General features: G+C 60.3%; 103 protein-coding genes, 1 tRNA gene and 1 other RNA gene (2 of these 105 cut by a window edge). 59 read left to right on the forward strand and 46 right to left on the reverse strand.

All coding sequences use genetic code 11. The annotated features are described in order from the left end of the window. On the reverse strand, window positions 1-1,421 hold the 5' portion of the coding sequence (locus tag HB633_RS14235; RefSeq protein ID WP_213778729.1) for an aldehyde dehydrogenase family protein. 19 nt of this gene lie to the left of the window's left edge; only the first 1,421 of its 1,440 coding nucleotides appear in the window; the start codon lies at window positions 1,419-1,421; its stop codon lies off the left edge, out of view. A 328-nt stretch (window positions 1,422-1,749) separates the two neighbouring features. Between HB633_RS14235 and ppa the strand changes: the two genes are divergently transcribed. Further along, complete coding sequence (gene ppa, locus HB633_RS14240) at window positions 1,750-2,277, forward strand: inorganic diphosphatase (RefSeq protein WP_060856118.1); 528 nt, start codon at window positions 1,750-1,752, stop codon at window positions 2,275-2,277. 70 nt (window positions 2,278-2,347) lie between these two features. Here the strand turns inward: ppa and HB633_RS14245 are convergent, their stop codons facing one another. Continuing rightward, complete coding sequence (locus tag HB633_RS14245) at window positions 2,348-2,659, reverse strand: GIY-YIG nuclease family protein (RefSeq protein ID WP_213779071.1); 312 nt, start codon at window positions 2,657-2,659, stop codon at window positions 2,348-2,350. 159 nt (window positions 2,660-2,818) lie between these two features. Here HB633_RS14245 and HB633_RS14250 point away from each other — a divergent pair, with 159 nt between their 5' ends. From HB633_RS14250 to HB633_RS14270, 5 genes are all read left to right on the forward strand, one after another. Next, on the forward strand, window positions 2,819-3,958 hold the full coding sequence (locus HB633_RS14250; protein WP_213778730.1) for a GNAT family N-acetyltransferase: 1,140 nt from the start codon (window positions 2,819-2,821) through the stop codon (window positions 3,956-3,958). A 174-nt stretch (window positions 3,959-4,132) separates the two neighbouring features. Further along, on the forward strand, window positions 4,133-6,184 hold the full coding sequence (locus HB633_RS14255; RefSeq protein WP_213778731.1) for an NAD(+) synthase: 2,052 nt from the start codon (window positions 4,133-4,135) through the stop codon (window positions 6,182-6,184). Between the two features lie 193 nt (window positions 6,185-6,377). Then, window positions 6,378-6,716, forward strand: coding sequence for a P-II family nitrogen regulator (locus HB633_RS14260; RefSeq protein ID WP_213778732.1), 339 nt, complete (start codon window positions 6,378-6,380; stop codon window positions 6,714-6,716). Between the two features lie 211 nt (window positions 6,717-6,927). Further along, window positions 6,928-8,685, forward strand: coding sequence for a cation:proton antiporter (locus HB633_RS14265; RefSeq protein ID WP_213778733.1), 1,758 nt, complete (start codon window positions 6,928-6,930; stop codon window positions 8,683-8,685). Window positions 8,686-8,807: 122 nt separating this feature from the next. Then, entirely contained in the window at window positions 8,808-10,265 is a 1,458-nt protein-coding gene (locus tag HB633_RS14270; protein ID WP_213778734.1) for a type 1 glutamine amidotransferase, read from the forward strand. An 88-nt stretch (window positions 10,266-10,353) separates the two neighbouring features. On the opposite strand, the gene HB633_RS14275 is transcribed toward HB633_RS14270, so the two are convergent. The 3 genes from HB633_RS14275 to HB633_RS14285 all read right to left on the reverse strand — a co-directional run bounded on the left by HB633_RS14275 (window position 10,354) and on the right by HB633_RS14285 (window position 13,332). Beyond that, the gene (locus HB633_RS14275; RefSeq protein ID WP_213778735.1) at window positions 10,354-11,058 is read right to left on the reverse strand and encodes a DUF2968 domain-containing protein; all 705 of its coding nucleotides are present in this window, start codon (window positions 11,056-11,058) and stop codon (window positions 10,354-10,356) included. A 100-nt stretch (window positions 11,059-11,158) separates the two neighbouring features. Further along, the gene (locus HB633_RS14280; protein WP_213778736.1) at window positions 11,159-12,433 is read right to left on the reverse strand and encodes a hypothetical protein; all 1,275 of its coding nucleotides are present in this window, start codon (window positions 12,431-12,433) and stop codon (window positions 11,159-11,161) included. Between the two features lie 356 nt (window positions 12,434-12,789). Then, window positions 12,790-13,332: a GNAT family N-acetyltransferase gene (locus HB633_RS14285; protein WP_213778737.1), complete on the reverse strand. Its 543-nt coding sequence runs from the start codon at window positions 13,330-13,332 to the stop codon at window positions 12,790-12,792. A 337-nt stretch (window positions 13,333-13,669) separates the two neighbouring features. Between HB633_RS14285 and HB633_RS14290 the strand changes: the two genes are divergently transcribed. Beyond that, the gene (locus HB633_RS14290) at window positions 13,670-14,968 is read left to right on the forward strand and encodes an MFS transporter (RefSeq protein ID WP_213778738.1); all 1,299 of its coding nucleotides are present in this window, start codon (window positions 13,670-13,672) and stop codon (window positions 14,966-14,968) included. Window positions 14,969-15,042: 74 nt separating this feature from the next. Here the strand turns inward: HB633_RS14290 and HB633_RS14295 are convergent, their stop codons facing one another. Beyond that, on the reverse strand, window positions 15,043-16,899 hold the full coding sequence (locus HB633_RS14295) for a tetratricopeptide repeat protein (protein WP_213778739.1): 1,857 nt from the start codon (window positions 16,897-16,899) through the stop codon (window positions 15,043-15,045). 128 nt (window positions 16,900-17,027) lie between these two features. Between HB633_RS14295 and HB633_RS14300 the strand changes: the two genes are divergently transcribed. The 3 genes from HB633_RS14300 to HB633_RS14310 all read left to right on the forward strand — a co-directional run bounded on the left by HB633_RS14300 (window position 17,028) and on the right by HB633_RS14310 (window position 20,137). Continuing rightward, entirely contained in the window at window positions 17,028-17,369 is a 342-nt protein-coding gene (locus HB633_RS14300) for a metalloregulator ArsR/SmtB family transcription factor (protein WP_213778740.1), read from the forward strand. Beyond that, entirely contained in the window at window positions 17,370-18,368 is a 999-nt protein-coding gene (locus HB633_RS14305) for a cation diffusion facilitator family transporter (protein WP_213778741.1), read from the forward strand. It abuts the gene before it with no gap. 62 nt (window positions 18,369-18,430) lie between these two features. Further along, complete coding sequence (locus HB633_RS14310) at window positions 18,431-20,137, forward strand: FAD-dependent monooxygenase (RefSeq protein ID WP_213778742.1); 1,707 nt, start codon at window positions 18,431-18,433, stop codon at window positions 20,135-20,137. A 69-nt stretch (window positions 20,138-20,206) separates the two neighbouring features. Here the strand turns inward: HB633_RS14310 and HB633_RS14315 are convergent, their stop codons facing one another. From HB633_RS14315 to HB633_RS14330, 4 genes are read right to left on the reverse strand one after another with little or no spacing between them, the layout of a single operon-like run. Further along, window positions 20,207-20,449: a formate dehydrogenase subunit delta gene (locus HB633_RS14315; RefSeq protein ID WP_213778743.1), complete on the reverse strand. Its 243-nt coding sequence runs from the start codon at window positions 20,447-20,449 to the stop codon at window positions 20,207-20,209. Window positions 20,450-20,451: 2 nt separating this feature from the next. Beyond that, window positions 20,452-23,361 (reverse strand): formate dehydrogenase subunit alpha, encoded by a 2,910-nt coding sequence (fdhF, locus tag HB633_RS14320; protein WP_213778744.1) that lies wholly within the window; start codon window positions 23,359-23,361, stop codon window positions 20,452-20,454. 16 nt (window positions 23,362-23,377) lie between these two features. Further along, complete coding sequence (locus HB633_RS14325) at window positions 23,378-24,934, reverse strand: formate dehydrogenase beta subunit (protein WP_213778745.1); 1,557 nt, start codon at window positions 24,932-24,934, stop codon at window positions 23,378-23,380. Further along, window positions 24,931-25,428: an NAD(P)H-dependent oxidoreductase subunit E gene (locus tag HB633_RS14330; RefSeq protein WP_213778746.1), complete on the reverse strand. Its 498-nt coding sequence runs from the start codon at window positions 25,426-25,428 to the stop codon at window positions 24,931-24,933. Before HB633_RS14330 ends, HB633_RS14325 begins: the two co-directional genes overlap by 4 nt. A gap of 128 nt (window positions 25,429-25,556) precedes the next feature. On the opposite strand from HB633_RS14330, the gene HB633_RS14335 reads away from it, so the two are divergent. The 3 genes from HB633_RS14335 to HB633_RS14345 all read left to right on the forward strand — a co-directional run bounded on the left by HB633_RS14335 (window position 25,557) and on the right by HB633_RS14345 (window position 28,641). Continuing rightward, a complete protein-coding gene (locus HB633_RS14335) occupies window positions 25,557-26,639 on the forward strand; it encodes a substrate-binding domain-containing protein (RefSeq protein WP_213778747.1) in 1,083 nt (360 codons plus the stop codon). A 196-nt stretch (window positions 26,640-26,835) separates the two neighbouring features. Continuing rightward, complete coding sequence (locus tag HB633_RS14340; RefSeq protein ID WP_213778748.1) at window positions 26,836-27,099, forward strand: hypothetical protein; 264 nt, start codon at window positions 26,836-26,838, stop codon at window positions 27,097-27,099. Between the two features lie 465 nt (window positions 27,100-27,564). Continuing rightward, window positions 27,565-28,641 (forward strand): glycosyltransferase family 4 protein, encoded by a 1,077-nt coding sequence (locus HB633_RS14345; RefSeq protein WP_213778749.1) that lies wholly within the window; start codon window positions 27,565-27,567, stop codon window positions 28,639-28,641. 51 nt (window positions 28,642-28,692) lie between these two features. Here the strand turns inward: HB633_RS14345 and HB633_RS14350 are convergent, their stop codons facing one another. From HB633_RS14350 to ompA, 5 genes are all read right to left on the reverse strand, one after another. Continuing rightward, window positions 28,693-31,104: a VCBS repeat-containing protein gene (locus HB633_RS14350; RefSeq protein ID WP_255580934.1), complete on the reverse strand. Its 2,412-nt coding sequence runs from the start codon at window positions 31,102-31,104 to the stop codon at window positions 28,693-28,695. 192 nt (window positions 31,105-31,296) lie between these two features. Beyond that, window positions 31,297-31,665, reverse strand: a transfer-messenger RNA (tmRNA) gene (ssrA, locus tag HB633_RS14355). An 83-nt stretch (window positions 31,666-31,748) separates the two neighbouring features. Further along, window positions 31,749-32,465 (reverse strand): phosphoglycolate phosphatase, encoded by a 717-nt coding sequence (gene gph, locus HB633_RS14360; protein ID WP_213779074.1) that lies wholly within the window; start codon window positions 32,463-32,465, stop codon window positions 31,749-31,751. A gap of 95 nt (window positions 32,466-32,560) precedes the next feature. Beyond that, window positions 32,561-33,259, reverse strand: a complete 699-nt coding sequence (ubiG, locus tag HB633_RS14365) for a bifunctional 2-polyprenyl-6-hydroxyphenol methylase/3-demethylubiquinol 3-O-methyltransferase UbiG (RefSeq protein WP_213778750.1) — start codon at window positions 33,257-33,259, stop codon at window positions 32,561-32,563. Window positions 33,260-33,430: 171 nt separating this feature from the next. After that, on the reverse strand, window positions 33,431-34,087 hold the full coding sequence (gene ompA, locus HB633_RS14370; protein ID WP_056355836.1) for an outer membrane protein OmpA: 657 nt from the start codon (window positions 34,085-34,087) through the stop codon (window positions 33,431-33,433). A gap of 671 nt (window positions 34,088-34,758) precedes the next feature. Between ompA and gyrA the strand changes: the two genes are divergently transcribed. The 17 genes from gyrA (at window position 34,759) to cysM (ending at window position 53,858) form a co-directional block, all read left to right on the forward strand. Beyond that, window positions 34,759-37,437 (forward strand): DNA gyrase subunit A, encoded by a 2,679-nt coding sequence (gene gyrA, locus HB633_RS14375; protein ID WP_213778751.1) that lies wholly within the window; start codon window positions 34,759-34,761, stop codon window positions 37,435-37,437. A gap of 133 nt (window positions 37,438-37,570) precedes the next feature. Beyond that, on the forward strand, window positions 37,571-38,176 hold the full coding sequence (locus HB633_RS14380; protein ID WP_213778752.1) for a DUF2059 domain-containing protein: 606 nt from the start codon (window positions 37,571-37,573) through the stop codon (window positions 38,174-38,176). Window positions 38,177-38,346: 170 nt separating this feature from the next. Then, window positions 38,347-39,429, forward strand: a complete 1,083-nt coding sequence (gene serC, locus HB633_RS14385) for a 3-phosphoserine/phosphohydroxythreonine transaminase (RefSeq protein WP_213778753.1) — start codon at window positions 38,347-38,349, stop codon at window positions 39,427-39,429. 50 nt (window positions 39,430-39,479) lie between these two features. Next, a complete protein-coding gene (gene pheA / locus HB633_RS14390) occupies window positions 39,480-40,562 on the forward strand; it encodes a prephenate dehydratase (RefSeq protein ID WP_213778754.1) in 1,083 nt (360 codons plus the stop codon). Between the two features lie 27 nt (window positions 40,563-40,589). Further along, window positions 40,590-41,705: a histidinol-phosphate transaminase gene (gene hisC, locus HB633_RS14395; RefSeq protein WP_213778755.1), complete on the forward strand. Its 1,116-nt coding sequence runs from the start codon at window positions 40,590-40,592 to the stop codon at window positions 41,703-41,705. 79 nt (window positions 41,706-41,784) lie between these two features. Further along, on the forward strand, window positions 41,785-42,723 hold the full coding sequence (locus HB633_RS14400) for a prephenate dehydrogenase/arogenate dehydrogenase family protein (RefSeq protein ID WP_213778756.1): 939 nt from the start codon (window positions 41,785-41,787) through the stop codon (window positions 42,721-42,723). 16 nt (window positions 42,724-42,739) lie between these two features. Beyond that, complete coding sequence (gene aroA, locus HB633_RS14405; RefSeq protein ID WP_213778757.1) at window positions 42,740-44,044, forward strand: 3-phosphoshikimate 1-carboxyvinyltransferase; 1,305 nt, start codon at window positions 42,740-42,742, stop codon at window positions 44,042-44,044. A gap of 55 nt (window positions 44,045-44,099) precedes the next feature. Then, window positions 44,100-44,780 (forward strand): (d)CMP kinase, encoded by a 681-nt coding sequence (gene cmk, locus HB633_RS14410; RefSeq protein ID WP_213778758.1) that lies wholly within the window; start codon window positions 44,100-44,102, stop codon window positions 44,778-44,780. A gap of 174 nt (window positions 44,781-44,954) precedes the next feature. After that, window positions 44,955-46,670: a 30S ribosomal protein S1 gene (rpsA, locus tag HB633_RS14415; RefSeq protein ID WP_047844853.1), complete on the forward strand. Its 1,716-nt coding sequence runs from the start codon at window positions 44,955-44,957 to the stop codon at window positions 46,668-46,670. A 20-nt stretch (window positions 46,671-46,690) separates the two neighbouring features. Next, the gene (locus tag HB633_RS14420) at window positions 46,691-47,029 is read left to right on the forward strand and encodes an integration host factor subunit beta (protein WP_056355824.1); all 339 of its coding nucleotides are present in this window, start codon (window positions 46,691-46,693) and stop codon (window positions 47,027-47,029) included. Between the two features lie 289 nt (window positions 47,030-47,318). Next, complete coding sequence (locus HB633_RS14425) at window positions 47,319-47,612, forward strand: lipopolysaccharide assembly protein LapA domain-containing protein (RefSeq protein WP_213778759.1); 294 nt, start codon at window positions 47,319-47,321, stop codon at window positions 47,610-47,612. A 70-nt stretch (window positions 47,613-47,682) separates the two neighbouring features. After that, a complete protein-coding gene (lapB, locus tag HB633_RS14430; protein ID WP_213778760.1) occupies window positions 47,683-48,858 on the forward strand; it encodes a lipopolysaccharide assembly protein LapB in 1,176 nt (391 codons plus the stop codon). 148 nt (window positions 48,859-49,006) lie between these two features. After that, on the forward strand, window positions 49,007-50,398 hold the full coding sequence (locus HB633_RS14435; protein ID WP_213778761.1) for a UDP-glucose/GDP-mannose dehydrogenase family protein: 1,392 nt from the start codon (window positions 49,007-49,009) through the stop codon (window positions 50,396-50,398). Beyond that, a complete protein-coding gene (gene rfaE1 / locus HB633_RS14440) occupies window positions 50,376-51,350 on the forward strand; it encodes a D-glycero-beta-D-manno-heptose-7-phosphate kinase (RefSeq protein WP_213778762.1) in 975 nt (324 codons plus the stop codon). The genes HB633_RS14435 and rfaE1 overlap by 23 nt, the downstream gene beginning before the upstream one ends. Before the next feature lie 19 nt (window positions 51,351-51,369). After that, window positions 51,370-52,362: an ADP-glyceromanno-heptose 6-epimerase gene (gene rfaD / locus HB633_RS14445; protein ID WP_213778763.1), complete on the forward strand. Its 993-nt coding sequence runs from the start codon at window positions 51,370-51,372 to the stop codon at window positions 52,360-52,362. Window positions 52,363-52,436: 74 nt separating this feature from the next. Further along, window positions 52,437-52,793, forward strand: coding sequence for a helix-hairpin-helix domain-containing protein (locus HB633_RS14450; protein WP_213778764.1), 357 nt, complete (start codon window positions 52,437-52,439; stop codon window positions 52,791-52,793). A gap of 162 nt (window positions 52,794-52,955) precedes the next feature. Continuing rightward, entirely contained in the window at window positions 52,956-53,858 is a 903-nt protein-coding gene (cysM, locus tag HB633_RS14455) for a cysteine synthase CysM (protein ID WP_213778765.1), read from the forward strand. Window positions 53,859-53,927: 69 nt separating this feature from the next. On the opposite strand, the gene mltB is transcribed toward cysM, so the two are convergent. Continuing rightward, window positions 53,928-55,109 carry a lytic murein transglycosylase B gene (gene mltB / locus HB633_RS14460; RefSeq protein WP_213778766.1) on the reverse strand — a complete coding sequence of 394 codons (1,182 nt, stop codon included), beginning with the start codon at window positions 55,107-55,109 and terminating at the stop codon, window positions 53,928-53,930. Window positions 55,110-55,406: 297 nt separating this feature from the next. On the opposite strand from mltB, the gene HB633_RS14465 reads away from it, so the two are divergent. Beyond that, window positions 55,407-56,330 (forward strand): histone deacetylase family protein, encoded by a 924-nt coding sequence (locus HB633_RS14465; protein WP_213778767.1) that lies wholly within the window; start codon window positions 55,407-55,409, stop codon window positions 56,328-56,330. A 6-nt stretch (window positions 56,331-56,336) separates the two neighbouring features. On the opposite strand, the gene HB633_RS14470 is transcribed toward HB633_RS14465, so the two are convergent. Beyond that, window positions 56,337-57,194: an alpha/beta fold hydrolase gene (locus tag HB633_RS14470; protein WP_213779076.1), complete on the reverse strand. Its 858-nt coding sequence runs from the start codon at window positions 57,192-57,194 to the stop codon at window positions 56,337-56,339. Between the two features lie 302 nt (window positions 57,195-57,496). Between HB633_RS14470 and HB633_RS14475 the strand changes: the two genes are divergently transcribed. From HB633_RS14475 to HB633_RS14485, 3 genes are all read left to right on the forward strand, one after another. Beyond that, window positions 57,497-58,246, forward strand: a complete 750-nt coding sequence (locus HB633_RS14475) for an electron transfer flavoprotein subunit beta/FixA family protein (RefSeq protein ID WP_213778768.1) — start codon at window positions 57,497-57,499, stop codon at window positions 58,244-58,246. A 13-nt stretch (window positions 58,247-58,259) separates the two neighbouring features. Beyond that, on the forward strand, window positions 58,260-59,195 hold the full coding sequence (locus HB633_RS14480; RefSeq protein ID WP_213778769.1) for an FAD-binding protein: 936 nt from the start codon (window positions 58,260-58,262) through the stop codon (window positions 59,193-59,195). 77 nt (window positions 59,196-59,272) lie between these two features. Then, window positions 59,273-61,063 (forward strand): acyl-CoA dehydrogenase, encoded by a 1,791-nt coding sequence (locus tag HB633_RS14485; RefSeq protein WP_213778770.1) that lies wholly within the window; start codon window positions 59,273-59,275, stop codon window positions 61,061-61,063. Window positions 61,064-61,138: 75 nt separating this feature from the next. Here the strand turns inward: HB633_RS14485 and HB633_RS14490 are convergent, their stop codons facing one another. Next, window positions 61,139-62,431: a D-amino acid dehydrogenase gene (locus tag HB633_RS14490; protein WP_213778771.1), complete on the reverse strand. Its 1,293-nt coding sequence runs from the start codon at window positions 62,429-62,431 to the stop codon at window positions 61,139-61,141. A gap of 132 nt (window positions 62,432-62,563) precedes the next feature. On the opposite strand from HB633_RS14490, the gene HB633_RS14495 reads away from it, so the two are divergent. Both HB633_RS14495 and HB633_RS14500 read left to right on the forward strand, forming a co-directional pair. After that, window positions 62,564-63,052, forward strand: coding sequence for an Lrp/AsnC ligand binding domain-containing protein (locus tag HB633_RS14495; RefSeq protein WP_213778772.1), 489 nt, complete (start codon window positions 62,564-62,566; stop codon window positions 63,050-63,052). A gap of 63 nt (window positions 63,053-63,115) precedes the next feature. Next, on the forward strand, window positions 63,116-64,252 hold the full coding sequence (locus tag HB633_RS14500) for a PA0069 family radical SAM protein (RefSeq protein WP_213778773.1): 1,137 nt from the start codon (window positions 63,116-63,118) through the stop codon (window positions 64,250-64,252). A 31-nt stretch (window positions 64,253-64,283) separates the two neighbouring features. Here HB633_RS14500 and HB633_RS14505 read toward each other — a convergent pair whose 3' ends face one another. Then, window positions 64,284-64,778 (reverse strand): NINE protein, encoded by a 495-nt coding sequence (locus HB633_RS14505; RefSeq protein ID WP_213778774.1) that lies wholly within the window; start codon window positions 64,776-64,778, stop codon window positions 64,284-64,286. A 382-nt stretch (window positions 64,779-65,160) separates the two neighbouring features. Between HB633_RS14505 and rpsP the strand changes: the two genes are divergently transcribed. The 6 genes from rpsP (at window position 65,161) to HB633_RS14535 (ending at window position 69,414) form a co-directional block, all read left to right on the forward strand. Beyond that, window positions 65,161-65,415, forward strand: coding sequence for a 30S ribosomal protein S16 (gene rpsP, locus HB633_RS14510; RefSeq protein ID WP_047844837.1), 255 nt, complete (start codon window positions 65,161-65,163; stop codon window positions 65,413-65,415). Between the two features lie 79 nt (window positions 65,416-65,494). Beyond that, window positions 65,495-66,202: a ribosome maturation factor RimM gene (gene rimM / locus HB633_RS14515; protein WP_213778775.1), complete on the forward strand. Its 708-nt coding sequence runs from the start codon at window positions 65,495-65,497 to the stop codon at window positions 66,200-66,202. Between the two features lie 33 nt (window positions 66,203-66,235). Further along, window positions 66,236-67,006, forward strand: coding sequence for a tRNA (guanosine(37)-N1)-methyltransferase TrmD (gene trmD / locus HB633_RS14520; RefSeq protein WP_213778776.1), 771 nt, complete (start codon window positions 66,236-66,238; stop codon window positions 67,004-67,006). Between the two features lie 138 nt (window positions 67,007-67,144). After that, window positions 67,145-67,531: a 50S ribosomal protein L19 gene (rplS, locus tag HB633_RS14525; RefSeq protein ID WP_056354506.1), complete on the forward strand. Its 387-nt coding sequence runs from the start codon at window positions 67,145-67,147 to the stop codon at window positions 67,529-67,531. 128 nt (window positions 67,532-67,659) lie between these two features. After that, a complete protein-coding gene (locus HB633_RS14530; protein ID WP_346730315.1) occupies window positions 67,660-68,361 on the forward strand; it encodes a CoA pyrophosphatase in 702 nt (233 codons plus the stop codon). 114 nt (window positions 68,362-68,475) lie between these two features. Continuing rightward, window positions 68,476-69,414: a CobD/CbiB family protein gene (locus HB633_RS14535; RefSeq protein WP_213778777.1), complete on the forward strand. Its 939-nt coding sequence runs from the start codon at window positions 68,476-68,478 to the stop codon at window positions 69,412-69,414. A 303-nt stretch (window positions 69,415-69,717) separates the two neighbouring features. On the opposite strand, the gene HB633_RS14540 is transcribed toward HB633_RS14535, so the two are convergent. From HB633_RS14540 to HB633_RS14550, 3 genes are read right to left on the reverse strand one after another with little or no spacing between them, the layout of a single operon-like run. Next, the gene (locus HB633_RS14540; protein ID WP_213778778.1) at window positions 69,718-70,044 is read right to left on the reverse strand and encodes a DUF2007 domain-containing protein; all 327 of its coding nucleotides are present in this window, start codon (window positions 70,042-70,044) and stop codon (window positions 69,718-69,720) included. Between the two features lie 9 nt (window positions 70,045-70,053). Continuing rightward, window positions 70,054-70,980: a ribosome small subunit-dependent GTPase A gene (gene rsgA, locus HB633_RS14545; RefSeq protein WP_213778779.1), complete on the reverse strand. Its 927-nt coding sequence runs from the start codon at window positions 70,978-70,980 to the stop codon at window positions 70,054-70,056. Next, window positions 70,977-72,245, reverse strand: a complete 1,269-nt coding sequence (locus HB633_RS14550; RefSeq protein ID WP_213778780.1) for a M48 family metallopeptidase — start codon at window positions 72,243-72,245, stop codon at window positions 70,977-70,979. The genes rsgA and HB633_RS14550 overlap by 4 nt, the downstream gene beginning before the upstream one ends. 185 nt (window positions 72,246-72,430) lie before the next feature. Between HB633_RS14550 and orn the strand changes: the two genes are divergently transcribed. Then, entirely contained in the window at window positions 72,431-73,051 is a 621-nt protein-coding gene (gene orn / locus HB633_RS14555; RefSeq protein WP_213778781.1) for an oligoribonuclease, read from the forward strand. 20 nt (window positions 73,052-73,071) lie between these two features. Here orn and mog read toward each other — a convergent pair whose 3' ends face one another. Both mog and yjgA read right to left on the reverse strand, forming a co-directional pair. Beyond that, complete coding sequence (mog, locus tag HB633_RS14560) at window positions 73,072-73,692, reverse strand: molybdopterin adenylyltransferase (protein ID WP_213778782.1); 621 nt, start codon at window positions 73,690-73,692, stop codon at window positions 73,072-73,074. Then, entirely contained in the window at window positions 73,676-74,320 is a 645-nt protein-coding gene (gene yjgA / locus HB633_RS14565; RefSeq protein ID WP_213778783.1) for a ribosome biogenesis factor YjgA, read from the reverse strand. Before yjgA ends, mog begins: the two co-directional genes overlap by 17 nt. 188 nt (window positions 74,321-74,508) lie before the next feature. Between yjgA and pmbA the strand changes: the two genes are divergently transcribed. Beyond that, window positions 74,509-75,879 (forward strand): metalloprotease PmbA, encoded by a 1,371-nt coding sequence (gene pmbA / locus HB633_RS14570; RefSeq protein WP_213779078.1) that lies wholly within the window; start codon window positions 74,509-74,511, stop codon window positions 75,877-75,879. Window positions 75,880-75,943: 64 nt separating this feature from the next. On the opposite strand, the gene HB633_RS14575 is transcribed toward pmbA, so the two are convergent. The 3 genes from HB633_RS14575 to HB633_RS14585 form a co-directional block, all read right to left on the reverse strand. Continuing rightward, window positions 75,944-76,444 carry a dihydrofolate reductase gene (locus tag HB633_RS14575; protein ID WP_213778784.1) on the reverse strand — a complete coding sequence of 167 codons (501 nt, stop codon included), beginning with the start codon at window positions 76,442-76,444 and terminating at the stop codon, window positions 75,944-75,946. A gap of 45 nt (window positions 76,445-76,489) precedes the next feature. Then, window positions 76,490-77,890: a sigma-54 dependent transcriptional regulator gene (locus tag HB633_RS14580; RefSeq protein ID WP_346730320.1), complete on the reverse strand. Its 1,401-nt coding sequence runs from the start codon at window positions 77,888-77,890 to the stop codon at window positions 76,490-76,492. 216 nt (window positions 77,891-78,106) lie between these two features. Further along, window positions 78,107-78,652, reverse strand: a complete 546-nt coding sequence (locus tag HB633_RS14585; protein ID WP_213778786.1) for a hypothetical protein — start codon at window positions 78,650-78,652, stop codon at window positions 78,107-78,109. A 516-nt stretch (window positions 78,653-79,168) separates the two neighbouring features. Between HB633_RS14585 and HB633_RS14590 the strand changes: the two genes are divergently transcribed. Then, complete coding sequence (locus HB633_RS14590; protein ID WP_213778787.1) at window positions 79,169-80,545, forward strand: sigma-54 dependent transcriptional regulator; 1,377 nt, start codon at window positions 79,169-79,171, stop codon at window positions 80,543-80,545. Window positions 80,546-80,790: 245 nt separating this feature from the next. Next, a complete protein-coding gene (locus HB633_RS14595) occupies window positions 80,791-81,624 on the forward strand; it encodes a thymidylate synthase (protein ID WP_213778788.1) in 834 nt (277 codons plus the stop codon). Window positions 81,625-81,662: 38 nt separating this feature from the next. Here HB633_RS14595 and HB633_RS14600 read toward each other — a convergent pair whose 3' ends face one another. Next, entirely contained in the window at window positions 81,663-83,627 is a 1,965-nt protein-coding gene (locus tag HB633_RS14600) for an alkyl sulfatase dimerization domain-containing protein (protein ID WP_213778789.1), read from the reverse strand. A gap of 232 nt (window positions 83,628-83,859) precedes the next feature. Beyond that, window positions 83,860-84,627, reverse strand: coding sequence for a helix-turn-helix transcriptional regulator (locus HB633_RS14605; RefSeq protein ID WP_213778790.1), 768 nt, complete (start codon window positions 84,625-84,627; stop codon window positions 83,860-83,862). 137 nt (window positions 84,628-84,764) lie between these two features. Here HB633_RS14605 and HB633_RS14610 point away from each other — a divergent pair, with 137 nt between their 5' ends. The 3 genes from HB633_RS14610 (at window position 84,765) to HB633_RS14620 (ending at window position 87,222) form a co-directional block, all read left to right on the forward strand. Continuing rightward, window positions 84,765-84,908 carry a hypothetical protein gene (locus HB633_RS14610; RefSeq protein ID WP_213778791.1) on the forward strand — a complete coding sequence of 48 codons (144 nt, stop codon included), beginning with the start codon at window positions 84,765-84,767 and terminating at the stop codon, window positions 84,906-84,908. Between the two features lie 103 nt (window positions 84,909-85,011). Then, window positions 85,012-85,539, forward strand: a complete 528-nt coding sequence (locus HB633_RS14615; protein ID WP_213778792.1) for an acyl-CoA thioesterase — start codon at window positions 85,012-85,014, stop codon at window positions 85,537-85,539. Between the two features lie 129 nt (window positions 85,540-85,668). Further along, on the forward strand, window positions 85,669-87,222 hold the full coding sequence (locus HB633_RS14620; protein WP_213778793.1) for a class I SAM-dependent methyltransferase: 1,554 nt from the start codon (window positions 85,669-85,671) through the stop codon (window positions 87,220-87,222). Window positions 87,223-87,274: 52 nt separating this feature from the next. Here HB633_RS14620 and fumC read toward each other — a convergent pair whose 3' ends face one another. From fumC to HB633_RS14645, 5 genes are all read right to left on the reverse strand, one after another. Continuing rightward, the gene (fumC, locus tag HB633_RS14625) at window positions 87,275-88,669 is read right to left on the reverse strand and encodes a class II fumarate hydratase (RefSeq protein ID WP_213778794.1); all 1,395 of its coding nucleotides are present in this window, start codon (window positions 88,667-88,669) and stop codon (window positions 87,275-87,277) included. Window positions 88,670-88,707: 38 nt separating this feature from the next. Further along, window positions 88,708-90,384 carry a phospholipase D family protein gene (locus tag HB633_RS14630; protein WP_213778795.1) on the reverse strand — a complete coding sequence of 559 codons (1,677 nt, stop codon included), beginning with the start codon at window positions 90,382-90,384 and terminating at the stop codon, window positions 88,708-88,710. Between the two features lie 328 nt (window positions 90,385-90,712). Then, entirely contained in the window at window positions 90,713-92,125 is a 1,413-nt protein-coding gene (locus HB633_RS14635) for an MATE family efflux transporter (protein WP_255580935.1), read from the reverse strand. A gap of 200 nt (window positions 92,126-92,325) precedes the next feature. Further along, window positions 92,326-93,381, reverse strand: coding sequence for an NAD(P)-dependent alcohol dehydrogenase (locus HB633_RS14640; protein ID WP_213778797.1), 1,056 nt, complete (start codon window positions 93,379-93,381; stop codon window positions 92,326-92,328). A gap of 469 nt (window positions 93,382-93,850) precedes the next feature. Beyond that, window positions 93,851-94,072 carry an RNA-binding S4 domain-containing protein gene (locus HB633_RS14645; RefSeq protein ID WP_213778798.1) on the reverse strand — a complete coding sequence of 74 codons (222 nt, stop codon included), beginning with the start codon at window positions 94,070-94,072 and terminating at the stop codon, window positions 93,851-93,853. 355 nt (window positions 94,073-94,427) lie between these two features. Between HB633_RS14645 and HB633_RS14650 the strand changes: the two genes are divergently transcribed. From HB633_RS14650 to HB633_RS14660, 3 genes are all read left to right on the forward strand, one after another. Continuing rightward, window positions 94,428-94,808: a hypothetical protein gene (locus tag HB633_RS14650; RefSeq protein ID WP_213778799.1), complete on the forward strand. Its 381-nt coding sequence runs from the start codon at window positions 94,428-94,430 to the stop codon at window positions 94,806-94,808. Window positions 94,809-94,876: 68 nt separating this feature from the next. Further along, on the forward strand, window positions 94,877-95,128 hold the full coding sequence (locus tag HB633_RS14655) for a hypothetical protein (RefSeq protein WP_213778800.1): 252 nt from the start codon (window positions 94,877-94,879) through the stop codon (window positions 95,126-95,128). Between the two features lie 159 nt (window positions 95,129-95,287). Further along, entirely contained in the window at window positions 95,288-97,411 is a 2,124-nt protein-coding gene (locus HB633_RS14660; RefSeq protein WP_346730316.1) for an ATP-dependent helicase, read from the forward strand. 6 nt (window positions 97,412-97,417) lie between these two features. On the opposite strand, the gene HB633_RS14665 is transcribed toward HB633_RS14660, so the two are convergent. From HB633_RS14665 to HB633_RS14680, 4 genes are all read right to left on the reverse strand, one after another. Beyond that, window positions 97,418-98,182 (reverse strand): DUF4088 family protein, encoded by a 765-nt coding sequence (locus HB633_RS14665; protein ID WP_213778801.1) that lies wholly within the window; start codon window positions 98,180-98,182, stop codon window positions 97,418-97,420. 144 nt (window positions 98,183-98,326) lie between these two features. Beyond that, complete coding sequence (locus HB633_RS14670) at window positions 98,327-98,800, reverse strand: CreA family protein (protein WP_213778802.1); 474 nt, start codon at window positions 98,798-98,800, stop codon at window positions 98,327-98,329. A gap of 273 nt (window positions 98,801-99,073) precedes the next feature. Next, window positions 99,074-100,132 carry an aldose epimerase family protein gene (locus HB633_RS14675; RefSeq protein WP_213778803.1) on the reverse strand — a complete coding sequence of 353 codons (1,059 nt, stop codon included), beginning with the start codon at window positions 100,130-100,132 and terminating at the stop codon, window positions 99,074-99,076. Beyond that, complete coding sequence (locus HB633_RS14680; protein ID WP_213778804.1) at window positions 100,129-100,917, reverse strand: FCD domain-containing protein; 789 nt, start codon at window positions 100,915-100,917, stop codon at window positions 100,129-100,131. Before HB633_RS14680 ends, HB633_RS14675 begins: the two co-directional genes overlap by 4 nt. 884 nt (window positions 100,918-101,801) lie before the next feature. Here HB633_RS14680 and HB633_RS14685 point away from each other — a divergent pair. The 3 genes from HB633_RS14685 to HB633_RS14695 are packed head-to-tail and all read left to right on the forward strand — an operon-like array spanning window position 101,802 to window position 104,535. Further along, window positions 101,802-102,545: a (Fe-S)-binding protein gene (locus HB633_RS14685; protein WP_213778805.1), complete on the forward strand. Its 744-nt coding sequence runs from the start codon at window positions 101,802-101,804 to the stop codon at window positions 102,543-102,545. Next, window positions 102,542-103,951, forward strand: a complete 1,410-nt coding sequence (locus HB633_RS14690) for an LUD domain-containing protein (protein WP_213778806.1) — start codon at window positions 102,542-102,544, stop codon at window positions 103,949-103,951. Before HB633_RS14685 ends, HB633_RS14690 begins: the two co-directional genes overlap by 4 nt. Next, window positions 103,948-104,535, forward strand: a complete 588-nt coding sequence (locus tag HB633_RS14695; RefSeq protein WP_213778807.1) for an LUD domain-containing protein — start codon at window positions 103,948-103,950, stop codon at window positions 104,533-104,535. Before HB633_RS14690 ends, HB633_RS14695 begins: the two co-directional genes overlap by 4 nt. A 78-nt stretch (window positions 104,536-104,613) precedes the next feature. On the opposite strand, the gene kdgD is transcribed toward HB633_RS14695, so the two are convergent. From kdgD to fdxA, 4 genes are all read right to left on the reverse strand, one after another. Beyond that, complete coding sequence (kdgD, locus tag HB633_RS14700) at window positions 104,614-105,531, reverse strand: 5-dehydro-4-deoxyglucarate dehydratase (protein WP_213778808.1); 918 nt, start codon at window positions 105,529-105,531, stop codon at window positions 104,614-104,616. A 260-nt stretch (window positions 105,532-105,791) separates the two neighbouring features. Continuing rightward, window positions 105,792-106,535: a FadR/GntR family transcriptional regulator gene (locus HB633_RS14705; RefSeq protein WP_213778809.1), complete on the reverse strand. Its 744-nt coding sequence runs from the start codon at window positions 106,533-106,535 to the stop codon at window positions 105,792-105,794. A gap of 236 nt (window positions 106,536-106,771) precedes the next feature. Next, window positions 106,772-106,847, reverse strand: a tRNA-Asn gene (locus HB633_RS14710). 133 nt (window positions 106,848-106,980) lie between these two features. After that, on the reverse strand, window positions 106,981-107,304 hold the full coding sequence (gene fdxA / locus HB633_RS14715) for a ferredoxin FdxA (protein WP_213778810.1): 324 nt from the start codon (window positions 107,302-107,304) through the stop codon (window positions 106,981-106,983). Window positions 107,305-107,737: 433 nt separating this feature from the next. On the opposite strand from fdxA, the gene pncB reads away from it, so the two are divergent. The 4 genes from pncB (at window position 107,738) to rmuC (ending at window position 112,956) form a co-directional block, all read left to right on the forward strand. Further along, the gene (gene pncB, locus HB633_RS14720) at window positions 107,738-108,928 is read left to right on the forward strand and encodes a nicotinate phosphoribosyltransferase (RefSeq protein ID WP_213779081.1); all 1,191 of its coding nucleotides are present in this window, start codon (window positions 107,738-107,740) and stop codon (window positions 108,926-108,928) included. 176 nt (window positions 108,929-109,104) lie between these two features. Continuing rightward, window positions 109,105-110,496 (forward strand): sodium:proton antiporter, encoded by a 1,392-nt coding sequence (locus HB633_RS14725; RefSeq protein WP_213779083.1) that lies wholly within the window; start codon window positions 109,105-109,107, stop codon window positions 110,494-110,496. A 10-nt stretch (window positions 110,497-110,506) separates the two neighbouring features. Further along, a complete protein-coding gene (locus HB633_RS14730) occupies window positions 110,507-111,487 on the forward strand; it encodes a D-glycerate dehydrogenase (protein WP_213778811.1) in 981 nt (326 codons plus the stop codon). Continuing rightward, entirely contained in the window at window positions 111,484-112,956 is a 1,473-nt protein-coding gene (gene rmuC, locus HB633_RS14735) for a DNA recombination protein RmuC (protein WP_213778812.1), read from the forward strand. Before HB633_RS14730 ends, rmuC begins: the two co-directional genes overlap by 4 nt. Here the strand turns inward: rmuC and HB633_RS14740 are convergent. The 4 genes from HB633_RS14740 to mobA form a co-directional block, all read right to left on the reverse strand. Beyond that, window positions 112,953-113,435, reverse strand: a complete 483-nt coding sequence (locus HB633_RS14740) for a GNAT family N-acetyltransferase (protein ID WP_213778813.1) — start codon at window positions 113,433-113,435, stop codon at window positions 112,953-112,955. The genes rmuC and HB633_RS14740 overlap by 4 nt on opposite strands. After that, the gene (locus HB633_RS14745) at window positions 113,435-113,710 is read right to left on the reverse strand and encodes a hypothetical protein (protein WP_031363462.1); all 276 of its coding nucleotides are present in this window, start codon (window positions 113,708-113,710) and stop codon (window positions 113,435-113,437) included. The genes HB633_RS14740 and HB633_RS14745 overlap by 1 nt, the downstream gene beginning before the upstream one ends. 118 nt (window positions 113,711-113,828) lie before the next feature. Beyond that, the gene (gene glp, locus HB633_RS14750; RefSeq protein ID WP_213778814.1) at window positions 113,829-115,136 is read right to left on the reverse strand and encodes a gephyrin-like molybdotransferase Glp; all 1,308 of its coding nucleotides are present in this window, start codon (window positions 115,134-115,136) and stop codon (window positions 113,829-113,831) included. Window positions 115,137-115,273: 137 nt separating this feature from the next. After that, a protein-coding gene (mobA, locus tag HB633_RS14755; protein ID WP_213778815.1) for a molybdenum cofactor guanylyltransferase MobA crosses the window boundary here: on the reverse strand, window positions 115,274-115,343 show its final stretch. Its footprint extends 563 nt past the window's final position; 70 of the gene's 633 nt are visible here — the last part of the coding sequence; the start codon falls outside the window, past its right edge — the gene reads right to left on this strand; it ends in the stop codon at window positions 115,274-115,276.

Genomic DNA, 115,343 nt, shown 5'->3' on the forward strand with positions numbered 1-115,343 from the left:
ATGGTTTTAAGCACCGTGAATCCATATAACGCTTCGAAGCCTTTCTCGCGGCCGTGTCCAGAGTGCTTGACTCCGCCAAACGGCAATTCGACACCGCCGCCTGCGCCGTAGTTATTGATGAACACTTGCCCCGATCGCACCTTCCGGGCGATGCGCATTTGCCGTCCGCCATCGCGTGTCCAGACGCCGGCGACCAGGCCGAAGTCCGTGCCGTTGGCAAGCTTCACGGCGTCGGCTTCGTCGTCGAAAGGCATCGCGCAGAGGACCGGGCCGAACACTTCTTCCCGCGCCAGACGGTGCGACGGCGGCACGTCGCGCAGAAGCGTCGGCGCCTGATAAAAGCCAGCTTCCGGCGCTTCTGAAACCACTTCGCCCTGCGCGGCCATCGCGATGCCGTCGTGCTGTGCATCGGATAGAAAATCCCACACGCGCTGCTGCTGCTTCGCGCTGATGAGCGGGCCGCAATCCAGATCGAGCTTGCTCGGACCGACCTTCAGGGCGCTGAACGCCTCGCTCAGACGGTCGAGCAGCGGCTCATACGCTGAGCGCTCGATCAACACGCGGCTTCCCGCCGAACACGTTTGCCCGGCGTTCTGCACGATCGCCGACACGAGGACGGGGATAGCGGCATCGAAGTCGGCATCGGCGAATACGATCTGCGGCGACTTGCCGCCGAGTTCGAGCGTGACGGGAACGTGGTTATCGGCGGCCATCTTGACTACGGCTGCGCCTGTCGTGGGCGACCCTGTGAACGAAATATGATCGATGCCCGGATGCCGCGCGAGCGCCGCTCCGGCCTCGTATCCGTAACCCGTGACGATGTTCAGCGCGCCTTCGGGCAATCCAGCCTCGGCGGCGAGCTCGGCGATACGCAATATCGACAGACACGCGTCCTCCGCCGGTTTCACCACGCACGCGTTGCCCGCCGCGAGCGCCGCGCCGACGCTGCGCCCGAAGATTTGCAGCGGGTAATTCCAAGGCACGATGTGCCCGGTCACGCCGTGCGGTTCGCGGATGGTCAGCACGGTGAAGCCGTTTTGATAGGGCAGGGTTTCGCCGTGCAGCTTGTCGGCGGCGCCGGCGTAGAACTCGAAATACCGCGCGATGCCCGCTGCGTCGGCGTGCGCCTGCTTGAGTGGTTTGCCGGTATCGCGTGCTTCGAGATGGGCGAGTTCGTCCTGATGGGCGGCCACGATCATCGACAACCGATACAACACGCGTCCGCGATCCGCTGCGCTTGCATGGCCCCACTCGCCCTCGTAGGCGCGCCGTGCCGCCTGAACCGCCCGGTCAATATCCGCCGCATTGCCGCGGCCGAGTTGCGCGAAAACCTGGCCATCGGAGGGATCGAGGACGGGAATCGTCTCGTTGCTCGCCGCCCCGACCCACTTGTTGCCGATGAAATGCTTTGCTTCTTCCATGCCTGACTCCTGTCTCCGTAGCTTGGTTGAATGGACGCGCGCGGTCCGTTTGTTGTCCGACGGCCATGCCGCACGCGATGCTTCGAGCCTGCTTTGCGCTGTCTTCCCGGCCGTTCGCCGACGCCGGATTGCGCGCTTCGATTGGCTATAATGACGTAAATACGCGGCTTGATGGGCGCGCACGCGGCATGAAAAGAGCATCGCGGCCCGAACCTCCAGGTTTTACGTGTATTGCCGCAACGCAGCAAAATCCGATTTCTGGCGCGTACGGATTCGTCCCGTTCGTCTAATCTCCCGACCCCGAATTTCTACATCGAAGAGAGTGCTCATGAGCTTCAACAACGTACCCGCAGGCAAGGATCTTCCGCAGGACTTCAACGTGATCATCGAGATCCCGGCGCAAAGCGATCCGGTGAAGTACGAGGCGGACAAGGACATGGGCTTGCTCGTGGTCGACCGTTTTATTGGCACGGGCATGCGTTACCCGGCGAACTACGGTTTCATCCCGCAAACGCTTTCCGGCGACGGCGATCCGGTCGATGTACTGGTGATCACGCCGTTTCCGCTGCTGGCAGGCTCGGTGGTTCGCGCGCGCGCGCTGGGGATGTTGCAGATGACGGATGAATCGGGCGTGGACGCTAAGTTGGTCGCGGTCGCCCACGACAAGATTTGCCCGATGACGGCGCACATGAAGACCGTCGATGACGTGCCGGAATACCTGAAGGACCAGATCAAGCATTTCTTCGAGCAGTACAAGGCGCTCGAGAAGGGCAAGTGGGTGAAGGTCGAAGGCTGGCAGGGCGTGGAAGCAGCCCACAAGGAAATTACCGAAGGCGTGGCTAACTTCAAAAAGTAAGGTTAGAAGCCAACTTTTGAAGTACAGAAGACCGCCCGGTCTTGCCTCATGGCAGGACTGGGCGGTTTTTTTACGTCTCGACCGGAGGGGCGTCTTCATCTTCAGCTTCTTCCGCTGGTATAACTTCCGCCAGCGTCAACTCACCCGCAACCAAGCGCCACTTCCGCGTCACCGTCAGCCGCTTCACCCAATACTCCGCCCGCGAAGCCTCCGCTCGCCCACTGAGCTCGAACGAAGCCCGCACGGCCACCGGCTTGCGCGATCGGGTATACCTCGCGCCATCGCCGCTCAGGTGTTTGGCGAAACGCGCTTCGACATCGGTGGCAATCCCGGTGTAGAGACTTCCGTCGACGCATTCGATCAGATACAGAAACCAGGGCATGAGGCGGAAGGTGAAAACCGGATGCCGCGCATTATCGCTTAAGCCCTGGCCATAAACCCCGCTCCGACAAAAACCCGCGACTTCGGCGAGAATAACTGTTCCGCGCTGCATCAAGCGCACGGCAGCAGCCACGAACAAGCCCGAAGCGAGGTAAGCCTGTTGAACCGCACGGTCGAAATACATGTAGTCGATTCGCTCGACACCGTGAGCCCGGACGAATGGAACCGTCTCGCCGGCGACAACCCGTTCGTCCGCCACGAATTCCTCTCGGCATTGCAGGACACGGGTTGCGCGGTCGCGCGAACCGGCTGGCGTCCGCATTTCCTGCTGCTCAAACGCGACGGCCAGCTTGCCGGCGTCATGCCGCTTTATCTCAAGAAACATTCGCGCGGCGAGTACGTGTTCGATCACGCCTGGGCCGACGCCTTCGAGCGCAACGGCATTCCGTACTATCCGAAGGGGTTATCGGCGGTGCCGTTTTCGCCTGTGACCGGCCCGCGCCTGATCGCGGCCACGCACGAAGAGCGCGTGATGCTGGCGCGCGGGGCGATCGAATTGTCGAAGCAGCTGGAGCTTTCGTCGCTGCATGTGCTGTTTCCGCAGGAACAGGACCTTGAAGCGCTGACGGAAGCCGGTTACATGTTACGCGAAGGCGTGCAGTTTCATTGGGAGAACGCCCCGGGCGGCTATGAAAGCTTCGACGCGTTTCTCGCCACCATGAGCCACGACAAGCGCAAGAAGGTAAAGCAGGACCGCCGCCGCGTCACCGACGCCGGCGTGAGTTACACCTGGCTGCGCGGCGCGCAAATCGATACGGATGCGCTCGATTTCTTCTACGCGTGCTACGAAAACACGTATCGCGAGCACTGGAATCCGCCGTATTTATCGCGTGAATTCTTCGGCCAGATTCACGCGGCTGCGCCCGAAAGCATGCTGCTCGTGATCGCCGAAGCCGATGGCAAACGGCTCGCGTGCGCGCTGAACATGATCGGCGGCGACGTGATGTTCGGCCGTTACTGGGGCACGAAAGAGTTTGTCTCGGGGCTCCATTTCGAGACGTGTTATATGCAGGGCATCGAATATTGCATCGTGAACGGGCTGGCGCGGTTCGAGGGCGGCGCGCAAGGCGTGCACAAGATGTCGCGCGGCATGCTGCCCACGCCGACGTGGTCCGCACATTGGGTCGCGGACCCCCGGTTCGCGCACGCGATCAGCGAGTTTCTGGACGAAGAAACGGCTGCAATGGATCAGCACATCCAGGAGCTCGAAGCGCACACGCCTTTCCGAAAAAAGGGTTAAAGATCCGCACGATACCCGGCCAAATAGCCAACGTCGGAGCTAATACACGCCGGGAAACTGCAACTCGACTTATTATCATGTCGAAATGCTTTCGCTCTTGCAGCGATAACCCTCAACCCGTCATGCGCCGGAACAGGACCCCTGAATGCGGGGCATCGTATGGACAAGCTCAAGATGAAAAACCGATTCTTCAACCTCTATAGCCACGATTTCGCGCGCGTGGCGGTGGGTGTGCCGCGCTGCAAAGTCGCCGATCCTGCATTCAACGCAGCCGAAACCATCGAACTGGCGAAGCAGGCGGCGGCGAACGGCGCCGTGCTCGTGGCGTTCCCGGAGCTCGGCATCTCGGCTTATACGTGCGACGACCTGTTCCACCAGCGCGCCTTGCTCGACGCCTGTGAGGAGGCGCTTGCAACGGTGGTGGCGGCGTCGAAGAACTCGTCCATTGCAATGATCGTAGGCATGCCGTTGCGCGTGGAGCATACGCTTTTCAACTGCGCCGTTGTGATCGCGGGTGGCCGGATTCAGGGCGTCGTGCCGAAGAGCTATCTGCCGAATTACGGCGAGTTCTACGAAGCGCGGCAGTTCAGCGCGGCCGAAAACGCGTCGGTCGACCGGGTGAACTTGCTGGGATCGGACGTGCCGTTCGGATCGTCGCTGCTGTTCGAAATCGCCGATATGCCGCTGTTCCGCTTCCACGTGGAGATTTGCGAGGACGTCTGGGTGCCGATTCCTCCGTCATCGTTTGCTGCGCTGGCGGGCGCGACCGTGCTGGTGAATTTGTCGGCGTCGAACGTGGTGGTGGGCAAGGCGGGCTACCGGCACCAACTGGTCTCGCAGCAATCCGCCCGATGCCTTTCCGCGTATCTGTACACATCGGCGGGACGGGGCGAATCAACGACGGACCTCGCGTGGGACGGTCAGGCGATCATCTACGAAAACGGCGAGCTGCTCGCGGAATCCGAGCGTTTCCTGGATATGTCGCATCTTGTTTTCGCCGACATCGACCTTGAGCGCCTTTCGCGCGAACGCATGCGGCAGACCACGTTTGGCCAGTCGGTGCGACGTCACGCCGACGAAGTCTCCGCATTCGAAACCATTCGCTTCGAGCTGGACCTTCCACTCACCCGTGCGTTGCCGCTCGACCGCGTGGTGGAGCGGTTCCCCTACGTGCCGTCGGACGCGAAGCGCCGTGACGAGCGCTGCAACGAGGTCTACAACATCCAGGTGCAGGCGCTCGTGCAGCGCTTGTCGGCGAGTGGCATTTCGAAGGTGGTGATCGGTATCTCGGGGGGGCTTGATTCAACGCACGCGTTGCTCGTCTGCGCGAAGGCCATGGACCGTCTCAAGCTGCCGCGCACGAACATCCTCGGCGTGACCATGCCGGGTTTTGCAACCAGTGACCGGACCTTGTCCCAAGCACGGCAACTGATGGAAGTGGTCGGCTGCTCAGCAAGCGAAATCGATATCCGCCCAAGTTGCGAGCAGATGCTGAAGGACCTCGGTCACCCGTATGCTTCCGGCAAGGAAGAGTACGACATCACGTTCGAGAACGTTCAGGCAGGGGAACGGACGAATCATCTGTTCCGGCTCGCCAACTTCAAGGGCGGCATCGTGATCGGGACGGGCGATCTGAGCGAGCTCGCGCTTGGATGGTGCACCTACGGCGTGGGCGATCACATGTCGCACTACAACGTGAACGCCAGCGTCCCGAAAACGCTGATCACGCATCTGGTCCGGTGGGTCGCCGAGACGGGACAGATCGGCAATTCCGGCTCGGACGTCCTGATCAACATCCTGAATACCGATATCAGTCCCGAACTCGTTCCGGGCAAAGCGAATGGTGCACCCGAGCAGAAAACAGAGAGCGTGATCGGGCCGTACGAGTTGCAGGACTTCAACCTTTACTACACGCTGCGCTTCGGCTTCTCGCCGTCCAAGGTGGCGTTCCTTGCATACACGGCCTGGAAGGATCGCGACGCGGGCGACTGGCCGGAAGGGGCTCACGTTGCGCGCAACCAGTACGAGTTGGGCGACATCAAACGCAACCTTGGCATCTTCCTCGACCGCTTCTTCAGAACCAGCCAGTTCAAGCGTTCCTGTATTCCGAATGCGCCGAAGGTCGGCACCGGTGGTTCACTTTCGCCGCGGGGCGACTGGCGCGCACCGAGCGATTCGGAATCCATCGTCTGGATGAACGATTTGAAGAACATTCCTGCGGATTGAGGCGTTTGCACCAGATTTGCGCGTGAAATCCGCGTATATCGGTGAGTTTCGGCGAGATCTTCAGGTGTTGGAGCGAGATGCTTGCGGTGAACTGTGAAAACGCAGCTAGAATCAAAGCATCGATTCGAAATTCGTTATCTACCCATCCGCACATCTCGCCACGCATGTGGCGTCATCATTTACGAGGCGCGCCATGAAAAGCATTACCGCAGTCATCAAGCCGTTCAAGCTGGACGAAGTTCGCGAGGCTCTCGCCACAGCTGGTCTAACTGGCCTGACGGTTACCGAGGTCAAGGGTTTTGGCCGGCAGAAGGGCCATACCGAGCTGTATCGCGGGGCGGAGTATGTTGTCGACTTCCTGCCGAAGGTGAAGATCGAAGTCGTCGTGGCAGACTCGCAAACGGATCAGGTGATCGACGCCATCATCGGGGCGGCCCGTACCGGGAAGATCGGCGACGGGAAGATCTTTGTGACTGACGTCGAGCGCGTGATCCGTATCCGCACTGGCGAGGAAGACGAAGCCGCCGTTTGAGCGGACTTCGTGCAAAAGCGGCCTGACGCAGCTTCAGGCCGTTATACGCTTTAAGCGCGACCAACTGACGGTCGGGCTTGTCTTTTGACGTTATCGGCCGAGTCCGATGGCGTGTCCCGTTTTGCCCCCGTTCTGCATCTCCCCGTCATCAATGTAAATATTCGTTGCGGTACTATCAGCGTCCCTGTGTGCTTTTTGTAAGGATTTGTGGATGCATCACGCGATCGGCTTCATACAAGATCTGGCGGTAATCATGGCGATCGCAGGCGTCGTCACCGTGTTATTTCATCGCCTGAAGCAGCCAGTCGTGTTGGGGTATATCGTGGCGGGCGTGATTATCGGGCCGTACACGCCGCCTTTTCAGCTTATTCACGACGAAGCCACCATCCAGACGCTCGGCGAACTCGGCGTGGTGTTCCTGATGTTTTCGCTCGGGCTCGAATTCAGCCTGAAAAAGCTTTTCAAGGTCGGGGCGACGGCTTTCGTGGCGGCCGCGTCCGAGATCGTGCTGATGATCTGGATTGGCTATGAAATCGGTCAATGGTTCGGCTGGAACGCGATGGATTCACTGTTCCTCGGCGCCATGCTGGCCATTTCTTCGACCACGATCATCGTCAAGGCGCTCTCCGAACTCGGCATGAAGGGCGAGCCGTTCGCGCAACTGATCTTTGGCATTTTGATTGTCGAGGACATTCTCGCGATCGCCATGCTTGTGCTGTTGTCGGGTATCGCGCAGACGGGATCGGTGTCGGCGGGCGTGGCGTTCATCACGCTTGGAAAGTTGCTGCTGTTCATGACGGTATCGATGGTCATCGGCATCCTGATCGTGCCGCGTGCACTGGATTACGTTGCCAAGGCCAAGAGTGACGAGATGCTGCTCGTCACGGTGCTTGGCTTCTGTTTCGGCTTCTGTTTGCTTGTCGTGAAGCTGGACTACAGCATCGCGTTGGGGGCGTTTTTGATTGGCGCAATCATGGCCGAATCGCGAAACCTGCAGCGGATCGAGCACCTGATCGCGCCGGTTCGCGACATGTTTTCTGCCATCTTTTTCGTGACCATCGGGCTGATGCTCAATCCGGCGGTGCTCGTCGATTACTGGTGGCCGATTACCGTCATCACCATCGCGGTGGTGTTCGGCAAGATTGTGTCGTGCGGGCTCGGGACTTTCCTTGCGGGCAGGGACGGGCGCACGTCGATGCGCGTCGGCATGAGCGTCGCGCAGATCGGGGAGTTCTCGTTCATCATCGCGTCGCTGGGGGTATCGCTGAAAGTGACGAGCAGTTTCCTGTATCCGATCGCAGTCGCGGTCTCCGCGTTGACCACGTTGTTCACGCCATACCTGATCAAGGCGGCCGATCCGATCACGCGGCGTATCGCCCGGTCCATGCCGGTTCCGGTCGCCAATACGTTCGGTTTGTATTCGCAATGGCTCGCGAGCCTTTCGCCCGATACATCCGGCCCGACGCTCTTCAGCATGACGCGGCGGATCGTGCTGCAGATAGCGGTCAATCTTGCGCTGGTCGCCGCCATCTTTCTCGCGGCCTCCTATTCGGCACCGGTAGCCACGAGCTATCTGGCCCGCTGGCTGCCTTCCAACGACGCGCAGCGCGTCGCCATCTGGAGCGCCGCATTGCTGGTATCGATGCCGTTTCTCGTCGCGGTTTACCGGAAGCTCGAGTCGCTTGCGTTGATGCTGGCCGAAGTCAGCGTGCAGCCGGCGAAGGCAGGGCGCTTCACCAGCGCGTTGCGCTCCGCGATCTCCGGCCTGATCCCGATTCTCGCGATGTTCGGGGTCTTCTTGCTGGTCACCGTATTGTCGGGCGGCATTCTTCCGCCATTCGGCCTGATGATTGCGGTGCTTGTCTGCGCGGCGCTGTTGCTGACCGTGTTATGGCGCTGGTGCGTGAAGATCCACGCGACGATGCAGATCGCGCTGCGAGAAACTTTTGAAGAGCCGCGGGATCATTGATTAGCATGAAATGTTTCTTTCCTCTGGTAATGTGAGCAATTGTTTGATGGTTTGCCGCCCCCGGACCAGAGGCGGATAATTGAACTCTGACCATTCTTAAAGCGCACTGCGCCTCTATCGGAATGAGCGAAAACAAGTCGTCAAACTCGGGCAAGCCCGAAAATACCGCGGGTTCAATGGGCTCCGGTTCGCACTCAGGTGCGCATATCCCCAATCCCGATCCGGCCGTCCCGTCCGCGTCATCCCAAAAAACCACCGATGTCCCCGCGGCCGCGCAGCCAGGCCCCGGTGCAAGCGCTGCGGAGCGGGCCTCGACGGATGCGCCATCGAGCGCATCGACCGTCGAACCCGTCGACGCAGCCAAAGCCCAGCGCGACGATGCAGCCGAAGCTCGCAAGTCGGCGGCGAGCGCTACGTCCGCGCAAGAAAGTGCGGCCCATGCGCCATCCGCGAGCAAGCCGCTTGGTCTAAAGCCGGGCTTGGCCGCGGAGATCGAGTCGGCGACCGAAGCGCAGGCGAGCCTCGCGGAAGAGGTCCAAACCGCGACCGAAGCGCAAGCCGCGGAAACCGTGGAAATAAACACGGAAACCGTGACATCGCGCGCCAGTGCACTGCCTCCGGAATTCACGGCGGCGCCTGATTTCGGCACGTTCCATCCGCCGCCCATACCGCCGGAAGCGCCTGGCGGCAAGCAAGCGCCGCCCGCTTATTTGCGACAGAGCGATTCCGCATGGTCGGTGTTCGGCCGCGTGATCAAGGCGCGTGCCCGGCAGATCTTCGATCGCGCCGGACAGCGCATCACGCAACGAACACTGAAGATTGGTGTATCGGCGCGGATCTTCCACCCTGAACCGGGTGCCAAAGGCCTGCGCGGCAAGACGCTTCAGTACCTGGAAGAATCGATTGCACACTGGGTGATGTCGCGCGACGTGCTCGTGTTCATGATCCCAACGGTCGGTCATCAGGGCATGCTGCATCCGAGCAACATCCGGCTGCGCGATTACGCCAAGCATCTCGATGGCCTGTTGCTTCAGGGCGGCGCGGATGTATCGCCGCAATCCTACGCGGAAGCGGCGACGCGCCACGAATGGCCCGGGGACCGTGTCCGCGACATGTATGAGCTTGAGCTGCTGCATGAGTTCATCGAGTCGGGCAAGCCGGTCCTCGGCGTATGCCGCGGTTGTCAGCTCATCAACGTGGCGTTCGGCGGCACGCTGTATCAGGACATTGCCACCGACGTCCCGACGGCCGGCATCCACGTCAATGAGCAATACGACCAGCATCGTCATCCGATTCGTTTCCCCGATGGCTCGACGCTCGTCAACATGTTCCCCGGCCGCCGCGACGCGCTCGTCAATTCGATCCACCATCAGGCAGTCAAGACGATTGGCCGCGATCTGAACATCGAGGCGGTATCTGCGGCGGATGGCATTATCGAAGCCGTGCGTTACAGGAAGGCGCCGTTCGTGATGGGCGTGCAATGGCATCCGGAGTTTCATCGTGCGGGCGGCGACGAGTTGCTCGACTGCACGCCGCTGCTCGATACATTCCTGCGCGTGGCGCGCGAAACGCGCTTCTGAAGCTGCGTTCGGAACGAGCTATGCAAAACGACAAAGGCCGCTTCAACGTCAGTTGAAGCGGCCTTTGATTTGTTTGCGGCAATGAAACTTACTGCACGATTCCCGCTTCGTTCTGATCCTGAAGCTGCTTGACCTGCTGTTGCAGCGCGCGCAAACGGCGCTCGGCGTTGGATTTGTCGTTCTGCAACGCCATGGATTCAGCCTGCATTTGCTGCTGCCGTTGCGACACTTCGCTTTCCTGTGCGCGGGCAATGGAAAGGTCCGCTGTCAGCCGCTGCGCCCGATCGTTCGACACCGCGATCACGCGTTCCAGCAACGCCTTTTGCGCCTGCAGTTGCGTGCGCTGGATCTCGCCCTCGGCGAGCGAATAACTCTTCCGCGCGAACTGCGCATAGACCGTTTCCGCGTGCATGTTGTCCTGCGACTTCACCACGCGCCAGAAATTCTTGTCCTGGAACAGCGCGACGTAATACACCATCTCTTGCGGATAGAAAAAAAGCGCCGCGCCATAGTTGCCGTTGTACGTGACGCGCAACTCGGTGAGCTGTTTCGCCTGAACCATCTGTCTGAGTTCCGATACGTTGCCCGCGGCCTGGCCGCTGGTCGTGCCGTCGCTGCCATCTTTGAAATCATCCATGGAGCCATAGGCGGGTACCGGACGGACGGGGTCGGCAAGACCCGTTGCTGAGAGCAGCGTGCCTACGGGCTGATAAGCATTGACGACGGTCGAGCCGAATCCGATGACAACAACAAACAATGCTTGCAGAAGGGTGGAGGTGGAACAGGACTTCATAGTGCGAGGCTTCTAGATTGATTGAGGGTCGATGCAAGGCGTGACGCATTCAAAACACGCCACGCCTTTGCCGCCACGAGACCGTCCGGTCGACGCGCGATTACTTCAGGAATTGCGATCCCGGATCGGTGACACGGCGTTGGCTGAGATCGGAACTCCAGTTCGATGAATCGCCCGAACCCGAGCGCGAAGTTGCGCGAACGGTCTGGCGGGAGGCGCCGCTGTTGTCGTCGAGGACGGCTGAGTGCGCGAGCATGTTGTACATCTCGGCAACGCTAAGCGATGAACCCGACGAGGCCGTGCGCATATCGTCGCGCGGCTGGGAGCGGCGGCCTGGCGACGCAAGCGGCGCGTCGAATCCGCTGCTGCGATAAACCGGCGTGCCCTGATATTCGTGACCATGGCGTCGTTGTACGACTTCGTAGCTGCGCGCCTCGCGGTTCGCGGCTGCAAAACGCTTGCCCTTGGCGTTGACCTTTACGCGGTCACGCTCCGGCGCTTGTGCAACAACTTGCGGTTTCGTTTGCGCGATAACCGGCGGCTTTGTTGTACGCGCCGTCGCCTTGCTGGCGCTGGCCGGCGTGGTGTTGCTGGCGACCACAGTGGCGCGCGATGACGGCTTGGCGCTTGCATTCGAAACCATGCTTGCCGGCGCCGCAACCGCCGGCGCGGAAGGTGTCTGCAATGCAGGCAAAGCCGCGACCGCAACAGTCGAAGGCTTTGACGAAGCCACGGCGGCAGGTTGGGTAGAAGCTATAGCCGAAGTAGAGGCGGAAGAAGCACTAGAAGTAGCAGCCGGCGCAACTGCAGCGACAGACGGAGCCGCCGCAACCACCGCAGGCTTGGCCACGGGCGTTTCCTTCAACGCAACCACGGCCGGCTGTGCTTCCGGATTCTGATGACCGATCCGTGTACCAAACAACGCCCACGCGATAAACGCAGCGCAAGCCAGTGCAATCGCGCCGCCGGCAACCTGTTTGCGACGATCGTTTGCAGGCGGAGTTCTGACCATGCGATCGTCCGGCGCGGTGAACGGCTCGAATGCGAACGGCGCGGGTTCCGGGGGCGGTGGTTCGGCTTGGAAGGACGCAGCGGCAAGGGTGTTCTGCTCGGTCTGCAGCATTTGGTCATTGCGTCTGAACTTGCCCCAGAGGCTTGCCGGCGTGTACGGAAAACGCTCGTTGGGAAGCGAGAGCGGACTGACATAAGCCGTAAGAAATCGCGCCGCGTAAAACGGAATTTCGTATTCGGTCAAAGCCGGGCGCGCGCTCGTCAGCGTCCACTCTTCGCCATACACGGCGCTAGGCATACCGGCAAGCGGGTACAAAGTTGGCAGAAGAAGATCGCCTTGTACAACGACCAGAGGAGCATTCATCTTTTTCTCATTTCCGAAAGCGGGCGTCAGGACTGCTCAACGAACTAACAAGCGGGGCAGCCGTGTGGACATCGCCCGGATGTTGCTGCCAAGGTGACAGATACTTCACCTTGCCGGACCCGCCACAGAACAGCCCTCGATCATACCCAGCAGCGGCTTGGGCGTCGCTCAGAACCTTCTTAGTTCCGCCTTTGGAAGGCACTCGGAGTGAAAAAAAATCGCTGATTGATACGGACGCAACGCACGTTTCAGCGGACCACGCCGAACCGATCCGGATGCTTAGTGCACCGTCCGGCGAGAGGCGTTGAGCGAGATTACGCCAGCGGTTCCGTGAAGGCAAAGCAAACCCCGAGGCATCAGCCGATCGGACGGGTATAGCGCAGCGCAATGATATTGATGCCGCCCATCGTGTCATCTTCACGTCCCGCCAAACGCCATCCACGCGACTCATAGAACCCGATAGCCGCAACATTCGGTTCGAGCACATAGAGATGCAGGTTCTTCGCACCGCGGTCCGCCGCCCATTTCGCGGCGGTTTCGAGCATCGCGGTGCCGAGACCCGTTCCCTTCGCTTCCGGCATGGCGTGCAAGTTATCGACCAGCACGCTGCCGGTTTCGTCGGGTGCGATCACGCATACGAACCCTGCCGCCTTCCCGTCGATGTACGCAATAAACACTTCGCCCGCGCCATCGGCGAGTTCGTCAAAACGCGTGCTCCAGTGCGCTGCGCGGTCGCCGGCCAGTTCGTCGTCGAGATACGTGTCCGGCAGGATTCCCCGATACGCTTTTGCCCAACTCCTTGCATGCATGTCGGCGATAAGCGCCGCTTCCTTTAATGTCGCCGGTTGCAAAACGAGCCCCGCCGGCGGTTGCGAATTTGTAGGCTTATAGATAGGCATATGTAAGGCAAAGTTAAGCTGTTTTAGCGGCAAATACGCGAAGTTTGCATGGGCGCGTTTCGCGTTCGCGTTGTAATATTGGCGGCGTGTACAGTGCGCGAAATTTACAGGTTGATGTTCTGGTTAACCCTTATTCGTCACTATCTTTGTTGTTTTGCGTCATTTTGAGAAGTTTTTGCCGGTTTGCAACCGGCGAAGCTTACACAGGCATTCGGCGTTTTGCCACCGCGCAACCCAAAGCCGGGTGCAATCAACTCCAGCGTTTCATGCCGCGTCGATCCATGCTCTTGGCGTGCGAATCGGCCGGCGTTTTCCGATACAAATCTTAGAGATAGTCATGTCCACCCCTTCACATGCAACGCCCGTGAACGAGTCGAAGGCGAAGTCCGTATTTCGCGTCGTCAGCGGCAACTTCCTCGAAATGTACGACTTCATGGTCTATGGCTACTACGCCTCGGCCATCGCGAAGACGTACTTTCCGAGCGGTAACGAATTTGCATCGCTGATGCTTGCGCTCTCGGTGTTCGGCGCCGGCTTCCTGATGCGGCCGATCGGCGCCATCGTGCTCGGCGCGTATATCGATCATCATGGCCGCCGGAAGGGCCTGATTCTCACGCTGACCATGATGGCGATCGGCACGCTGCTGGTCGCGGTGATCCCGGGGTACGCGACCATTGGGGTGCTTGCCCCGATCATCGTTCTGGCCGGGCGCTTGCTGCAAGGCTTTTCGGCCGGCGTAGAGCTGGGAGGCGTGTCGGTGTATTTGTCCGAGATCGCGACCAAGGGCAACAAGGGTTTTTATTGCTCGTGGCAATCGGGCAGCCAGCAAGTCGCGGTGGTGTTCGCGGCGCTGATCGGCGTGGTCATGAGCCGGATCTTGCCGCCCGACCAGATGACGGCCTGGGGATGGCGTGTGCCGTTCATCATCGGCTGCCTGATCGTGCCGTTCCTGTTCATCATCCGCCGTTCGTTGCAGGAAACCGATGAGTTCCTCGCGCGCAAACACCGGCCGTCGATGAGCGAGATCATGAAGTCGATGGCGTCCAACTGGGGCATCGTGCTCGCGGGCATGGGCATGGTGATCATGACGACCGTGTCGTTCTACATGATCACCGCGTACACCCCGACGTTCGGCAAGGAAGTGCTCAAGCTTTCTTCCATCGACACCTTGGTGGTGACGGTGTTCGTTGGCTTGTCGAACCTCGTGTGGCTGCCGCTTTCAGGCGCGGTGTCGGACCGCGTCGGCCGCCGGCCGGTGCTGCTGTTCTTCACGGTCCTGACCATTCTTACGTCGTATCCGGCCGTGCAATGGCTCGTCGCCGATCCGTCGTTCCTGCGGCTGCTGGGCGTGGAATTGTGGCTTTCGTTCCTGTACGGCAGCTATAACGGCGCAATGGTGGTCGCGCTGACCGAAGTCATGCCGGTCGAAGTGCGCACGACAGGCTTCTCGCTTGCATATAGCCTTGCCACGACTATCGGCGGCTTCACGCCGGCAATCTCGACTTACCTGATCCACGCGACCGGCAACAAGGCGGCGCCGGGCGTATGGATGGGGCTCGCCGCCATCTGCGGGTTGATCGCGACGTTGGTCTTGTACCGGTCAACGGAAGCGCGGAATCAGTACAAGACGGCCTGACGTTTCTTTGTTTGTGTCGTCAAAACGAAAAACCCCTCGCCGTGGCGAGGGGTTTTTTGCATCTGAAGCTGGCGTCAGGATGATGCAGCAACATCCTTGACCACCCGTTCGATAACCTCATCCCAAGCGCCGGGTTTTGCCTGCCGGAACAAATGCGCTTTGGGATACCACGCGCTCGAAGGGGTATCGATACCCCAGCGCCAGTCGGCGGCGAACGGCAGCATCAGCCACAGCGGTTTTCCGAGCGCGCCGGTCAGATGCGCTACGGCGGTATCGATGGAAACCACGCCGTCCAGACGGTCGATGATCGCGGCGGTATCGGCGAAATTTTCCAGCTTGTCTTCGAGCCGCTGGATGAAACGCGCGCGCGGATGGTTGTCGAGCAGGACGCGCTCTTCCGCGGTGAGCGTGGGCTGCAGCACGATCCAGTCGATGCCTTCCAGCCTGAACAAAGGTTCCAGCACCGCGAGCGGCGCGGAACGCGTTTCGCCGGGCTGAATGCGCCCCGACCACGTGATGCCGAGCTTGCGCTTCGATTGGCCGCCGAGCGACCCGCGCCACTTCTTCCGATATGCCGCCGGCACCACGAGATACGGCGTGCGCGCTGGCACCATCTCCGTATTCGATACCCCGAGCGCCAGCGGCAAGCTGAGCAGGGGAATGAAGGCGTGGGCGTCGGAAGGTGGGGGTGTCGCCGTGCTTTTCAGCATGACGCCGGCCGCGTGCGCCGCCGGTTCGAGCAGCGCGACCAGCGCCGGCTGCACTTCCAGCACGATCTGGCCGACGAGCTTCGCGGCGAACGGCACGAACCGCACGAACTGCAAGGTATCGCCGAAACCTTGTTCCGAGCGTATCCAAAGTGTCTGGCGAGGCATGGGCGCGCCTTTCCAGACGGGGAGGGCCGGCGCCGGGACGCTGGTCGGCGCGCGCAGCCGCCATTCGTAAGCGCTCAAGCCGCGGGCGTAATCACCGAGCGAAAGCAGCGTCAGCGCCCGGTTGAGGTTCGCCGCGACGAGGCCGGGATCGAGGCGCAACGCCTGATCGAAGGCGCGCAGCGCCGGTTTATGCGCGCCGAGCGCGAGATGCGCATTGCCGAGTCCGAGCCACGCCACGCCGTACTTCGGATCGAGCCCGACGGCGCGCTCGAATTGCGGCAAGGCGGCTTCATGCTCGCCGATGCCCGCAAGCGCGTGCCCGAGCCCGAAGTGCGCGGGCGCGAACTGCGGCTGCATCAGGAGCACTTTCCGCAGCACAGGGACGGCTTCGTACGGGCGGCCGGCGGCATCGAGGAGATTGCCCAGGTTGAAATGCGCCGCCACGTAGTTCGGCTCGGCGGCGATTGCTTCCCGGAATTGTTCGATGGCGCCATGGGTATCGCCAAGTGCATTGAGCGCCATGCCGAGGTTGTTGTGCGCGCCCGCGTGGCCCGGCCGGATCTGCAACGCGCGGCGAAACGCCTTCGCGCCTTCCTCGAAACGACGCATGCCGAGCAGCGCGTTGCCGAAATTGTTCCAGGTGGGGGCGTCGCCGGGTTGCAGGCGCAGGGCTTTTTCGAAGGCATCTGCGGCGTCTTCGTGGCGGCCCGCCGCCGCGTATGCGTTGCCCAGGTTGTATTGCGCGAGCGAAAAACCGGGCTCCAGATGCAGCGCGTTGCGAAACCGTTCGATGGCGTCATCGATCCGGCCAAGCGCCTTCAGCGCATTGCCAAGGTTCAGTTGCAGGGCCGGATCGGCCGGACGCAGATCCACCGCACGGCGCACCAGATCGGCCGCTTCCGCGTGCTGGCCTTGTTGGTGGCGCAGCACGCCGAGCAGATGAAGTGCGTCGACGTGAGAAGGCTCTGCGGCGAGCGCGGCCTGATAGTCGCGTTCCGCTTCGGTGAGGCGACCGTCGCGATGTGCCGCGAAGCCGCGCGCAAAAACTGTATCCATTGAGGGAAATCGAATGCGAACGCGCCATTTTCCCACACGTTCAACGCCGATCCCGATTTTTGCATTGACGTCATGGGTGCTGTCTCAATAACATATGAACACCTGTTCAAGTGTTGATTGGATCGATCTTGTCTTCCTCGTTGCTTCCAAACGATGTTTCAACCGACGAGCGTGTCGTTCCGCTCGCCGATCTGTTCCGCCTGCTTGGGGATCCAACGCGCCTGCGCATTGTGTTGACGTGCGTGGAACGGCGATCGTCGGTGGGCGCAATTGCCGAGTCGCTGGGTTTGTCGGCGTCGCTCGTCAGCCACCATTTGCGTTTGTTGCGGGCGGCGCGAATCGTGCGTGCCGAGCGCGAGGGTAAGCAGGTTTTCTATCTCGCCGCCGACAAACACATCAGCGGCATGCTGGCCGAACTGCTCGAGCATATCGCCGAGCCGCATGCCGACTTCAGACCGGACAATGAATAAATGGCACCTCAATCGACGCATCAGCACGAGCATCACGAGCACACGCATGAAGGCCACGACCACGATGGTCACGATCACAAAGGCCATCATCACCACCACGCGCCGCAAGCCGGGCAGGGCCGCACCTTCGCCATCGCGGTTGGGCTGAATGTGGTGATCGTGATCGTGCAGGCGGTGTATGGGTTTATCGCGCATTCGACCGCGCTGCTTGCCGACGCCGGCCACAATCTCTCCGATGTCCTCGGCCTTTTGCTCGCCTGGGGCGCGGTCTGGCTCGGCACCCGCAAGCCGTCGGAACGATACACATTCGGCCTCGGCAGTTCATCGATCCTGGCTTCGCTCGCCAACGCCGCGCTGCTGCTGTTCGCGTGCGGCGCGATCGTGCTCGAAGCCGTCCAGCGCCTGCTCAACCCCGCGCCGGTCGCGGGACTCGACGTGTTTATCGTTGCGACGATCGGGCTGGTGGTCAATGGTTTTTCCGCCTGGCTTTTCATGCGCGGCAGCAAGGAAGACCTGAACATCCGCGGCGCGTTCCTGCACATGGCGGGCGACGCCGGCATCTCGGCTGCGGTCGCCGTCAGCGGCCTCGTGATCCTCTATACCGGCGCGAGCTGGATCGATCCGGTGATGAGCATTCTCGTGGTCGCGGTGATCGTGGCCGGAACGTGGGGACTCGGCCGCGACGCCATGCGCCTCGCCATGGCCGCCGTGCCGCCGGGCGTGGACAAGCCGCGGATCGAAAAGTATCTGGCGGATTTGCCGGGCGTCACCGATGTCCACGATCTCCACGTCTGGGCGCTTTCCACAACGGAAAACGCAATGACCGCGCATATCGTGATGCCGGCCGGCCATCCGGGCGATGTTTTCGTCGACGGAATCGTAGGGACGCTGCGCCGCGACTACGCCATGCACCATGCAACGCTGCAAGTGGAAATGGGCACGACGGAACATCATTGCGCGCTGGATGAAAAGTCCCACACGGGGGCGCACGCGCACTGAGCGTCGTTGGCGCGATTCGACCGGCGTACACTTGGAGCCAGTGACGTTTGATGGAGAAGCGCATGCCCGCGCCGCAGCCGAACCGACACAAAACGCTCGACGTATCGCCGGTGCTCATCGCGGGCGCCGGTCCGACGGGCCTCGCCGCCGCCATGAGCCTTTCCCGCGCCGGCATTTCCGTGCGTCTTATCGATAAAGCTCCTGAACCTTTGCCGTGGTCGCGCGCCATCGGCATCCAGGCGCGTACGCTCGAATTATTCGAGCAGCACAGGCTGGTTGAGCCGTTTCTTGAACTGGGGCACCGGGCACGGATTGGCAACCTTTATTCGAACGGGCAGCGTCTTACGCAGCTCGATTTCGATCCCTTGCAAACGCGTTATCCGTATCTCCTTTTCCTCGATCAATCCGTCACTGAACGCTTGATGACGGAACATCTTGAAACGTTCGATGTGCGTGTGGAGCGCGGCGTCGAGCTGACGCATTTCAATCAGGGATCGGCGGGTCTGGAAGCGACGCTGCGGCATGCCAACGGTGCCGAAGAACATCTGCGGCCGTCGTATCTGATTGGAGCGGACGGCGCGCACAGCACGGTGCGGCATGGTTTGAATATCGAGTTCACCGGAAAGACCTTCGAGCAGATTTTCCTGCTCGCCGATCTCCAAGCCGATACCGAATGGCCCGACGACGAATTCCATATTTTCGCGTCGGGCGAGGGCATCGCCACGTTGTTCCCGATGGGCGGCGGCCGCACGCGTTTGATCGCCGATCAGCGTGTCGCAGCGCAATCTCCGGACGCGCCTGAGAGCCTGCAAAAAAGCGCGACCCCTACGCTCGATGAATGCCGCGAGATCGTCGCGCGGCGCATTCATCATCGGGTGACGGTGTCGAGTCTCGGGTGGTCATCGTATTTCCGTTTGAACAATCGCATGGCGGACCGGATGCGTTCCGGGCGCGTATTCCTCGCCGGCGACGCCGCGCATGTCCACAGTCCGGCCGGCGCGCAAGGCATGAATACGGGCGTCCAGGAAGCGCTTAACCTTGGGTGGAAGATCGCGCGGATGCTGGCGGGCGTGGCGCCGGATCGACTACTCGATACGTACCACGCCGAGCGTCATCCCATAGAACGTGAAGTGCTGCGGACGTCGAGTTTCATGACGCAGATGGCGGCCGCCGAGCATGGTCCGATGAAGCTGATTCGCGACCACGTGATGCCGGCGTTATCGGCGATCGGGCCTTTGCGCGATGCCGCACGGCGCACGGTCAGCGAGTTGTCGGTGCAGTATCGGAAAAGTCCGTTGACGCTCGAGCATGGGCTCGATGGCGGCCCGCGTGCCGGTGACCGTGCGCCCGATGCGTGGGTGCATGTCGTCGATGGTCCGCTCGGGCGCGCACCCGGTGTCGGTTGTCTTTTCGATCTCCACGATCCCGCGTATTTCTCGCTGTTCCTGATGGTGAAGCCGTCGGAGGAAGATGACATTGCTATTGCGCCCGCGACTTTGACGGTCGCGCACGCGCTGCGCGACAAGGATCTCGACGATCTCGCGAAATCCGTGGAAGAGGCGTTGCCGAATACGGTGCGCGTATGGCGCATCACCGATAAAGGCGATGACGGCGCGCGTTCGTTGACGCAAGCGTATGGAAGGACGCGGCCGTGTTTTTATCTGGTGCGCCCGGATGGATATATTGCCGCGCGCGGACGCGCGCCTTCGGATACGCAGGGCTTGTTGAGGCACTGCGAGACGTGGTTCGGGGCGGGGCGGGAGGAGTGAGGTTGTCGTGAGGATGGCGAAAAAAAGGACCGCACTCAGCGGTCCTTCCTGCAGCAACGTCCCAACCCCCTAAGCCGCAACCGCCGGCGTCAGCACCTCTCGATGCTTGGTCAACGCCTTCACCACGATCGGATGAAGCTTCGCGCTCATCTCGGGATCATCCAGCGCTTCGAGAATCGGCGTTCGCATCCGCGGCGCCCAGTACTTGTGAATATGATTGGCGATGCCATCGAGCGCTTCCTCGTGATCCGGCATCGAATCGAAGAATTCGCCAATCTGATTTGCCATGTCCACCAGGCTGTTCACATCCATGATTATTTCCCCGATGTAACCGGCAATTCACGCAAGTTCAGGAACTCCAGCTGCTGAACATTGAACGCCGAATATTCCTTCTGCCATTGCGACGGCTGTTCCACCGGCATCACCTGCACGGCCGTCACCTTGTACTCGGGACAGTTCGTGGCCCAATCGGAGGAATCGGTGGTGATCACGTTCGCGCCGGATTCCGGGAAGTGGAAGGTCGTGTACACCACGCCCGGCTGCATGCGCTCGGTGATCTTCGCGCGCAATACGGTCTGCCCCGCGCGCGATTCGATACCGACCCAATCGTCCGCCTTGATCCCGCGTTCCTCGGCGTCGTGTGGATGAATCTCCAGCCGGTCTTCGTCGTGCCAGCGCGAATTCTCCGTGCGCCGAGTCTGCGCGCCAACGTTGTACTGCGACAGAATCCGTCCCGTCGTCAGCAACAACGGGTATTTGCGCGTGACCTTCTCCGGCGTGGCGATGAACTTCGTGATGACGAAGTGACCCTTGCCGCGCACGAATTCATCGATATGCATGGTCGGCGTGCCTTCCGGCGCTTGCGCATTGCAAGGCCACTGGATGCTGCCGAGTTCATCGAGACGCTTGTACGACACACCCGTGAACGTCGGCGTGAGACTGGCGATCTCGTCCATGATCTGCGACGGATGCGTGTAGCCCATTTCATAACCGAGCGCGCGCGCCAGCTTGATCGTCACTTCCCAGTCGGCGAGACCCGGCAGCGGCGGCATGACCTTGCGTACGCGCGAGATGCGGCGTTCTGCGTTCGTGAACGTGCCGTCCTTTTCGAGGAACGATGAACCCGGCAGGAACACGTGCGCATACTTGGCGGTTTCGTTCAGGAAAATATCCTGCACGACGATACATTCCATCGACGACAACGCCTTCGACACGTGCTGCGTATTCGGATCCGACTGAACGATGTCCTCGCCCTGGCAATACAGGCCGAGGAAGCTGCCGTGAACGGCGGCATCGAACATGTTCGGAATGCGCAGGCCCGGTTCCGATTGCAGCTTCACGCTCCACGCTTCTTCGAACAATGCGCGCACAGCCGCGTCGCTGATATGGCGATAACCCGGCAACTCGTGCGGGAACGAACCCATGTCGCACGAACCCTGCACGTTGTTCTGGCCACGCAGCGGATTCACGCCGACACCTTCACGGCCGATGTTGCCCGTTGCCATCGCCAGGTTCGCGATGCCCATGACGGTCGTCGAGCCTTGCGCGTGTTCCGTCACGCCGAGGCCGTAATAGATCGCGCCGTTACGTGCGTTCGCATAGATGCGCGCTGCTTCGCGCACGGCTTGCGCCGGGACGCCGGTGACCGCTTCCATGGCTTCAGGCGAATTTTCTTCCAGCGATACAAAGTCGCGCCATTGCTGGAACGCGCGCGGCTCGCAGCGCTCCGCGACAAACTCCTCGTCCACCAGCCCTTCGGTGACGATCACATGTGCGAGCGAGTTGACGATTGCCACGTTCGTGCCCGGACGCAAAGCCAGATGATGCGAAGCCTTCACGTGCGGCGTGTTGACGATATCGATCCGGCGCGGATCCACCACGAGCAATTGCGCGCCTTCACGAACACGACGCTTGAGACGCGATGCGAACACCGGATGGCCATCGGTCGGATTTGCGCCGATCACCATGATCACGTCGGCTTTCTCAACCGATGCAAAGGTCTGCGTTCCCGCCGATTCACCCAGCGTCGTCTTCAGGCCATAACCCGTCGGCGAATGGCAAACGCGGGCGCATGTATCGACGTTGTTATTGCCGAACGCCGCGCGCACGAGTTTCTGCACGAGGTAGGTTTCCTCGTTCGTGCATCGTGACGATGTAATCCCGCCAATCGAATCCACGCCGTACTTGTCCTGAATACGACGGAATTCGCTGGCCGCATACGAAAGCGCTTCTTCCCAGCTCACCTCGCGCCACGGATCGGTGATCTTCGCGCGGATCATCGGCTTGGTGATGCGGTCCTTGTGCGTCGCGTAACCCCATGCAAAGCGGCCTTTGACGCAGGCGTGGCCGTCGTTGGCATCGCCGTTCTTGTTCGGCACCATGCGCACGACCTGGCTGCCTTTCATCTCCGCTTTCAGCGAGCAGCCGACGCCGCAATACGCGCACGTCGTCACGACCGAATGCTCGGGCTGGCCCAGCATGATCACGGTCTTTTCCTGCAGCGTCGCCGTCGGGCAAGCCGCCACGCACGCGCCGCACGACACGCATTCCGATTCCATGAACGGCTGGTTTTCGCTGGCCGCCACGCGCGATTCAAAACCGCGTCCCGCGATGGTCAGTGCGAACGTGCCTTGCGTTTCTTCGCACGCGCGCACGCATCGATTACATACGATGCACTTCGACGCGTCGTACGTGAAATACGGATTCGATTCGTCCTTCTTGTCCTTCAGGTGGTTCGCGCCTTCGTAGCCGTAGCGGACTTCGCGCAAGCCGACCACGCCCGCCATGTCCTGCAGTTCGCAGTCGCCATTGGCGGGGCAGGTCAGGCAATCGAGCGGGTGATCGGAGATGTACAACTCCATCACGTTCTTGCGCAGCGATTGCAGCTTGTCCGTTTGCGTGCGCACTTTCATGCCCGCTTCGACAGGCGTCGTGCACGATGCCGGGTAACCCCGCTTGCCTTCAATCTCCACCAGGCACAAACGGCACGAGCCAAACGGTTCGAGCGAATCGGTCGCGCAGAGTTTCGGCACGTTCACGCCGGCTTCGATAGCCGCGCGCATCACCGACGTTCCGGCAGGCACCGTGACCGGCGTGCCATCGATATCGAGCGTCACGTCGATATCCGCATGACGCAGCGGCGTGCCGTAGTCGGTATCGTCGAAGGGATCGCGCATCTTGGTCTTGCAGGCGCAATTGCCGGAACCGCAGGAAGAACTGGACATATGTGTGCTCCTTCTTTTAAGCCGCTTTCTGCGACGGCTTGCGCGAAAGACCGAAGTCTTCGGGGAAATGATCGAGGGCGGACATCACCGGATAGGGCGTCATGCCGCCCATCGCGCAAAGCGATCCGGCAAGCATGGTGTCGCAGAGTTCGCGCAGCAGCGTGACCTGTTTCGGCGATGTATCGCCGGCACGGATCTTCGCGATGACTTCCACGCCGCGCGTCGAACCAATGCGGCACGGCGTGCACTTGCCGCAGGATTCGACGGCGCAAAAGTGCATTGCGTACTGGGCGAGATCGGCGAGGTTGGAGGTGTCGTCGTGAATCACGATGCCGCCGTGGCCGACCACCGCGCCGACTGCCGCGTACGCCTCGTAATCCATGGGAATGTCCCACTGGCTTTCGGGCAGATATGTGCCGAGCGGACCGCCGACCTGAACCGCGCGCGCCGGACGACCGGTCGACGTGCCGCCGCCGTATTCATAGATCAGTTCGCGCAACGTTACGCCGAACGCCAGTTCCACGAGGCCGCCTTGCTTGACGTTCCCGGCGATCTGGAACGGCAGCGTGCCGCGTGAACGGCCCATGCCGAAGTCACGATAGAACGCCGCGCCCTTGGCGAAGATGATGGGTACGGTCGCCAGGGTGATCACGTTGTTGATCACCGTCGGCTGACCGAACAAGCCGACCAACGCAGGAACCGGCGGCTTCGCGCGCACCACGCCGCGTTTGCCTTCCAGCGATTCGAGCAGCGCCGTTTCCTCACCGCACACATACGAACCGGCACCTTTGGCGACTTCGAGCTCGAAGACCTTGCCGCTGCCCAGCACGTTCGCGCCAAGCCAGCCGGCTTCGCGCGCTTTATCGATCGCGCGATTCAGCGTGGTGATCGCGTGCGGATATTCGCTGCGTACGTAGATATAACCCTTCGTCGCGTTCGTCACGATCCCCGCAATGATCATCCCTTCGATCAACATGTACGGATCGCTTTCCATCACGAGCCGGTCGGAGAACGTGCCGGAATCGCCTTCGTCGGCGTTGCAGACCACGTACTTTTGCGGCGCTACAGCAGCGCGAACCGTGCGCCACTTGATGCCGGCCGGGAACGCCGCACCGCCGCGTCCGCGCAAGCCCGATTCGAGCAGCGCTTCGCAGGCGGCGTCGCCATCGGTTTCCAGCGCGCGGCGCAAACCTTCGAGGCCGCCGTGGGCGACGTAGTCATCGGTGGAAAGCGGGTCCGTGATGCCGATGCGCGCAAACGTCAGGCGTTGCTGCTTGGCGAGCCACGGCAGGGTATCGACCACGCCGATGCTTTTTTCATGCGCACCGCCATTGATGAAGTCCGCATCAAAAAGAGCGGGGACATCGTCTTCATCGACGTTCGTATAGCCGATCCGGCCTTCCGCCGTCTCTACCTCTACCAGCGGTTCGAGCCACAACATGCCGCGCGAACCGTTACGCACGATCTCGACTTCAATGCCGCGTTTCAGAGCTTCCGAAGCAACAGCCAACGCGACGCGATTCGCGCCAAGCGCCAACGCCGATGAGTCGCAGGGGACGTAGATGCGTGTCATACCAGGTCCTCCACGCTCGTGTGAACGCGCGCCTCTTCATACAGCCGATCGAACTTTTGCGGGGTGACGCGGGCGTACAACTCGCCGTTGATCGTCATGGCCGGTGATAACGCGCATTGCCCGAGGCAATACACGGTTTCCAGTTCGGTATCGGGTTGATGACCGGAGTCGAACTTGCAGCCGGTATGCCCTTCGATATGCTCGGCCAACGCCTCCGTTCCCATGCTTTTGCACGCCTCGGCGCGGCAAAGCTGCACGGTCACGCGCGCCGGCGGTTCGGAGCGGAAGTGGTGGTAATAGGTGATCACGCCATGCACTTCGGCGCGCGACAGCGACATCGCCTGGGCAAGCGGGCCGATGACATCGGCGGGAATGTAGCCGGCCTCGTCCTGGATCGCGTGCAGCACGGCGATCAGCGACGCACCCGGTTTCAAATGGCGTGCAATCCGCGCTTCGGCGGGTTCTTGCGGGGTATTACTGGCAGTCTGGCTCATGGGGGAGTCTCCATCGCTCGGCATATGTTTTATAAATGCATATATCGGTCTTATAATCGCTGTACCGAGCCTCTGATATGCAAGATACGAGGCTATCCAGTCGATGGCAATAGGAACAACAACTGCATATGATCGACGTCGAATGCCGGACCGAACTTGTCTTGCGCGATGCAGCAGGCCGCGAAGCCAGTCTCAGCGCGGCAGTGCCGCTTTTGCTGCTCGTTTCTCAGACCGGAAGTATTGCGCAGGCGGCATCGGCTAAGGGTTTGTCCTATCGGCACGCATGGGGCTTGTTGCGCGAAATTGAGACACGGTTGGGTGGCGCGCTGATCACCAAGTCGCGCGGACGCGGGTCGGTGTTGTCGGAATTGGGCGAGGCGGTTTTGCGGGCGCAGCGTTTGTCGAACGAACGGCTCGATGGTCCGCTTCAGGCCCTGGCGAGCGAAGTGGCCGGCGAGTTGAACCGGCGATTGTCGCGCACGATCAGCGAGATTCGCATTCACGCGTCGCATGGTTATGCGGTTGCTGCGCTGGTCGGTGCGCTGGCCGCAAAACGGATTCCCGCCGATATCAAATACCGCGAAAGCGCCGAAGCCGTGAGCGCCCTGGCGCGCGGCGAATGCGAACTTGCGGGCTTCCACTTGCCGATTGGCGAGTTTCGCGCGAGCTGCGCGGAGATCTACCGGCCATGGCTGGACGCGGGACGACACGGGCTGATCCATTTGACGCGCCGCACGCAGGGACTGTTTTTGCCGAAGGGCAATCCGAAAGGCATACGTGGCCTGCGCGACCTTGCCCGCGACGACATCCGCTTCGTCAACCGGCAGCCCGGTTCGGGCACGCGCATGCTGCTCGATCTGGCGCTGCGCCAGATCGGCGTCAACCCCGCGACCATCAACGGCTACGCGACCGCCGAACTGACGCATTCGGCGATCGCCGCGTTTGTGGCGAGCGGCATGGCCGATCTCGGTTTCGGCGTACAGCCGGCCGCGCAGCAGTTCGCGCTCGATTTCATCCCGATCATCGACGAAGACTATCTGTTTGCATGTGACCGCGACAAGCTCGACGATGCCAGCCTTGCCGGCGTGCTCGACGTTCTTCGCAGCGATGCATTTAAAGGGAGCGTGGCGCAACTCGAAGGCTACGACCCGCTGCATTGCGGCGAGCTGGTCGATCTCGACGCGGCGCTCGGCGGTTCCACGGAGACGTGATCCACGACAGCGCGCTGTAAGCTAATGTAATACGCCGATACAAGCGCGAAGGCCGCGCAACCGGCCGATTGCGGAGCTTGAGTTTAGAATCAGGTTTCGCGGTCCGGAGTTCCGGCGGAAGCTTTCCCGAAACAATGCCTGACCGAACGTTTAACCGAAGTCGGCTCATCGACTTGCTACTGACTGTACTGCTGCCATGAAACTGCTTTTAAGTGTTGCCGCGTCGATTGCGTTTGTTGTTGGCGCCGTCTCCTTTGTGCCCGTTGCGTTCGCGCAGAATTCACCCGGTATCCCCGGCGGCATCCTGCAAGATCAGTTTCGGCTGAAAGAGCATCCGCAACTGCAATTCGCGGCTTCCGCGCCTTCTGACAAGTACCAGAATAAAGAGACGGCGAAGCGCCGGCGCGGCGATCTGGGCGATCCGAACGGTTGCAACCTGCAGTGCCCGAAGGACGAATAGTCAGCATCGGGCGTCAAAGCGCCACTTCTTGTCGCACGCGGCTTCGCTTGATCACTGATTGCGAAGCGCGTGCGATTCACCCGCCGCATGTTTTCTCCGGTTTCATCCTTTGCTAGGCCATGCCTAAACGGCAGCGTTAACCCTGCTTCCTAGTTTCGTTTTCCTTTCATATTTCCCTTCGCCGAGCGCTTCATTTTCCTCAGCGTCTGTTACCACTCATTACCGACCGATTAATGCTACTTGATGGCGGCGTGCACGGCATGCGCTCGGGTATCTTATCGTTGCGTGCGTTGAACGGTCTTCAGTGACAGACGTACTAAACTTTCATAAAAAACAATTAAGCGAGCCAGCTTAGTGGCCGCACGCAAACGAGGCGTGCCGAGAGGGCCACGTGGACACGTAGTGTCCATTTGACGGCATGGGCAAGCAGGATACGCTTTAGAAAGGCGAGGGGAAGACAACCAAATGAGAATTCTTCAAGTCGTTCTTGCACCCCGGTTATCAGGGGCCGAGGTGCTCGCGAAAGGCGTGGCGATCGGGCACCAGCAAGGCGGTCACGATGTGTGCATTACTTCGCTGATGCCGGAGCACGACGATTTCGAACATATAAGCGCCGAGTTGCGAGCGAACAATGTCCTGTGCCTGTTCCCGCAGCGTTCGCTCGGCAAGGTCGGCCGGCTGCTGTTCCTGCATCGCGCCATCCGCCGCTTCAAACCTGACATCATCTTCGCGCACGCCACCATTCCCGCGCTGTACGTCCGAGCGTTGCCAACACGCGTACCTATCGTCTGGGTCATGCATTCCGGCGCGAACGACTTCGCGAACAACGCGCTGCTCTTTGCCGAACGTCTATTGTCGGGACGGGCGAAAGCGGTGATCGGGGTGTCGCAGAAAAATATCGATGATTACGTGAAGGAAGTCGGTTCGCATCCTTCCATGATCGTGGTGCCGAATGGCGTCGATATCTCGCGGTTCACGCAAACGAGCGAACCGTTGCCATCGACGGGCATCAGGCAGATCGTCCAGATCGGCCGGTACATTCCCGAGAAGAACCAGTTGCAGACCGTCCAGGCGTTCGCACGCGTGGCCGCGGTCGATCCCGATGTGCGTCTGCTGCTATGCGGCGTGATCGAGAACCTTGCGTATCACGCGTCGATCGTGAAACTCGTGGATGAGCTGGGCTTGAACGATCGCGTAAAGATTGTCGGTCCGCAGTCCAACGTGGCCGAAATCCTGCGCGAGTCGCGCGCCTTTGCAATGCCTTCCAGTTTCGAGGCGCATAGCATCGGCTTTCTCGAGGCATTGGCGTCAGGTATTCCGGTGGTCGGAAACGCGATTCCGTCGTTTGCGTTCGCAGACAGTTTCCCCGGCGTCGCGCTGCTCGACACCAGCGATGCCGACGCCTACGGCCGCGCATTGCTCGCTGCGCTTTCCCAGCCGCGCGCGACGCGTCCGCTGAACGGGCTCACGTTGCAAAGTACGGCTGACCGGTATCTCGCGATTGCGTCGGACGTGCTCAACTTGCAGGTCCGGATGGGGTGATTTGCAGCGCATTGAAAAACGCGCCGCCGAGAGTATCGGCGGCGCGTTTTTTTATTGCAGGTTCCTAAGCCACAGCGACTCGGAAAAGAGCCCCGGCATCTCGCTCCAGATTTGCGCCGAGCCTAGCTTGCGCGCGCTGTCGAAGTCATAGCCGATCAACATCGGCGCGCCGCCCGTGTAATAGAACGGTCCAAGCTTCGCGTTGGCGCGCTTGAACAGCACGAGCGTCGGCCGTTGCTCACGCTGCACGATGTGCGGCAGTGCATCGGCATAAGACGCTTCCTTCAGCGTTCCGGCGAGCTCGGGCGTACCGAGCGTGGCTGCGCGTTTGATCGTCCACACATCGATGTCCGGGCCGTCGCCACGGGGTTGCAGCAAAACGAGGTCGTCGGTTCCATCGCCGTCCATGTCGCCGGCTGCCACTTTTGTCATCGCCGATGAAAACTGCGGATAGCCATTGCCGCGCAAGGTCCCGGCAAACGGGCTGCCGGAGCTCGAAAGCTGCGTGATGGTCATCGCGTTGTTCACTGTTTCGATCGCGACAAGTCCGGCTTTTTGGGAACCCGCTGTGTGCACCGGCAGGAAACGCGCGCTCGTGCCGATGTCTTTTGCCTGCATCCACAATGCAGGCGCGCGGCCCGTTTTCCCGGCGCTTGCCAGCACCCACAGGTTCAGACCGCCATCGCCGCGTTTGTGCGCGATCATCACATCGGCGCGGCCGCTGCCCGTGAAATTGCCCGCCACATATTGCTGCGCGTTCGCAGGCGTCCAAGCAGCGCTCGTCTGATACCAGAGCTTCGGCGCTTCGAAGCGCGTGCCCGTGCTGCGCATCAGCCAGAATGCCGTGCCGCCGTTGCGTGGCGAGATCACCATCAGGTCTTCGCGTCCGTCACCATCGAAATCGCCGAGCAGAAAACGCACGCTGTCGAAGCACAGTGTGTTGGCCGAACAAGTGGGCGCCGTGGCGTGTGCGTCGAACGGTACGGCGTTGAGATACCAAGATTCGGCGGTTTCCAGCCGCGACATATCCGCAACCCAGACGTTGAAGCCCGGTCCGTCCTTGCGGCGCTGCACGTAGACCGCGCTCGATCGATGGTCTTCGGCGTCGCCCCCGCGCACGTTCCCGAATAGCGCGCCTTCCTCGCGGTTATCGGTCCATTGCGTTTTTGCCGATGGCGCCCAGCGCGACTCGGTCGTGAGCGACGAACAACCGCCTGCCACGAGCGCACCATTTCGCCCCGCCAGACAATGGCCAAGCGGCGTGTACACGTAGCCGAAATCCCAGGGCGTCCACTTCTGGGCGGCATCGGCGGAAACGGGTGGAGAGCATGCCTCTTCGGTCAACTTGCCATCGCGTTCGGCGACGCACTGTTGCGTGGTTTCATCGACGAGTTGCGCCGTGTTTTTTGTCCCCGGCGCCGCCGATACCTCCTGCCAATGCCAGTTCTGCGTCGTAGCACCCGTGCACGCGGCGAGCGTGGGCGCCGCGCCTGCCCCCGCCGATGTCACGCATTGGCTCGAATATTCGTTCACGATCTGCATCGAACGCGGCTGGAAATCCGGCCCTGGATCGCTCGCGTGCGCGCGCGTCCAGTAGCGGCGCGCAACCCAGTTGCCGTCCCACTGATATTCGCCGAAGACATGGCCGCCGTTGTCGTCGCCATCGATGGCGAAATACGACGCCACGTCGTCGCGTTTCTTTTGGGTATCGGCGGCGGCGAGGTTCTTGGGCAGGCCGCCAGTCGGATACGTGACGTGATAGCCAATCGGGATGTCGCGTCCGAGCCCTTGCGCCGCGATCCGCGTGATGCGCGCGGCGTAAATATGATCCGGATGTTCGATAAACGGGACCGTATCCGGATTGAGCGTATAGATTTCAGTCGCGGGCGCGAGCATGGCGCGCACGGTCGCGACCAACGCGGCGCGGTCGTACTTGATTGTGTTCGAGCCGTCGGCATTCAAAGGATACGTGTCGATGCTTTCGCCCTTGTCCCACAACAAGCCGAGCGGCACGCGCCCGCCGCGCACGCCGCCGCCGGGCAGCCGGACTTCGAGCAGCTTCACGCGCGGTTGCTGCCTGAGCAGCATTTGGTGCACGGGTTTGCCGGCGAAATCGACCGTCGATTCAATCCAGTCGTCCGCCACGCCCGCCATGCGCGCGTAGGCGAGGCGTGTGCCTTTTTCGCGGAGTTTCACGTAGTCGAAATTTGCGCCGTTCGCGCCGCCGATCAGATGAACGGTGGTCACGCACCAGCCGGCCGCGAGCTTGTCGCTGATCCCGGGATTGACGAAGAGCAGGTCGTCGTCGAGATGGGCGACGACGGTGATGAGCGAGCCGGCGCGGCAGTCGGCGGTTGGCGTAGATGTTTGCGCGATGGCCGGTGAGAGCAGGGCGCTGACGGCCCACAGCAGTATCGATAAGCACGCAACAGCCAATCTCCGCATGGAACGGCTTTCTTGCATGATTCCCCCGTATGGCATTTTTGTCTGTTGAATCCGTGAATCTGGCAGCTTGAAGTGTAGCGGCGCGACGTTCCGTTGCCGAGCGAACACGGAGGGAGGGAATGGCGGATTGTGGGGAGCCCAAAAGCAAAACCCCGCATGCCTTGCGGCACGCGGGGTTTTGTTCATCCGGCACAAGACCGGAAGCGATATTGGTGGAGGCGGCGGGAATCGAACCCGCGTCCAGTAGCGCTCTACGACCAGTTCTACATACTTAGTTCTATCATTTAATTTAACCTGGCGACGCGGACGAACACGCTTCGCTTCGGCGATTCACTAAATTTTCGACCTTGGCGTCGCGACGCCGACAAGGCTTATCTGACGTATATGACCTCTCTCGGTATTGCTACCGGTCTTGCGACTCTAGTCCGTCAGTAAACTAGGGAGAGGCAGGCGGCCCTTAGGCTGCCAGTGCGAACGTTTCGTCGTTTGCAGTTACGTTTTTCCCATTGATTTACGAGGTGACGGGTCCTCGGTATGCCCTAGCCGCTTCGCAACCCCTGTCGAAACCAGGTCGCCCCCGAAGCATTGCGTATTATCTCACAGATCCAATCGCCAATCGAACCGGCGAAAGCAATCCGAAGGGCGTCGCAACGCATTGCAACTTACTGCACATCCCTGAGCAATTGCTGCAATTCGATAGTCGTTTCTACTACGTGATCAGCGTGCCAACGATCGGGCGGCAAGTCCGTCCCGCAGTATCCGTAAGCTGCCGCTACGGTGACCATGCCGGCCGCGAAACCCGCCTGGACATCCCGCAGATCGTCGCCCACATAGACAACCTGTTCCGGTTTTTCTTCCATCAACTCGGCGGCGTGCAGCAACGGCGCCGGGTGAGGCTTCGAATGCGACGTGGTGTCGCCGCACACCAGACATGCGGCCCGTTCGGCCAAGCCCAGCAACGCCACGAGCGGTTCAGCCAGCCGCGTGACCTTGTTCGTCACGATGCCCCAACGCACGCCGCGCGCATCGAGCTGATCGAGCAGTTCATCGATACCCGGAAACAGCGTCGTTTCAATGCACAGATCCGCTTCGTAGTTCGCCAGAAATTCCTCGCGCATGGCGGCGTAATCCGGATGCTCGGGACTGATCTCGAACGCGCCGCCAAGCAAACCCCGCGCTCCCGCCGATGCCAGCGGCCGCAACGTCTCCAGCGGCCGCATTTCCAGCCCACGGTCGTGGCGCATCTTGTTGACGGCGGCGACCAGGTCGGGCGCGGTATCGGCAATCGTGCCGTCGAGGTCGAACAACACCGCCTGGCATAGCTTCAGCCGGTCTTTGTCCGATTCGTGCTGCGGCGAGGGCGTTGGATCGTCGCTCATGAAAGTCCGTACGGGTTCAATGACGCTCGGCGGCGTCGGGTCCGCGTCTGTGGAGTTCGAATTGTCCTTTGGGCGATCGTTCATGTTCGTTCCCGTCATGCCGCGCGACGGCAAGCCATCAGGTAGTTGATGCTGGTGTCGTCGGAGAGGCCGAAACGCTTGGCGAGCGGCCGGTAAGTAATCCCCTTGATCTCGACGATATCTAATTGCGCCGAACGCACATGTTGCGCAAGTTCTGACGGCTTGATGAAACGCGCATAGTCATGCGTGCCGCGCGGCAGCATCCGGGCGATGTACTCCGCCCCGATCACCGCAAACAGGTAGGCTTTCGCGTTCCGGTTCAACGTGGAGAAGAACACCCAGCCGCCCGGCTTCACCAGCGTGGCGCAAGCCTGGACGATTCCTGCGGGGTCCGGGACGTGTTCGAGCATTTCCATGCAGGTGACGACATCGTAGGTACCCGGTTCGCGTGCAGCGAGCGCTTCGGCCGCGATTTCCTCGTATTCCACTTCAACGCCGCTTTCCAGGCTGTGCAGGTCGGCCACGCCCAACGCACTCGACGACAAATCCACGCCTTTAACCTTCGCGCCTCGCACAGCCATGGACTCTGACAGGATCCCGCCGCCACAGCCGATATCCAGCGCGCGTTTGCCCGGCAGGTGAGCAAGGCCGTCGATCCAGTCGAGCCGCACTGGGTTCAACTCATGCAGCGGTTTGAACTCGGCGTTCGGGTCCCACCAGCGATGAGCCAGCTCGCTGAATTTCTGAAGCTCGTGGGGATCGGCGTTGATCATGTGCGGATAGCCTTGGAACAAAAGTCGTGAACGGTCAGGCACCAAGTATATAGGCGGTGACGGGACAGGGTAAAACGGGGCGGGGAGGGAATGTCTGGTTCGGGCCGGCGCGCGCCCATAAAAAAAGCCCCGCCGAAGCGGGGCTTTGATCCTGCGGCAATCAGTCGCGAATTATTGCGGCTGACGCGAGGTTCCAACAACTTCCACTTCCACGCGACGATCCGGTGCGAGGCAAGCGATAAGCTGCTTGTGGTTCTTCTGGTTGCAACCAGTGGTAACCGGGTTGCGCTTGCCCTTGCCTTCCGTATAGATACGGTTGGCTTCGATGCCCTTGCTGACCAAGTATGCCTTGACAGCTTGTGCACGACGCAGGGACAGACGATCGTTGTACTTGTCCGAACCAATGCGGTCGGTGTAACCCGTAGCAACCACGACTTCCAGGTTCAGGTCGCCAATCTTCGATGCGAGATCGTCAAGCTTAGCCTTACCAGCCGGCTTCAGGATTGCCTTGTCGAAGTCGAACAGAGCGTCAGCTTGGTACGTAACCTTCTGGCTTTGGATGACCGGAGCAACCGGAGCGACCGGAGCCGGCGGCGTCGGTGCTTGCGCAACCAGCGCGCCATCGCACTTTGCGTTTGCCGTAGCCGGGGTCCAGAACGCATCGCGCCAGCAAAGCTCGTTCGTACCGTTCATCCACACATATTCGCCCGTGCCGTTCACCCAGTTGTCATTGACTGCCTGACGTGAAGCCGGGACCGATTGCGCCATAGCCGATGCAGCCATAACTGCGGTAGCTGCAATGAACGCGAGCTTTGAAAGTTTATTCATATTTCTCCTCTCGAAATTGAGATTACCGCAGGTTTACTGCGAGCCTTGTTGACAAAGACAAGTCATACATTGCTCGAAGTATAACATTACCGCGGAACAAAACGCTGTGTGTAGACTTCGAGCAGTGTCTAACTTTGTGCGTTGGCATTTTGCCATATCGTTCCCTTGCAACGATAAAAATATCCCCGGGGCCCCAATGCCCGCAACCTTATGTGGTGCATGCGCAACAAGACGGGGCATGGGAAAAGCAGGGTTTGATATGCGCGTCTTATGCGCATGATACGTGCCCACCCGGAACTTTTTCGCAAAACATCAATACATTTTTTTCGGGCGTTTTTCGCGCTTGATCGGGACGGCCAAAACCCGGGAATCGCGATCATAGCGGGTTAGTCTGACGTTTTCACATAGTCGCGCGAAGCAAATTGTAAGCTTGCGCTACAAATGCGTTCCGATCCCTCGGAAAAGTTCCCTTGCGCTTGTCCTTGCCGTTCGCCTGCGTGTGCACTGTATGTATATACGCGCCGCTGCCGGGCGCGGATGCCGCGCATGTTAGAATCGCGTGATGCGTTGCGTTCGCAATGCCGATGCTAAACGCCGGTGATTTGAAGGGGAAACGTCGCGAAAGGGACGTTTATTCCGCGCCGGCGCCGCACAGTTCAAGACACGGATAAATGGATCAATTCGCCAAAGAGACCCTGCCAATCTCCCTTGAGGAGGAAATGCGCCGCTCATATCTCGATTACGCGATGAGCGTGATCGTGGGGCGAGCGCTCCCCGATGTCCGCGACGGCCTGAAGCCTGTCCACCGTCGTGCGCTGTACTCCATGCACGAACTGAACAACGACTGGAATCGCGCCTATAAGAAGTCGGCGCGTATTGTCGGCGACGTGATCGGTAAATATCACCCGCACGGCGATCAGTCGGTGTACGACACCATCGTGCGGATGGCGCAGCCGTTCTCGCTGCGCTACATGCTGGTGGACGGACAGGGCAATTTCGGTTCGGTCGACGGCGACAACGCCGCGGCCATGCGATACACCGAAATCCGCATGGCGAAGATCGGCCACGAACTGCTGGCGGATATCGACAAGGAAACGGTCGACTTCGGCCCGAACTACGACGGCAGCGAAAGCGAGCCGCTCGTTCTGCCGGCGCGGATTCCTAATCTGCTGATCAATGGCTCGGCCGGCATCGCGGTCGGCATGGCGACGAACATTCCGCCGCATAACCTGCGTGAAATTGTCGATGCCTGCATGCATCTGCTGAACAACCCTGATACGACCATCGACGAGCTGATCGAGATCGTGCCCGCGCCTGATTTCCCGACGGCCGGCGTGATCTACGGCGTCTCGGGCGTGCGCGACGGTTATCGCACGGGGCGCGGACGCGTCGTGATGCGTGCGACCACGCACTTCGAAGAGATCGATCGCGGTCAGCGCATGGCGATCATCGTCGACGAAATTCCGTATCAGGTGAACAAGCGCACGCTACTTGAGCGCATCGCCGAGCTGGTGAACGAGAAGAAGATCGAAGGCATCTCGGACATCCGCGACGAATCCGACAAGAGCGGCATGCGCGTGGTCGTCGAACTCAAGCGCGGCGAAGTGCCCGAAGTGGTGCTGAACAACCTGTACAAGCTGACGCAGCTTCAGGACACGTTCGGCATGAACATGGTCGCGCTGGTCGACGGCCAGCCGCGCCTGCTCAACCTGAAGCAGATGCTGGAGTGTTTCCTGTCGCATCGGCGGGAAGTGCTGACGCGGCGCACTGTATACGAACTGCGCAAGGCGCGGGATCGCGGCCACGTGCTGGAAGGCCTGGCGGTGGCGCTCGCGAATATCGACGAATTCATCCGCATCATCAAGGCCGCTCCTACTCCGCCGATCGCGAAGCAGGACTTGATGAACAACGCGTGGGATTCGGAAATCGTGCGCGAAATGCTGTCGCGTGCGGAAACCGAAGCGTCGGGCGGGCGTCAGGCGTACCGGCCGGAAGGTTTGAATCCAGCGTACGGCATGCAGGCCGATGGCTTGTACAAGCTTTCCGACGTTCAGGCGCAGGAAATTCTGCAGATGCGCCTGCAACGCCTGACCGGTCTCGAGCAGGACAAGATCGTCGGCGAGTACAAGGACGTCATGGCGCAGATCGCCGATTTGCTCGATATCCTCGCGCGGCCGGAGCGGATTCGCCAGATCATCGTCGAGGAATTGACGACGGTTCGCGCCGAGTTCGGCGACGAGCGCCGTTCGCGCATCGAACTGAACGCCACGGAATTGAATACCGAAGACCTGATCACGCCGCAGGAAATGGTCGTGACCATGTCGCATACCGGGTACGTGAAGTCGCAGCCGCTGTCGGAATACCGGGCGCAAAAGCGCGGCGGCCGCGGCAAGCAGGCTACGCAGATGAAGGAAGACGACTGGATCGACACGCTGTTCATTGCGAATACGCACGATCACATGCTGTGCTTCTCGAATCGCGGGCGCGTGTACTGGATCAAGGTCTACGAAGTTCCACAAGGTTCGCGGAACTCGCGTGGCCGTCCGATCGTCAATATGTTCCCGCTGCAGGACGGCGAGAAGATCAATGTCGTGCTGCCGATCAAGGAATTCTCGGCTGACAAGTACGTCTTCATGGCTACGTCCTTGGGTACGGTCAAGAAGACACCGCTGGAAGCTTTCAGCCGGCCGCTGCGCAAGGGCATCATTGCGGTCGGGCTGGACGAGGGCGATTTCCTGATCGGCGCGGCGATCACGGACGGTGAGCACGACGTCATGTTGTTCTCGGATTCGGGCAAGGCAGTTCGCTTCGACGAAAACGATGTTCGCGCCATGGGCCGTGAAGCGCGCGGCGTGCGCGGCATGCAACTGGAAGATGGGCAGCAGGTTATCGCGCTGCTGGTTGCGGGCGGTGAGAACCAGTCCGTGCTGACCGCGACCGAGAACGGTTTCGGCAAGCGCACGCCGATTGGCGAATACACTCGTCACGGCCGTGGTACGAAGGGCATGATCGCTATCCAGACGTCGGAACGTAACGGCAAGGTCGTCGCCGCAACGCTCGTGGAGCCGGAAAGCGAGATCATGCTGATCACCAATACGGGTGTGCTGATTCGTACGCGCGTGTCGGAGATCCGTGAGATGGGCCGTGCAACCCAAGGTGTTACACTCATTAGTCTTGACGACGGCACGAAGTTATCCGGCCTGCAGCACATCGCCGAGGCGGAAGTGGCGGTCGAACTCGACGCGGATCTGGAAGGTGACGCGCCTGACACACTCGACACACCATCGGCCAGCGACGCTGGCGACAGTCCCGACGACACGTCCGAGGGCGGCGAGGACACAACGTCCTGATCGCTGCCTGCCGACGAGCACTCGTTCTGTTTCTGAAAGCTTGAATCTATAAGCTGCGCGAATCTTGGCAAGTCCCCAAGTGACATGCCAACTCGCGCAGCGGTAGAAACGAAAATTTTTTAAGGGAGTAATGATGCAAAAACAGTTTAAACAATGGATCTTGCTGGCTGCTTTGGTACCGGCTTTCGCATCGGCTCAATCGCTCCAGAGCCAATCGGCAGCGCCGGCATCGACTGCGGCTACAGCGGCTCCGGATCCGGCGAAGCAAGCTGCGATCAAGAGCCTGCTGGACGCAATCGACGCGCAAAAGCTCGTCGGCGCCATTGGTAACAGCGCACAAATGCAGTCGAAGCAACTGGTTCCGGCCATCCTGTCCGACGCTTTGAGCGAAAACAAGACGCTGAACGACAAGCAGAAACAAGCTGCCGTTCCTCAGCTCCAGAAGGACACGGTACCGAAGCTGGTGGATTCGGCTGGTCAAGTGTTCGCAACGGATTCGTTCCGCCAGGATGCAATGCAAGCTCAGTACGACGCATACGCGAAGTACTACACCACGGCTGAAATCAACGACCTGACGACGTTCTACAAGAGCCCGACAGGACGCAAGTTCATCCAGGTTCAGGACCAGGTTGGTCGTGACGTGGTGAACGGCCTGATGCAAAAGTACATGCCGCAAGCAATCAAGGCGACGCGTACGCAAGCAGACAAGGAAGTGGCATCGGTCAAGCCGGCTAAGTAAGCGCAAGCCGGGCGCCGAATCCCGCGGCCGCTGACGCGGCCCTAGTTTGGCGGGTTTTCGGGACGGTGCGATAATGGCTGTTTGCGTGCATACGCAAACAGCCATTTCTTTTTCAGGCGCGGTTTTGATGTTTTCCTGACCGCGTCCGGCTTTTCGGGATCTCTATTCTTATGCGCGTGTTCAATTTCTCCGCTGGTCCTGCTGCAATGCCCGAAGAAGTACTCCGTCAAGCCGCCGACGAAATGCTCGACTGGAACGGCAGCGGCATGAGCGTGATGGAAATGAGTCATCGCGGCGCCGAATTCATGTCGATTCACGAAGCGGCGCTTTCCGATCTTCGCGACTTGCTCAAGGTGCCGTCGTCGCACAGGATCTTGTTTTTGCAGGGCGGCGGGATTGGCGAAAACGCCATCGTGCCGCTGAACTTGCTTGGTTCGCGCACGACGGCGGACTTCGTGGTGACCGGTTCCTGGTCGCAGAAATCGTTTAAGGAAGCGCAGAAATACGGCACGCCGCACATCGCGGCAAACGGCAAGACGGATCAAGGTTTCACGCACGTCCCGAAGATCGCCGAATGGCATCTTTCAGACGATCCCGCGTACGTCCATCTCTGCACGAACGAAACCATCGATGGCGTGGAGACCTTCGAGATCCCCGATCTCGGTTCTGTGCCGCTGGTTGCCGACGCTTCGTCGCACATTCTTTCGCGCCCAATGGACATTGCCAAATACGGTGTGCTCTTTGGCGGCGCGCAGAAGAACATCGGCATGGCGGGTGTGACGGTCGTGATCGTGCGCGAGGATCTGCTCGATCGCGCGTTGGCGATCTGTCCTTCGGCATTCGAATGGAGGACCATCGCCGCGAACAATTCGATGTACAACACGCCGCCCACGTACGCAATCTACATTGCCGGCCTCGTGTTCAAGTGGCTGAAGAAGCAGGGCGGCCTGGAAGCCATGGAGGCGCGCAGCATCGAGAAATCGTCGCTGCTGTATGACACCATTGATTCAAGCAGTTTCTATTTGAACAAAGTTGAGCGTCAGTCGCGCTCGAGAATGAACGTACCGTTTTTTCTCGCCGACGAAACCCGTAACGAAGCATTCCTGGCCGGCGCCAAAGCGCGCGGCCTGCTGCAGCTGAAAGGCCACAAGTCGGTCGGCGGCATGCGCGCGTCCATCTATAACGCGGTGCCGCTCGAAGCGGTGAAGACGCTTGTCGAGTATATGAAGGAATTCGAGCAGACCAGCGCTTGATCTGTCCTTCAATGCTTCACCAGGCTCATCCGACTTAAACCAGACATCGCATGGACGACGACCTTAATTCTCAACTCAAACCGCTGCGTGAACGCATCGATGCGCTCGACGCGCAGCTCATCGCGCTCCTGAATCAGCGCGCCGCGGTCGCGCTCGAAGTGGGCGAGGTAAAGAAGCATTTCAACGCGCCCGTGTTCCGTCCGGAGCGTGAACTGCAAGTGATTGCGCGGCTTCAGGACATGAGCGAAGGACCGCTCGGCGGCGATCACATCAGCTCGATCTGGCGCGAAATCATGGCCGCGAGCCGCGCGCTCGAACAAACGCTGCGCGCTGCGTTTCTCGGGCCGGTCGGCACGTACAGCGAGCAGGCGATGTTCGAATATTTCGGACATTCCATCGAGGGCTTGCCGTGTCCTTCCATCGACGAAGTGTTTCGTTCTGTAGAAGCGGGAGCGGCCGAGTTTGGCGTCGTGCCGGTCGAGAATTCAGCGGAAGGCGCGGTATCGCGGACGCTGGATTTGTTGTTGCAGACGTCGCTTGTCATTGGCGGCGAACTGGCTTTGCCGATTCACCATAATTTGCTGACCGCGTCGGGCACGCTCGACGGCGTCACGCGCGTGTTCGCGCATCCGCAAGCCCTCGCCCAATGCCAGCATTGGCTGACCGCGAATGCGCCTACGTTGACGCGCCAGGCGGTATCGAGCAACGCGGAAGCGGCGCGGTTGGCTGTCGGCGATCCGACCATCGCGGCAATCGCCGGCGATCGCGCGGCGACGCATTACGGCCTGGGTGTGGTCAGTTCGATGATCCAGGATGATCCGCACAATCGCACGCGCTTCGTGATGATCGGCAAGGAGCGCACAGGCGTGAGTGGGTTCGACCAGACGTCGCTGATCGTGTCCGTGGCGAACGAGCCGGGCGCATTGTTGAAATTGCTGGAACCGCTGGCTCGGCATGGTGTATCGATGACGCGTTTCGAGTCGCGCCCGGCGCGCGTCGGCACGTGGGAGTACTACTTTTACATCGATGTGGAAGGCCATCGCGACGATACGGCTGTGGCCGGCGCGCTCGCCGAACTCGGCGAAAAGGCCGAATTCCTCAAGGTTCTCGGGTCGTACCCGCGCGCTCGCTGATTCCCTGATAAAAACGCTGGAGAAACTATGACATCGCAATTCGGCCCTTCCTACGTGCGCGCGATCGCGCCTTATATTGCCGGCAAGCCGATCTCGGAAGTGGCGCGTGAATTCGGACTGAACGAAGCGGATATCGTGAAGCTCGCGTCGAACGAAAATCCGCTGGGCATGCCCGAATCCGCGAAGCGCGCGATGGCAGAAGCCATGGCCGAACTCGGCCGATATCCGGATTCGAACGGCTTCGAGTTGAAGGCCGCGCTTGGCGAACGTTATGGCGTGCCGCCGGAATGGATCACGCTCGGCAACGGCAGTAACGACATTCTCGAAATCGCCGCGCACGCGCTGGTGGAGAAGGGCCAGTCAGTCGTGTATTCGCAGTACTCGTTCGCCGTGTACGCGCTTGCCACGCAAGGTCTGGGCGCGCGCGCGATCGTCGTGCCGGCTGTGAAATACGGTCACGATCTCGACGCGATGCTCGCTGCAATCGCCGACGATACGCGCCTTGTGTTCGTCGCGAATCCGAACAATCCGACGGGCACGTTCATTGAAGGTCCGGCGCTCGAGGCGTTTATCTCGCGTGTACCGCGTCACGTCGCGGTTGTGCTGGACGAGGCGTACACGGAATATCTCGCGAAGGACAAACGCTACGATTCGATTGAATGGGTGCGTCGATATCCGAACCTGATCGTGTCGCGGACGTTCTCCAAGGCGTTTGGTTTGGCCGGATTGCGCGTGGGGTTTGCCATCGCCCAGCCGGAACAAACCGATTTGCTGAACCGTCTGCGTCAGCCGTTCAACGTGAATTCGCTTGCGCAAGCCGCGGCCATCGCTGCATTGAAGGACACGGCGTTTCTCACGAAAAGCGCGGAGATCAACGCGGCGGGTTATCGCCGGCTCACCGAAGCGTTCGATAATCTCGGCCTCGAATACGTTCCGTCCGACGGCAACTTCGTGATGGTGCGCGTAGGCCCCGACGACGCCGCCGGCCAGCGCGTGAATCTCGCCTTGCTCAAGCAAGGCGTGATCGTGCGCCCGGTCGCGAACTACGGTTTGTTGCCGTGGCTGCGTATCACGATTGGTTTGCCGGAAGAAAACGAGGCGTTTATTGCCGCGCTCGAAAAGGCGTTGTCGGCGACGGCCTGATTTGTTTCATTGGGCTTGAACTATAAAGCCCTCGTTTTTTCACCCTTCGCGCCTTCGGGCGCGTTTTTATCGATGTCTCGTGGCTGCGTTCTCATTCAATAAACTCGTGATTTTCGGCGTCGGTCTGATCGGCGGATCGCTTGCGCGCGGCCTGCGTGTACACGCCGTGCGCGAGCGCGCGGGTGCGACGGGCGAAATTATCGGCGTCGGCCGTTCGGCGAAGTCCGTCGAGCGTGCGCTGGAACTCGGCGTGATCGATTCGGCCGTGCTTCTCGATGACTACAACGCACTCAAGCAAGCATTGCACGATGCTGATTTCGTGCTGATTGCGGCGCCTGTTGCGCAAACTGAACCATTGCTGCGAAGGATCGTGCCGTTCCTCGACGCACGCACTATAGTCACCGATGCCGGCAGCACGAAAAGCGACGCAGTCACCGCAGCGCGCGCCGCGCTCGGCGCGCGCGCTTCGCAATTCGTGCCGGGCCATCCGATTGCCGGCCGTGAATCGAGCGGCGTTGATGCAGCGCTGCCCGATCTTTACGTCGATAAAAACGTCGTGCTCTGTCCGTTGCCCGAGAATGCGCCGGCATCCGTCGAGCGCGTCGCCGAGATGTGGCGCGCGACGGGCGCCTCCGTGCATCAGATGAGCGCGGAGCAGCATGACGGCGTGTTCGCTTCGGTGAGCCATTTGCCGCACGTATTGTCGTTCGCGCTCGTCGAACAGATTCTGGAAGCGCCGGACGCAGCGCTGAAGTTCTCGTTCGCGGCTGGCGGATTCCGCGATTTCACGCGCATCGCGGCGTCGAGCCCGGAAATGTGGCGCGACGTGTGCATCGCGAACCGGGCGGCGCTCCTGACCGAGATCGACGCCTACACCAAGGTGCTGGCGCGTTTCCGTCAGGCTATCGACGCGGCGGACGCGGCCGCGCTCGAAGCCGCATTCGAACGCTCGCGCACGGCGCGCAGTCAATGGCAACAAGGCGGTGGGCTCAAAGCCGCCGACGATTCCGCACAATAGTTAACTGGACTTGCACATGGAACACCTCGATCTCGGACCTTTTTCGCGTGCGTCCGGCACGGTCCGGCTGCCCGGATCGAAGAGCATTTCGAACCGCGTTTTGCTGCTCGCCGCGTTGGCCGAAGGCGAAACCGTCATCACCAATCTGCTCGATTCCGACGATACCCGCGTGATGCTCGCCGCGCTCGACAAGCTTGGCATCAACGTGAAAAACGATGGCGAGCGTTGCGTGGTGAAGGGCACGGGCGGCGGCTTTCCGGTGAAATCGGCTGAGCTTTTCCTGGGCAACGCGGGAACGGCGGTGCGTCCGCTGACGGCGGCGCTGGCGTTGAACGGCGGGGAATACCGCGTGCACGGCGTGCCGCGCATGCACGAACGGCCGATCGGCGATCTCGTCGATGGCCTGCGGCAGATTGGCGCGAAGATCGATTACGAAGCGAACGCCGGTTTCCCGCCGCTGCGCATTCATCCGGCCGAGATTTCCGTCGATCAGCCGATCAAGGTTCGCGGCGACGTTTCCAGCCAGTTCCTGACCGCGTTGCTGATGAGCTTGCCGCTCGCGCAAAGTTCGCGCGGCCCGATTGTGATCGAAGTGGAAGGCGAGCTGATTTCCAAGCCGTACATCGATATCACGATCAAGCTGATGGATCGGTTCGGCATGACCGTCGAGCGCGACGGCTGGTCGCGCTTTACGTTGCCGGCGGGCGGGCGTTACACGTCACCGGGCACGATCGCGGTGGAAGGCGACGCGTCGTCTGCGTCGTATTTTCTCGCGGCCGGCGCGCTGGGCGGCGGGCCGCTGCGCGTTGAAGGCGTGGGCCGCGCGAGCATTCAAGGCGACGTGAATTTCGCCGACGCGCTGATCCGCATGGGCGCGAACGTGATGCTCGGCGACGACTGGATCGAAGTGCGCGGCGTGGAATCCGACGACGGCAAGCTGATGCCCATCGACATGGATTTCAACCTGATCCCGGACGCCGCAATGACCATCGCGGTCGCCGCGTTGTTCGCGAACGGCACGACCACGCTGCGCAATATTGCTAGCTGGCGCGTGAAGGAAACGGACCGCATCGCCGCGATGGCCGCTGAATTGCGCAAGGTCGGCGCAACGGTGGAAGAGGGCGCGGATTACCTGGTGGTCACACCGCCGGCGCAGTTGACGCCGAACGCGGCCATCGATACCTACGACGACCATCGCATGGCCATGTGTTTTTCGCTCGTGAGTCTGGGCGGCGTGCCGGTGCGCATCAACGATCCGAAATGCGTGGGCAAGACCTTCCCGGATTACTTCGAGCAATTTGCCAGGCTGGCGAAGGCGTAATGATCGTGACTAATATATATAAGCGCGCTGTTTTCGGCCGACCGGGGCGTCTGCGATGAAACCGACCCGTCCCTTTCATCAAACGCCGGTCATTACCATCGACGGCCCGACGGCTTCGGGCAAAGGCACCGTCGCCGCCGTGGTCGCGGCTACCCTGGGCTTCCACCTGCTTGATAGCGGCGCGTTGTATCGGCTGACGGCCTTGGCGAGCGCACGTTACAACATTGAACCCGATAACGGCGATGCGCTTGCGGAACTTGTCGCCGAACTTCACATCACGTTTCGCGAGGGCTGCGCGCAGCTCGACGGCGTGGATGTCTCCACCGAAATCCGCGCTGAGGAAATCGGCAAACGTGCCTCGGCCATTGCGGTCCACGCTCAGGTTAGGACGGCGCTGATTGCCCGTCAGCGGGCGTTCCGCAGGCCTCCAGGGCTGGTCGCGGACGGCCGCGACATGGGAACCGTTATTTTCCCCGATGCAACGCTCAAGGTATTTCTCACGGCGAGTGCAGAAGCGCGCGCCGCGCGCCGGCATAAGCAATTGATACAAAAAGGCTTTTCTGCTAATATGGAAGACTTGCTGCGAGATTTGCGCGAGCGGGACGCACGGGACAGCAGCCGTGCAGCCGCACCGCTCAAGCCCGCAGTGGACGCGAAGACGCTGGACACCTCCGGGCTATCCATCGACCAGGCAGTCGATCAGATCATCGGTTGGTACACGGCGGTTCACGTTTAAGTTGCCGCAACTCGTTGCAAAAAGCCGACAAGTTGTTGGCTTTGCGTTGGAGCTCCATGAGAAACATGGAGCGTGTTTTAACCCCTCAACCCCGTGTGGTGCTCGCTTCTTTTGTAATTGGCCCGAATGTTTCGGGCAGGCAAACGCGTAGTAGCCGCGCAACTATAGATTTTTATGTCCGACCTGCAAACATCTACCCCGAATACCGAATCTTTTGCGGCTCTGTTCGAAGAGTCGTTGACCAAGCAGGACATGCGTGCGGGTGAAGTCATCTCCGCCGAAGTCGTGCGCGTCGACCACAATTTCGTGGTCGTCAACGCTGGTTTGAAGTCCGAAGCCTACATTCCGCTCGAAGAATTCCTGAACGACGCGGGCGAGGTAGAAGTGCAGGCGGGCGACTTTGTTTCAGTGGCTATCGACGCCCTGGAAAACGGTTATGGCGACACCATCCTGTCGCGTGACAAGGCGAAGCGTCTGGCTTCGTGGCTGTCGCTGGAAAAAGCGCTGGACAACAACGAACTCGTGACCGGCACGATCACGGGCAAGGTCAAGGGCGGCATGACCGTCATGGTCAACGGCATCCGCGCGTTCCTGCCGGGTTCGCTGGTTGACACGCGTCCGGTCAAGGACACGACCCCGTACGAAGGCAAGACCCTCGAATTCCGCGTGATCAAGCTCGACCGCAAGCGTAACAACGTCGTGTTGTCGCGTCGCGCCGTGATCGAAGCGACCCAAGGCGAAGAGCGCGCGAAGCTGCTCGAAACGCTGAAGGAAGGCGCGATCGTGGAAGGCGTGGTCAAGAACATCACCGACTACGGCGCATTCGTGGACCTCGGCGGTATCGACGGCCTGCTGCACATCACGGACATCGCATGGCGTCGTGTGCGTCACCCGAGCGAAGTTCTGTCGGTTGGCCAGGAAGTTACCGCGAAGATCCTCAAGTTCGACCAAGAGAAGAACCGCGTTTCGCTCGGTATCAAGCAACTTGGCGACGATCCGTGGGAAGGCATTTCCCGCCGTTACCCGTCGGGCACGCGCCTGTTCGGTAAGGTTACCAACATCACCGACTACGGCGCATTCGTCGAAGTGGAATCGGGCATCGAAGGCTTGGTTCACGTGTCGGAAATGGACTGGACGAACAAGAACGTTGCACCGTCGAAGGTTGTGCAACTCGGTGACGAAGTCGAAGTCATGGTTCTCGAAATCGACGAAGACCGCCGCCGTATCAGCCTCGGCATGAAGCAGTGCAAGCCGAACCCGTGGGATGACTTCAGCCGCAACTTCAAGAAGGGCGACAAGCTGGAAGGCGCCATCAAGTCGATCACCGACTTCGGCGTGTTCATCGGTTTGCCGGGCGGCATCGACGGTCTGGTTCACCTCTCGGACCTGTCGTGGAGCGAAACGGGCGAAGAAGCTGTTCGCAAGTACAAGAAGGGCGACGAAGTCCAGGCCATCGTTTTGGGCATCGATGTCGAGAAGGAACGCATCTCGCTGGGTATCAAACAGCTCGAAGGCGATCCGTTCAGCAACTTCGTGGCAATGAACGACAAGGGCGCGACGGTTGACGGCGTGGTCAAGTCGGTTGACGCGAAGGGCGCAGTCGTGACGTTGACGGCAGACGTGGAAGGTTATCTCCGCGCGTCGGAAATCGCTCAGGACCGCGTGGAAGATGCTCGCAACGTGCTGAAGGAAGGCGACAAGGTCAACGCGATGATCATCAACATCGATCGCAAGTCGCGTGGCATCAACCTGTCGATCAAGGCCAAGGATTCGGCTGAGCAACAGGAAGCCATCCGTGGTCTGGCTTCGGCTGACTCGAGCACGGCTGCAACCGGCACGACGAACCTTGGCGCGCTGTTGAAGGCCAAGCTCGACGGCCAGAACGGCTAAGCCGCAGGTATTGCTGCAGCATGACCAAATCGGAATTGGTCGCCCAACTGGCGCTGCGATTTCCGCAACTTGTACTTAAAGATGCGGACTTCGCAGTGAAGACGATGCTTGATGCGATGTCGGACGCTTTGGCGAACGGTCATCGCATCGAAATCCGCGGCTTCGGCAGTTTCGGCCTCAATCGCCGGCCATCGCGTGTTGGCCGCAATCCCAAGTCGGGTGAGAAGGTGCTGGTACCGGAGAAATTCGTACCGCACTTCAAGCCGGGCAAGGAGTTGCGCGAACGTGTTGACGGACGGGCGGGCGAACCGCTGAAACAGTCGAACGAACCGGACAGCGACGAAGACGACGATGTTTGACTGGCGTCCAGATTCCTTCTGGTTCAAGCGCCGCACAGCCAGCGGCAAATGACCGAAAAAAGCACCCAACAGGGTGCTTTTTTTATGCCCATGCGGCAATACGCGGCGGTATTCAGATATGCCGGCCGGCCTATGTCTCCGTGCCTTTGCGCTTTGCTCCATACGCATCAATTACAATACCGGACGCTCATGACCTCCGGCGATGTGGCGCGCACTTTGCGCATCTCATGTGCGCCGCGCCTTTGGTCGCGGGTTGCTTCATCCAGTTACCGCCGTCAAAGAGACCCATATGAAATTTTTTGTCTGGCTGATTCGTATCCTCGTTTTCATCGTGTTGCTGGTGCTCGCGCTCGCCAACACGCAAACCGCGACGCTCAATTTCCTCGCCGGCTATTCGTGGGACGCGCCGCTGATCTTGATTGGTTTGGCATTTTTTGTGGTCGGCTTGCTGGCCGGATTGCTTTCTTCGTTGCCAACGGTGTTTCGCCTGAGGATGGAAAATGCCCGGCTTAAGCGGGAATTGCGTACGGCACGGGATGTTCCTGTCGTGCCGCAAGATCCGCCCATGCCGCCGCTGATTTGATCGGCACGCGCCGGGCGTCCGCGTTGCGCAGCCCGCCGTGTCTGGCAATTAACCTCAAACAAGAAATCGCATGGATCTAGACTTCTGGTGGCTGCTTGTCATTCCGGTCGCGTTCGCTCTTGGCTGGATGGCTTCCCGCTATGATCTGAAAACGCTGCTGTCCGAAAACGCCAACCTGCCGCGCTCGTACTTCCGCGGCCTCAATTTCCTGCTGAATGAGCAACACGACAAGGCCATCGATGCTTTCATCGAAGTCGCGAAGCTCGATCCTGAAACCATCGAATTGCACTTTGCACTTGGCAATCTGTTTCGTCGGCGCGGCGAGACCGACCGTGCGATCCGCGTGCACCAGAATCTTCTGAGCCGTCCCGATCTGCCAGTCGCCGAGCGCGACCACGCACTGTATGAACTCGGGCAGGATTTCTTGAAAGCAGGCTTGCTGGATCGCGCCGAGGAAACATTCCGGTCGCTCGAGGCGGGCGAGTACGCGCTGGGCGCGCAGCGTGCGCTTCTGACCATTTACGAGATCGAGAAGGACTGGAATAAGTCCATCGCCACGGCCGAACGTATCGAACAGATGGGGGCGGCTTCGTTGGCGAAGGAGGTGGCCCAGTTTCATTGCGAACTCGCGCAAGAAGCACTGCAGCGAAAGAATCCCGACGATGCACGCGCCGAGTTGAAACTGGCCCTCGCGGCGAACCCGGAAAACGTGCGGGCGACTATCCTGGTAGGCGATGTCGATGCAGCCGGCGGTGATCTTGAAGCGGCCATCGCCTGCTGGCGACGGGTTGAGGCGCAGAACGCCGCGTATCTGCCTTTGGTCGCGGAAAAGCTGGTACAGGCTTATTCGCAACTTGGCCGCACTGCGGAGGGCGTGGATCTGCTCGTCGACTTCGTGAATCGCTATCCGACCAACGATCTGCTCGATGTAGCGTTCAAGCATGTCTCGGAATTGCGTGGGCTTGACGCCGCGCACACGCTCGCGCGGCATCAGATGCAAACGTCGCCGAACCTCGCAGGCATGACGCGGCTGCTCGAAGCGCAAGTTGCGACGGCCGAGGAACCGCGCCGCAGCGAACTCGAACTCATGCGCGCGCTGGTCAAGCAGCGGACCAAAAACTTGCCGCGCTACACGTGCCAGAATTGCGGTTTTCGCGCCCGTCTTTTTTACTGGCAGTGTCCGGGCTGCAGTGGCTGGGAAACCTATGCGCCGCGCCGGGTCGAGCCGATCACCGCAGCCGCCTGAAGGCAGGTTGTATCGATCGCCAACCGCCGGCCCTCATCATTCAGCAGGAACCACGGTCCTGCAGGGTGCATGCAACGTTTAAATCGATCGGACCTCGTGGCCCTCGTGGCCTGATTCTTCGACACTCACCGGATTCTCCGGAACGCATATGAAAATATCCATCATCGGGACGGGCTACGTCGGACTTGTTACCGGCGCTTGCCTCGCTGAAATCGGCAACGACGTGCTGTGCCTCGACGTCGATCCGAGCAAGATCGCCATCCTCAACAGCGGCGGCGTGCCGATCCACGAACCGGGCCTCCACGAGATGCTCAAGCGCACGCGCGCGGCCGGCCGGATTCGCTTTTCGACGGACATCAAGGAGAGCGCCGAGCATGGCGAGATCCAGTTCATCGCCGTCGGAACGCCGCCGGACGAGGACGGCTCGGCCGATCTGCAATACGTGCTCGAAGCGGCGCGCAATATCGGCCGGTACGCGAACGGCTTCAAGGTCATCGTCGATAAATCCACCGTGCCGGTCGGCACTGCGCAGCACGTTCGCCGCGTGGTCGAAGAGGAACTGCGTTTGCGCGGCATCGAGCCGACAGGGCAAAACGGCTTCTCCGTGTTGTCCAATCCGGAATTCCTGAAAGAAGGCGCGGCGGTCGATGACTTCATGCGTCCTGATCGAATCGTGCTCGGCGTTGACGACGACGAAGCCGGCCAACGCGCGCGCGAGAAGATCAAGCTTCTCTACGCGCCGTTCAACCGCAATCACGAACGCACGCTGTATATGGACGTGCGTTCGGCTGAATTCACGAAGTACGCGGCCAACGCCATGCTGGCTACACGCATTTCGTTCATGAACGACCTGTCGAATCTCGCCGATGCAGTCGGCGCGGACATAGAAGCGGTGCGTCGCGGAATTGGCTCGGATCCGCGCATCGGTTATCACTTCTTGTATGCGGGCTGCGGTTACGGCGGCTCGTGTTTCCCGAAAGATGTTCAAGCGCTCGCGCAAACGGCACGTGAAAACGGGCATCGGCTGAGGATTCTCGAAGCGGTCGAAGAAGTGAACGACCTGCAAAAGGAAGTGCTCGTCACGAAGATCACGAAGCGCATGGGCGAGGACCTTCGCGGGCGAACATTCGCCGTGTGGGGCTTGGCGTTCAAGCCGAATACCGATGACATGCGCGAAGCATCGAGCCGCCGGTTGGTTGGCGCATTGCTGGAGCGCGGCGCGACGGTGCGTGCCTATGATCCCGTGGCGCTGGCTGAGAGCCGCCGCGTTTTTGCGCTCGATCTCGCCGATAAACCCGATCAGCTCGAACGCCTGCATTTCGTCGATTCGCAAAAGGATGCGTTGCCCGGCGCGGATGCGCTCGTGATCGTGACCGAGTGGAAGGAATTCAAGAGCCCGGACTTCGCGCATCTGAAGAGCGAGCTCAAGATGCCCGTCATCTTCGATGGCCGCAACCTGTATGAACCTGAAGCGATGGCGGAACTCGGCATCGATTATTTTGCAATAGGACGTCCCCATGTCGAACTCACTCACGCCTGAAGTCGCGTCGGCTGCTCCCGTCACGCCGGTCCCGCGCGCGCGCATCGCTGCGGCGCGCGTGCTGGTCGTAGGCGACGTGATGCTCGACCGCTACTGGTTCGGCGACGTGAACCGCATCTCGCCGGAAGCGCCGGTGCCGGTCGTGCACGTGCAGCGCAAGGAAGACCGGCTTGGCGGCGCGGCCAATGTGGCGCGCAACGCGGCGGCGCTTGGTGCGCAAGCGGGCCTCTTGTGCGTGGTCGGACACGATGAACCGGGCGAATGCATCGTCCAGTTGCTGGACGAAAGCCGTGTGACCGCACATCTCGAGCGCGATCCGGCGTTGCTCACGACCATCAAGTTGCGCGTTTTGTCGCGGCAGCAGCAATTGCTGCGCGTGGACTTCGAGAACTCGCCCACGCACGAAGTGTTGAGCGCATGTCTTGCGCGCTTCGAAACTCTTTTGCCGCAACACGATGTGATCCTGATGTCGGATTACGCGAAGGGCGGTTTGACGCATGTCACGCAGATGATCGCCGACGCGCGCCGCGCCGGCAAACCGGTTCTCGTCGATCCGAAGGGCGACGATTGGGACCGGTATCGCGGCGCCACGCTGATTACGCCGAACCGCGCCGAGTTGCGCGAAGTGGTTGGACGTTGGAGTTCGGAAGAAGACTTGCTCCAACGGGTGACCGCACTGCGTGAATCGCTGGAAATCAGTGCACTGCTGCTGACGCGCTCGGAAGAGGGCATGACGCTGTTCACGGCCGACCAGGTCGTCCACACGCAGGCCGATGCACGCGAAGTGTATGATGTTTCGGGTGCTGGAGACACGGTCATTGCAACCGTTGCAACCATGCTGGGCGCGGGTGTGCCGCTGATTGACTGCATCGCTTACGCCAACCGTGCGGCGGGAATCGTCGTCGGAAAGCTGGGTACGGCGACCGTCGACTACAACGAACTTTTCGCCTGACCTTTCGGCTAAATCCACCATGACAATCATCGTTACCGGCGCGGCCGGGTTTATCGGCAGCAATATAGTCAAGGCGCTCAACGAGCGCGGCGAACAACGGGTGATCGCGGTTGACAACCTCACGCGCGCCGACAAATTCAAGAATCTGGTCGATTGCGAGATCGACGATTACCTCGATAAAACCGAGTTCGTCGCGCGTTTCAAACGTGGTGATTTCGGCAAGGTCAAAGCGGTTTTCCATGAAGGCGCGTGCTCCGACACCATGGAGACCGATGGCCGCTACATGATGGAAAACAACTTCCGCTATAGCCGTGACGTGCTGGACACGTGCCTCGAAAATGGCGTGCAGTTCCTGTATGCATCGTCGGCGGCGGTTTATGGCGGGTCGAGTGAATTCGTGGAAAGCCGCGAACTGGAAAAGCCGCTGAACGTGTACGGCTACTCGAAATTCCTCTTCGACCAAATCATCCGCCAGGTTCTCCCGACAGCAAAAAGCCAGATTGCCGGTTTCCGGTACTTCAACGTTTATGGCCAGCGCGAAACCCACAAGGGGCGCATGGCGTCCGTGGCGTTCCACAACTTCAACCAGTTCCGTGCTGAACGAAAGGTCAAGTTGTTCGGCGAATACAACGGTTATGGCGCGGGCGAACAGACCCGCGATTTCGTATCCGTGGAAGACGTGACGAAGGTGAATCTGCATTTCTTCGATCATCCGGAGAAGTCCGGCATCTTCAATCTCGGGACAGGGCGTGCGCAGCCGTTCAACGACATTGCATCGACCGTCGTCAATTCGTTGCGCGCCATCAACGGCGAAGCGCCCTTGTCGCTGGCCGAGCTCGTGCAGCGCGGGTTGATCGAATACATTCCGTTCCCCGACGCGCTGCGTGGCAAGTATCAATGCTTCACGCAAGCTGATCAGTCGAAGCTGCGCGCGGCCGGCTACGACGCGCCGTTCCTGACGGTTCAGGAAGGCGTCGACCGCTATGTGCGTTGGCTATTCGGTCAGCTATAAAAGCACTTGCCATTTTTCTAAACTGGGTCTCCCGGTCGGCGATCAGCGCGGACCGGTTTTCAAGGGAGACTCACATGATCAAGAAGTTTGTTGCGGCGTTCACTCTGGCTGTATCCATGGCATCGGCTTTTGCAGCCGTCGATATCAACGCGGCCAATTCCGATGCTTTGCGCGGTATCAAGGGCATTGGTCCGGCCAAGGCGAAGGCCATTCTCGACGAACGCGAGGCGCACGGTCCATTCAAGGATGCGGCCGAGCTCAGCAAGCGCGTCAAAGGAATGGGCGGCAAGACCGTCGAACGCTTGCAGGCCGAAGGCCTGACTATCGGTAACGGATCGGGCGCCGCGGTGGCTGCCGCCGGTGCAGCAGGAAAGCCTGCTGCAGGCACCGCCGCCAAGCCGGCCGTCGGCGCGGTTGTCGTCAAGAAGTAGCAGTACGACGCATCGGCCCGCGCGCCGGCTGGCCGATGCGCTTCCGGTTTTGGGCAAACTTGCTTTCAAAGCCTATACGCCCCCTTGCCCGATAGGGCCGGGCGGCATCAAAAAGACCCGTGGGCTACAATCAAAAGCTCTACGCTTTGCAACAAACCTGCTATGGCTTACAAAACTATTGAAGACACCATCGGCAATACGCCGCTGGTGCAACTGGTCCGGATTCCGGACGACGAGATTCGCGCGCGAAACAACGTGATCCTCGGCAAGCTCGAGGGAAACAACCCGGCGGGTTCGGTGAAGGATCGGCCGGCTTTATCGATGATCAAGAAAGCGGAAGAGCGCGGCCGAATCAAGCCTGGCGACACGCTGATTGAATCGACCAGCGGCAATACCGGCATTGCGCTCGCCATGGCTGCCGCCATTCGCGGCTACAAGATGGTCCTCCTGATGCCGGAAGACCTGTCGGTCGAGCGCCGTCAGAGCATGGCCGCATATGGCGCGGAAATCGTGCTGACGCCGGTGACCGGCGGCATGGAATACGCGCGCGACCTGGCCGAACAAATGCAGCGCGATGGCAAAGGCATCATCCTGGATCAGTTTGCCAATCCCGATAATCCGCTTGCCCACTACGAGACCACGGGTCCGGAATTGTGGCGTGACACCGAAGGGCGTATCACCCACTTCGTCTCCGCAATGGGTACGACCGGCACGATCATGGGCGTGTCGCAATATCTGAAGGAAAAGAACGAGAAGATTGAGATCGTCGGCGCGCAGCCGGAAGAAGGGTCGCGCATTCCGGGCATTCGCAAATGGCCGGAGGCGTACTTGCCGAAGATTTTCGACCGAAGCCGGGTGGATCGTACGGAAAGCGTCAGCCAGGCGGCGTCTGAAGCCATGGCACGGCGCCTGGCATCGGTGGAAGGCATCTTTTGCGGTATCTCTGCCGCCGGCGCATGCGAAGTGGCGTTGCGCGTGGCGCGTCAGGTCGAGAACGCGACCATCGTGTTCGTGGTCTGCGATCGTGGCGACCGGTATTTGTCGACGGGTGTGTTTCCGGCTTGATACCGGCAAACAGAAGACGTTAAAAAGCCCGGAATGTCCGGGCTTTTTAACTTCTGAATGAAGCGCGGACTATCGCGAAGCGACTGGTCCGCCCGTATTCATCTGAGCCTTCACTGCTTCACCCAACTGATACACCGCGAGTGCATAGAAGAAACTGCGGTTGTACCGGGTCAGCACGTAAAAGTTCTTCAATCCAAGCGTGTACTCGGTAGCCCTACCCGGCGTTGGCAGATCGACGACCGTGACCGGCGTGCCCGCTTCCGCCGCGGTATTGAGTCCCGGCTCGCCCATCAGCATGCCCGCCTTCGTAAGCTGCGCCAGCGACCAGTGCGGTTCGGGCTGACCATCGGCGGCGGCTTGCGCGATTCCCTGGCTACCGACATCGCCCGCGATCTTCCAGACCACCGGACGTCCGGACTCCCAGCCATGCTGCTTCAGGTAGTTCGCCACGCTGCCGATGGCGTCCGCCGTGCTCGTGCGCAAATCGATATGGCCGTTGCCATCGAAGTCCACGGCGTATTTCACGATGCTGCTAGGAAGGAATTGCGGAATGCCGATAGCGCCCGTGTACGAGCCCAACACGGTAGTCGGATCGATCTGTTGATCGTGCGTCCAGACCAGCAGGTCTTCTAGGTTCTTGCGGAACGTCGCCTGACGTTCTTCGCGATTCGGCGTATTAGGGTAGTCGAAGGTCAGCGTGGTCAACGCGTCGAGCGCGCGGAAATTACCCATGTAGCGGCCATAGATGGTCTCCACGCCAATGATCCCGACGATCGCCTCGGGCGGTACGCCATATTGATCCGATGCACGTTGCAGCGCGGCCTGGTTCGCGCGCCAGAACTTCACGCCGGCCGCAATACGCACCGGCTCGATAAAACGCGACTGGTACGCACGCCAGTTCTTGGCGGCCGGCGTAGGCGAAGGCAGGACGAGCTTGACGGCCGTTGCGGAATAACTCACGCGATTGAAGAGGGCGTGCAGCGAGCCGGAATCGAAGTCATAACGCGCGACGAGATCGTTTATGAACGCGTCCACATTGGGATTGTTCGCGTAGCGCTGTGGCACGATCTCTTCTTCGAAGTCCTGCCCTTGCTGTACCGCGGGTTGGGGCGAGCCTTGCGCCGCTGCCCGGCCGATGCCGACTGCGCCGATCACGCCAACGAGGCAGGCAATCGAGGCGAGGCGCATTGTTACGAGGCGCGCGGATCGCGCCGAAAGAGGCAAGACGGACGAAGCAAACTTGAAGTTCATAGTGTGCGAAATTGTGGCGATGTAACGCGAGGCGCGCTGGAAATACGCGCAGGGCATACGAGAGTCGGGTCAGTATAACCGACGTGTTTTCGAGGCGATCCCGAAAGCCCGTCGATGGGCGCGCACGCACACAAAAGCGGTGTTCATCTGCGGATTGATTTCAGTGTGGTAACTTAACAAGAACCCGCGCGATGCGGCTTTCGGCCACGCTTACGGCAATGGAACGTATCGCGTACGACAAAAACACCTGAACGATTCGAGACACGCGCAAGATGCTCAGCTCGCGCGGCAAAAACCATGGCTACCGGCTTCTATACCCATCCAGATTGCCTTCTTCACGACATGGGGCCGTGGCATCCCGAATGTCCGGCGCGCCTGCAGGCAATTGAAGACCAGTTGATTGCGAGCCGTATCGATTCCGGGATCGAGCGCGAAGAAGCGCCGCTCGCAAGTGTCGAGGATCTGGCGCGGGTTCACACGCGAGCGCATATCGACTTTGTGAAGGAGACGGCGCCGTTAGTGGGACGCGCCGAAATCGATCCCGATACCCTGATGTCGCCCGGTACCTATCAAGCGGCGTTGCGCGCGGCGGGCGCGGCGATCGCGGCAACCGACGCGGTGATCGCCGGCACATACGACAACGCGTTCTGCAGCGTGCGTCCGCCAGGACATCATGCCGAACCCGCGCGCGCGATGGGCTTCTGCTTTTTCAACAACATTGCCATCGCCGCACGGCATGCGCTTGAAGTGCATGGGCTGCAACGCGTGGCGATCATCGACTTCGATGTGCATCACGGCAACGGCACCGAAGCCGCGTTTTCCGGCGACCCGCGCGTCCTCATGTGCAGCTTTTTTCAGCATCCGTTCTACCCCTACAGCGGTGCCGACAATCACGCGCCGAACATGGTCAACCTGCCGATGCCCGCGCGTACGAAAGGCATGGCCGTGCGTGAAGCCGTCGACATGATGTGGTTGCCGAAACTCGATGCGTTCAAGCCCGAGATGATCTTCGTCTCGGCGGGTTTCGATGCCCATCGCGAAGACGATCTCGGCAACATGGGTCTCGTCGAGGACGACTATACGTGGCTCACCGAGCAGATCCGAGCGGTGGCGAAGCGGCATTCGAAGGGGCGGATTGTGAGTTCGCTCGAGGGCGGCTACAACCTCTCGGCGCTCGGGCGCAGCGTGGTCGCGCATGTGCGCGCGCTGGCCGAAATTTAAGGCGCGCTACATCCGCATTCTTTGCAGGTCCGCCCGCACGAGCGTCCAGTCGATCAACGCCTTGATCACGCGGTCGCGGTCCAGGTCGTTGAGCGTCTCGTGATAACTGCCTTCCAGCATCAATAGCGTCTTGTCTGTCGAGCCGGCATGGGCTTCGAATTCGCGGCTGCCGTCGGGATTGGTGAGGGCGTCGTGCGTGCCGTGGAAAACGAACAACGGCAATTTGATCGATGCCCGTTTCGCTTCGATCCGCGCCATCGCCTCGCCGATTTGAGCGACCGTCCGCGCGGGAATCGCCTGGTGATGTACGAGCGGATCGCGCCGGTTCGCTTCGACCACGCCATTCGCGCGCGACAAGGTGGCGGGGTCGATGGTCATCGCGGGAAAGCGCGGCATGAAGCGGCTGATCGTGCCGCCCATCGCGAGTTTCCAGCGTGGCGCGCTGGCCGGCATTTTCAGCGCCGCGCTAGACAGAATCAGACCCGCGAGCTTGAGGCCGCTATCCGCCAACCGTTCGGCTGCGTACAACGCCGCGATGGCGCCACCCATGCTGTGACCCATCAGCAGCAATGGCACGTCCGAAGGGGCGGTCGTTTTTGCGGCGGTGAGCAGGGCGTCGGTATCGAGCAGATATTCGTTGAAGGAATCGATCCACACACGCTCGCCGGGCGACTTGCCGTGACCGCGCAGATCCATCGCGATCAACTCGATGCCCGCCGCGTTCAGTCGCAACGCCAGCGCCTCGTAACGCCGCGCGTGTTCAGCCAGTCCATGAACCAGCGCGATTCTTGCCAGCGCTTTGGGAAAAGACGGGGCTGCCTCCCATCGATGAAGATAAAGATCGGTGCCATCGCGCGTGGCAATACTGCTGGTTGAATACGTGCTGCGCTCGACTTTTGGCATGGTGAATTCGCAATATCAAGATGGCGCCGATGATAGCGTCTGCGCCGCGCGAAAGGCTTTTAGAGCAATTCCCCGATTGTCTTGTACAACGGATCGCGCGTAAAATAGTACGATCGTTCTGTAAAGAGTAAGCTTTGACTGATTGGCCTGGCTTGACGAATTCTCCAGCGGCCGGTTGTCACCGATCCGCCGTTAGCGTTCGATGACTTGAGTCACTCGTTATAATGGGATTGGTGACGTATTCGTAACTCAGGAGCGTGTGCATGAAAATCTTGGTACCAGTCAAACGCGTGGTCGACTACAACGTGAAAGTCCGGGTAAAGCCGGATGGCAGTGCAGTCGATATCGCGAACGTAAAGATGTCAATGAACCCGTTCGACGAAATCGCCGTCGAAGAAGCCGTGCGTCTGCGCGAAGCGGGCGTGGCGACCGAGGTGATTGCCGTGTCGTGTGGCGTGACGCAATGTCAGGAGACGTTGCGCACGGCCATGGCCATCGGCGCAGATCGGGCGATTCTGGTTGAATCGACTGAGGAATTGCAGCCGCTGGCGGTCGCGAAGATCCTCAAGGCACTGGTCGATAAAGAACAGCCGCAACTGATCATCCTCGGCAAGCAGGCCATCGACGACGACTCCAATCAAACCGGTCAGATGCTTGCCGCATTGGCTGGTTTGCCGCAGGCGACGTTTGCATCGAAGGTGACGGTGGCCGACGGAAAAGTCTCGGTCGCGCGCGAGATCGATGGTGGCTCAGAAACCCTCTCGCTGACTTTGCCCGCCGTGATCACCACCGACTTGCGCCTGAACGAGCCGCGTTACGTCACGCTGCCGAACATCATGAAGGCGAAGAAAAAGCCGATGGAAACCATCAAGCCGGCCGACCTCGGCGTGGATGTCACACCGCGTCTGAAGACGCTCAAAGTCGCCGAGCCGCCGCAGCGCTCCGCGGGCGTGAAGGTGCCGGACGTGAAGACGCTGGTCGAGAAGCTGAAGACCGAAGCCAAGGTTCTGTGAGGGAGTTGAGAAAGTGACCATTCTTGTAATTGCAGAACACGACAACGCATCCATCAAGCCGGCAACGCTGAACACGATTGCGGCTGCATCGAAGATTGGCGGCGACGTTCACGTGCTGGTCGCGGGTTCGAACGCGCAAGCCGCAGCCGATGCCGCCGCGAAGATCGCGGGTGTAGCGAAGGTTTTGTTGGCCGATGCACCGCAACTCGCCGATGGACTCGCCGAGAATATCGAAGGAACCGTGTTGCAGATCGCGAAGAATTATTCGCATATCCTGGCGCCGGCAACCGCTTACGGCAAGAACGTCGCGCCGCGGATTGCAGCGCATCTGGACGTGGCGCAGATCAGCGATATCACCGCCGTCGACAGCGCCGATACCTTCGAGCGTCCGATCTACGCGGGCAACGCGATCGCAACCGTTCAATCGAGTGATGCCATCAAGGTAATCACGGTGCGTTCGACGGGTTTCGATCCGGTCGCGGCGGAAGGCGGCAGCGCATCGGTCGAGAAGATCGAAGCCGCCGCGGACGCCGGCATCTCGAAGTTCGTGAGCCGCGAAGTGACTAAGCTGGACCGTCCGGAACTGACGTCGGCGCAGATCATCGTGTCGGGTGGACGAGGGCTCGGTAACGGCGAGAACTACACGAAAGTGCTCGAACCACTCGCCGATAAACTGGGCGCGGCGCTGGGTGCATCGCGTGCAGCGGTCGATGCCGGGTTCGTGCCGAACGATTATCAGGTCGGGCAAACGGGCAAGATCGTGGCGCCTAATTTGTATGTGGCGGTTGGCATTTCGGGCGCCATTCAGCATCTGGCCGGGATGAAGGACAGCAAGGTCATCGTCGCGATCAACAAGGACGCCGAAGCGCCGATCTTTGGCGTGGCGGACTACGGCCTCGTGGGCGATTTGTTCACCGTCGTGCCGGAGCTGGTGAAAGAGCTGGGATGATCGGTTGATGAAGTAGCGCTGCAAAAAAGGGGCGACGCATGTGCGCCCCTTTTCACATCTAGTGGGGGAGACAAGACATGAGCTATCACGCGCCCGTCAAGGACATGTTGTTCGTGATGAAAGAACTTGCGGACATTGAAGGCATCGCGGCGTTGCCGGGTTTCGAGGACGCGAACCTCGACACCGCGCGCGCCGTGCTCGAAGAAGCCGCGCGATTCAACGGCGAAGTGGTCGCACCGCTGAACGTTGAAGGCGACAAGAATCCGAGCGCGTGGAAAGACGGCGAAGTGATCACCACGCCGGGTTTCAAGGAAGCGTTCAAACGATTTGGCGAAGGCGGCTGGCAAGGCGTGCTGCATCCTGTCGAATACGATGGACAGGGCCTGCCGAAACTCATCGCCACGCCGTGTATCGAAATGTTGAATGCGGCGAATCTCTCGTTTGCGTTGTGTCCGCTGCTGACCGATGGCGCCATCGAAGCGTTGCTCACCGCCGGCACCGACGAACAAAAGCAGCTTTACGTGCCGAAGCTGATTTCAGGCGAGTGGACCGGCACGATGAACCTCACCGAGCCGCAAGCCGGCTCCGATCTCGCGCTCGTGCGAACACGCGCCGTGCCGCAAGGCGACGGTACGTTCAAGCTCTTCGGCACGAAGATCTTCATCACGTACGGCGAGCACGACATGGCAAAGAACATCGCGCATCTTGTGCTGGCGCGCACGCCCGGTGCGCCCGATGGCGTGAAGGGCATCTCGCTGTTCATCGTTCCCAAGTTCCTCACCGATAAATCCGGCGCGCTCGGCGAACGCAACGACGTGCATTGCGTATCGATTGAACACAAGCTCGGGATCAAGGCGAGCCCGACCGCCGTGCTGCAATTCGGCGATCACGGCGGCGCGGCAGGCGAGTTGATCGGCGAGGAAAATCGCGGGCTCGAATACATGTTCATCATGATGAACGCGGCCCGCTTCGCGGTCGGGCTGCAGGGCGTGGCGGTTTCAGAGCGGGCTTATCAAAAAGCGGTCGCGTTCGCGAAGGATCGCGTGCAAAGCCGGCCCGTCGATGGCTCGGCCAAGCAGCCGGTATCGATCATTCATCACCCGGACGTACGGCGCATGCTTCTGACCATGCGCTCGCTGACCGAGGCTTCGCGCGCGCTCGCCTACGTGGCGGCGGCGCATTGCGACCTCGCGCATCATCATCCCGATGAAACCGAGCGCGCAAATCATCAGGCTATCTACGAGTTTCTCGTGCCGATCGTGAAAGGGTGGAGCACGGAGCTTTCCATCGATGTCACGAGCCTCGGCGTGCAGGTTCATGGGGGCATGGGGTTCATCGAGGAAACGGGCGCGGCGCAGCATTATCGCGATGCACGCATTCTTTCCATCTACGAAGGCACGACTGCGATCCAGGCCAATGATCTGATCGGGCGGAAGACTGTGCGCGACGGCGGTGCGACAGCGCTGGCAATCCTGGCGCAGATGGATCAGACCATCGCGCTATTGGCCGATCGCGACGGACAGGCGTTCACGTCGATGCATCGTCATTTGAGCGCCGGAAGTCTTGCGTTGGCGCGGGTAATCGAGTTCATGGTCGCGAAGGTGAAAAGCGACCCGAACGCGGTGTTTGCCGGCAGCGTGCCTTATCTGAAGCTCGCGGGAATTGTGCTTGGCGGATGGCAGATGGCGCGGGCGCTGCTGGTGGCATCGGAAAAGCACGCTGAAGACGAAGCGTTTTATGGCGCGAAGATCGCCACCGCGCAGTTCTTCGCCGAGCATGTCTTGTCGCAGGCGCCGGGCATCGAGGCATCGATTGTCAGCGGCAACGGGCAAGAAGGATATCTCGCGATGACCGAAGCGCAGTTCTGATTCGCTGGGTCTGGTGCAAATGAAAAGGCTGTCCCTTTGCGGGGACAGCCTTTTTCGTCGTAGCCGCGTTCTAGCTTATGCCCGTGCGTATGCCGGCCTGCCGCTCGCGCGCGCTTCGCCCAAATACCGGTGCACCGACAAATCGTCCGACTGGATGGCCGGCTGCTTGCCCGACATCAGGTCCGCCAGCAACTGGCCGGAACCGCATGACATGGTCCAGCCAAGCGTGCCGTGCCCGGTGTTCAGGTAGAGATTCGATATTGGCGTGCGGCCGACGATTGGCGTGCCGTCCGGCGTCATGGGACGCAGACCCGTCCAGAACGATGCCTTCGCCGTATCGCCACCGCCGGGGAACAGGTCGTTCACGCACATTTCGAGCGTTTCGCGGCGCGCCTGGCGCAGGGATTTATCGAAGCCGACGATCTCCGCCATTCCGCCAACACGAATCCGGTCATCGAAACGGGTGATCGCGATCTTGTAGGTTTCGTCGAGCACGGTCGAAACGGGCGCCGCGCCTTCATTCACGACGGGCGCCGTCAGCGAATAGCCCTTCAGCGGATAAACCGGAATTTTGACGAGATCGCCAAGCAGTTTCGTGGAATACGAACCCAGTGCGACCACGTACGAATCGCCGCGAATCAGCTCGCCGCCACACTGCACGCCGGCGATGCGACCGCCGCTGACCGTGAGCGCATCAATCGGCGTGTTGTAGCGAAATTTCACGCCGAGCGCTTCGGCCATGGCGGCCAGACGCGTGGTGAATTTCTGGCAATCGCCGGTTTCATCGTTGGGCAGACGCAAACCACCCGTCAGCTTCTGCGATACCGCTGCAAGAGCTGGCTCGGCCTTGTGCAGATCGGCGGGCATGAGCAGTTCGAAGGGCACGTTCGCATCGCGCAAAACGGCGATATCTTTCGCGGCGCCGTCGAGTTGCTGCTGGGTGCGGAACAGTTGCAGCGTGCCTCCGGTACGGCCTTCATATTGAATGCCCGTGTCCGCGCGCAGCGCCTGCAGACAATCGCGGCTGTACTCTGCCAAGCGAACCATGCGGCCCTTGTTGACCGAATAACGGTCTTGCGTGCAGTTCTGCAGCATCTGCCACATCCATTTCAATTGAAACGATGTTCCGTCCAGACGGATGGCAAGCGGCGCGTGTTTTTCGAACATCCATTTCACTGCTTTGAGCGGCACACCGGGAGCCGCCCACGGCGACGCGTACCCCGGCGAGATCTGCCCCGCGTTTGCGAAGCTTGTCTCGAGCGCTGGTCCGGCTTCGCGATCGATGACCGTAACGTCATGTCCCGCACGGGCCAGGTAATACGCGCTGGTTACGCCGACAACACCGCTTCCCAAAATTACGACTTGCATGTCTTGCTCCGTGCAAAGTGACATTCCGCCGGTCATGCTTCTTGAGTAGCGGGTTGTGTAGTGGTATCGACTATAGTATTGAGAGTGCGGTAGTTTTTGTTATTGTATTTATCTACTTTTCAGTGGAATCGAATGAGAACTCAGCGAAATTCGGTGCGGGAGCTGGACAAGATCGATCGCCGGATTCTCCGGATCCTTCAACAGGATGGCCGTATCGCCATGAAGGAGCTTGCGGAGCAGGTCGGGCTGTCGGTGACGCCGTGCATCGAGCGCGTCAAGCGCATGGAGCGCGACGAAGTGATTTCCGGCTACTACGCGCGCGTGAACCCGCATCAGCTCGGTGCTTCGTTATTGGTGTTCGTCGAAATCACGCTCGATCACAAGAGCGGCAACATGTTCGAACAGTTTCGACGCGAAGTGCAGCGCATTCCCGAGGTTCTGGAATGCCACCTGGTTTCCGGTGATTTCGACTATCTGATCAAGGCACGCATTGGTGAAATGGCCGATTACCGGAAACTTCTCGGCGATATCCTGCTGCAACTTCCCGGCGCGGTGCAGTCGAAAAGCTACGTGGTCATGGAGGAGATCAAGGAGAGCCTGGCCATTGCCGTAGAGGGGTGAATCCGCTTGCGAACGGAGAGATTTACTGTATATTTGTACAGTATTTTCTATCGTGCGTCGATCATGGCCTTGCCTGACTCCGAATATCCCGTTGCTCCGCCCGCGCCACTCAAAGGCAGAGGCGCGGTCAAGAACATTCAGGGCCGATATGAGAAGGACGAGCGCGAACGTGTCGACGACGGCTGGACGCACACAGATCAGGATGGCGAAGAAGAAGGAGTGCCAGCGCTGCGCACCCAGGTGTTCGAGGAACACGCCAAGAGCATTCTCACGCGCAACTCGTCACCCGATATTCCGTTCGGGGTATCGCTGAATCCTTACCGGGGGTGTGAGCACGGTTGCATCTATTGCTTCGCCCGTCCCACGCACAGTTATCTAGGTTTGTCGCCCGGACTCGATTTCGAGAGCCGCATCTATGCGAAGGTCAACGCCGGAGAGTTGCTCGAGCGCGAACTGGACAAACCGTCGTACCAGCCGGAGCCCATCGCGCTCGGGGTCAACACGGACGCGTACCAGCCTGTCGAGCGGAACCTGCGAATCACGAGGCGCGTAACGGAAATCCTCAGCGAGCGCGGACATCCGTTTGCCGCGATCACGAAGTCATCGCTGATCGAGCGGGATATCGACTTGCTGGCGCCAATGGCGCACAAAGGTCAGGTGATGGTCGCGGTGACTATCACCACGCTCGACGCCGAAATCGCCCGGACGCTCGAACCGCGCGCCGCGACGCCGGCCAGGCGACTGCGCACCATTCGTACCTTAGTCGACGCAGGCATTCCAGTTGGTGTCAGCGTCGCTCCCATGATCCCGTTTGTCACCGAACCCGACATGGAGCGCGTGCTCGAAGCATGCGCAGAAGCCGGTGCCACGAGCGCGAGCTATATTGTCTTGAGGCTGCCGTGGGAAGTCGCGCCGTTGTTCAAGGATTGGCTCGCGGCGCATTTTCCCGATCGGGCCGACCGTGTGATGGGACGTGTGCGCGATATGCGCGGCGGCAAGGATTACGACTCGGATTTTTCAAAGCGGATGAAAGGCGAGGGTCTATGGGCTGACATGCTCAAGCAGCGCTTTCATCATGCGGCGCGACGGTTTGGGCTCAACCAGCGGCATCGCGGCATTCTGGATATGTCGGCGTTTCGGCGCGAGGGGAAGGCGCCGAAGCGGTCTGCAGTGGAAAGCCCGCAGATGAAGCTGTTTTGAAGGGCCTGGCGCAGAACCCCTCCCGGGTACATTACTGCGACAACTCTTTGGCCGCCTGAACCTGACCTTCGAAGTAGGTCTGGAAGGTGAGTGCGAGACCTGCCATCAACATGAACGCGCCAAACAGCAGGGAAAAAATCACGACGAAGATCACGGTCCAACCCGAGTCGCTGTGTTGTCCCGTTTGCGGATTGAACTGGGCGTCCCATTTTTCATCGGGCCGCAGCCCGTACACGATCGCCGATAAAAACGCCGCCAGCAGCGAAGCGGCGCCCGGCACGACGAGCATCCAACCGAGGACTGACGCGCGTTCGGTCGCGGCGAGCAACATGTAACCTACGATGCCGAGCAGAAGCCCCACAATGTGCGCCCAGCCGAATTTGTCGCGCAAACCATACAGATAGAAGCGATGCGCGCCAATGCTGCCGAAGAAGAAGGCAAGCGCGGCAGTCAGCGTTTTCGACCGAAAACGCCCGTGCGGCGCCGGATTTGAAGGGTGCGTAACGGTGGACGACGGGTTGTTCATCGGGAAGCTGAATGAAAAGCGTTAATGACGGGTCGACGCGGACGTTGGCGTGAAACGGCATTCTACGCTTCGGCCGTTGGTCTAGGCGGGCAGTCGCCGTTTGTAGCGGGGCGCGAAGATATGGCAAATGCACATCCGACCGTTTAAGCGCGCGTGGATAAATTTTCGCTACTCGAAATTCCATCCGGCTCAATGAGACAGACCCGGAAGTCTCGAAAAGCCCGGCACACGGTGCTTTACGATTGTTGGCCGCTGGCCGGACGCCGTGCAAAGTGGCCCTTCTCATCTTGATTAATCGATGCAAGTGTTTGTTAAGGCATCGCTTTGCCGCTATAATCGCGTGTTTTGGTAGTTCCGAACCCCGGTTTTCAAGGATTTCAGCATGGTTATCATCCGCTTGGCTCGTGGCGGCTCCAAGAAGCGCCCGTTTTACAACATCGTCGCAACCGATTCGCGTAGCCGCCGTGATGGCCGCTTCATCGAACGCGTGGGTTTCTACAACCCCGTTGCGACCAAAGGCGAAGCACTGCGCATCGCTCAAGACCGCCTGACGTACTGGCAAGACAACGGCGCGCAACTGTCGCCGACGGTTGCACGTCTGGTCAAGCAATCGCAACAAGCTCAGCCGGCTGCTTAAGTGCGGTTGCTGCAGTCAATCGGTCGGGTACTAGTGATCCGGTCGATTTTCGCTGCCGATGTTCGCGGGAGATTGGCTCATGTCGACGCGTGATTCTGCTTCAGACTCAGGTTTGAAAGCCGCACGTGGCGAAAAGCCTGAGCAGAACGATGCCACGTTTGGCGCATTTGTCCGCAAGCCGGCAACGCGCCGCGTGGCTATCGACGCTTTAGACGACTCGGGATCAATCGAGGCCGTTGAAGCTTTGCCCGACGACGCTATCGAAGTCGGCGCCATTGTTGATGCATACGGCCTGAAGGGCTGGGTCAAGATTGCGCCGCACGCGCATGCGGGTCATGGCGGCGACGCAATGCTCGCGGCAAAGCGCTGGTGGCTGGTCAAGGGAAACGAGCGCAAGTCGGTTCGTTGCCTGCAGTCGAAGGTGCATAGCGACACGGTAGTCGCGCATTTTGCCGGCTGCGACGACCGCGATACTGCCTATGCATTGCGCGGTCACAGCATTCACGTGTTGCGCAGCGACTTTCCGAAGCTCACTGGCGAAGATGAATTCTACTGGGTCGATCTGATCGGCCTGGATGTCGTGAATGAAGCGAACGTGGCCTTGGGCCAGATTGCGGGCATGATCGACAACGGCGCGCATTCCATCATGCGCGTGGAATTTCCGACTACCGGCAAGGACGGCTCGCCCACAATCGGCGAGCGGCTCATTCCGTTTGTCGGCGTGTACGTCAAGTCGGTCGATCAGGCGGCGCGCAAGATTGTCGTCGACTGGGATGTCGACTATTGATTCATCGGCATCATCGATCACAAGGAGAGGGCGATGCAGTTTGACGTCGTGACGCTCTTTCCCGAGATGTTTCGCGCGCTGACCGACTGGGGCATTACCAGCCGGGCAGTGAAGCAGGAACGGTTTGGTTTGCGCACGTGGAATCCTCGCGATTTCACCACGGACAATTACCGGACCATCGACGATCGTCCTTATGGCGGCGGCCCAGGCATGGTCATGCTGGCGCGCCCTCTGGAAGACGCGATCTCGGCTGCGAAAGCGGCGCAGGCAGAGCAAGGCATCAGCGGTACGCGTGTGGTGATGATGTCGCCGCAAGGCAAGACGCTGGACCATGAGCGAGTCATGCAAATCGTTCAGGAGCCTGGGCTGATTGTGTTGTGCGGCCGGTATGAAGCGATCGACCAGCGTTTGATCGATCGTGTGGTGGACGAAGAAATCAGTCTTGGTGACTTCGTTTTGTCCGGCGGTGAATTGCCGGCCATGGCACTCATGGACGCGGTCGTGCGCCAGTTGCCCGGCGTGCTGAACGACTCGCAGTCGGCGGTCCAGGATAGTTTTGTGGATGTGCTGCTCGATTGCCCGCACTACACGCGCCCGGAAGAATACGGCGGTGTGCGGGTTCCCGATGTGCTGCTTGGCGGCCATCACAAGGAAATCGAAGCGTGGCGGCGGCGTGAATCGCTTAAGAATACGCAGGAAAAGCGGCCCGATCTCATCGATCGTGCTCGCAGGAATAAAATGTTGAGCCGTGCCGACGAGGTATGGCTTGCGAGTCTCGCCAAGGAAGGGTTGAAGGCGCAGTAGGCTTATCGGCTATGTTTCGAGGCGGGACAAAAGGGCGGCGCCACGCTTGAATCAAGCCGGCGCCAGATGTGAACCCATCCTCTACCGGGGCCACCAACATGGCAAACAACTCCGGCAAGATGGCTCCAGGAGTCAGTAATGAATCTGATTGAGCAACTCGAAAAAGAAGAAATCGCGCGCGCACTCGGCGAGAAGTCGATCCCCGAATTCGCCCCCGGCGATACGGTGATCGTCAGCGTCAACGTGGTTGAAGGTACGCGCAAGCGTGTCCAGGCTTACGAAGGCGTTGTGATCTCGAAGCGCAACCGTGGTTTGAACTCGAATTTCATCGTCCGCAAGATTTCGTCGGGCGAAGGCGTCGAGCGTACGTTCCAGACCTACTCGCCGCTGCTCGCGAGCATTGTCGTGAAGCGTCGTGGTGACGTGCGTCGTGCAAAGCTGTACTACCTGCGCGAACGTTCGGGCAAGTCGGCGCGGATCAAGGAAAAGCTCGTGTCGAAAGACCGTGCTGCTGCAAAGGCGTAATTTTTGCGCTGAACGCTGCACCGGAAAAAGCACCCTCGCGGGTGCTTTTTTCTTTGGTGTGGTCAAATCATGTTTTGCGCCTTCGTTTGCGGCGCCTGAATCAAACTACCCAAGAAGCCAAGTTACACGTGTCTGCCCCCAAGCCGTCGACTCCCCGCATTCTCGAGCCCGAAATCCTGCCGATCGAATCGACCAGCGCAGACTTGCCGCGCGTGCGTGACGAAGTTCTGACGCCCGACGGCATGCGTGCAAGGTTCGCGCAGACGCTCGACTGGACGCCGGACGCGCGCGACGACAAGATCAAGGCGCTTGGGGGCGATCCGCGGGTGGCATCGGTGTTGATTGCGCTGGTTGTACGTGAAGCGGGCTTGAGCGTGTTGCTCACGCAGCGTGCCGATCACTTGTCGAACCATGCCGGGCAGATCAGCTTTCCGGGCGGCCGCCAGGAACCCGAAGATGCCGATGCCGCTGCCACCGCGCTTCGTGAAGCGCAAGAGGAAGTGGGGCTCGAGGCCGAACATGTAGAAGTGCTGGGCGAATTGCCCGACTACCTGACAGGTACTGGATTTCGCGTGACACCGGTGGTCGCGCTCGTGCATCCACCGATCGAGCTTCACGCCGATACCCTCGAAGTCGCTGATATCTTCGAAGTCCCGCTCGCGTTCCTCATGAACCCGGCCAATCATCAAGTGCGTGTGTTTCGCTGGGAAGGCGGCGAACGTCGTTTTTTTGCGATGCCTTTTACACCTGCGGAGAATGCGGCTCCCTATTTCATCTGGGGTGCAACGGCGGGTATGTTACGTAATTTCTATCGCTTCCTCGCCGCGTGACGCGTAATGTGTCGGCACTCGAATGGCGCTTCGTCCGATGTGTCCCTCTGGCAGCATCGGCGCTGTGCTATCTTTACAAGAAATTCGTAAAACTCGAATGTCTCGGCGCATCGCATGACTTTTTTCTCTGTATTACTGGCTCTTATCATTGAGCAGTTGCGCGCGCTCTCGCCGCAGAATCCTATATCGGCGTTGCTTCAGTACCATGCGGAATCCGCAGCTCACGGTTTCGACGCCGGAAAGCAGCGGCATGGCGTACTTGCGTGGCTGATCGTCGTATTGCCATGGACGTTGGCCGTCGGCCTGGTCTATTACGTCCTGTATCACATCAACTTTGCGCTGGCGTTTCTATGGAACGTCGTGATCGTGTACTTCACGCTCGGGTTCCGGCAGTTCAGCCACTATTTCACTGACATCCACCTCGCGCTGAACAACGACGACGTTCCGCGTGCCCGCGAGATTCTCAACGAATGGACCGGTATCGATACGCTCGATATGCCTGTGAGCGAGATTGTCCGGCATACGCTGGTTCACGCAGTGGTGGCGTCGCATCGTCACGTGTTCGGCGTGTTCTTCTGGTTTTTGATTCCTATCGGGCCGGCGGGTGCGGTGTTCTATCGGATCGCTGAATATTTGGCACGTTCGTGGGTTCAGCCGACCGACGAACGCACGCCTGCGTTTTCCACGTTTGCTCAGCGGGCGTTCTTTTTCATCGATTGGGTGCCAGCGCGGTTGACGGCGTTGGGCTTCGCCATTGTGGGGAATTTTGAGGACGCCATTTATGCTTGGCGCAATCATGCGAAGCAGTGGCCCGATGCCAATGAAGGTGTTTTGCTTGCGGCGGGGAGTGGGGCGTTGGGGGCACGTCTGGCGGGGCCTTTGGCCGAACCACTCAGCGTGGAGGCGTTGGCGGTTGGCGATGCAAGCCCGTTGCCAGTCGGCGATGATTGCACGCCACGGACACTTCAGTCTGCAGTTGGGCTTGTTTGGCGCGCTGTGATCTTGTGGATGCTTTTGTTGCTCATGTTGAGCATTGCGGTTTGGTTGGCCTGAGGGTTTTCGCTCGCGCTGTTCCGCGGTGAATTTGCTTTGGCTTTGGTCTGTTAGCGTTGCCCCTGTGCGGGGCGGCACTTCATTTCTTTTTCCAAACGGCGAAAAAGAAACGAAGCAAAGAAAACGCCTCCACACCACCACCACTAAATTGCCGTCTTCGCACAGCCACGTTGGTGGCACGCATCTACTATGCCCCCCGGCAGTCCGCAGCCGTTGAAAAGAACCTTCTCTTCTTTTAACGTTACTTTACACGCTTCGCTTATCAGGTAGTACCGCCTGCATGGTCTCGCCGGGTGCGTTGTTTTATTCGTCGTTCAGCGGGTCTCTCGCCGTTCCGCATTGCCAGCACACCGTAAATTGAGCTTCCAAAGTTTCACCGCATTGATGGCATCGCCATGCCTTTGCGTTCGATGCCGGACCGTTTCTCGCACGATCCAATATGTCCGTGGCTAAAGCCTCGTCGCGGTCGTCGGCTATCCAGATTTCCGGCGCGCATTGATCCGCCGGTATCTCGCCCATCGCGCCACTCAAATAACGGTTGTGCATCTCGCACGCAATCCCCGCCGTCGACAGCACATTTATCCAGTGATGCGCCGTGATCAGGTTCGGAGCCCGCGTCAGTTTCTTCATGCCATGTGTCTATCGGACAATTTGGCTGGCCTCATGCACAAGTTGCGCATACAACTGGTGGCGCGCCGGGCGGATCTTGCCTTCGGCCATGGCCTCCAGGATCGCGCAGCCCGGTTCCTGCAGATGCCGGCAGTTGTAGAAGCGGCATTTGCCAAGAAACGGCCGGAAGTCCGCGAACGCGCGTTCAAGTTGCCCCTCGGACAGGTGATGCAATCCGAATTCCTGGAACCCGGGCGAGTCGATCAACGATCCTCCGCCTGGCAGCGGATACAAGCGCGTGAACGTGGTCGTGTGCCGGCCGCTGTTCAACGCCTTCGAAATTTCCCGCGTCGCCACTTCGGCGTTCGGAATCAGGATATTTACCAGCGTCGACTTGCCCATGCCCGACTGTCCAAGCAGCAGCGTCGAACGGTTGGCAAGGCGGGCATCGAGTTCATCGTGGACGTGCTGGGGCGCCGCTTTCGCCGATAACTCCACGACCGTGTACCCAAGCTCCCGATACAGCGCCAGCCGCTTGCGCGCGACCGCGAGCGGCCCTTCCATGTCGATCTTGTTCAACACGATCAGCGGTTCCAGACCATGCGCCTCGGCTGCGATCAGCGCGCGTCCGAGCAAGTCCTCACTGAAATGCGGCTCGGTACCCAGCACGATCATCAGTTGATCGAGGTTGGCGGCGAAGAGCTTCGATTTGAACTGGTCGGATCGATAAAGCAGATTTCGCCGCTCGCCAATCTCGACAATCACGCCCTGATCCGCCGATGACTGCTCGTATTGCACGATGTCGCCCACCGCTATCTCGCTGCGTTTGCCGCGCGGGAAGCATTGCAGCATGGCGCTGCCGTCGGCCGGAGCGACGAGATAATGCCGCCCGTGAGCGGCAATGACCTTTCCTTCTATGCGCGCGTTCGCCGTTTTCTTTGCGTCGCGCGGCCTCATGCGGCGAATTGCATCAGGCGCTCGATGCGCTGCGATGCAGGCGGATGCGACGCGTAGAACGCGGTGTAGATGGGATCGGGCGTGAGCGTGGACGCGTTGTCTTCGTAGAGCTTGACGAGCGCGTTGACGAGGTCGCGCGGATCGGTCTGGCTCGCCGCGAAGGCGTCGGCTTCGAATTCGTGTTTGCGCGAACTCAAGCTGCCAAGCGGCGTCACGAAGAACATGAAGACCGGCAACGCCAGCATGAACAGCACGAGGGCCAGGCCATTGTTGTTGCCAATCAGCGACGGCCGCACGCCGAGTCCTTCGTAGAACCACACGCATTGCGCAAGCCAGCCAAGTAACGCGAGCATTACGAGGCTAAGCACGAACGTGACAACCAGGCGTTTGATCACATGGCGACGTTTGAAGTGGCCGAGTTCGTGCGCGAGCACTGCCTCGATTTCGCTGCCGGAGAGCCGGGCGAGAAGGGTATCGAAGAAAACGATTCGTTTTGCCGCGCCGAAACCCGTGAAATACGCATTGCCGTGCGCAGAACGGCGGCTGCCGTCCATCACGAACAGGCCTTTCGCGGCAAAGCCCGTGCGTGACATCAGGTTTTCAATGCGCGCGCGCAAGGCTTCGTCTTTCAACGGCTCGAACTTGTTGAAAAGCGGCGCGATGAACGTTGGGTACAGAATCAGCACGAGCATCTGGAACGCGACCAGCAGCACCCACGCCCACAGCCACCACAGCGCGCCAGCCTGGTTCATCAGCCGCAAGGTCACGAACAGCACCGGCAAGCCAATAGCCGCGCCCAGAACCACGCCCTTGATCAGGTCGAGGAAAAAGAGCTTTTTCGTCATCCGGTTGAAGCCGAACTTCTCCTCGATCACGAAGTGCCGGATGTAATCGAACGGCAGGTCGACCACGCTCGTGATCGCCACCACGATAGCCACGAGCGCCATCTGTCCCACGTAACCGCGGCCAAGCCAGTCGGTCACCGCGAGATCGATCTGCTGGATGCCGCCAAGCAGCGTCAACGCGATCAGCAGCGCGGCGCTGACAACGACTTCAACCATGGTCAGGCGCGTGCGCTCGACGGTGTAATCAGCGGCGCGCTGATGGGCGGCGAGCGGGATGGTCTGCAGGAACTGCGGCGGCACGTTTTTGCGGTGCGCCGCGACGTGCCGGATCTGGCGCGAAGCGAGCCACAACTTTGTGCCGACCATGCCGACCAGCGCTACGACAAACACGACCGAGAACGCGAGATTGAAATTGGACATCAGCAAGGATCCGATTGATAACGCGCAATGGAAATCGCGCGATTGAATTATGCGAGAATTATAGGTTCTTGGCCGTCACCGCGCGCATGGCTTATCGAGCGTTAGCCGAACGGCCGGGTCCTGCGACTTCCTGCAAACCTTAAAGCGCCGCTCAAGGCGTCAAACCCATCCAGGTTGCCCTCCCTATGGCCGATCCCGTGCTCGACTCCTCAACTTCCGCAAGCCCGTCCGGCCTCGTTCGCAGCGACATGAACCTCGTCTGGCTCGACATGGAAATGACGGGTCTCGAACCCGATAACGACCGCATTATCGAAATTGCCGTGGTTGTGACGAATTCGACGCTCGACAAGCTCGTCGAAGGGCCGGTGCTCGCCATTCATCAGGACGAAACGGCGCTCGGCAAAATGGACGAGTGGAACCGCAACACGCATGGCCGGTCGGGATTGACGGAACGCGTGCGGGCATCGACGGTAGATGAGGCCGAGGCCACGCGGCAAATCCGCGAATTCCTCGGTCAATATGTGCCGCCGGGCAAATCGCCGATGTGCGGCAATTCGATCTGTCAGGACCGGCGTTTCATGGCCCGGTGGATGCCCGAACTTGAAACGTTCTTCCATTACCGCAACCTCGATGTCAGCACGCTCAAGGAATTGTGCCGCCGCTGGCAGCCGGCGATCTATAAGGGTTTCCAGAAGCGCGCCATGCATACGGCGCTCGCCGATATCCACGAGTCCATCGACGAACTCAAGTATTACCGCGAGCATTTCCTGATTCCGTCGGCAAGCGGCGACGTTGGGGCTGCTTGAGCCTTCATGCGTTTAGGCGATCAGGCCTTTGGCGGCCTGATTGCGCTTTTCGGCCGGAACGCCGTGATCACTTCCGGGCGGGTTTCCATGTACGGTCCGCCGATCAAGTCGATGCAATACGGAATCGCCGCGAAGATGCCCGGCACCTTCGGCTTGCCGTCGGCGTCGCGGAGTCCTTCAAGCGTTTCGCGGATCGATTTCGGCTGGCCCGGCAAGTTCACGATCAACGCCGCGTGATCCGCTGTCTCGCGAATGACCGCGACTTGACGCGACAAAATGGCCGTAGGCACGAAGTTCAGGCTGATCTGGCGCATTTGCTCGCCGAAGCCAGGCATCGGCTTGGTGGCGACAGCTAGTGTGGCTTCAGGCGTTACGTCGCGGCGCGACGGGCCCGTGCCGCCCGTTGTCAGGATGAGGTCGCAGCCGGTTTCATCGACGAGCTGGATGAGCGTGGCCGAGATGGTCGCCGCATCGTCGTGAATCAGGCGCGTTTCGGCGCGCCACGGCGAACTCAGCGCCCCTGCGAGCCATTCCTGCAGCGACGGGATGCCCTTGTCCTCGTACACGCCGTCCGATGCGCGATCACTGATCGATACCAGTCCGATCAGCAATTCGTCCGGATGATTACGCTTTGTAGCCATCGTCGTCGTCTCGTTGCGGGAATTCGACATCGTCGCCGTCTTCCGTTTCGTCGATGCCGTCGTCTTCTTCGTCGGCGCCGGCTGCCGACTTGATCCACTGGAACATTTCGCGGAAATAGCGCGGCGGCTTGCTTTGCTCGCGTTCCTTGCGTGCGTTGCGAATCAGCGTGCGGCCTTCCTGCGGATCGACGCCCGGATGCTGGCGGATGAATTCGGTAAGGGCGGCGTCATCGGCGAGCAGTTTTTCGCGCGTGTGTTCGATCCAGTGCAGCTTGGCCGTTTCAGCGCGATTCACCCCGCGATACGTGTCGAGCGCCGTGCGCAGCGCCGCTGTTTCCTCGTCGGTCAGGGAACGCATCACGCGGCCGACGTATTGCACCTGGCGGCGCTTGCCTTCGTGATCGGTGATTTTCCGGGCATCGCGGACGGCGTCGTCGAGCTTTTCCGGCATGGGCATGCGTTTGAGCGCGTCTTTCGGGAGATCGATCAACGCCACGCCCAGTACTTGCAGCGCGAGCATGTCGCGTTTGAGCTGCGATTTGCTCGGGCGGTCGTAGCCGTGCTCGCTGCCATCCTGTTCGGTGGCAACGGCCGGATTTATGGGTTGCGTGCGGGTTTTACGGTTCATCGCGATATTGTACTTGTTCGAAGGGGGCCGCTGGCGCCTCGCGGCATGGACGAACGAAACCAAACACCCTTGGACTTGCTATGATCTTGCGACACACGGAAGCGGTCATGGCGAGCGCTGCGCCATCGGAAATCCGGCGCGACCGTTCCGAACCCTTCTGCAACTCGAGCATCCACAGGCAGACAAAAATGGCAGCAGACATGGACGTGAGGCAACGCTTTTTCCCGCACACCCAGGACGAGCTGAAAGAAATTGCGTCCGACATCCTGCGGCACGCAAAAGAACTCGGCGGAACCGACGCCGCCACCGAAATCTCCGAAGGCGATGGCCTTTCGGTCAGCGTGCGTCGCGGCGAAGTTGAAACCATCGAGCACAATCGCGACAAGATGGTCGGCGTGACGGTGTTCATCGGCAAGAAGCGGGGGAATGCGAGCACCTCGGACTTCACGGCCGCCGCGCTGAAAGACACCGTGGCCGCCGCATACAACATTGCGCGTTTCACGGCCGAAGACAGCGCCGCCGGACTCGCCGAGGCGGAACTGCTTGAAATGGCGCCGCAGGATCTCGATCTCTATCACCCGTGGGACATCAACGCCGAAGAAGCGGCCGATCTTGCCCGCCGCGCGGAAGATGCAGCGTTCGCCGTCGATAAGCGCATCCAGAACTCGGAAGGCGCAAGCGTCTCGGCGCAACACTCGCAATTTGTCCTGGCAACGTCGCGCGGTTTCATGGGCGGTTATCCGTTCTCGCGGCATTACGTGGCGTGCGCGCCCATTGCGGGATCGGGACGCGACATGCAGCGTGACGACTGGTACACATCGAAGAGAAATGCCGCTGATCTCGCGGATCCGGAAGCCATCGGCCGGTACGCCGCGCATCGTGCGTTGGCGCGGCTGGGCGCGCGCAGCCTCGACACCCGCAAATGCCGCGTGATGTTCGAAGCGCCGCTCGCAGCGGGCATTCTGGGCGCGTTCGTGCAAGCGGTGAGCGGTGGGGCGTTGTACCGTAAAACGACGTTTCTCGTCGATAGCCTCGGCAAGCCGGTTTTTGCGCCGCATGTCCAGGTGGTCGAAGATCCGCACGTGAAGGGCGGCATGGGCAGCGCGCCGTTCGACGAGGAAGGCGTGCGCACGCAGCGTCGTAATGTGGTCGAGGACGGCGTGGTGCAGGGCTATTTCCTCTCCACGTATTCGGCACGCAAGCTCGGCATGAAGACGACGGGCAATGCGGGCGGTTCGCACAACCTCTCGTTGCGCAGTTCGCTGACCAAACCGGGCGATGACTTCGAAGCAATGCTCAAGAAGCTCGGCACGGGCTTGCTGCTGACCGAATTGATGGGGCAGGGCGTGAACTACGTGACGGGCGATTATTCGCGCGGTGCGTCGGGATTCTGGGTGGAGAACGGCAAGATCCAGTACCCGGTCGAGGAAATCACGGTGGCGAGCACGCTGCAGGAGATGTTCCGGCACATCGAGGCAATCGGCGCCGACACGGTCGTGCGTGGGAACAAGGAGATTGGCTCAGTGCTGATCGAAAAGATGACGATCGCCGGGCAGTAAGCGCCGCTTGACGGATCGTATTTGAAAAGCCCGGAACGGTATCTGCCGTTCCGGGCTTTTTGATTTATCCAGGCCGCCGTTCGTATGTCACAAACGAATAGTCGAAGTCATTTGGCGCGGCCGCCCGATGCTTCTCGCGCGAGATTTCCTTCCAGACGGCCGGATCGGGGGCATCGATTGAAATATCGCCTTCGAAATCCGCATCGATTTCGGTAAGCACGAGTTTTTGCGCGAGCTCCCAGCCTTTGCGGAAAAGCTCCGCCCCGCCGATCAGGAACACTTCCTTCGCCTCGTCGCGCGCGGCGACTTCCAGCGCCTCACACAAGCCAGGAACGGTGTCGCAACCATCGAAACGACGCCCGGCGTCACGCGTCACCACAATGTTCCGCCGTCCCGGCAACACGCGTCCGATGGACTCGTGCGTCTTGCGACCCATGACGATCGGCGCGCCCATAGTCGTGCGTTTGAAGAAGGCCAGATCTTCGGGCAGGCGCCAGGGCAATTGGTTGTCGCGTCCGATCACGCCGTTGCGCGCGCGGGCGACGATCAGTGTGAGCGTCGTCATGATGGTGATCCTCTGCCAGCATTGAGATAAATCAAGCCGCAGATTCTACCCGACGTCGCTCCCGCACACGGCCGCCGGCGCGCGCAAACCGTGCGCGACCATCAGCCTGTACAGCGTCACCCGCGAGATGCCAAGCTCGGCTGCCGCTTCGTTCAGCCGGTGCCGATGCCGCAGCAATGTCAGCTCGATCGCCCGTTTCTCGGCGGCGTCGCGGGCGGCAGCGAGTGTCGTCGATTCCATGCCGGTGCAGTGGCCGAGGCCGAGGTCATCGGCGGTAATCAGCTTGTTTTCGGCCATCACGATCGCGCGGCGCACGCGGTTGATCATCTCGCGCACGTTGCCGGTCCAGGCGTAGCTGTACATGGCTTCGATCGCCGAGGGCGCGAAGCCGCGGATCTTGCGTTTGCCGTCGCTCTTGAACTTATGCAGCACGTGCAGCGCGAGAATTTCGATGTCCTTGCCGCGCGAGCGCAGCGGCGGTTCGTCCACACGCAGCACGCACAGCCGGTGAAACAGGTCCGTGCGAAAACGGCCGTCGCGCAGGGCTGCATCGAGGTCGATATGCGTCGCGGAAATCACGCGGACGTCGACTGGAATCGATTCGTGGCCGCCCAACCGGTCGATCCGCCCTTCCTGCAGGAATCGCAGCAAATGAACCTGGTTTTCGAGCGGCAGATCGCCGATTTCGTCGAGGAAAAGCGTGCCGCCGTCGGCCTGTTCGACTCGGCCGATCTTGCGCTGATGCGCGCCGGTGAAAGCACCCCGTTCGTATCCGAACAATTCCGACTGGATCAGGTGATTGCCGATCGCCCCGCAATTGATCGCGACGAATGGCCCTTTGCGGCGCGGCGAGCGTTCATGGATCGCGACCGCGGTCAGTTCCTTGCCTGTGCCCGATTCGCCGGAGATGAACACGTTGGCGTTCGTGTTCGCAACCTTGCGGATGGTGCGAAAGAGGTCCTGCATGGCTTCGCACGTACCGACCATTTGCTCATCGCCAAAAACGGTGGGCGTTTCCGTCAGATCGATATCGCCCAGGCTCACCATGCCGTACGCGTGATCGACCAGGTATCCGATGGTCGCCGGCGCGAACGGCCCTTTCACGAAATCGAAGCAGTAATGCCGGATCATGTGGCAGACGACGGGATCGGCGAGAAGGGTGGTATCGGTGAGCGCGATCCAGCCAATTTGCTGCTGGCGCAGCGCCGGCTCCAGCGCGGTCAGTTCGCGCGCGGAAAAGCCGGTCAAATCGACAATGCCGGCGACCGGGGCGCCGCTTTTCAGCACGCCGGCGTTTGCCGCCAGCGAGCCTGCTGACACCTTCCAGCCACGACCCTTCAGGTATGCAATCAGCGCCTGGTTTGGCGTCTGCGCGATATAGAGCAGGTTGCGAACGGCGGGCGCGAACGGCGGCCCTGAAATAACGGCGTCCGGCAAATCGGGCACACCCGCCACGACGGTCGGTATTGCTCGCGTTGCCAATCTCGGGCCGCGAGCGCGGCTTGTGGGTACGGCGGGGGAGACGGGGGCAGGATCGTGCACGAACGACCTCCTGGGCGAGCGCCAAACGTTGTCGCATTGTCGCGGCCGGCGTAGCGAAAATGTTCGGCCAGTCATCAGACCGCGAATATCATCCCCGCGCCGGAAAGTATGCTGACGCGGCTACTGCGTTGTATGGGCCTCCGTGTCCGCCACATCGTTGGGCGTTGAATGCACGGCTGCATCGGCGGGGACACGGGCCGGCACGGGCGGCGCAATCTCGTCCCACAGCGTCACGCTGGTTGGTGGATGGGGGAAAACCGGCGTCCATCCGTCGGTCACGGTGACCTTTTCGAACGCACTGTCGTCCTGTTCGATAAACGACGCTGCCCTGACGAAATGAATGAGAGCCGGATCGATCCGAACAATTGCCGGATCGTGAATAATAGGGCTGCTCGCTGCGGTTTCGCGCCAATCCATCTTTCCTATAAATTGTTCTTTAAAAATGGCTGGCGGATTAGTCGGAGTCAAAGATGTTTCAATTCCGGACATTGAGGGCACAGAGCCTGTTTCAATCGCGGGAATAATCACGCGGTCCTGATTAAAACCACTTTGCGCGCAAACGTTGCCGCCTGAACTTCCCAGTACAATCCACGCCGTCGCGACGGCGGCAAAGCGGTGCGGAACGGCGTTTTTTCCACATTTGACAGCGCTACTGGTAATTTCCATGGCGGTCTCCGTGATTCGTCCTTATTAGCGAGACCTGTGCCATCGGCCGCATTCGCCCGGCGCAATTCAGCTCTGTGGAAATGCATTCGGCAATGAAGTCAGGAAATCGACGAAAACGTTTCACTGCTGAAACGAAGCGCACTTAAAGGCGATTTTTATGAGAAAACGCGTAAATGATATTGTCTTATTTAATGTATTTACAAACTGCTTTATTAAAACAGACCGTCCGATTGAATCGCATGCTGGCAATGCTTCAGGAACGCGATGGGGGACATTGTTGCGGATATTTGTTTTCGAAGTATTCGCTTTATAGTAGTCTCTCAAAAACAGCAGCAGAAACAAAACAGGTTCGTTTATGAACCGCGCGACAGCACTCGTCGCTTCCGGGGTTTCATCGTTTGCGGTTTTCCGAATGACCGTTCGCTTGGGGCTTGCGAGTCTTCGACGTCTGCAACGTGATCGAGGGCATTTACCGGCGCGACCTTTTCAACGACCGTTGACGAAAGGATCAGAACAATGGAAGTCGCTCGGCGGCAATTAATATATGTGACTCGTGACCCGAGTGCGCCTCTGTGCGCCCGGTTCGAGGAGAGGGGCTGGCACATCGAGGTAGTTTCCAATGCCAAGGATGCTCGCCGCTGGCTTCGCAGCGATCTGGCAACGGGCGGCTTGCTGGATCTATCGAGCAATTTTGAAGCGCATGAACTTGCGGCGCTGGAAGCGTCGCTGACGCTCACCAACGTGGGCTGGGTCGCGGCCACCGTGACGGGCCAACTGGAAGACGCGGCCGTGCGCCGGCTGATTCGCGACTATTGCTTTGACTACGTGACGTTGCCTACATCGAATGATCGCGTGGTGGATGCGGTCGGCCATGCATACGGCATGGTGGCCTTGCACGAAAACGCATCGAACGATGCGCGCGACGGCCGCGCCGAAGGCGAAATGGTCGGTTCGTGCGACGCCATGCTCAGCCTGTTCCGCTCCATCCGCAAGGTTGCGATGACCGACGCACCGGTCTTCATCTCGGGCGAATCCGGCACGGGCAAGGAACTGACGGCAGTCGCCATTCACGAACGTTCGGCCCGGCGCGAACAGCCGTTCGTCGCGATCAATTGCGGCGCGATTCCCGCGCACCTTTTGCAATCGGAATTGTTCGGCTACGAACGCGGTGCGTTCACTGGCGCAAATCAACGCAAGATCGGGCGGGTGGAAGCGGCCAATGGCGGCACGCTTTTCCTCGATGAAATCGGCGATCTGCCGCTCGAAAGCCAGGCCAGCCTGCTGCGCTTCCTGCAGGAGCGCAAGGTCGAGCGGCTCGGCGGACACGGCTCCACGCCTGTCGACGTGCGCATCATCTCGGCCACGCACGTGGACATGCAAACAGCGATGATCGAAGGGCGGTTTCGCGCCGACCTGTATCACCGTCTGTGCGTGCTGCAAATCGATGAACCGCCGCTGCGCGCGCGCGGGAAAGACATCGAATTGCTCGCGAAGCACATGCTCGACCGTTTCAAGAAGGACGCGAGCCGGCGTCTGCGCGGCTTTGCGCCCGATGCCATCGCTGCCATTCACAATTATGGCTGGCCCGGCAACGTGCGTGAGTTGATCAACCGCGTGCGTCGCGCGATCGTGATGTCGGAAGGGCGGCAGATCAGCGCGCGCGATCTTGAGTTGGGCGAGTACGTGGAAGTTGCGCCGGTGTCGCTTGCGCAGGCGCGCGAGGCGGCGGAGCGGCAGGCCATCGAACTTGCGTTGTTGCGTCATCGCGGGCGTCTTGGTGACGCGGCCCAGGAACTCGGCATTTCGCGCGTCACGCTGTACCGCCTTTTGAGCGCGCACGGCATGCGTCACATTGAAGTCGATGCCCCCACGGAACACGTCACGCGCGGCTGATTCCTGACCGCGCCTGACGGTGGTCCGTCGGGTATTCCAGTTCGTCTGAAGTCCTCGTCTGAAGTCCAAATCCGGCGTTCACCCGAATCGCCGCGACTCGTACGGCTTTACCCCCTTAAAGACGTCTTTGCGCCAGACCTTTCGGCCCTTGGTAAAATCGTGGTTTGGTTTTATCGGCGGCTGGATTACTGCTGTTCGCCACAGGAATCCAGCCACGGGCCACCCCTTTTACGAACAACCCTTCCATGATCCAGTATCAAGAACTGCTCAAAGACATTCTCGAGCGCGGCGCTCGAAAGATGGACAGGACCGGCACAGGGACGATCAGCACGTTCGGCCGGCAATTGCGGTTCGATCTGGCGGCGGGTTTTCCGATCGTGACGACCAAGCGCATTCACATGAAAAGCGTGGTCTACGAGCTGCTCTGGTTCCTGAACGGCGATACGAACATCAAATACCTGAAAGACCACGGCGTTACGATCTGGGACGAATGGGCCGATGAAAACGGCGACCTTGGTCCGGTCTACGGTCACCAATGGCGCTTCTGGCCAAAAAACGACGGCACGATGGTCGATCAGGTAAGCGGGCTCGTGCATCAGATCAAGACGCGGCCGAATTCACGCCGCCTGATGCTGACGGCGCTGAACGTGGCGGATTTCCCCGACGAATCCATGTCTCCCGTCGATAACGCCCGCGCCGGCCGCATGGCGCTCGCGCCTTGCCATTGCCTCGCGCAGTTCTACGTGAACGATGGCAAGCTGAGCTGTCTTTTGTATTGCCGCAGCCAGGATGTGTTTCTGGGCACGCCGTTCAACATCGCGAGTTACGCGTTGCTCACGCATATGCTCGCGCAACAATGCGATCTGGATGTAGGCGAACTGGTGTGGACGGGCGGCGATTGCCATATCTACCTGAACCACTTGGAGCAGGTGGACCTGCAATTGAGCCGCGAGCCGTATCCGCTGCCCAAGCTCAAGCTGGCGAGAAAGCCCGAGTCGATCTTCGATTACCAATACGAAGACTTTGTCATCGAAGGTTATGAATATCACCCGGGCATCAAGGCGCCTATTGCTGTTTAAAGCGGCGGTTTAAAGCGGCGCTTTAAAGCATCCGGCGATCAAGGCGTGACTATGTTGAACATCGGGTCGAAGGTATCGAGAAGACCAAACAGCTCGCTGACCTTCTGAGCGTTTCCGCTGACCTTGTCACCACCCGCCTGGCCGCCGCTCATCAAGAACCTGGCAAAGTCGTTCTTGTTCATGGTGAGCGTGGCGTCCGGGTTCGCGAACGCGACGCCTTCGGTATAAATCAGCACCGAATTGCGCAGCTCGATGCCGTACTTGCGGCCATCGCCGAGATTCCAGTTGATGACCGTGTGCTTGCCGTCCGCCTTCGGACCGTTGAGCCGGATGCCCATGAAGTCGAGCAACATTTCGGGGCTCATTGCCGCGATGGCATCGGGCGTTGCCGTATTGATGCCCTTGCCCTTCGGCACGCCGTTGCGCAACTCGAACGCCCCCATCAAATACTCGTTGCGCCACGTCGGGTTCTCGGTCTGGTAACCAAGTTGTTCGAGCGCATCGGCTTGAAGTTCGCGAGCCGCCTTGTTCGATGGATCCGCGAACACGACCTTGTTCATCACGGTTGCGACCCATCGGTAATCGCCTTTATCGAATGATTGCTTCGATTTCGCGATCACTGCGTCGGCGCCGCCCATGAACTCGACGAAGCGCGCCGACTCTTCTTCCGGCGGCAGCGGATGCAGGTTCGCCGGATTCGAATCGTACCAGCCGAGATAGCGCTGGTAGATGCCCTTCACGTTGTGATTCACCGAGCCGTAATAGCCGCGGTTGTACCACTTCTTGCCGATGCCATCAGGCAACTGAACCTGCTCCGCGATCTCAGTCATGGTGTAGCCGGCGTTGGCGAGACGCAGCGATTGATCGTGGAGATACTTGAGCATGTCGCGCTGATCGGCCATGTAGCTCACGACATTCTGACGGCCCCATGTCGGCCAGTGATGCTGAGCGATCACCACATCCGTGCGGTCGCCGTAGTGCAAGATGGCTTCGTTGATGGTCTTCCACCATTGCACCGTGTCGCGTACCTGCGCGCCGCGCAGCGTGTACAGGTTGTGCATGGTGTGCGTGGTGTCTTCGGCGGTATCCAACAGCTTGAACTGCGGCATGTAGATCAGCATTTCGGCAGGCGCTTCCGTGCCGGGCGCCATCTGGAATTCGAACTGAACGCCATCGATAGTGCGTGTATCGCCGGTTTTTTCGACGGTGTCGTTCGGCGCGATCAAGCCGAGATTGCCGCGCGCGTTGGTCTTGCCGAGACCGGCATCGACTTGTCCGCGCGCGCTCGCCGGCAACATGGCGCCGTATTGATATAGCGCGCGGCGGCCCATTGCGTTGCCCGCGTAGATATTCTCCGCCACGGCTTCCTGCAAGAAGCCGCTGGGCGCGAGCACCTTGACCTTGCCGCTCTTCGCATCGGCTTCGTCGATCACGCCTTTCACGCCGCCGTAGTGATCCGCGTGGCTGTGCGTGTAGATCACGGCGACCACCGGTTTCTTCGGCCGATGCTGGAAGTAGAGATCAAGCGCCGCGCGGGCGGCTTCGCGCGTTGTCAGCACGTCGATCAGTACGATGCCCGTATCGCCTTCGATGATCGTCATGTTCGAGAGATCGAGTCCGCGCACCTGATACACGCGGTCCGTCACCTTGAACAAGCCGGTGAACATGTTCAGCTGTGCGATGCGCCACAGGCTCGGATTGACCGTGTCGGGCGCCTCACCCTTGAGAAAAGCGTACTTGTTCAGGTCCCAGCTCGTGCGGCCGTCGTCGGTTGGGAACGTGCCGTTCGCAATCGTGCCCATAAAGCCGCGCTGCGCGTTGTCGAAGTCGGTTTTATCGGCGAAGGGGAGTTGCTGGTAGACAGCAAGGTTGTCTTGCCGGGTGATGGCCGTGGCGTCCTTGGCGGGCGCGAAAGCGGCTTGCTGCCCAAGCGCGAACGGCGCGGCGAGCACGCTCAAAGCTGCTATTGCGGCAAACGTGAGCCGGTGCGGCGATACGATCATTGTTGTCTCCATTGAAGGCCATGCCTGGTTTGTTGTTCACGCCTGAATGGACGCCAAGGCACTCATGGATCGCAATTTTGGTATTGCCGATAAACCCCTGGGAATGACCGGTCGTTGTTCGATAAACCAGTCCGCCGCGTGCCCCTGACGTCACAAGCGAGTCAAAAACTTTACAGGCGAACCGGTTTTGTATTTGTCATATTTGGTCGGCTTTTGAACGGGCCATCAATGGCTATGTGTCCTTGAGGACCTCGGCGAAATGATGCTCACCCGCCGGCGTGACGCGCAGAATGCGGCGCCGGGATGTGGTTTCGAGCCAGCCGTGTTCGGTGCACGCATCGAGGAAAGCCGCGCCCAGCGCGCCGCCCAGATGTGGCCGGCGCTCGCTCCAGTCTATGCACGTGCACGCGAAGCGCCGCCGCCGTGCTTTCTGCTTGTTCAGATCGATGCCGAGTCGCGAGAACGCGTCGATTCCTCGCGCGGTTGCGTCGAGCGAGGTGGGGCCGGGGCGCGCGGATTCGGGCGCGGCACCGGGTATGACCTCCAGCCATTCTGATTTCAACATCCGCTCGAACAACCTCACCGCCAGTTCACCCGCGAGATGGTCATAGCAGGTCCGCGCGTACCGCATGTCGAGCGGCACGGCCGACGCAGGCCTCGGTGCCCGGCGATGCACTTCAACCGGCTCGCGCAGCGGGGCGCTGGCTTGCGCAAGATTGGCGAGCGCTTCGATCGCCATCGCGATGTCGGGCGTGGCGATGCGGTAATACCGGTGCCTGCCGCTGACCTCGAGCGCGAGCAATCCGCTTTCGATCAGCCGCGCAAAATGCCCGCTCGCCGCCGAGGGCGAGATGCCTGCGATCATCGTCAGTTCGCCGGCGGGGCGGGCGGTGCCGTCCATCAGCGCCCAGAGCATGGCGGCGCGCCCGGGGTCCGCGAGCAGCGCGCCAATCCGCGACAAACCCGGGAACGGGCGTGCATCGTCGTGATTGAGGGTCATGAAAACCTCCTTCGATTGACTCTACTTTAGCGGCTCGGTGCACGCGATGTTTCACTGAGACGTGAAGTATCGATGCGCTGGAGGCACGGGGCTAAAATGGGGTTTCGTATCGAAGTGCGGTCTTGCTGGGGATTTTCATGCTGAAACTATTGGTAGTGGCGCTGCTTGCCGCGGTGTGTGCGGGGTGCGCGGGAACGTCGGGCGGATCGTCGTCGGCGGGCGGGTCGAGCGGCATCACCATGTATGGCGTTATCGATGAAGGCATTTCGGTACGGAAGTAGAGGTCAGCGCGTCTTGCCGTGAACCCGTCCACATTTTGAGACTCGTATAATTCCGGCAACTCCACTTTGCCGGGCAGCCCCGCTGGGCGTGCCTTACATCTACATGAACACTGCAGCGCCGCTCTCAAATTCCACCGATGCCCCCATCACCGACCGGTCCGAAACCACGTTCCGGTTTCTTGCCGAGCCGACGTCCGTCAATTTCGGCGGCAAGGTTCACGGCGGCGCGTTGATGAAGTGGATGGACGAGACGGCCTACGCGTGTGCCGCCGTCTGGTCCGGACGTTATTGCGTAACCGTGAGCGTGGGCAACATCCGCTTTCGCCGGCCCATTTTGGTTGGCAATCTCGTGGAGTTGCGCGCGCGGGTTGTCGCAACCGGGCGCACGAGCATGCACCTGCATATATCGGTGCATGCCGGAGACCCGAAGAGCGGCGTATTGCAGCAGACGACTGATTGCCTGATGGTGTTTGTCGCTGTCGATGAACAGGGCAAACCGGTGCCGGTTCCGTCCTTCGTGCCGGTGACCGACGAGCAGAAACGGCTCGCAAAATATGCAATGGACGTCAAGGATGCGCTCGATGCCATCGTGGAATTGAAGCCGGAAGAAGTCGCGGCGGGCAAAGTCTAGAATTTCATCAAACGAAACAAGCAAATAAGACGTTTCTCATTCAAGCGCGTGTGCATTGTCGGCATAGTTCAGCGCATCGAGCGAAAGGCCATCAACGTGGCCGCGCCACAATCTGAATGAGGAACTACCATGACCTGGACGGCCGGCTACAACAGCTCCGTTGCTTACACCACCGGCTACTATCAGGAACAAAGCCCAAGCTATCTGAATGCGTGTCTTGTGATGCAGCGTGTACAGCCGCCATCGCTTGAAAAATTCACTTATTGCGAACTTGGATTTGGTCAGGGACTGACGTCGCTGATCCTGGCCGCGACACACCCGAACGGCGAGTTCTACGCCTGCGATTTCAACCCGCTGCATGTGCTGAGCGCGTCATCGGTACGCGACGAAGCGCGCTTGCCAAACCTTACCTTGCTGGAAAACGGCTTCGGCGAGCTTGCAGAAGGCAAGGTCGATTTGCCTTTGTTCGACTACGTCACGTTGCACGGCATTATCTCGTGGGTATCGGACGAAACGCGTGCGCAGATCATGCAGTTCCTCACGCGCTATCTGAAGCCGGGCGGCGTTGTGCAAATCAGCTACAACGCCATGGTCGCTTGCGCGCAGATTCAACCGCTGCAACGCTTGTTGATGCTCGGCGCGGGAAAGGGCGGCGATGCATGGGCGAAAGCCTATGAACTGGCAGCGAAGGTAAAGAACCTTGAAGCGCTGCATTTCACGCGCAACCCTGACTCGGCGAGCCGCGTAAATAGTTTTAACGATCTCGATAAAAACTATCTCGTCCACGAATACCTGCATGCAAAGTGGACGCCATTTCACATCACCGACATTGCGCAGGAAATGGCCGAGGCGAAGTTGAGCTTTGCTGGCAGCGCGCGGTTTGCGCACATGGCGCCCGTTGCGTGGCTCGGAGACGACCAGCGGCAAATGCTGGAAACGGTTGCTGATCCAATCGAGGCGGAAGAACTGCGCGACTACTTTGTGAATCGCGGATTCCGCTCGGATATCTTCGTGCGCGGCAAGGCTCAGCTCAGTGATATCCGTCTGCGCGAACAAGCGCGCCACGTTTATTTGTGGGGCAACGCGTCGGCGGTCTACAAGCCGGAGGTCAGCGTGGAACACGCCACGATCACTCGCTCCGACAATGCTCACAAGCGCTTGTTCGAATTGCTGCGCCGCTCGGAAACAACGCTGGCGCAAGTTTTCGATGCACCCGAGTTCGCCGGACTCTCGCTCGACTCCATCCTGAAGCTGCTGCGGTTATCGATCGCAGTTGGTGAGACCGTCGTGCGTTATGGCGCGGAACAACCGCGCGCGGCAGCGGACCGGCTCAACGGTGTTTTGCTGTCGCGAATCGAGCGCGGCGAGGTCTGGGGCGCATTGGCGTCGCCCCGGCAGGGTGGGGGTGCCGGGATCAGCGTTCTGGATCAGTTGATGCTCGCCTCACTGCATGGGAAGGCCGATCCAATCAAGGCGCTGACCAGAGATCACGATGAACTGGTCGCGCGCGTGAAGCGCTCGCTGACTGCGACGGGCCTGAAATTACGCGTCGGGGATGTCGAGGTCGCCGAAGGGGACACTGACAAGCGCATCGGCCACATCTTCGAAGACTCGGGCAAGACGCTGCTCGCGCATGCAGTCGAACAGGGTTTCCTGGCCGCGCGAAAGACATCAGCACGTTAATTACCGTTTGAAGGCAACGGTTGATACGTGATCAACCGCTGCAACCCCGGCTTTACTTCTTGCCGACCATCTCTTCAGGCTTCACCCACTCGTCGAACTCGGCTTCCGTCACATAGCCGAGCTTGAGCGCCGAAGCCTTCAGCGTCGTCCCTTCCTTATGCGCCTGCTTCGCGATCTTCGCGGCCTTGTCATAGCCGATATGCGGGTTCAGCGCCGTCACCAGCATCAGCGATTCGTTCAGCAGACTCTCGATACGCGGCTTGTTCGGCTCGATGCCGACTGCGCAGTTGTCGTTGAAACTTTGTGCGCCATCGGCGAGAAGGCGTACGGATTGCAGCACGTTGTGCGCGATCATCGGGCGGAATACGTTCAGCTCGAAATTGCCGCTCGCGCCGCCGATATTCACTGCAACGTCGTTGCCAAAGACCTGGCAGCACAGCATGGTCACGGCCTCGGATTGCGTCGGATTGACCTTGCCCGGCATGATCGAACTGCCCGGTTCATTTTCCGGAATCGACAATTCGCCGAGGCCGCAGCGTGGTCCGCTTGCTAGCCAGCGAATGTCGTTGGCGATCTTCATCAAACCCGCTGCTATGGTTTTCAGCGCGCCGTGCGCGAACACGAGTGCATCAGCGGCGGCCATGACTTCGAACTTGTTCGGCGCGGTTTCGAACGGCAGGCCGGTGAGCCTGCCGATCACGTTCGCGACCTTCACCGCGAATTCGGGATGCGCGTTCAAGCCCGTGCCGACCGCCGTGCCGCCGAGCGCCAGTTGATACAAATGCGGCAACGTCGATTCAACGTGACGAATCCCCTGATCCAGTTGCGCGACGTAACCTGAAAACTCCTGTCCGAGCGTAAGCGGCGTTGCGTCCTGCAAATGCGTGCGGCCGATTTTCACGATCGAATCGAAGTCCTTCGATTTCTTATCGAGCGTGGCACGCAAGGTTTTCAGCGACGGCACCAGATGCTTGACTATCGCCACCGCCGCCGCGATGTGCATGGCGGTCGGAAACACGTCATTCGACGATTGCCCGCGATTCACGTCGTCATTCGGATGCACCTTGCGCGCTTCGCCGCGCTCGCCGCCCATCAGTTCGCTCGCCCGGTTCGCGATCACCTCGTTGAGGTTCATGTTCGTCTGCGTGCCCGAGCCGGTTTGCCACACGGCAAGCGGGAATTCATCGGGGTGCTTGCCGGCGAGGATTTCATCGGCGGCGGCGATGATGGCTTTTGCTTTATCGTCGGCGAGCACTTTCAGTTCGGCATTCACTTCCGCCGATGCCCGCTTGACGATCGCAAGCGCATCGATCAGTTCCGGCGATTGTTTCTCGCTCGAAATCTTGAAATTTTGCAGCGAGCGCTGGGTCTGCGCGCCCCAGAGTTTTTCGTTGGGCACGGCGATTTCGCCGAAGGTGTCTTTCTCGAGTCTTGCGTTGTCCGTCATGACGACTTGCTCCTTCAGGTTCGGTTGAAACGTGACGCTTAAAGTTGAGAGTCGACGGGCAGCAACATGAACAATCCCGTCAGCAGATTCCGGTACAAACCGGCTTGCGGATCGAAGTTATACGTGCGCACCTGGCCGTTTTCTTCGGTGGTCCAGATGAGCGGTGACATCGGCGAGCCGGTGTTCTGGAGGCCGGCCAGTACTGCGGGGGATGCGAGCTCCACACGATACGCCGTTGCCGGCGCAATGCCGCGGTCGAACAACTCGGCGGCCTCGCGGGCTATCTCCTGGTTGTAGACGATCAGCGCGAGTTCGGTGTTGAGGGACGCCGAGCGCGGATCGAGGTTCATCGAACCAATGACTAGGATACTGCGATCGATCACGTAAGCCTTGGCGTGCAGGCTCGAACGCGATTGCGACCCAAAGATGCCGGCGCGCGGCTCCCCGGCGCCTTCGGCGATCACGGGCTTGAGTTCGTAGAGATCGACGCCGGCCTTCAACAACGGCACGCGATACGGCGCATAACCCGCCTGGACCGCGACGGCGTCGGTTGCAGCGAGCGAATTCGTCAGGATCTCGACCTTCACGCCTTTGCCGGTGATCGCGGCCAACGCCTTGACGCCTTCATCGTGCGGCACGAAATACGGCGACACGATCAAAACGCTGCTCTGCGCCGCGTTCGCCAGTTCGATGAGACGTTGCATGGGCGGGCTTTTGTAGTCCGGATCGGGATGCTCGATCTTGACCGGCGAATCAGCCCTGAACTCCGTGCGCGCCCACGTCAGGCCGAGGCTGTCCTGCGCGATCTGCTGTGCGAGCGGCGTTGCGTTGAGCGGTTTCGCGTTCAGCGGGTCGGCCTGGTCCTTCCAGTGCTGGCGAAGGTCGGCGCGGGTTTTATCGAGATCGGCGGGATCGAATTTCTGCTTGTTCAGCGCGCGCAGCGGATACGCAATCGAGCTGTTCCAGTAATCGTCGAAGCTCGCCGATATTTCCTGCGTTGCCGGCCCTGCAACGAACGCATCAAGGTCACGAAACTGAATGGTCGGACTCGCGCTGAAATATTCATCGCCGAGATTGCGGCCGCCGACGATCGCGATCTGGTTGTCCGCGATCATCGCCTTGTTGTGCATGCGGCGCGTGAACTGATCGACATTCGTGAAAAGATTGCGCGTGCGCTCGCCGAAACTGCGGGTCGCGCTGCCGAACGGATTGAAGACGCGGATATCGATGTTGTCGTGTGAATTCAGCGTAGCCATGATCTTGTCGATGTCCTTGAAATTCAGGTCATCCACCAGCATCCGGACTTTCACGCCGCGGTCGGCTACATAAAGCGCCGCGCCGAGCAGCAGCTTGCCCGTGTTGTCCTCTTCCGCAATGTAGTACTGCATGTCGAGCGTTTTCGTCGCGGCGCGGGCGAGCGCGATGCGCGCCTGCAGCGCCTCGGTCCCGGTCGGCAGCAGACGCACGCCGGATTCATCCGGATGCGCGGCTTCCTTCTGCGCGATAGCAGCGCGTAGCGGCGTATCGGCGGTGGCTGCGAGCGCGTGCGTGACCGGATGGTCAAACGCGCTGGCCGGCGGGCGCGTGGCGCAAGCGGCGAGCGTCAGCGCGGTCAGAGTCGCAACGGATAGCTTCAGATACCGCGAAACCTCGTTCGGCCCGTCTTTCCGGGTTGAAGTGTTCGATGACTGCTTGCTACGGTCCGACACGTCCATTTCTCTTCTTTCCCAAGCGATTTTTCTGATCTGGTCACGGCTTCGATGCACCGTCCTTGTCGTTCTTGGCGCCGGATCTCGTTTGAACGCGCGAGGATCACGCGAGCCCATTTTATTGGAAATTGGGTACGGACACGCTGGATGGCTCGTTTTAAGCAAAAGCGGGGAGGGGAATCACGGATCATGCAGACGAAAAAAAGCCCGCTTCAACGAAGCGGGCCTAATACCCCTGTTACTGGATGAGTCTCAAGGAGACGGCTTGATCGTATCTGCCGGGCGTCCGGATTCCAACCAACAATGCCTGCTTAACTTATGCGGGAGCATTGCCTTAAGCCGTATTTTGTGACGCCTGGCGGTCTTTCCCGGCCGGCAAGGTGCCACCGGCTACAAGCCTGCGGCTCATGCGGTCGAAACGGAAGGTCATCAGCGCCGCGACACTCGCCAGCCCCGCCGCAAGCCCCCACCACAGGCCTTTCGTCCCGCCGCCGAAGTGAAACGCCAGCAAATAACCCGTCGGAAAGCCGATGCCCCAATAGCCGAATGCAGCGGCGAGCATGGGCACGCGCGTGTCTTTCAGCCCGCGCAGCACGCCGGAGGCAACGGTCTGCATGCCGTCGACGATCTGGAATACGGCGGCCACGCCTAGCAGCGAAGCCGCCAGCGCGACGGTCTGGGCGTTCTTCGGGTCATCGAGATGCAGATACAGCCCGACGATCGCGTGCGGCGCCAGCACCAGCACGCAGCCCGACAACGCCATGAACGCCACGCCGAGCGCAAGCGCGACAAACCCCGCATGGCGCGCGGCAACGGGTACGCCCGCGCCGATCCAGTACCCCACGCGCACGTTCGCCGCCTGTCCGATGGCGAGCGGCACCATGAACGCCACCGACGCCACGTTCAACGCAATCTGGTGCGCGGCGAGCGGCGCTTCGCCGAGCGTGCCGACGGTCATGCCGGTGGCGAGAAACAGCGTCGATTCGACGCCGTACGTGATCGCAACCGGCCAGCCGATGCCAAACAGCTCGCCCATCAACGGCAGGCGCGGGCGCGATGCGGCGACGAAATGCTTGAACCGTGGCCGCAAATGCAGGAACGCCACCAGCATGAGTGCGGTTCCCCAGACGGTGATCGTGGTCGCAACCGCCGAGCCCAGAAACCCAAGCCGGGGCAGGCCATACGCGCCGTGGATCAGGCCGTAGTTCAAGAACCCGTTCACGAACACGCCGCCAATCGATACCCACAAAAGCCGCCGCGCCGCGCCGATAGCCGGCAGAAACGCGCGCATCATGCCGATCCCGATCAGGCTGCCCGGCGCGCCCCAGCGCAGCACCGCGCAATATTCGCCGACGTTTTTGGCGAGCATCGCGGGTTCGTGGAATGCGAGCAGGATCGGTTCGGCGAAGCTCAGCAATACGAACGCCGGAATGGCGAGCAGCAGCGAAAGGACGAAGCCGGTCCAGTAGATATTCGGTACGAGATGGTCGTTATTCGCGCCACGCGCGTGCGAGACGGACACGCTCACCGACGTCAGCACGCCCTGCAGCAGCACGACCACGACAAAAAACAGGTTCGCGCCCAGACCGCCCGCCGCGAGCGCGTCGGGGCCGAGTGAGCCGAGCAGGATGGTGTCGGTCACGCCCATTGCCATTTGCGAGAGCTGCGAAATGGCGAGCGGCGCCGCGAGCCTGGCGGTATCGACGGCATGACGGGAGAAGCTGGGCGGCGCGGTCGCGCGATTCATTCGGGTTGGCATGACAGATAACAAGGAAACTTGCGCCGGTGCGCCTGGACGGCCTTACAAAGCCGCCGCAAAAACAGTAACGGGCGATGCAAAGGCCGTTGCCGGCCCTGCATCGCCCGTTCGTTCCGGCCGCGCTACGGAGTTCAGACGTGAATCACGCAGAACCCAAAGCCGGCGAAAGAGAACGAAAGCCTTCTAGCTTATTGCTTGATCGAGCTCATGTCGATCACGAAGCGGTATTTCACGTCGCTCTTGACCATCCGGTCGTACGCGGTATCGATTTCGTCCATGCGGATCATTTCAATATCCGACGTAATTCCGTGCTTGCCGCAGAAATCGAGCATTTCCTGCGTTTCCGCGATACCGCCAATCAGCGAACCCGTCAGCGACCGGCGCTTGAAAATCAAATTGCCAATGGACGGCGACGGATGCGGATGCTCCGGCACGCCGACGAGGGTCATGGCGCCGTCGCGCTTGAGCAGCGTCACGAAGGCGTCGAGGTCATGGGAAGCCGCGACCGTGTTCAGGATGTAATCGAAGCTGTTTACGTGCTTCGCCATCTGCTCCGGATCCTTCGAGATCACCACTTCATGCGCGCCGAGGCGCTTGCCGTCTTCCACCTTGCTTTGCGACGTGGTGAACAGCACCACGTGCGCGCCGAGCGCGGCGGCGATCTTCACGCCCATGTGCCCAAGGCCGCCCAATCCGACGATACCAACCTTCTGTCCCGGCTGAATGTTCCAGTGGCGCAGCGGCGAGTAGGTCGTGATGCCGGCACAAAGCAGCGGCGCAACGGCGGCGAGTTCGAGGTTTTCCGGGATGTGCAGGGTGAAGGCTTCATCGACGACGATCTGTGTGGAATAACCGCCGTAGGTCACGCCGCCGGTGTGTTTGTCGGGTCCGTTGTAGGTACCGACAAAGCCGCTGCCTTCGCAATATTGCTCGAGGCCTTCCTGGCAACTCGGGCAAGTGCGGCATGAATCGACCATGCAGCCGACGCCGGCGAGTTGCCCGACCTTGAACTTCGATACTTCCGATCCGACTTCGACCACACGGCCGACAATCTCATGGCCCGGAACGTTCGGATACACCGTGCCGCCCCATTCGCCGCGGGCGGTGTGCAGGTCCGAATGGCACACGCCGCAGAACAGGATGTCGATACGCACATCGTGCGGCGTGAGGTCACGGCGCTCGAACTCGAAGGGGCTGAGCGGTTCGGTGGCGGAACGTGCGGCGTATGCGTTGGTCTTGTACATGGAATTGCTCCAGATAGAGGGCAAAAAAGTGCCGGGCAAAATGCCTGCGCCCTGACACGAATATTTAATGCTCTGGTCATCGGCCTGTTGGACGGGCGCGTGCCTGAAAACATCTGCTAGGCCGGCGAACCAGATCGCCGGATAAAGCGGTGCAAGGGCCGTGCAGGTCCTGAAGGACGTCCACGCGTTGCGGAAGAAGGAATGGTTGCCGGGATGGAGTTGCTTGGCCGGACGATGTCCGGATGCCACGGGGGTGATACGTAGGTCCTGCGCAATCGGCGGCGTGATTCACTGATGCCGCCTGAAACAATTTTAGATCGCTACAAAAAAACGTGCTTGAGTGGCCGTTTGATGACGCTCGATGCGGCCGTTGCGAAGCCTCGATTATCGCGCTTCCGGCCGCGCCTTCCAACCTGTTCCAATGTAAAACTTGACCACCGTCAGGTGGTTGCCGCATCGATCGGCTGGTTCATGCCGGCTTGCGAATCTTGATGGTGGTGTCATCGACAAGAACCGTCTGGCCCGCGCGGATCTTGCACGTCTTGCGCAACTCGACCTTGCCGTCTACCTTCACCTCGCCCTCGGCCACGCGCATTTTCGCCGAGCCGCCGCTGTCGGCTAAGCCCATGATCTTGAGCAGGTTATGCAGTTCGACGTAATCGCCCGTGAGCGTGAATTCCTGGCGCGGCATGGCGGCTCTCTTTGCAGGTTGAAACGAATCGGGCGCACATCATAAACCAGCGATGCAACCAGTATCTGTGTGAAGTATCGGGTGTGCGGGCACGCCGCGTGCGACTACCGCCATGTCCCGGTAAATCCGGCCGTCCAGTCCTTTGCAACATGTCAGGAAATGAAACCTTCGGTAACAGTGACGGGTTTCATAGAACCCGGACGGAGGGAGCGGGGTCAATCGTAATACGTTGTCCCGTAGTCCAGTAGACGGGCGAAACGCAGCGCGCAGTGCCCAAGGGCGTTTCAGGACACGAAACATGCTGCCCGGCGTTGCAATCGATACCCGGAAAACAATCGCCAGAGAGGAATTGAATATGTCGCAAGTCAAGAAGATGCTGCTTGGTACCGCTTTCATTGCTATCGCAGGTTCCGCTTTTGCCCAGACCGCACAGCCTTCCGATGCCGGCCAGCCGCCCGCACAGGTTACGCCCGCGCCGCAAAACCTGACGGCTCCGGCACCCACCGATCCTCTGGTCCAGAAGCGCAATGCGAACGCTCAGGCCAACGCGGAATACAAGGCATCGAAGAAGGCATCGCAGCAGGAACTGAAGGCGACCAGCAAGCAAGCGAAGGAGCAATACAAGGAGCAAGTCCGTAACGCCAAGATCAACAAGAAGGCCGACAAGCAGACGGCCAACGACGAACTGAAGTCCGCCGAACCGAATGGTCCGCAGAACACGAACCTGCAGCACTAAACCCGGTGTATCGATGAACGCGGTCGTTTCCTATGGCCGCGTTCGGGAAAAAATAGAGGGAGAACATCATGACCAAGACCACTCATCGTTTGTGCGCTGCCTTGCTCGCGGGCGCGTTTGCGACTGCGGCGACGGTATCGGTTGCACAGAATACCGAGCCCACGCACGCGGAGAAGAAAGCCGCCAAGAAGCAGGCCGAAGCCGATAAGGACGCGAACGTCGCACAGGCCAAGGCCGACAAGCAGAAGACCGAGTCGCAGTCGAAGGCGAACGAAGCCGCTGCCGACGCCAACCTGAAGAACGCGAAGAAAGCGGACTGATCCGGCTTTGTCGCGTAAAGAACGGCCCGACAAGCGCCAGCTTGCCGGGCCGTCTGTTTTTTGGGGCCAAAAGCGTGCTGCATCAAGCGCTTGCGTGCGCGGGTTGTATGGATATACAGTGTGCGTCACCTGTTTTTCCAAGCTCCAAGGTCACGCGACGTGCTTTCGCCCATTCCCGCCATTGATGCCAAGCCCCAATCCGATGCAGCGGAAGTCGCGCCGTATTTGACCAAGCTCAACGACGCCCAGCGCGAAGCCGTCGAATACGGAACCGATGCCAACAGCGCCGCCGGCGCGTTGCTCGTGATCGCGGGCGCGGGGTCGGGCAAGACGAATACGCTTGCGCATCGCGTGGCGCATTTGCTGGTGAAGGGCGCTGATCCGCGCCGTATCCTGTTGCTGACCTTTTCGCGGCGCGCGGCCAACGAAATGACACGCCGCGTGACGCGCATCGCGGCGAACGCGCTAGGGAATCGCAGCGGCATGGCGCAAGGCCTCACGTGGTCCGGCACCTTCCATAGCGTCGGCGCGCGTTTGCTGCGGGACTACGCGGATCTGGTGGGCTTGTCGCCGTCGTTCACCATCAACGACCGCGAGGATTCCGCCGATTTGATGAATCTCGTGCGGCACGAACTGGGGTTATCGGCGAAGGAAAAACGCTTTCCCGCCAAGTCCACGTGCTTCGCCATCTACTCGCGCGTGGTCAATACAGGCGCGTCGCTTGCCACCGTGCTCGATCAGGCGTTCCCGTGGTGCCGCGAATGGGAAGACGACTTGCGGCGCCTTTTCGCCGCCTACGTCCACGCAAAGCAGCAGCAAAGCGTGCTCGATTACGACGACCTGTTGCTCTACTGGGCGCATCTGGCGGCGGAGCCGTCGATTGCGGCGGATTTGTCGAGCCGCTTCGACCACGTTCTCGTCGATGAATACCAGGACACGAACAAGCTCCAGGCGTCCATCCTCCTTTCGATGAAACCCGATGGCCGCGGCCTCACCGTCGTCGGCGACGACGCGCAGTCCATCTATTCGTTTCGCGGCGCGACAGTGCGCAACATTCTCGACTTCCCGAATCACTTCGACCCGCCCGCCAAGTGCGTGACGCTCGAGCGCAACTACCGCTCCACGCAGCCGATCCTGGCGGCATCGAATGCGGTGATCGGCCTCGCCACCGAGCGATACACAAAGAACCTCTGGACCGACAAGACATCGGAGCAACGGCCGCGGATTGTTTCCGTCGCCGATGAAGCCGATCAAGCGCGCTACATCGTCGAGCAGATACTGGAAGCGCGCGAAGGCGGCATGACACTCAAGCAGCAAGCCGTGCTGTTTCGCACCGCGTACCACAGCGCCGCGCTCGAAATCGAACTCACGCGGCGCAATATCCCGTTCGTGAAGTTCGGCGGTCTGAAGTTTCTCGATTCCGTGCATGTGAAGGACGTACTGGCCGTCTTGCGATGGGCCGAGAATCCGCGTGATCGGGTGGCGGGGTTTCGCGTGGTGCAGTTGCTGCCGGGCATCGGGCCGGCCATCGCCGGTCGTGTGCTCGACCAGGTCGCCGAACGCGGCGATACGGCATCAGCGCTCGCGGCCTTTGCGCCGCCGCCGCGAGCAAGCGAAGACTGGCCTGTATTTGCCAGCTTGATGGCGAAGGTGTGCGCGCGGGAAAGCGGTTGGCCGGCCGAGTTCGAGATGATCCGGCGCTGGTACGAACCGCATCTGGAGCGCAATCACGAGGACGCGGCGATCCGTCATGGCGACGTGCTGCAGATGGAAAGCATTGCGTCGACGTATCCCACGCGCGAGCGTTTCCTCACTGAACTGACGCTCGATCCGCCCGACGCCACGAGCGACGAATCGGGCGTGCCGCTTATCGATGAAGATTATCTGATTCTTTCCACCATTCATTCGGCCAAGGGCCAGGAGTGGAAAAACGTGTTTGTGCTGAACGGCGTGGATGGCTGCATTCCGTCGGACATGGGCACGGGCAGCGACGAGGAAATCGATGAAGAACGGCGGTTGTTATACGTCGCCATGACGCGGGCAAAAGAGGATCTGCATATAGTCACGCCGCAGCGCTTCTACGTGCACAACCAGACGGCCATGGGCGACCGGCATGTGTGGGCGGCACGCACGCGGTTCATTCCCGCGCATCTGATGCCGCAGTTCGAAGCGCGCGCGTGGCCGCATGTGCCCGAACCCGTTGCGCCGACGGCCGCAGGCTTGGCCGCGGCGGCGAAAGCGAAGCTGGATATCGCGGCGCGGCTCAAAAAAATGTGGGAATGAAGCAGCTCAACGTTCTGCGCGTGATGGCTTCGGCACCTTGCGTTCCGGCGTGAAGATCGCGCGAAGCCAGTTGCCAAAACGCGTAAAGCTGTCATACGGCTCTTCGATGAAAATCTCCGGCTTCAGCGACCGCAGCTGTTCCAGCACTTGTTGCGCTTCCTGCTTTGAAACGGAGCCATGAAACATCCCGAGTCTCAGCAAACAGCGCAGTTCACCGAGCTTTTCGCGCGCGGTCGATCCCACACTGTGCTCGGTCGCAATCCTCGTTTCGTAGACACGTTGACGCAGTGAATCGGCGAGACGCCACGCGGGCGTCTGCATCTTCTGCTCGAGATCCTGAATATCCGTTGCCGCCGATTTGATCTGCGCGGCAAGCGAATCGATTTGCGCCGCGTCGCCTTTTGCTTCCGTGACGATCGACGTCGCCCAGGTGCGCGCGGCCTTCACCAGATCGTCCGCCGACCAGTCCGAGCGCACCGCAAAACCAAATCCGTGTTCCGCGGCCTGGCGCATCATCATGTCGACGACATCCGGGAATTCCTTGTCGAGCGCGCGCTTGGCCCATGCGTACTGGCCGTTTTGCAACATTCGTTGCACGGCTTGTTCGGTGAGCGGCGTGGGGTTGTCGAGCAGTTTTGCGCGCAGGAAGTCTTCGAACGATGGCGTGACGAATTGCGGATCGAATTTAAGCGACAGGCGAATGAACGTATCGAAGTCGCGGCGCAGCGCAACGAGCGTTTCGTCTTTGAATGAGAGGGTGATCTGACCCATGATGTGTCCCGGTTCGCGCGTCCCGCGCATCGATTTTTCGAATTGCGCGGAAAAACAGTCGGCGTCGCCATTAGAGCGATGGCCATTCGTCTTTATATCGGCGGCCGGGCGGGAAACTTTAGGGCGTTGGAGGAAAGCCTCCAGTTACTTTACGGGAATCGTCGTGCCTGCTGGCATGGGCACGGCCGTGACGCTGTTCTTCGCGCTGCCGGTCGCGATCCGGTCGCTGTACGTCAGGTAAACCAGCGTGTTGCGCTTGGTATCCACGACCCGAACCACGTGCAAGGTCTTGAAGATGAACGACATGCGCTCGGAGAACACATCGGCTTTCTGCTTGAGCGGCGCGTCGATCTTGATAGGCCCGACCTGGCGGCACGCAATCGACGCTTCGGACGGGTCTTCCGCGATACCCAGCGTTCCCTTGACGCCGCCTGTGCGTGCTCGCGAAACGTAGCATGTGATCCCGGCGACAGCCGGATCGTCGTACGCCTCCACGCTCACGCGGTCCGAACCGGTGAACCGGAAATTCGTGTTCACGCTGGCGATTTCCTCGGCGTGAAGCCCGAGAACGGCGAACAGCGCAGCGAGCGATGCAAGCAGGGGGAGGGCGCGTTTCATCGGAATCCTTGAGCCATTTCTGGCGATAAAAAAACAAAAAAGGCGTCGTATTGTAACGACGCCTTCGTACAGTCCGGGTGAAACGCATGCGGCTGAAAGATCAGTGGAAGATCAGATACAGGATCACCAGCACGATCACCGGAACACCAAGCAGCCATCCAAGTAGGTAAGGCATGTCGTCCTCCATTCGATATCTGATTTGATGAATCAAGTATCCGTGAGAGGCCAATGTCCCGATAGCCGCGCCTGTCCTATATCAGTGTAGGCGGACTCCTATCGGACGCCGGTGGTGTATTGCGTGACTTGCCGGTAGCGCTCGTTCGGGCGCAAGACCACGTCTTCCGCGCTTTCCATGTTGATCTGGTTTGGGAATCCGCCGGCTTCCAGGCACAACGCGCCGTGCTTTTTATAGATCGTGCCTTGTTTGCCCGGCTCGCCTTCCAGATAGTTGCTCGTATAAAACACGAGGCCGCGTTCAGTCGTCGATACCGTCAATTCCCGTCCGCTTGCCGGATGATAGACCGTCGCCGCGCGCTGCAATTCCGGCAGTGCGGTGACCGCGCCGATCGAACGCAACACAAAACAATGATCGATGCCGCCATTCGCCAGCCTGACCTGCTCGTTGTCGTGCGCATCGATACGCGGTCCGATAGCGGCTGGCTTGCGAAAATCGAACGGGGTATCGGCGACGTTTTCGAGCGCCACGGGAATCGTGTTTTCATCGATGGAGAAAAACTGGTCCGCCGCGATTTCGATCTCGTGATCGGCAATGCTCGAAGGCGCGCCCGACAAGTTGAAGTACGCGTGATTCGTGAGGTTGAGCGGCGTGGGGGCGTCGGTGAAGGCATCGTAGGCGATCGTCAGGTCACCCGCTGCGCTGAACGTGTAGGTCACCTGGACCGTGAGCGCGCCAGGAAAACCATTGTCGCCAGCCGGCGATTCCAGCCTGAACACGAGCGATTCGTCCGTGTGCTTCGCTTGCCAGACCTTGTAGCTGAAGCCGGTGGAACCGCCGTGCAGCGAGTTCGGCGGCTGGTTGGCTTCGAGCGGGTATTCGACGCCATCGAGTGAAAAACGCGCGCCCGCGATGCGGTTCGCCCATCGTCCGACGGTCGCGCCCATGTGCGCCGGGCCTTGCGTGTAGGCGGTGGGGGTGTCGTGGCCGAGCAGAATATCGGCGAGACGGCCGTCGCGATCCGGCGCGAACCACGAGACGAGCGCTGCGCCGAGGTTCGTCGCCGAGACCCGCAGGCCATTGTCGTGGCTGATCGTATGAAGTTCGACGGGCGTGCCGTCCGGGAGGTCGCCCCAATGGGCGCTGGAAATGTTCATTGCGTGGTCTCCGGGTTATGGTTTTTCGGGGGTTGGCGCGGCGCTTCGGGCTTCGGTGGCCTGTCACGATACAGCGTGCGAACGTAGTCCAGATGCGCGCCTGCGGCGTCGCGGGCACGTTGTGGATCGCGGGCGATGATGGCATCGAAGATTGCCTGATGCTGTGCGAGCAGATCGGCTTCGACCTGATCGTCGTAATCCACCAGCCGGTGCGATGTGAGCATCGATTCACGCACGAGCTCGTGCAGGCCGTGCATTACGTGGGCGAGCGCAAGGTTGTGGGTGGCATCGGCGATGGCCAGATGAAACGCGGCGTCGTGTTCGGCGATGCGCGTGCGTTTTGGTTCGATGGCCGCCGTTTTCAGTGCCTGGAACGCTTCGGCGATGCGTGCGAGGTCGGTATCGGTCGCGCGTTCGGCGGCGTAGGCGGTCGCGAGGGATTCGAGTCCGTGGCGCAGTTCGAGGACATCGGCGCTGGCGGTGGGATGCTGGCTCAGCAATGCGGCGAGCGGTGCGGAAACCAGGGGTGCGGTGACATCGGACACTTCGAAACCACCGCGGGCGGCGGCGCGGATGAATCCATCGGATTCGAGCCGGATCAAGGCTTCACGCAGCGACGGGCGCGAGACGTTCAGTTGTTCGGCGAGATCGCGTTCGGCGGGGAGGCGCTGACCGGGGGAGAGGGCGCCGCTCGTGATCAGGGCGCGGATCTGGTCGGAGACGACATCGGCGATGCGTACTCGGGGGTAGGAGTGGACGGGATGGAAGGGGAGGGGCGTTGGCACTTGGGGGGGCGGTTGGGCGGTTGTTCGGAGCGGTCGGGGTTGAGGCTGGGTTGCTGCTCTTTAGGTCTTTGCGCGTTCCGTCTTGGCTGTATTTTTTAGCACTGTTAGCCACTGTCCGTGGCGGGACTTCATTTCTTTGTCTAACGGCGACAAAGAAACGAAGCAAAGAAAACGCCTTCCAACAATCGGCTCATAAGTGTCCACAGCGTGAAGTGACAACGTTTTGGTACCCCAAAAGCACGCTTGGCGAATAACCTCGAACACTTGAAACCCTCCCCCTCCGTCCAAGGATACCCACACGCTTCGCCACCAGGGTGGGAATCCGTTAATACGGAAACCTGGCCCACGCATAACAACGGAATAGCCCAATAGATCCAAAGCATCTTGAACCCAGAGCCTCGTCATTGGCACGGCCGACCTATCGGTTTGGGCGCCAGCGCGCGCAGCGCGGAAGCCTGGTTGATGGATTCCCACACTGGTGGCGAAGCGTGTGGGTTGCCGTTGACGGAGGGGGAGGGTTTCAACTGTCTGGGGTTATGCGCCGAGCGTGCTTTTGGGGTACCAAATAGTTGTCACTGCACGCTTTGGACACTTAAGAATTAGCGGTTGGAAGGCGTTTTCTTTGCTTCGTTTCTTTGTCGCCGTTGGACAAAGAAATGAAGTGCCGCCACGCACAGTGGCTAACAGTGCTAAAGAGAACAGCCGACAAGGAACGCGCGAAGACCCAAAAAGCACCAACCCACCGTCACCCCGGACTCCCGGGGCCCCTAGTTTGACATGAAACACCACAAACTTTAAAGTCTTGGTCAGACCAAGCTGACCAAAAACAAAAATCCCAAAGCGCCAGCAACCTGAAACTCCCCCCAAGCGCTAGCGTAAACATAATGAAAGTTGCCCTTTTCGTCCCCTGTTTCATCGATGCGTTCTATCCCGAAGTCGGCATTGCGACGCTTGAGTTGCTGGAACGGCTAGGCGTAGATGTCGATTATCCTGAAGAACAAACCTGCTGCGGCCAGCCGATGGCCAACAGTGGCGCCCAAAAAGAAGCCGCTGGCGCCGAGCGCGTCTTCGCGCGCAACTTCGCCGATTACGACTACGTAGTCGGACCATCGGCAAGCTGCATTCATCACGTGCGCGAACATCTGACCGCGATCGAACAAACGGCATCGGTGAAAAAGGTTCGAACAAACGCCTACGAGCTCGTCGAGTTTCTCCACGATGTCCTCAAGGTGCGCGAATTTCCGTGGGCGGAATTTCCGCATCGGGTCGGCTTGCACAATAGCTGCAGCGCGATCCGGCATCTGAAGGAAGTGTCGGCGTCGGAGATTGGCGGGACGCCGTTCTCCAAACCGCGCGCGTTGCTCGAAGGCGTGAAAGGCATCGAATTCGTCGCGCCAACCCGGCCGGACGAATGCTGCGGTTTCGGCGGCACGTTTTCAGTGACGGAAGAAGCAGTATCGGTGAGGATGGGGCAGGACAAGGTGCGTGACCATGTGGGCGCGGGCGCGCAATACATCGTCTCCGGCGACATGTCGTGCCTCATGCATCAGCAAGGCTGCGCCGAACGGCTGAAACTCGATGCACGGTTCATCCACATCGCCCAGGTTCTGAACGGAGCACGCGCATGAGCGACGTCGTGAAGGGAAAGAGCAAGCGCCTCGATCACGCGAAAGCGGCGGGCGCGTTTATCGCGAAAACGGATCACGTCGCTTTCCACGATAAACGCCTGTGGGATCTGCGCAGCAAACGCGATGCGCAGGCGCATGGCATGCCGGAATGGGAGACGCTGCGGGATCTGGCGTCGGGAATCAAGGAGCACACGCTTTCGAATCTCTCCGAGTATCTCGATCAGTTCATCACGCAAGCCGAGTCGCACGGCGTCACCGTGCATTACGCGGCGACCGCCGAGGAACACAACGAGATCGTCTACAAGCTGATGTCCGAGCGCGGCCTGACCACGCTCGTCAAAAGCAAATCCATGCTCACCGATGAATGCAAGATGCGCGAGTACGTCGAGCCGCGCGGCATCACGGTGATGGAAACCGATCTCGGCGAACGCATCCAGCAACTGGACAATCAGGATCCGAGCCACATGGTCGTGCCGGCCGTGCACAAGTTGCGCGCGGACGTCGCCGAGTTGTTCGGACGGACCATTGGCACCGATCCCAAGAACAGCGACATCCACTATCTCGCCGAAAGCCAGCGCATGAATACGCGGCCGTATTTCGTGCGGGAGAAAACGGCTGGCATGACGGGATGCAACTTCGCGGTCGCCGAGACCGGCACGGTCGTGGTGTGCACGAACGAGGGCAACGCGGATTTGTCGGCGAATGTACCGCCGTTGCATATTGCATCGATTGGTATCGAAAAGCTGATACCCAAGATTTCCGATCTCGGCGTGTTCGTACGCATGTTGTCGCGCAGCGCGCTCGGCTCGCCGATCACGCAATACACCTCGCATTTTCGCGCGCCGCGTCCAGGTTCTGAGATGCACTACATCCTCGTCGATCACGGCCGTTCCGAACGCCTCGCGATGGAGGATTTCTGGTATTCGCTCAAATGCATCCGCTGCGGCGCGTGCATGAATACGTGCCCGGTTTATCGGCGTAGCGGCGGCTTGTCGTATGGCTTTACGTATTCGGGGCCGATCGGCGCGATCATCAACCCGACCTACGATATGAAGCGTTTCAGCAGCCTGCCGTTTGCATCGACGTTGAATGGCAGTTGCACGAACGTCTGTCCGACGAAGGTCAACATCCACGAGCAGATCTACAAATGGCGCGAGGTCATCGCGGCGAATCACGAAGTGCCGTTCGTGAAGGCCGAAGTGCTGAAGATGGCGGGGCGGCTGCTTGCCAGTCCGACGTTGTATCGAGGCACGGTGGCGTCCCTTGGCGGCGCGTTGAAACGCCTGCCGAACTTCGTTCTGTATAACCCGCTGAACATCTGGGGCCGTCAGCGCGACTTGCCCGAAACGCCGCCTGAAACCTTCCACGAGTGGTACAAGAAAAATCGCAAGGCGACGCAGAAATGACGACTACCCGTGAAGCTTTTCTGGCCAAGATTCGGGCCGCGCAACCGGCGGGGCGCCCGCGCCCTGAAGTACCCCTCTTCGATACCCCTCCAGGCGAGCGCCTCGAACGTTTTCGCACGGCGCTGGCCGCGATGGGCGGAACGGTGGTCGAAGGCGATTCGCTCGATACCGTGCGCGCCTTGCTTGCCGAGCGTTTTGGGTCCGAAGCCGTGATCGCCTCGGCGGTTGCGGGTATCGATGGAAACCGCATGCTTTCCTCGGAGATGTCGCCTGCGTTACTGCAGGACGTCGATGCCGGCGTCGTGCGTGCGCGATTTGGCGTGGCGGAAACCGGCTCGGTGTGGTTCAGCGAGGACGAGTACATCGTCAATTCGATCGGCTATCTCGTGCAGCATCTCGTGGTGTTACTCGATCCGGCGCGGATCGTGGATGGGCTGCAGGACGTGTACAGGCAGGACGATTTCAAGAACGCACGGTACGCGGTGCTGGTGACGGGGCCATCCGCAACGGCCGATATCGAAGGCGTGCTGATTCGCGGCGCGCAGGGCGTGAGGTCGTTGACAGTGGTTTTGCTGGCGGCTTGAACTGACGCACCAAACGTACAAAACCCGTTCCGGTTTGCGTTATCGGAACGGGTTTTTTATTGATGCGGCCTGACGCGGTTACTGCGAGCCGAGCTTCTTGATCAGCACGTCGAGTTGCGCCATTTCATCTTCGGTCAGATCGGTCAACGGCGCGCGCACCGGGCCGGCGCTGCGGCCAATCAGCTTCGCACCCGCCTTCACGATACTCACCGCATACCCCGCACGACGATTCCGGATCGCGAGATACGGCATGAAGAACTCGTCGAGCAGACGACCGGTCGTTCCATGATCCTGCGATGCCACCGCGCGATAAAACTCCATCGCCGTCTTCGGAATGAAGTTGAATACCGCCGATGAATACACCGGCACGCCTAGCGCCTTATACGCTTCGGCATAAACCTCGGCTGTCGGCAAACCGCCAAGATACGAAAAGCGATCGCCCAGACGACGACGGATCGTCACCATGTTTTCGATCTCGCCCACGCCGTCCTTGAAGCCGATCAGGTTCGGGCAGCTGTCGGCGAGCCGTTCGAGCATGTCCGCGTTGAGCTTCGAATTCGCGCGGTTATAGACAATCACGCCGATATTCTTCACCGCCTTGCACACCTGTTCGACGTGGGCGGCAATCCCTTCCTGGCTGGCTTCGGTCAGGTAATGCGGCATCAACAAGACGCCGTTTGCGCCCAGACGCTCGGCTTCCTGCGCATAAGCAATGGCGACACGCGTCGGGCCGCCGGCGCCGGCGAGGATCGGCACCTTGCCTTTGCAGGTTTCGGTCGCCGTGCGGATCACGTTCGAATAGTCGGTCTGCGTGAGCGAGAAGAACTCGCCCGTTCCGCCGGCCGCAAACAACGCCGTCGCGCCATAGGGCGCGAGCCATTCGAGGCGTTCGGCATAGGTATCGGCGCGGAAGTCGCCTTGTTCATCGAAGTCGGTCAACGGGAAAGACAGCAGGCCTTCGGAAACGATTTTCTTGAGTTCTTGAGGTGTCGTCATGTTCGGTCGTGAGTTGGTTTTTGAAGCGGCCAGCAGCTGCGAGAGCTATCGACATACGTTGTCTGATGACATTCTAAAAGCGATCAGTTTGACCTTAGTATGGGTATTAACCCCAGATCCACCGAGATGCGGCGGTAGCTTACAGGTCTCGTCGGTTGCCGTTGAGCACGCATAGTATCCATCAAAGTACGACGTCAGACAAGATGAGTTTGACAGCGCTCCCTTGAAAGTGCGGAGCGAGGCGGTCAGGCCGTTGCGGTTCAGGCGTTTGCGTCGGCGGCCTGATTGGCGCGCCGCAAGCGTTCCCGGCTATTCGACAAGTGCATGCGCATGGCGGCGCGGGCGCTTTCGGCATCGCGCCGGACGATGGCTTCGAGAATGCTCTCGTGTTCAAGATTCACGAGCGACATGTACGCCTTTGGATCCGCCTTGGCGATACCAGCCGAGTCGATGCGATTGCGTGGAATTAGTGCAGAACCCATTTGCGTCAGGATATCGACGAAATAGCGATTGCCCGTTGCCCGGGCGAGCGCGATGTGAAATTGAAGGTCAGCCGCCACGCTGTCGTTGCCGTTGCGACTGGTTGCTTCGATTGCATCGAGCGCGGCGCGCATGCGCACGAGATCCTCGGGCTGCGCGCGCTGCGCGGCCAGGCCGGCACATTCCGTCTCGAGGCTGATGCGCAATTCGAGCACGGAAAGGACGTCGCGCAGGGTAGTGGCCGGCACCATGTCGATACCGAGTTTCTCGCGCCGCGGCTCAAGTACGAAACTGCCGATGCCATGCCGCGTTTCGATGACCTCGTTTGCCTGCAGTCGCGAAATGCCTTCGCGCACGACTGTACGACTGACGCCGAGCGTGGCCATGAGCTTCGCTTCGGTCGGCAGTTTGTCGCCTGGTTTCAGAGCGGCAGATTCGATCTGTTCGATTACGTAGTCGAACACGCTCTCCGCCAGGTTGCGGGCACGTCGGGGTGTCGCGGCGGATGCGAAGGGTTCGGCCATCAGTAACGCTCCTTGAGTCAGTCGGGCGGTAAGTTCAAGCTGAGATTATACCGTTGTCTGACGACCATCAATTTTAAAGATTGGACCGATACGCAGAGAGGAGGTGATCATCGACGTTCAATTGTCCTGATCGATGCGCGATCGTTTCCGTGGTGCGTCCGCCAGCGGGATCAATTCCGCGGCCTCAAACGCAAAAAGCCCAATCTTTCGATTGGGCTTTTTGGCTGGAACCTTTTTGGCTCCCCGACCTGGGCTCGAACCAGGGACCTACGGATTAACAGTCCGGCGCTCTACCAACTGAGCTATCGGGGAACATCTGCAGCAGAGAAACGAAATTATATGGAGGGGAATCTAGCCTGTCAACACCCTGCGTTCATCTCGATTTAAAAATTCTCCGGCAACCGATAAATGCGTTCAGCGTCGCTAAAAAGACGCGACACAGGCATCAACGTTCGAGCAGTTCGAGCTTCTCTTTCACGTCCTTGAACTCATCGGCTTCAGGCAGCGGCGCCTTGGTCTTGGTGATGCTCGGCCACGAGCGCGAGAGATCTGCATTCAATTCGATGAAGTGCTGTTGGTCGCCCGGCACATCTTCTTCAGCATAGATTGCATTGACCGGACATTCGGCCACGCACACGGCACAGTCGATGCACTCGTCCGGATCGATCGAGAGGAAATTGGGACCTTCGCGGAAGCAGTCCACCGGGCACACGTCCACGCAATCGGTGTAACGGCACTTGATGCAGCTTTCGGTCACAACGTGAGTCATTCAGGCTCCTGCATGCGAAATTCGTGGGGGCGGCGAGGCACTAGGACGCTGGGTTCAATCTTGAACCATCAGTCTCTTTCCTGGGCTGACAGCCCGGCTGTGCACATTGCGCGCGCCAAAACCGATATTGTAGCGTACCGGTAAATACGAGCGCGACCCCGATCCGGCAGGCTTTATATCCTTTAGTGATTTGTTTATGGACGCAGGCATGCCCCGCGCGGGGTGTCCGGCGAGCGCCGGCGCCAGCGTGGGCGCGGCGCTCAGGCTTGGCACTTCGGGTAACATGCACTTCGAGGCCGCAGGGGCACAGCAGCCAGTCCATGTCAGTGCGTTGTATCGGGCCGCGCTCCTGCCGACCGTGTCCGCTTGCGGTTTTTCCCGCGGGTTTTTGCCTGGCGGTTCTATCCGTTGTACTAGCCGTTCGTCTGGAACCATGATCATCCATTCGCTGCTCGATACCGATCTCTACAAGTTCACCATGATGCAGGTGGTCCTGCATCACTTCCCGGCGGCGCACGCGGAATACAAATTCCGATGCCGTACGCAAGGGGTCGATCTCGTTCCGTACATCGATGAAATCCGGGAGGAAGTGCGCGCACTCTGCCAGTTGCGTTTTACCGAAGATGAGCTCGAATACCTTCGGCGGATGCGTTTCATCAAGAGCGATTTCATCGACTTCCTGGCGCTCTTTCATCTCAACGAGAAGTTGGTGACGATCAAGCCGTCGGCGAAGAACAACGGCGAGATCGACATTGATATTGTCGGCCCGTGGCTGCACACCATCCTGTTCGAGATCCCCGTTCTCGCTATCGTCAACGAGGTCTATTTCCGCAACACGCAGCGCGATCCGACCTTCGAAACCGGGCGCGACCGGCTCCGCGACAAGATCGAATTGCTCGGCGGCCGTCCGGAAGTGTCCGACTGCAAGATCGCCGACTACGGCACCCGCCGCCGTTTCTCGGGCAAGTGGCACGAAGAGGTCATTCTCAAGCTGAAGGAAGGGCTTGGCGAACAGTTCACCGGTACGAGCAACGTCTATTACGCAATGAAACATGGCCTTCGTCCTCTCGGAACGATGGCGCACGAGTACTTGCAAGCCTGCCAGGCGCTTGGTCCACGCCTGCGAGATTCACAAGTGTTCGGCTTCGAAATGTGGGCCAAGGAATATCGAGGTGATCTGGGCATTGCGCTCTCCGACGTCTACGGCATGAAGGCGTTTCTCAACGACTTCGACATGTACTTCTGCAAGCTCTTCGACGGCGCGCGTCACGACTCCGGTGATCCATTCGACTGGGGCGAGCGCCTGATTCGTCACTACGAGCAGAATCGTTGCGACCCTCGTACCAAGGTGCTCGTCTTCTCGGACGCACTCGATATCCCGAAGGTCCTGCGGCTCTACGAACGTTTCCGCGGCCGCTGCCAGCTCGCGTTCGGCGTTGGTACGAACCTCACCAATGACCTTGGTTATCAGCCTTTGCAGATTGTCATCAAGATGGTTCGATGCAACGGTCAGCCGGTCGCCAAACTCTCCGATTCACCCGGCAAGAACATGTGCGAAGACCAGGCTTATCTTGCGTACCTGCGTCAGGTCTTCGATATTGCCAAGCCGGTTGGAGAACTGTAGCTCGCAGGCATGCTGATCGGCGCAAACTGGCTCAGCGTTAGCCGTTCGGTCTAGGGTAGCCGGGCAGGGCTGCTCGTTATAATCAAGTCCTTGATCGACGTGCAGGCTAACGAGGACCCCATCACATGGATACATCGGCCGCATGCCGGAACTCAAGCGGGCGGCGCGGCCGGAACATGCGTTGGTTGATGCAGGTTCTTGTGATCACGTTGTTACCGCTCGACGCCTCCGCGGCAACGCTCAATGGCGCCGCGTTGTCACCGCTTTGGGCGTTGCCGTTCGCGGGCATCCTGCTTTCCATCGCCATTGCGCCTTTGGTCGCACCGCATGCGTGGCACAGTCATTACGGCAAGATATCGGCAGCGTGGGCGCTTGCTTTTCTTGTGCCGTTCGCGATCGGCTTCGGGGCGCAAGCCGCCTTTGCCACGTTCGTCCATGCCATGCTGGAAGAATATGTCCCGTTCATTATTTTGCTCACGGCGCTCTTCACGGTCGCGGGCGGGATTTGCCTGAACGGTGATCTGCGCGGTTCTCCGCGCATGAACACCGGCCTGCTTGCGCTCGGCACCGTGCTCGCCAGCATCATGGGAACCACGGGGGCAGCCATGCTGCTGATCCGCCCTTTGTTACGCGCGAACGAGCAGCGCAAGCATCAGGTGCATCGGGTGGTGTTCTTTATTTTTCTGGTGGCCAATGCGGGCGGTTCGCTTTCGCCGCTCGGCGATCCGCCGTTGTTCCTCGGTTTTCTGAACGGCGTCAGTTTCTTCTGGACCACTGTGCATCTCGCGAAGCCGACGCTGTTTATTTGCAGCGTCTTGCTGGTGCTCTTCTATGCGTTCGACCGATACTACTTCGGGCGAGAAGACGCCCGGCCGGAGACTGCGGGGACAACGCCGTTGAGCATTGACGGGAAGATCAATTTTGTTCTTCTCGCAGCGGTTGTGGTGCTGGTTCTGATGAGCGGCCTGTGGAAACCGGGGATCGAATTCGAAGTGTTCGGCACGCACGTGGCCCTGCAGAATCTCGTGCGCGACGTGTTGCTCATAGTCGTGATGTTTCTATCGCTCAAGCTCACGCCAAAGAGCGCGCGGGAGGGCAACGCGTTCAACTGGGCGCCCATTGAAGAAGTCGCGAAGCTCTTCGCCGCGATTTTCGTCACCATTGCACCGGTGATCATGATCCTGCGTGCCGGCGCGGACGGGGCGTTCGCGGGCATCGTGCATCTGGTCGCCGACTCGAGCGGCAAGCCCATCGACATTGCGTACTTCTGGGCAACGGGGTTGCTGTCATCGTTTCTCGACAACGCGCCAACGTACCTCGTGTTCTTCAACCTCGCCGGCGGCGACGCGCAGAGCTTGATGACGACAGGCGCCACCACGCTCGCCGCGATCTCGGCAGGCGCCGTCTTCATGGGCGCGAACAGCTATATAGGCAACGCGCCCAACTTCATGGTCAAGGCGATCGCCGAATCGCGCGGCGTTGTGATGCCCAGTTTCTTCGGATATCTGGGCTGGTCGGCGGTCATCTTGCTGCCCTTGTTCCTGCTTACCGGATGGTTGTTCTTTTAAGGAGAAATCGATGAAAAAAGTGCTGGTTGCCCGCCCGATTTTCCCGGACGTGATTGAACGTCTGCGACAGTATTTTGAAGTCGATGCCAACCCAGGTGCACCGCTTCCCGCCGACGAATTTGCCCGTCGCATGGCCGACCGTGACGGCGCTTTGCTTGCGGGCGACCCTGTCACGGCGAAGGTCCTGGAAGGCGCACCGAATTTGAAGGTGGTGTCGAACATGGCTGTCGGCTACAACAACTTCGACATGCAGGCGCTGAACGCCCACGGCGTGCTCGGTACGAACACGCCCGACGTGCTGAACGAAAGCACGGCGGATTTCGGCTGGGCGCTGATGATGGCTGTTGCGCGCCGCATCACGGAATCGGAGCATTTCCTGCGCGCGGGCAAATGGGGCACGTGGTCGTACGACGCGTTCCTCGGCTCCGACGTGTACGGCTCAACGCTTGGTGTGATCGGCATGGGCCGTATCGGGCAAGCGTTGGCCCGGCGCGCACGTGGCTTCAACATGCGCGTGATCTATCACAACCGTTCACGCGTCGCGCCCGAAATCGAGGCGGAATTGAACGCTGAATATGCGTCGAAGGCCGACTTGCTCAAGCGGGCCGATCATGTGGTGCTGGTATTGCCATACACGGCCGAAAACCATCACACCATCGGTGCGGCCGAACTGGCGAGCATGAAACCCACGGCTACGCTGACCAACATCGCGCGCGGTGGAATCGTGGATGATGCTGCGCTGATCGAAGCGCTGCGCAACAAGACCATCGCTGCAGCGGGCCTCGATGTCTTCGAAGGCGAACCGAACTTCAATCGCGATTTCCTCGGTTTGTCGAACGTCGTGCTCACGCCGCATATTGCGAGCGCGACCGAATCAACGCGCCGCGCGATGGCGAATCTCGCCGCCGATAACCTTATCGCAGCGCTAGGCGAAGGTCCGCGAGCAGGCAATCCGCCGAATCCGATCAATCCGGACGTCCTGAAGAAATGACACTGTTGTTGCTGTTGGGCGCTGCGGTCGCCGTCCTCTCGATCACGCTGGTCATCGTGCTGATCCTGTTGCTGCGGCCGAAGCGCGAGACGGATATCGAAGAGCAATTCGACGCGCTCACTGATCGGGTCATCGACATGGGCGAAGCGCACGCGCGCGCCCAGGAGCGGCTCGAACGCAATGTGCGGGGCGAAGTTGTCGAGACGTCGCGTGCATCGCGTACGGAAGCGGGCGGCGCGTTCGCGCAGTTCCAGCAGACGCTCGCAACGCAACTTGCAAGCATGTCGAACGTGCAAAACGCACAGCTTGAGGCGTTCTCTCGGCAACTGCTTGCGTTGACGGAAAGCAACGTGCAGCAAAGCCAGCACGCGCGCGACGAACAAAGCCAGGCGCTCAAGCGTTTCGGCGATGCCTTGACGCTGCAGCTTGCACAGATGTCGGAGTCGAATGATCGTCGCTTGAGTGAAGTGCGCATGACGCTCGAAGCGCGGCTGAAGGACATCGAGGCGAACAACGCGGCAAAGCTCGAAGAAATGCGTCGCACCGTCGACGAAAAACTTCACGCCACGCTGGAACAGCGGCTCGGCGAATCGTTCAAGCTGGTATCGGACCGGCTTGAGCAGGTGCATCGCGGATTGGGGGAGATGCAGACCCTCGCGGCGGGCGTCGGCGACTTGAAGAAGGTGCTGACCAACGTCAAGACGCGCGGAACGTGGGGTGAAGTGCAGCTCGAGTCGCTGCTCGAACAACTTCTTACGCCGGACCAGTACGCAAAGAATGTAGCGACCATTCCAAAGAGCAACGACCGTGTGGAGTTCGCAATCAAGCTGCCCGGCCGCCACGACGCTCCCGGCCAAAGCGGGTCAAACGCAGTGGCGACGCCAGTGTGGCTTCCCATCGATGCAAAATTTCCGCGCGAGGACTACGAGCGTCTGATCGATGCGCAGGACCGCGGCGACCCGGTCGCGGTCGAGGAGGCGTCGCGGGCGCTCGAAGGCCGCATTCGCGCAGAGGCAAAAACGATTGCGCAAAAGTACGTCGCGCCGCCGCACACCACGGACTTCGCGTTGCTGTTCCTGCCTACCGAAGGTTTGTACGCGGAAATCTTGCGCCGTCCGGGGCTGACGGACTTTTTGCAGCGTGAATATCGCGTTAGCGTGACGGGGCCGACCACGCTGACCGCCTTGCTCAACAGTTTGCAGATGGGCTTCAGGACACTCGCGATCGAGCAGCGCTCCAGCGAAGTCTGGCAAGTGCTCGGCGCGGTGAAAACGGAGTTCAGGAAGTTTGGGGAAGTGCTGTCGAAGACGCGCTCGCAACTGGAGGCGGTGACACGGTCGATTGAATCAGCGGAAACGCGTACGCGTCAAATGAGCAAGAAACTGCGCGACGTAGAAGCATTGCCGGGCGAGCAGGCGGCCAACCTGCTCGGCCATGAAGCCGACGATCGCGACGAACCGCAAGCCTAAGTGGTAGCCGCGAGTTTCGCGAGTTTGTCGCCGGTAATACGCACGATGCGCCAGTCCGGCAGCACGGTTGCGCCCATCTTCTCGTAGAAGCCGATGGCGTTCTGATTCCAGTCGAGCACGGTCCATTCGAAGCGGCCGCACTGGCGTTCCACTGCCAGCGCCGCGAGCGCGCGCAGCATTCTCGTGCCGAGTCCGCTGCCGCGAATCGACGGTTTCACGTACAAGTCTTCGAGATACAGCCCGCGCTTGCCCACGAACGTCGAGTAGTTCTGGAAGAACAGGGCATAACCGACGATCACCCCGTCTTCCTCCGCGACCAGCGCTTCCGCTGCGGGCTTTGCGCCGAACAACGCGTCGTGCAGACCAGGCTCGGTTGCAACGAACAAATGCATCAGCTTTTCGAATTCGGCCAACTCCAGCATGAGGCCGAAAATTGCGCTGACATCTTGCGGAGTGGCATTACGGATTGCGGCGCTCATCAGGCTTCTTCCGGTGCATCGGACAACACGATTTCGATGCCGCCAAACCGCGACGCCACCCAGTTGTATGCGTGACACGCAATCCACAACAGGATGAACCCCAGGATCGCATTGAGCAGCAGCGCGCTCGTTACGGTGCTGAGCTCGACGGAACCGTATCGGAAGAATGCAACCAGTACGCCGAGCAACACGATCGGCACGCTGAATGTGAGGTACACGAGAATCAGCGCTTTGGCGGTTTGTCCCGGTGCGATGAACGAAATCTGTTTTTTCATGAAGGAAAAGCCCCGTCAGTCGTAGTGCAATGCATTTGAATCCAGGTGTTTGGCCGCATACGTGATGACGGCGTCCCGGCCCGGATTCTTGAAGCAGGTTGTCGAAGAGCCTTTGAAGCTAGATCAGGCCGTCGAATGGCAGGATATCGACGCTGTCTCCTGCATCGATGTTTCCTGCCTCGTGCTCGAGAACAATGAAGCAATTGGCCTCGCTCATTGAACTCAGCACACCCGAGCCTTGCGGCCCGGTTGTTACCACGTGCCAGCGCCCGGCGGCGTCGCGCTGCGCAATACCGCGCTGGAACTCCGTGCGACCGGCGCGCTTGGACAACGAATTCGTGCTGATCGCCGATATCAGCGGCAACGCGTGCCGGGTCGCGCCCGACATGGCGAGCAGCGCTTCCCGGACGATGAAATAAAACGTCGCCATGACCGCGACCGGGTTGCCGGGCAAGCCGAAGAACAACGCCGATTTGCCGTCGCCGGGACGCACGCCCGCCCAAAGGCGGCCGAACGCGAGCGGCCGGCCGGGGCGCATCGCGATTTTCCAAAATGCCACGTCGCCGAGCGTGTTCATCAGGTCGCGCGTGAAGTCGGCGTCGCCCACTGACACGCCGCCCGAGCTGATCACCACGTCGGCTTCCCGGGTCGCGCGGCGCAGCGCTTCTTCAAGCGATGCCCGGTCGTCGCGGACAATGCCCAGATCGACCGGCTCGACGTTCATCCGGCGCAACATTGCGTAAAGCGTGTAGCGGTTGCTGTCGTAGATGGAACCTGGCGCAAGCGCTTCGCCGACAGAACGCAGCTCGTCGCCGGTGGAGAAAAACGCGACGCGCAAACGCCGCTGGACGGCAACTTCGGCGATACCCAAGGAAGCCAGCAAGCCGATATCCGATGCCCGCACGATCCGTCCCGCCCGCAACGCCGGTTGACCTTGCGAAAGATCTTCCCCTGCAAGCCGCCGGTTCACCCCGCGCGTGATTCCCGCCGTGCCAAACGTGACCGTGTCGCCCGTGCGCTGCACGAGTTCTTGCGCAACGACGGTGTCGCAGCCAGGCGGAATCAGCGCGCCCGTCATGATACGCACGCACTGGGTGACGAGCGGCCGGCCTTCGAACGGTTGTCCGGCGAGCGCTTTTCCGGCGACCGAAAGCTGGACTCGCCCTTCGAGACCCGCGACTTCCAGCGCGGCGCCATCGAATGCGTATCCGTCCATGGCGGAGTTATCGTGGGAGGGGACGTTGATGGGTGAGACCACGTCTTCTGCCAGCACCCGGTCCAGGGCGTCGAAGAGCCGCACGCGCTCCATCTCGGCACGCCCGCGCGGCAACGCCCACTGACGCACGATCTCCTGCGCCGCGCTGACGGGCAGCGCGTTCGGATCGTACTCAGCGACGCAGCTCGAAAAGTGCTTGGGTGTGTTCATCGATGGGTAAAAACAGCGCGGAGAATCGACGCAAAGCCCGCAGGCGGATGGGTGGAGAGGCAGACGTGTTGAGATGCGCTGTACTACGCGGCATCCGGCAAGCCGATGGCTCGCAGCAAACTGAAACGAACCGGCGCTTAGTTGCGCTCGAGGTCGGCTAGCTGCTGCAGATCGTTGACATTGTAAAACGCACGCTCGTCGGTGAAG

The organism is Caballeronia sp. dw_276, assembly GCF_018449635.1.
GTDB lineage: Bacteria > Pseudomonadota > Gammaproteobacteria > Burkholderiales > Burkholderiaceae > Caballeronia.

Excerpts from the sequence above, each read along its gene's own strand:
- HB633_RS14435 (WP_213778761.1), top strand. The coding sequence starts at position 49,007 with ATGAAAATATCCATCATCGGGACGGGCTACGTCGGACTTGTTACCGGC.
- HB633_RS14335 (WP_213778747.1), top strand. The coding sequence starts at position 25,557 with ATGATCGACGTCGAATGCCGGACCGAACTTGTCTTGCGCGATGCAGCA.
- HB633_RS14325 (WP_213778745.1), bottom strand. The coding sequence starts at position 24,934 with ATGACACGCATCTACGTCCCCTGCGACTCATCGGCGTTGGCGCTTGGC.
- rplS (WP_056354506.1), top strand. The coding sequence starts at position 67,145 with ATGAATCTGATTGAGCAACTCGAAAAAGAAGAAATCGCGCGCGCACTC.
- HB633_RS14485 (WP_213778770.1), top strand. The coding sequence starts at position 59,273 with ATGAGCTATCACGCGCCCGTCAAGGACATGTTGTTCGTGATGAAAGAA.
- HB633_RS14345 (WP_213778749.1), top strand. The coding sequence starts at position 27,565 with ATGAGAATTCTTCAAGTCGTTCTTGCACCCCGGTTATCAGGGGCCGAG.
- rfaD (WP_213778763.1), top strand. The coding sequence starts at position 51,370 with ATGACAATCATCGTTACCGGCGCGGCCGGGTTTATCGGCAGCAATATA.
- hisC (WP_213778755.1), top strand. The coding sequence starts at position 40,590 with ATGACATCGCAATTCGGCCCTTCCTACGTGCGCGCGATCGCGCCTTAT.
- gph (WP_213779074.1), bottom strand. The coding sequence starts at position 32,465 with ATGAGCGACGATCCAACGCCCTCGCCGCAGCACGAATCGGACAAAGAC.
- rpsA (WP_047844853.1), top strand. The coding sequence starts at position 44,955 with ATGTCCGACCTGCAAACATCTACCCCGAATACCGAATCTTTTGCGGCT.
- HB633_RS14265 (WP_213778733.1), top strand. The coding sequence starts at position 6,928 with ATGCATCACGCGATCGGCTTCATACAAGATCTGGCGGTAATCATGGCG.
- HB633_RS14465 (WP_213778767.1), top strand. The coding sequence starts at position 55,407 with ATGGCTACCGGCTTCTATACCCATCCAGATTGCCTTCTTCACGACATG.
- serC (WP_213778753.1), top strand. The coding sequence starts at position 38,347 with ATGCGCGTGTTCAATTTCTCCGCTGGTCCTGCTGCAATGCCCGAAGAA.
- HB633_RS14635 (WP_255580935.1), bottom strand. The coding sequence starts at position 92,125 with ATGAATCGCGCGACCGCGCCGCCCAGCTTCTCCCGTCATGCCGTCGAT.
- yjgA (WP_213778783.1), bottom strand. The coding sequence starts at position 74,320 with ATGAACCGTAAAACCCGCACGCAACCCATAAATCCGGCCGTTGCCACC.
- HB633_RS14740 (WP_213778813.1), bottom strand. The coding sequence starts at position 113,435 with ATGAGCGCCGCAATCCGTAATGCCACTCCGCAAGATGTCAGCGCAATT.
- HB633_RS14290 (WP_213778738.1), top strand. The coding sequence starts at position 13,670 with ATGTCCACCCCTTCACATGCAACGCCCGTGAACGAGTCGAAGGCGAAG.
- rpsP (WP_047844837.1), top strand. The coding sequence starts at position 65,161 with ATGGTTATCATCCGCTTGGCTCGTGGCGGCTCCAAGAAGCGCCCGTTT.
- orn (WP_213778781.1), top strand. The coding sequence starts at position 72,431 with ATGGCCGATCCCGTGCTCGACTCCTCAACTTCCGCAAGCCCGTCCGGC.
- HB633_RS14640 (WP_213778797.1), bottom strand. The coding sequence starts at position 93,381 with ATGTACAAGACCAACGCATACGCCGCACGTTCCGCCACCGAACCGCTC.
- HB633_RS14575 (WP_213778784.1), bottom strand. The coding sequence starts at position 76,444 with ATGACGACGCTCACACTGATCGTCGCCCGCGCGCGCAACGGCGTGATC.
- HB633_RS14270 (WP_213778734.1), top strand. The coding sequence starts at position 8,808 with ATGAGCGAAAACAAGTCGTCAAACTCGGGCAAGCCCGAAAATACCGCG.
- HB633_RS14315 (WP_213778743.1), bottom strand. The coding sequence starts at position 20,449 with ATGGATGTGAACAGCCTGGTGGACATGGCAAATCAGATTGGCGAATTC.
- HB633_RS14275 (WP_213778735.1), bottom strand. The coding sequence starts at position 11,058 with ATGAAGTCCTGTTCCACCTCCACCCTTCTGCAAGCATTGTTTGTTGTT.
- mltB (WP_213778766.1), bottom strand. The coding sequence starts at position 55,109 with ATGAACTTCAAGTTTGCTTCGTCCGTCTTGCCTCTTTCGGCGCGATCC.
- cmk (WP_213778758.1), top strand. The coding sequence starts at position 44,100 with ATGAAACCGACCCGTCCCTTTCATCAAACGCCGGTCATTACCATCGAC.
- ompA (WP_056355836.1), bottom strand. The coding sequence starts at position 34,087 with ATGAATAAACTTTCAAAGCTCGCGTTCATTGCAGCTACCGCAGTTATG.
- HB633_RS14260 (WP_213778732.1), top strand. The coding sequence starts at position 6,378 with ATGAAAAGCATTACCGCAGTCATCAAGCCGTTCAAGCTGGACGAAGTT.
- HB633_RS14675 (WP_213778803.1), bottom strand. The coding sequence starts at position 100,132 with ATGAACATTTCCAGCGCCCATTGGGGCGACCTCCCGGACGGCACGCCC.
- HB633_RS14550 (WP_213778780.1), bottom strand. The coding sequence starts at position 72,245 with ATGTCCAATTTCAATCTCGCGTTCTCGGTCGTGTTTGTCGTAGCGCTG.
- HB633_RS14730 (WP_213778811.1), top strand. The coding sequence starts at position 110,507 with ATGAAAAAAGTGCTGGTTGCCCGCCCGATTTTCCCGGACGTGATTGAA.
- HB633_RS14615 (WP_213778792.1), top strand. The coding sequence starts at position 85,012 with ATGAACACTGCAGCGCCGCTCTCAAATTCCACCGATGCCCCCATCACC.
- HB633_RS14685 (WP_213778805.1), top strand. The coding sequence starts at position 101,802 with ATGAAAGTTGCCCTTTTCGTCCCCTGTTTCATCGATGCGTTCTATCCC.
- HB633_RS14670 (WP_213778802.1), bottom strand. The coding sequence starts at position 98,800 with ATGAAACGCGCCCTCCCCCTGCTTGCATCGCTCGCTGCGCTGTTCGCC.
- HB633_RS14725 (WP_213779083.1), top strand. The coding sequence starts at position 109,105 with ATGCGTTGGTTGATGCAGGTTCTTGTGATCACGTTGTTACCGCTCGAC.
- HB633_RS14505 (WP_213778774.1), bottom strand. The coding sequence starts at position 64,778 with ATGAACAACCCGTCGTCCACCGTTACGCACCCTTCAAATCCGGCGCCG.
- fdhF (WP_213778744.1), bottom strand. The coding sequence starts at position 23,361 with ATGTCCAGTTCTTCCTGCGGTTCCGGCAATTGCGCCTGCAAGACCAAG.
- HB633_RS14245 (WP_213779071.1), bottom strand. The coding sequence starts at position 2,659 with ATGCCCTGGTTTCTGTATCTGATCGAATGCGTCGACGGAAGTCTCTAC.
- HB633_RS14310 (WP_213778742.1), top strand. The coding sequence starts at position 18,431 with ATGCCCGCGCCGCAGCCGAACCGACACAAAACGCTCGACGTATCGCCG.
- HB633_RS14705 (WP_213778809.1), bottom strand. The coding sequence starts at position 106,535 with ATGGCCGAACCCTTCGCATCCGCCGCGACACCCCGACGTGCCCGCAAC.
- kdgD (WP_213778808.1), bottom strand. The coding sequence starts at position 105,531 with ATGACGACACCTCAAGAACTCAAGAAAATCGTTTCCGAAGGCCTGCTG.
- HB633_RS14255 (WP_213778731.1), top strand. The coding sequence starts at position 4,133 with ATGAAAAACCGATTCTTCAACCTCTATAGCCACGATTTCGCGCGCGTG.
- HB633_RS14540 (WP_213778778.1), bottom strand. The coding sequence starts at position 70,044 with ATGAAGAAACTGACGCGGGCTCCGAACCTGATCACGGCGCATCACTGG.
- HB633_RS14595 (WP_213778788.1), top strand. The coding sequence starts at position 80,791 with ATGATCCAGTATCAAGAACTGCTCAAAGACATTCTCGAGCGCGGCGCT.
- glp (WP_213778814.1), bottom strand. The coding sequence starts at position 115,136 with ATGAACACACCCAAGCACTTTTCGAGCTGCGTCGCTGAGTACGATCCG.
- HB633_RS14490 (WP_213778771.1), bottom strand. The coding sequence starts at position 62,431 with ATGCAAGTCGTAATTTTGGGAAGCGGTGTTGTCGGCGTAACCAGCGCG.
- fumC (WP_213778794.1), bottom strand. The coding sequence starts at position 88,669 with ATGACGGACAACGCAAGACTCGAGAAAGACACCTTCGGCGAAATCGCC.
- HB633_RS14305 (WP_213778741.1), top strand. The coding sequence starts at position 17,370 with ATGGCACCTCAATCGACGCATCAGCACGAGCATCACGAGCACACGCAT.
- lapB (WP_213778760.1), top strand. The coding sequence starts at position 47,683 with ATGGATCTAGACTTCTGGTGGCTGCTTGTCATTCCGGTCGCGTTCGCT.
- HB633_RS14630 (WP_213778795.1), bottom strand. The coding sequence starts at position 90,384 with ATGGACGTGTCGGACCGTAGCAAGCAGTCATCGAACACTTCAACCCGG.
- gyrA (WP_213778751.1), top strand. The coding sequence starts at position 34,759 with ATGGATCAATTCGCCAAAGAGACCCTGCCAATCTCCCTTGAGGAGGAA.
- HB633_RS14690 (WP_213778806.1), top strand. The coding sequence starts at position 102,542 with ATGAGCGACGTCGTGAAGGGAAAGAGCAAGCGCCTCGATCACGCGAAA.
- HB633_RS14585 (WP_213778786.1), bottom strand. The coding sequence starts at position 78,652 with ATGGAAATTACCAGTAGCGCTGTCAAATGTGGAAAAAACGCCGTTCCG.
- rsgA (WP_213778779.1), bottom strand. The coding sequence starts at position 70,980 with ATGAGGCCGCGCGACGCAAAGAAAACGGCGAACGCGCGCATAGAAGGA.
- cysM (WP_213778765.1), top strand. The coding sequence starts at position 52,956 with ATGGCTTACAAAACTATTGAAGACACCATCGGCAATACGCCGCTGGTG.
- HB633_RS14645 (WP_213778798.1), bottom strand. The coding sequence starts at position 94,072 with ATGCCGCGCCAGGAATTCACGCTCACGGGCGATTACGTCGAACTGCAT.
- rmuC (WP_213778812.1), top strand. The coding sequence starts at position 111,484 with ATGACACTGTTGTTGCTGTTGGGCGCTGCGGTCGCCGTCCTCTCGATC.
- mog (WP_213778782.1), bottom strand. The coding sequence starts at position 73,692 with ATGGCTACAAAGCGTAATCATCCGGACGAATTGCTGATCGGACTGGTA.
- fdxA (WP_213778810.1), bottom strand. The coding sequence starts at position 107,304 with ATGACTCACGTTGTGACCGAAAGCTGCATCAAGTGCCGTTACACCGAT.
- HB633_RS14655 (WP_213778800.1), top strand. The coding sequence starts at position 94,877 with ATGACCAAGACCACTCATCGTTTGTGCGCTGCCTTGCTCGCGGGCGCG.
- pheA (WP_213778754.1), top strand. The coding sequence starts at position 39,480 with ATGGACGACGACCTTAATTCTCAACTCAAACCGCTGCGTGAACGCATC.
- HB633_RS14745 (WP_031363462.1), bottom strand. The coding sequence starts at position 113,710 with ATGAAAAAACAGATTTCGTTCATCGCACCGGGACAAACCGCCAAAGCG.
- HB633_RS14295 (WP_213778739.1), bottom strand. The coding sequence starts at position 16,899 with ATGGATACAGTTTTTGCGCGCGGCTTCGCGGCACATCGCGACGGTCGC.
- HB633_RS14665 (WP_213778801.1), bottom strand. The coding sequence starts at position 98,182 with ATGGGTCAGATCACCCTCTCATTCAAAGACGAAACGCTCGTTGCGCTG.
- HB633_RS14350 (WP_255580934.1), bottom strand. The coding sequence starts at position 31,104 with ATGCAAGAAAGCCGTTCCATGCGGAGATTGGCTGTTGCGTGCTTATCG.
- ppa (WP_060856118.1), top strand. The coding sequence starts at position 1,750 with ATGAGCTTCAACAACGTACCCGCAGGCAAGGATCTTCCGCAGGACTTC.
- trmD (WP_213778776.1), top strand. The coding sequence starts at position 66,236 with ATGCAGTTTGACGTCGTGACGCTCTTTCCCGAGATGTTTCGCGCGCTG.
- HB633_RS14425 (WP_213778759.1), top strand. The coding sequence starts at position 47,319 with ATGAAATTTTTTGTCTGGCTGATTCGTATCCTCGTTTTCATCGTGTTG.
- HB633_RS14475 (WP_213778768.1), top strand. The coding sequence starts at position 57,497 with ATGAAAATCTTGGTACCAGTCAAACGCGTGGTCGACTACAACGTGAAA.
- HB633_RS14650 (WP_213778799.1), top strand. The coding sequence starts at position 94,428 with ATGTCGCAAGTCAAGAAGATGCTGCTTGGTACCGCTTTCATTGCTATC.
- HB633_RS14285 (WP_213778737.1), bottom strand. The coding sequence starts at position 13,332 with ATGCCTATCTATAAGCCTACAAATTCGCAACCGCCGGCGGGGCTCGTT.
- HB633_RS14605 (WP_213778790.1), bottom strand. The coding sequence starts at position 84,627 with ATGACCCTCAATCACGACGATGCACGCCCGTTCCCGGGTTTGTCGCGG.
- aroA (WP_213778757.1), top strand. The coding sequence starts at position 42,740 with ATGGAACACCTCGATCTCGGACCTTTTTCGCGTGCGTCCGGCACGGTC.
- HB633_RS14610 (WP_213778791.1), top strand. The coding sequence starts at position 84,765 with ATGCTGAAACTATTGGTAGTGGCGCTGCTTGCCGCGGTGTGTGCGGGG.
- rimM (WP_213778775.1), top strand. The coding sequence starts at position 65,495 with ATGTCGACGCGTGATTCTGCTTCAGACTCAGGTTTGAAAGCCGCACGT.
- HB633_RS14495 (WP_213778772.1), top strand. The coding sequence starts at position 62,564 with ATGAGAACTCAGCGAAATTCGGTGCGGGAGCTGGACAAGATCGATCGC.
- HB633_RS14340 (WP_213778748.1), top strand. The coding sequence starts at position 26,836 with ATGAAACTGCTTTTAAGTGTTGCCGCGTCGATTGCGTTTGTTGTTGGC.
- HB633_RS14450 (WP_213778764.1), top strand. The coding sequence starts at position 52,437 with ATGATCAAGAAGTTTGTTGCGGCGTTCACTCTGGCTGTATCCATGGCA.
- HB633_RS14695 (WP_213778807.1), top strand. The coding sequence starts at position 103,948 with ATGACGACTACCCGTGAAGCTTTTCTGGCCAAGATTCGGGCCGCGCAA.
- pmbA (WP_213779078.1), top strand. The coding sequence starts at position 74,509 with ATGGCAGCAGACATGGACGTGAGGCAACGCTTTTTCCCGCACACCCAG.
- HB633_RS14620 (WP_213778793.1), top strand. The coding sequence starts at position 85,669 with ATGACCTGGACGGCCGGCTACAACAGCTCCGTTGCTTACACCACCGGC.
- HB633_RS14535 (WP_213778777.1), top strand. The coding sequence starts at position 68,476 with ATGACTTTTTTCTCTGTATTACTGGCTCTTATCATTGAGCAGTTGCGC.
- pncB (WP_213779081.1), top strand. The coding sequence starts at position 107,738 with ATGATCATCCATTCGCTGCTCGATACCGATCTCTACAAGTTCACCATG.
- ubiG (WP_213778750.1), bottom strand. The coding sequence starts at position 33,259 with ATGATCAACGCCGATCCCCACGAGCTTCAGAAATTCAGCGAGCTGGCT.
- HB633_RS14500 (WP_213778773.1), top strand. The coding sequence starts at position 63,116 with ATGGCCTTGCCTGACTCCGAATATCCCGTTGCTCCGCCCGCGCCACTC.
- HB633_RS14420 (WP_056355824.1), top strand. The coding sequence starts at position 46,691 with ATGACCAAATCGGAATTGGTCGCCCAACTGGCGCTGCGATTTCCGCAA.
- HB633_RS14380 (WP_213778752.1), top strand. The coding sequence starts at position 37,571 with ATGCAAAAACAGTTTAAACAATGGATCTTGCTGGCTGCTTTGGTACCG.
- HB633_RS14330 (WP_213778746.1), bottom strand. The coding sequence starts at position 25,428 with ATGAGCCAGACTGCCAGTAATACCCCGCAAGAACCCGCCGAAGCGCGG.
- HB633_RS14600 (WP_213778789.1), bottom strand. The coding sequence starts at position 83,627 with ATGATCGTATCGCCGCACCGGCTCACGTTTGCCGCAATAGCAGCTTTG.
- HB633_RS14280 (WP_213778736.1), bottom strand. The coding sequence starts at position 12,433 with ATGAATGCTCCTCTGGTCGTTGTACAAGGCGATCTTCTTCTGCCAACT.
- HB633_RS14590 (WP_213778787.1), top strand. The coding sequence starts at position 79,169 with ATGGAAGTCGCTCGGCGGCAATTAATATATGTGACTCGTGACCCGAGT.
- rfaE1 (WP_213778762.1), top strand. The coding sequence starts at position 50,376 with ATGTCGAACTCACTCACGCCTGAAGTCGCGTCGGCTGCTCCCGTCACG.